Source organism: Streptomyces aculeolatus, assembly GCF_020400605.1.
Classification (GTDB): domain Bacteria; phylum Actinomycetota; class Actinomycetes; order Streptomycetales; family Streptomycetaceae; genus Streptomyces; species Streptomyces aculeolatus.
In genome coordinates this window covers 1-114020 of sequence record NZ_JAINRD010000028.1, presented here as the reverse complement: position 1 = coordinate 114020, position 114020 = coordinate 1, and the positions used below count along the sequence as shown (strand labels likewise).

Genomic DNA, 114020 nt, shown 5'->3' with positions numbered 1-114020 from the left:
ACGGCGTCCGCGCCGCGGGCGACGGCGCCGCGCGCGAAGGCGGCGGCCAGCGCGGGCGACGAGGGGCGCATGTCATGGCCGACGACGATCTTGTCCGCGCCGGTGGTTTCGGTGAAGGCGGCGCCGAAGAGCTCGACGAGCGGCTCGTCGAGCTGCTCGGGGAAGACGCCGCGTACGTCGTACGCCTTCACGATCGTCGAGAGATCGGTCACGGTTTACCGCCCTTCGCACGCTGCTGAGGCTTGCACAGTACGCGATGGGGCGGACACACGCCGTCCGGGGCCGGGCCATCGGGAGGCGCTACGGGGCGGCGCGGGAGGACTGCGGCGGGACGCCGGCGGCCGTGGCGGCTTCAGCCCTCCGGGGAGCGGAGCACCCGCAGGTGGGCGCGGCGGGCGACCTCCATGGGGTCCGCGTCCCGGCCGCCGGGGGCCGCGGCGCGCGGGGCGGCCACGCCGTCGCCGTCCGCCGTCGCGCGGGGCGGGCGGGCCGCTTCGCGTACGGCGTTGGCCAGGGCCTCCAGGTCGTCACTGCTGGGCCGTACGGGGCCCGAGGGGACCGCGAGCCGGACGACCTCCCAGCCGCGCGGGGCGGTGAGCCGCTCGGAGTGCTCCGTGCACAGGTCGTAGCAGTGCGGCTCTGCGTAGGTCGCCAGGGGGCCCAGGACGGCGGTGGAATCGGCGTAGACGTAGGTGAGCGTCGCGACGGCGGCACGGCCGCATGCGGTGCGCGAACAGCGACGTACAGGGCTCACGAGGTTGGACGGTACCGCACTCCTGAGCGGGCCGCGACGACTCACCTTCGCCTCACCCACCCGTGTCGCCCGCCGTCCGGCGCGAAGCCGGTCGCGTGTGGCCGAGTTGACCTGCGACGTCCGTCACATCGGCGGGGGGTACGACGTTGCAAGTGATCAGCCCTGGCTGCAAATCGTGTCAATCCAACCGCTTTCGGCGGACTTCGGCACGTTCATCTGCGTGCCGATTCCTGTGCCGAGCGTTCACTTCGCGACATTCCCGGGGTTGCCCCGGGATGGTCTGCGGCGGGCCCGGCGCGGGCTACTCTCATCGGTGATGGAGCACACGGAAAGACCGGCGCCGCCCCCAGGGCCCCCGCCGCGCCCGCGCGGCCGCACCCGCGACCGTCACGGCCGCGGCATGCGGGGCCCCGTGGCGCCGCCGCAGGTGCCGCTGGCGGTCAGCCGCTCCGACGCCTTCGTCGACCTGGTGCACGAGTCGGCCACCCGCCTGGAACGCCGCTGGCCGCAGCTCGCCGGTGTCGAGTTCGCCGTCCTCGACGTCCCGGGCGGCGCCGGCGGCCCGGCCGGCTGGGAGGACGACGGGGGTGTGCCGCTCGGCAGGCTCGTCACGGGCGGCGGGGCGCCGGACCGCATCGTCGTCTACCGCCGCCCCGTCGAGATCCGTACGAAGAACCGCGACGAGCGCGCGCTGCTGGTCCACGAGGTGATCGTCGAGCAGGTCGCCGAACTCCTCGGCGTCGCCCCGGAGTCGGTGGACCCGCACTACGGGCAGGACTGACGGCGGCAGCGCACGTCAGTCCATGAGGACGCCCAGGTCCTGCCCGGCGTCCGGGACTTCGACCATCCCCTTGTCGTCGGGGAGGGTCTGGATCGTGAACATCGGGATGCCGTCCTCTTTTGTCTCCAGCATGCGCGACGCGTACAGCTCGCCGCCCGAGACCCGTTCGACGGTCAGCGCGAACGTGCCCTCCCTGCCGGACGCCTTCGGCGGCTCGACGGTGAGGGTGGTGCCCGGCTTGACCGTGTACGTCTCCTCCGCGGGCTCGCCGCCCTCGCTGCCCGGCGACGCGGCCACCTTGACCTCGACGGCCTTGCCGGGAGCGGCCAGGGACAGGCTCGCGGCCTTCGCCCAGTTCCCGGACGCGGTGGTGCGCTCCTCGACCGGCGCGGAGGAGGGGATGAACGCCATCTCCTGCTCGGTGTTCTTGCCGCGGGTCACGCGCAGGGCGGCGACGACCGGTGCCGTACTGCCGTCCTCCGGCTCCAGGACCAGCGAACCCACCTCGCCCTGCGTGAGTTTCTGCATGTCGATCGCCGTCGTCATGCCGCTCTTCGCGTGCACCGACTCGTACCCGGCGGGGGTGATCGAGCCGTTGGGGCCGGCGAGCTTCACGGCGAGGTCGGCGTCGTCCTCGCCCGGGACGTAGACGACCAGGCGCACGGAGGTGGCGTCGCCCGGGATGCCGGGCAGGACCGCGCCGGGCGCGGGTTCGGAGACGGGCTGGAGCCAGTCGCCGCCGAGTTGCTCGTCGGCGACGTGCACGGCGGCGCCGACGCGGCCGGAGCGGGCGGCGACGTGCACCGCGACGTTGATCGACGGCTGCTCGGCGATCGTGGAGAGCAGCACCGAGACGCTGGAGTGCGCCGGGACCTGGATGCCGTTGCCGGCGTCGCCCTCGACCGGGCCGTCCTTGTCGAACAGTTCCAGGTCGACGACGGCGGCCTCGTCGTCGGGGTTGGTGAGCTGGACGTAGTCGCGGCGCTCGTCGATCGTGCTGGCGCCCGCGAACCAGAACTCGCTGTCCGGCGCCGTGCAGCGCGCGCCGGACAGGCCGCGGCCGTCGCCCGCGGAGACGAGGGTCGTCTGCTGCACGCTCCAGCCGGGGGCGAAGTCGCCTTCCGCGGTGCCGACGAGCGCGGGGGCCTCCGCGTCGTCGGTGACGGCCTCGGCGGGGGTGCCGGCGCGCTTCAGGGGGGCGACGGGGTCGGGGGCGTCGTCCTTCTTCTTCTCGTCCTTCTTCTCGTCATTCTTCTCGTCGTTCTTCCCGCCGCCGTCCTTGTCGCCGTCCTCGTCGTCCTTCTTCTCTTGTTCCTCGGCGGCTTCGGACTCCGTTGTGGCGGGAAGCAGTTCGGCACTGCCCTCGTCGCCCTCGCCCGGGGGCACGAAGGAGGTGTACGTCGTCTCGCCGACCTCCGTGTCGCCCGGCTGCGGGCACAGCAGGGTGGAGCGCTCGACGGCGATGCGCTCCGCGGCGGGCGCGGCCTTGCCGGCGTCGTCCTCGTCGTCGGGGACGGTGAGGGTGGCGACGCCGGCGGTCACGGCGAGCGCGGCCGCGGCGGCGATCAGGGAGAGGGGGCCGGTCTTCACGCGTTGTCGCTCCCGTCCCGCTCGGCGCCCGCGCCGTAGGTCCGTTGGTCGTAGTACGGGCCGGGGTACTGGCCCGCGTCGTACGAGTCCTGCTCGCCGTCGCCGTAGCCCTGGCCGCCCTGCCCGGGCACCGCGGAGGCGCCGGGCTGCTGCTCGCCCTGGTACGCACCGGCGTCGTATTGCGGCTCGTAGGGCGCCTCGTACGACGTCCCGCCGTACTGCCCGCCGTAGCCGGAGCCGTCCCACTCGTAGCCCTGCGGCGGGGCCGCGTACGGGTCGGCGACCGCCGTGTCCCCGTAGCCCTGATCCGCCTGCCCGGCGCCCGGCACGGCCGCCGCGGCCCAGGCCGGCTGCTCCTCGGGGGAGCCGGGCGGAGCCGGCGGCATCGGGGGCGCCTCGGGCACGGCACCGGGCGCGTCCGCGCCCGCCGGCGCCGCGCCGCCCTCGGCCTCCGCCGCGGCAGCCGCGGCCCGCAGCCGCCGTGCCCGGCGGCCGTCGCCCTCCAGCGCCTGCGCGGGCACCGCCGGGGCGCCCGCGTCCGGCAGGTCGTCGTCCACGTCGCGCCGCCGCCCGGGCAGCGCCAGCACCAGCACGACGAGCAGCGCCGCGCCGCGCGCCCAGGTCCACGCCGTGTGCGTCACGGCGGTGTCGTACGTGACGTCCAGCCGCCCGCCGCCGGCGGGCAGCTCGAAGCCCTGCGCCCAGCCGTCGACGGTGGTGGCCTCCAGCGGCTCGCCGTCCAGGGTCGCCTGCCACCCGGCGCTCGCCGCGTCCGCGAGGCGCAGCACGCGGCCCTCGGGGCCGTCCTTGAGGTCCGTGTGCACCTCGACGGGCCCGGCCGCGACCGGCACCGGCTCCGTGGCCTCCTGGCCCTCGCCGGCGACCACGGTGGCGCGCGAGACCCGGACGTCGACGCGCCAGAGCGCGCCCCCGTCCTGCTGGCTGAGCCGGGTCAGGCCCGGGGTGGCGTCGAGGACGCGGCCGAAGGTGCGGGGGGCGTCGTTGCGTACCAGGACGTAGCGCACGGCGTACGCGCCCAGCTCCGCCGACTGGTCGGCGCCGGAGCCGGCCACGAGCCCGGAAACGGTGCCGGAGAGCCGGGAGTTGCCGCCGTCGGCCGCAGCCAGCTCGGCGTCGCCGAGGCGGGCGCCCGCGCCGCGTACGAGCATGTATTCGACGTCCCCGGCGGTCCCGCCGACGACCAGCGTGCGCGGCTGGTCCGGCGTGCGGCTCTCCTCGGCGACGAAGGCGGGCACCTGGTCGGCGCCGCCGCGCTCCAGCGGCCCGTCGGCGCCGCGCCACATCCATCCGGCGGCCAGCACCAGCGGCCCCACGGCGCAGGCGACGGCGACGAGCACCGCGGCCGGCTGCCGCCAGCCGAAGGACTGCTCGGCGACGCGGTGGCGGGCGCCGTCGGCACCGATGGCGGCGGCGGCCAGCAGCGCCAGCCCGTAGACGAGCGTCTGCGGCCCGGTCCAGCCGTCGCCCGCGCCGGCCGCGGCGAGCAGCCCGGCGACGGCGGCGACGGCCCACGCGGCGCTGACCGGCAGCCGCCGGTCGGAGCGCAGCAGCGCGGCCAGCGCGGCGAGCACGACGCCGGCGAGCAGCACGCCGCCGCCGGCGTTGGGGCCGCCGGGCGAGGCGAGCAGCAGGCCGAGCGGACTCACGTCGGTGGCAGCGGTCTCCAGGCCGGCCTCGGTGAAGAAGCGGGACGGCGCCGTCAGCAGCTCCAGCGACCAGGGGGCCAGCAGCACCACGGGCGTCACCAGGACGGCCAGTTGGCGCAGGACGAGCCCGACGGGGCTCTGCCCGCGCACGACGTTCCAGGCGACCAGTGCGGCGGCCAGGCAGGCGGCGAGCGGCCAGACGACGGGCGTGAAGGCGGTGGTGACGGTCAGCAGCAGCGCGTACGCCCAGGCGCCGCGCCAGCTCGCCCGGCCGCGCAGCCCGCTCGCGGCGACGGCGGCACGGGCGATGAGCGGCAGCAGCACGGCGAGGACCGCGGTGCCGATGCGGCCGGAGGCGAGCGCGCCGGTGGCGGCCGGCAGGAAGGCGTACGCGACGCTGCCCCAGGCGCGCAGCAGCCGGGAGCTGACCAGCGGCCGGGAGGCGAAGTACGCGGTGAAGCCGGCCAGCGGCACCGAGCAGACGAGCAGCAGGGTCAGCGCGGCGTTGGTGCTGCCGAACAGGACGGTGCCCAGACCGGCGAGGAACGCCAGGTAGGGCGCCGCGTCCTGGGTGCCGCCGGTGCCGACGGCGTGCCAGGAGTCGGCGTACGACGCCCAGAGGTCCCCGGCGTCGGCGGGGGCGGGCAGGAGCGCGCCGCCGATGAGGGCGCCGCCGCCGATCAGCTCGCGGCAGGCGATGAGGGCGACGAGCAGCAGGACGGCGAAGAGCACCGGTCCCGGCTTGCGCGCCACCCTCTTCAGCCGGGCGAACTGCTCGACTTCGAGAAAGTCCGCGTCCTCGTCGCCGGGGCCGCTCTCGACGGCGCTGCCGTGCCGGCCGCCGCCGGACAGCTCGGGCTCGGAGCGGCCGCTGAAGTTGCTGAGCACCTGCTCGAAGGTGGCGCGTACGGTCGCACCGCGGCCCGGGAAGAGGGGTTTGAGGTCGCCGGGCGGCACGGCGGGTTTGCCGCGCCGGCGGCGGGCGGCCGCGATGCGGTGCGGGCGCAGCAGCACGGCGCCGAGGCCGGCGACCTCGTCGAGGGCCTGGCGCGGGACCTTGCCGACGAGGTACGCCAGCGTGCGCAGCAGGGTGCCGAGGACGAGCCGGAAGGCGATGTACGGCAGGGCGGCCGTGGTGGAGTTGACGAGGAGGGTGTACGCGGCACCGGCCTTGTCGACACGGTGCGGGCTCGCGGACGTGCGCTCGGAGCGGCCGATGCAGTCGATGGAGCGCCGCTCGCGGGCGGCGGCCTCGGCGTGCCGCATGACGGCGTCGGGCTGGACGACGACGCGGTGGCCGGCCCGGTGGGCGCGCCAGCACAGGTCGACGTCGTCGCGCATGAGGGGCAGCCGGGCGTCGAAGCCGCCGAGTTGGTCGAAGACGTCGCGGCGGATGAGCATGCCGGCGGTGGAGACGGACAGCACGTCGCGGATGCCGTCGTGCTGGCCCTGGTCCTGCTCGCGGCGGTCGATGCCGGTCCAGCGGCGGCCGCTGTGGGCGATGGAGACGCCCGCCTCCAGCAGCTGCCTGCGGTCGTACCAGCTGCGCAGCTTGGGGCCGATGATCGCGGCGGAGGGCATGTCGTCGGCGACGCGGAGCAGGGCGGCGAGCGCGTCGGGCTCGGCGGCGCAGTCGTCGTGCAGCAGCCACAGCCACTGGACGGGCTCGCCGTGCGGGAACTCCGGCATGTCGTACGCGTCGTCGCGCCAGCTGCGGCTGACGGGGTCCCAGCCGCTGGGGCGGCGCAGGTACGGCAGTTGCTCGGGGGTGAGCACGCCCGCGGTGCGCGCCGCCTCGGCGGCGGCGGTGCCGAAGCCGGTGCGGCGGGCGAGGTGGAGCACCCGCTCGGCGCCGAGGGCTTCGGTGAGGATGCGGGCGGAGCCGTCGGCGCTGCCGGTGTCGGCGGCGATGACGTTCTGCACGGGGCGCTCCTGCGCCGTGAGTGCGGCGAGCGCGTCGGGCAGCCACCGCTCGCCGTCGTGCGAGACGAGCACGGCGGTGACGACGTGCCGCGGATGGGCGGGAGCGCCGCCGGGGGCCGTGGCCGTCCCGGGCCGGCCTGCCGCGTCGGCTGCGGCGGCCGGGTAGCCGGCCGCGTAGTCAGCGTTGCTGTGCTCGGACATCGAGGTGCGGACCCCTTGCGGAGTCCGGGGTCACCTCCCGGGAATGTGGCGGCTGTCGTGGACGGTGCCCCACACTAGAGGGTCCCTCCGTCACACGGCGACTTGCGGGACGATCCCCTGGCCGCCGCGGGGTTCCGCCGAGGTCACGTACGCCGTACGGGCGCCGGGCGCACGCCCGCGCGAATACTTCCGCGCCGGCCTCACCGCTGCGGATCGCGCCGTGCCGGGCACCGGGTACCGGCTACGGCGCCGACTGCGGCGCCGGGTCGGGCAGCGGCTACAGCGCGGCTTTCTTCAGGCGGCGCCGCTCGCGCTCGGACAGGCCGCCCCAGATGCCGAAGCGCTCGTCGTTGGCGAGGGCGTACTCCAGGCACTCGGACCGGACTTCGCAGGCGAGGCAGACCTTCTTGGCCTCGCGCGTGGATCCGCCCTTCTCCGGGAAGAAGGACTCGGGATCGGTCTGGGCGCACAAGGCGCGCTCCTGCCACCCGAGCTCCTCGTCCGCCTCCTCGACCAGCACCTGCTGGAACAGCTCGGTCATCTGCGCCCCTCGTCTTTGCTTCCCCGTGATGTTGCCGTTACTGAATCGCCTGAACGGACACGTGTGAAATTACAGGTACGCCGCTCTGGCACAGTCAAGCCGGGATCTGCTATTGGACCTCTTATTCACCCTGCGGCACCAAGCCCTCGTGAATAGTGTTCATATCGGCCAAGACCATGACAGTCCGATAGACCGCTACCCCGGCAGGCCGCCCTACCGAGGGAGACGATCGGGGCTACGGCGTCGTTGCGGCCCGCCCGGCAAAGCGAAGAAGATCACAGTCGCGTCACGGATGCACAACGGCACCCCGACCCCGATGGTCGCCCTGCGGTTGGTCGCCGTCTCTCCGTACAACGGGGTGAATAAACCTTTCGCCACGCCCGGCAACCGGAAGGTGTGAATCCTTGCGGGCAACCCGGACATCCAGTTGACAACCACCACCCGGATCCGCTCTGCTGATGCGTATGTCGGGCCCGTGGCCGTACCGGTCGAGCGAGGAGTGTCCGAGCTGTTGTAGCCGCTGAGGCTCCAGCTCCGCTCCCTGCTGCCTGCCCCGCAGGCCACCCCTCTCCTGCCGCTCCACCCCCGCACTCCGCGCGCTCCACACACGCCAAGGACTCCCGAGCCCATGCTCAGCGACATCCAGATCGGCGGCGACCCGCTCGCCTTCCCCCACCTGCTCCCGCCCGCGCCCGCCCACCCCGCCACCGTCGCCGACTTCGCCGGCCTCGCCCGCGCGCTCGCCGCCGACCGGGACGCCTGGGCGCCGCTGGTCGACTACGACCCCGTCACCCGCTGGTACCACCGGCTGCGTACCGGCCCCGGCTACGAGGTGTGGCTGCTGAGCTGGCTGCCGGGACAGCGCAGCGGCGCGCACGGCCACGGCCCCTCCTCCGGTGTACTCACCGTGCTGGAAGGGGAGTTGACGGAGCGCGCGAACCACACCCCGCGCACCCTCACGCCGGGCGCGCAGCGCGTCTTCGCGCCGGGGTACGTCCACGAAGTCGTCAACGACGCGCTGACGCCAGCCGTCAGCCTCCACGTCTACTTCCCCGCCCTGACCGAGATGCCGATGCACGAGGACCGCTCCCTCCGGACAGCAGTCGCGTGCTGCGCCGCCCGCCGGACGCCCGAGCCCGCCCACGGCTGAGCCCGGCCTGCAAGACTGGGCGCCATGCGCATCGTTGTACTGGCCGGCGGGATCGGCGGCGCCCGGTTCCTCCGCGGCCTCAAGCAGGCAGAGCCGGACGCGGACGTCACCGTCGTCGGCAACACCGGCGACGACATCCACCTGTTCGGCCTCAAGGTCTGTCCCGACCTGGACACCGTGATGTACACGCTCGGCGGCGGCATCCACGAGGAGCAGGGCTGGGGCCGCGCCGGCGAGACGTTCGCCGTCAAGGAGGAGCTGGCCGCGTACGGCGTCGGCCCGGGCTGGTTCGGGCTCGGCGACCGCGACTTCGCCACCCACATCGTGCGCACCCAGATGCTCGGCGCCGGCTTCCCGCTCAGCGCCGTCACCGAGGCGCTGTGCGACCGCTGGCAACCGGGCGTGCGGCTGCTGCCGATGACCGACGACCGGGTCGAGACGCACGTCGCCGTCGAGCTGGACGGCGAGCGCAAGGCGGTCCACTTCCAGGAGTACTGGGTGCGGCTGCGCGCCTCCGTGCCCGCGCTCGCCGTGGTGCCCGTCGGCGCCGAACAGGCCAAGCCCGCGCCCGGCGTGCTGGAGGCCATCGCCGAGGCCGACGTCGTCCTCTTCCCGCCGTCCAACCCCGTCGTCAGCATCGGCACGATCCTCGCCGTGCCGGGCATCCGCGAGGCCATCGCCGACGCTGACGTGCCCGTCGTGGGCCTGTCCCCCATCGTGGGCGGCGCCCCGGTGCGCGGCATGGCGGACAAGGTGCTGGCCGCGGTCGGCGTCGAGTCGAGCGCCGACGCGGTCGCGCTGCACTACGGCTCCGGGCTCATCGACGGCTGGCTCGTCGACGAGGTGGACGCCGCGGCGGTGCCGGCCGTGGAGGCCGCCGGGATCCGCTGCCGGGCGGTGCCGCTGATGATGCGCGACACGGACGCGACGGCGCGGATGGCCGCGGCGGCGCTGGAGCTGGCTCAGGAGGTACGGGCATGACGGCGGACACGGGTGCGGGCACCGGCACGCGGACGGACACGGCAGCCGGCCCGGCCACCGCCGCGGCGGACGCGGGCGGCGCGGCGGCGGCCCCGGAGTTCCGCGTACGGGCCCTGCCCGGCATCCCCGAGGTCCGCCCCGGCGACGACCTGGCCAAGCTGGTCGCCGCAGCCGCGCCCGGCCTCGCCGGCCCGCCGCTCGCCGACGGCGACATCCTGATCGTCACCTCCAAGGTGGTCAGCAAGGCGGAGGGCCGCGTGCGGCAGACCGCCGTACCGGGCGACCGGGAGACCGCCATCGACGAGGAGGCCGTGCGCCTCGTCGCCCGCCGCGGGCCGCTGCGGATCGTCGAGACCCGGCACGGCCTGGTGATGGCCGCCGCCGGCGTGGACGCCTCCAACACACCCGCCGGCACGGTCCTGTTGCTCCCCGAGGACTCCGACGCCTCCGCCCGCGCGCTGCGCGCCGGCGTGCGCGCCGCGCTCGGTGTCAACGTCGGCGTCCTGGTCACCGACACCTTCGGCCGCCCCTGGCGCAACGGCGTCACCGACGTCGCCATCGGCGCCGCCGGCGTCCGGGTGCTGGACGACCTGCGCGGCGCCCCCGACACCTTCGGCAACGCCCTGGAGGGCACCATCGTCGCCGCGGCCGACGAACTTGCCGCCGCCGGCGAACTGGTCAAGGGCAAGGCCGACGGGCTGCCGGTGGCGGTGCTCAGCGGGCTGCAGCAGCTCGTCGCCCCGGCGGGCGAGGACGACGGGCCGGGCGCCCGCGCGCTGGTGCGGGAGCCGGTCGAGGACATGTTCCGCCTCGGCACCTCGGAGGCGGTCCGCGAGGCCGTGACGCAGCGGCGCACGGTGCGCGAGTTCACCGCCGAGCCCGTCGACCCGGCGGCCGTGCGGCGGGCCGTGGCCGCCGCGGTGACGGCGCCGGCGCCGCACCACACGACGCCGTGGCGGTTCGTGCTGCTGGAGTCCGAGGCGGCGCGGACGGAGCTGCTGGACGCGATGCGCGAGGCGTGGATCCGGGACCTGCGGGAGCTGAGCAACTACACGGAGGAGTCCGTCGCCAAGCGGATCCGCCGCGGCGACGTGCTGCGCAAGGCCCCGTACCTCGTGGTGCCCTGCCTGGTGATGGACGGCTCGCACACCTACCCCGACGACCGGCGCAACGCCGCCGAGCGCGAGATGTTCGTCGTCGCCACGGGCGCCGGGGTGCAGAACTTCCTCGTCGCGCTGGCCGGCGAGGGGCTGGGCTCGGCGTGGGTGTCGTCCACGATGTTCTGCCGGGACGTGGTCCGCGAGGTGCTGGACCTGCCGGCGGACTGGGACCCCATGGGCGCGGTGGCCGTGGGCCACGCGGCGGCCCCGCCGCGGCAGCGCCCGCCGCGGGCCGCCGACACGTTCACGGTGGTGCGCTGAGCCGTGGAAGGCCTAGCAGGGGGTGCGCCGAGCGCGGCGCGCCCCGGCGGCGAACGACGACGGGACCCCGGCCCACCGCGGGCCGGCGTCCCGTCCGACTGATCAATCTGCTCGGTTGGCCGGCGCTTCAGTCGGCCGACACGGTGACCTTGTCGTCGTTCTTGAGCTGCTCGAAAAGCTGCTTGGCCTTCGGCTCGTCCCACTTCTGCACGGAGCCGAGCCGCGGGTCGGTGCCGCCGGAGACGACCGGCAGGTTCATCGACTTCCCGTCGCCGCCGGAGACGCCCTTCATGGCCCAGAACATCTGCAGCACGTTGAACAGGCTCATGTCCTTGTCGACGATCAGCGAGTCCAGGCCGGCGCCCATCGTCGGGTAGAGCTTGAACGGGTTCATGACCGTCGTGATCTTCGCCGACTCGCTGGCGAGCTTCGACAGCAGCTTCTGCTGGTTCTTCGTCCGGTCCAGGTCGCCGCCCGGCAGCGCGTAGCGGTTGCGGACGAAGGCCAGCGCCTCGGCGCCGTTGAGGTCCTGGCAGCCCTTCTCGAAGTCGGCGCCGGAGTTCTTGTCCTTGACCGCCTCGTCGAAGCACATCTCGACGCCGCCCAGCTCGTCGACGATGTTGGCGAAGCCGCCGAAGCCGATCTCGGCGTAGTGGTCGATCTTCAGGCCGGTGTTGTACTCGACCGTGCGGACCAGCAGCTCCGGGCCCTCGATGGCGTACGCGGCGTTGATCTTCTGCGTCTGCTCCGGGATGCGGTTGCCGGTCTCCGAGCCGGTGAAGGACGGGATGGTGACCATCCAGTCGCGCGGGAGGCTGACCATCGTGTTCCCGTTGTCACCGGTGTGCAGGATCATCATCGAGTCGGTGCGCTTGCCCTCGACGGAGCCGGTGTGCAGCTCGTCCTGCCGCTCCTTCGACAGGCCCTCGCGGCTGTCGGAGCCGACGATGAGGTAGTTCGTGCCCCCGGTGTCGCCGGGGCGGTCCTCGACCTTGCTGAGGTCCACCTCGCGGCGCAGCTTGGAGTCCGCCCAGAAGTACGTGGCGACGGGCACGACTATGAGGATGACGAGCGCGACGATGGCGCCGATCTTGATCCGCTTGCGCCAGTTCGGCGGCGGCTTGCCGTAGCCGGAGGCCCGGCGGTCGCCGCCGTCGTCGCCGCCGTACGGGCCGTTGGGGTCGCCGCCGCCGCTGCGGTAGACCTGCCCCTGGTTGTAGCCGTCGTCGTACGGTCCGCGGTCGTCGTCGTAGCCCTGGGAACGCTGCGGCGGCACCCCGCCGCCGCCCACGACGGGCATGACGCGGTGGGGCTCCGGATCGGACGCGCGGCTGCCGCGCCCGTACCGGTCCCGGCTGTCTGCAGTCCATCCCTCGGGCCAGTCATTCATGCGGGAAGTGTGCCCTGCCCGCCCGTCCGACCTGAAGGGGGGTTCCGAATCGGGCCGGGCTTGTAGCGGTTCTGATGCAAAGCGGCGCGCCGCATACAGTGACACACATGAACGATCAGGCACGCCCGGCGGCGGGTGCGGCGAAGCCCACCTCGGCCTCCCGCACCACGTTGTCGTCGATCATGACGGCGAACGACGCGAACCTCCTCGGCACCGTGCACGGCGGCGTGATCATGAAGCTGGTCGACGACGTGGCCGGGGCGGTCGCGGGGCGGCACAGCGGCGGGCCCGCGGTGACCGCGTCGATGGACGAGATGGTGTTCCTGGAGCCGGTGCGGATCGGGGACCTGGTGCACGTCCTGGCGCAGGTCAACTGGACCGGGCGGACCTCGATGGAGGTCGGGGTGCGGGTGATGGCGGAGCGGTGGAACGAGTCGACGCCCGCGAAGCAGGTCGCGAGCGCCTACCTGGTCTTCGCCGCGGTCGACGACGAGGGCCGCCCCCGCCCGGTGGCGCCCGTGGCGCCGGAGACGGAGCGCGACGAGCGGCGCTGCCAGGAGGCGCAGATCCGGCGCACCCACCGGCTGGCCCGCCGGCGCGCGATCAAGAACCTCAGAGAGCGCCGCGAGAGCGCCTGACGGCGGGTGTACGGGGCGGAGGCTGCCGCTGCCTGCGCAGGCGGGGCCCGTGTACAGCGGGGTCCTATGTACAGAGGACCTCGTCGCCGCTGACCGCCGACCAGACGTCCGCGCCGTCCAGGATCGGGTCCGCGGGCCGTACGCGGTGGACCTTCTCGTGGTCCGTGCCCAGTGTGACCGTCATCACCGCGCCGTGGCCGCGGTCCGGGCTCAGCTTCGCGTGCGGGAGCGCGGCGGCCAGGGAGCGGGCGGAGCGGTCCCACTCCGGGTCGTACGTGATGACCGTGCGGCCCGTCCGCTCCGCCGTCGTGGGGGCCCCGGTCGTGGCGAAGCCGGTGCGCGCCAGCGACCGGTCCACCCGGCCGCCGAGGCCGTCCTGTGCGGTGCCGTTCGCCACCTGCACCCGGACCCGCTCCGGCGGCACCTCCACGGGCGTCGCCCCGCCCTCCCCCTTTCCCTTCCGGCCTTCCTTCCCGCCGTCCGCGCCGCCGTCCCGCCCCTTGAGCGGCCGGTCCTCGCGCAGCCTGTCGAAGAGGCGCCGGGCCCGCTCCTCGTTCCACTTCACCGTCGTGCCGAGGCCGGGCACCTCGTAGTCCATGTCCGCCACCGGCACCGTCGCGAACTCCGACGAGCCGGGCGAGAACCCGTGCAGCGCCTTGCCGAGCGCGAAGACCGCCCCGGTGTCCAGTGAGGCGTCCGTGCGCACCGAGCCGAGGAGCGTCGAGCCGACCTCGCGGAAGCGCAGCGGGTTCATCAGGCCGCTGGTGCCGGTGAGCTTGTCGATGACGGCGGCCAGGAAGCGCTGCTGGCGCTTCATCCGGCCCATGTCGGACGCGCCGTCCAGATGCCGGGCGCGTACGTACGCCAGCGCCTCGCCGCCGTCGAGGCTGCTGGTGCCGGCGGGCAGGTCGAGACCGGAGTACTTGTCGCGCAGCGGGCGCTGCGTGCACACCTGCACGCCCCCGACCACGTCCACCGTCTTCATGAACGCCGCGAAGTCGATCTCCACGTAGTGGTCGATGTGCACGCCGGACAGCTTCTCCACGGCGCGCACGGTCAGCGGCGGGCCGCCGTGGGTGTACGCCGCGTTGACCTTCGCCGGGTGCGCGGTGCGCCGCTCGCCGAGGGCGCGGTTGGTGTGCGGCGGCAGCTCGATGTAGCTGTCGCGGGGGATGCTGACCACGCTCGCGCGCCCGCGGTCCCTCGACAGGTGGACGAGCATCAGCGCGTCCGTGCAGTTGCACGGCGCACCGCCGAGGCGGTACTTGCGGCGCTCCTCCTCGCTCACGCTGTCGCGCCGGTCGACGCCGGCGACGAGGAAGTTGAGCCCGTGGCCCTCCCGGGGCCGGTCGGAGATCCCGCCGAAGGCGTCGACCCGGTGGATGTTGGAGCCGATGGAGCTGAGCATGAAGTACCCGGCCCCGCCGGTGGCCAGCAGCAGCAGGGAGAGCACAGTTGCGATCCGCAGACCCCAGCGCGGGCGCTTCACGGACGGGGAAGGCACGGTGGGGGGACCTCCGCGGGGCTCGGGTGCGGGCGTGGGCTGTCGGTACGTACACGTGCGTGCACGGGCTCGGCTGCGGCTGCGCGGCAGGGCGGGGGCACGGGCGCGGTCCCGACCACGGTAGGGACGTAGCCGCCGACCTGCCCCGCACACGCCGTCGGTACGCTTAACGCCACCCTGCGGGCACGCCCCGATCCCCCGTTCGCGGTAACCTGAGCGGCGATATGAACGATTCTGCGACGCCCCCCGCGGTCTCCGTGATCATGCCGGTGCTCAACGAGGAGCGGCACCTGCGCGAGGCCGTGCGGCACATCCTGGAGCAGGACTACGCGGGCGACCTGGAGGTCGTCATCGCCCTCGGCCCCTCCGCGGACCGCACCGACGCCATCGCCGCCGAGCTGGTCCGCGAGAGCGCGGACGGCAGACGCCGGGTGCAGACGGTGCCGAACCCCACGGGCCGTACGCCCGCCGGGCTCAACGCCGCCATCGACGCCTCCTCGCACCCGGTCGTGGTCCGCGTCGACGGCCACGGCATGCTCTCCCCCGGCTACATCTCCACCGCCGTCCGGCTGCTGGCCGAGACCGGCGCGCAGAACGTCGGCGGCATCATGCACGCCGAGGGCGAGACGAGCTGGGAGCAGGCCGTCGCCGCGGCGATGACCGCGCGCATCGGCGTGGGCAACGCGGCGTTCCACACCGGCGGCGAGGCGGGCCCCGCGGACACCGTGTACCTCGGTGTCTTCCGCCGGGAGGCGCTGGAGCGGCAGGGCGGCTACAACGAGGAGTTCATCCGCGCCCAGGACTGGGAGCTGAACTTCCGCATCCGCTCGGCGGGCGGGGCGGTCTGGTTCTCGCCGGAGCTGAAGGTCTCGTACCGGCCGCGGCCGAACCTGCGGGCGCTGGCCAAGCAGTACAAGGACTACGGCCGCTGGCGCCGCGTCGTCGCCCGCTACCACAAGGGCTCGATCAACCCGCGCTATCTCGCGCCGCCCGCCGCCCTCGCCGGGATCGCCGCGGGGGTGCTGGTGACGCCGCTGACGCCGCTGGGGCTGGCGGTCCCGCTCGCGTACGCCGTCGGGATCGCGGCCGGCTCGGTGCCCGCGGGCCGCGGGCTGCCGGTACGCGCGCGACTGCAGATCCCGGTGGCGCTGGCCACGATGCACATGTCGTGGGGCTGGGGGTTCCTCACCAGCCCGCGCGCGCTGGCGCAGAAGGTGATCGCCAGCCGCCGCCCGGCGGTCACGGCCGGCTGACCGACGCCGCGCTTCCCCGGTTTCCTCACCGGCCCCGGGCTTCCACCGGCCCCGCCCGCGTGCGCGAGCGGGGCCGACGCGTCACCAGGTGTAGGACGGGTTGATGTCCATGCACGCCTTCTTGTTGCTGCCGGCCAGCGGGTTGGAGCTCTCCGGCGCCTTCTCCGGCCCCGACTCCTCGCCCGCGTCCTCGCCGTCCCCGCCCTCGGCGGCCGGGTAGGCGTCACCCTCCCGCCAGTCCGCGCCGACGATCAGCGTCACCCCGTCGATGCCGGTGGACTGCTTCACCGCCCGGTCCGGCAGCCCGAGCGCCTTGGCCACGGCCAGGGCGTTCGCGTGCTGCTCCTCGGTCGCGTACGTGATGGTGGTGTCCGCCTGCGACTTGGGGGTGGCGTCGGTGGCGGCCTGGGTGAAGCCGTCGTCGACGAGCACCTCGGCGATGTCGCCGGCCCGGCCGGTGACCGGGGCGTACATGGTGGTGCCCGTGCCGTTCTGCACGAGGACGGGGATCTCCGCCTTCGGCTCGGCCTCGGACACGAGGTCGTCGGGCTTCTTCTTCTTGGGCTTGTCCTTGCCGTCGAAGGCGATGTCGTTGCGGATCATGGACCAGAGCTGCGGCGCGTCCTCCTCGTTGGGTACGACGTGCGCGTTGTTCTGCGGGTCCGGCACCCACGGCATCGTCGTCATGGTGATGCGCTCGGCGGGCACCCGCTTGATGTCGTTCCCGAGGTCGTACAGCTTCTTCAGGTCGCCCAGGCCCTCGTCGACGGTGAGCGCGTTGGTCGCCGCTTCGGCCAGCCTGCGCAGCTTGCCGGGGTCGGAGAGCTTGGCGCCCTCCTTGAGTTCGCGGGCCATCGAGTTCATGTACTGGTGCTGGGCGTGCGTACGCCCGATGTCGCTGCCGTCCTCGAAGCCGTGCCGGGTGCGCAGCCACTGCAGCGCCTGCTCGCCCTTGATGGTCGTCTCGCCCTCTTCGAGGCGCAGCCCGGAGTCCTCGTCGTAGACGTTGTCCCGTACGCAGACGGGGACGCCGCCCACCGCGTCGGCCATGCTCACCACGCCGGCGAAGTCGATCATCATGAAGTGGTCGATGGAGACGCCGGTCATGGCCTCCCAGGCGGCGACGGTGCAGCCGGGGCCGCCGTTCTGGAGGCTGGTGTTGATGGTCGCGCTGGTGGTCTCGGGGTAGACGGTGCCGTCGTCGGGGTCGGTGCACTCGGGGATCGTCACCCGGGTGTCGCGCGGGACGCTGACGACGGACATGTTGCTGCGGTCCGCGGAGACGTGGAGCAGCATCTGCACGTCGGCGAGCGGCTTGCGGCCGCGGTCGGCGCGGGCGCCGCCGAGGCGGACGTTCTCGTCGGAGTTCCGGCTGTCGGACCCCAGGAGCAGGATGTCCAGCGGCGTCTGGCCGTCGGCGTTGGGCTGCTTCTCGTCGAGCTTGTTCTTCCCGAGGTTGAGGGGGTCCTTCTCCAGGTTGTTGTTCAGGTCGCGGTAGTAGAGGTAGCCGGCGGCCGCGGTGCCGAGTATGAGGAAGGCGACGATGCCGAAGAACCAGCGGGCGATGCGCATCGCGCGGCGGGGCCGCGGCGGCGGGCCGCCGTCGCCGGGGCCCTCCATGCGGCTCTCGGAGCGGGCGTCGGGGCCGGGGCCGTCGTGGCCGTCGTCGGGGTGCGGGTCGTGGTGCGGGTCCTGGTCGTCGGTGTGACGCGCGTAGCCCCGCTGCCGCGGCATGCCGGGCGCGCCCCCGTCTTCGTACAGAGTGTCGTCCCAGCCGAGCTCGCGGGCTCTGTCGGAGCGACCGTTCGCTCCGCTACCGCGGACGTTGCTGCGGCGCATGGGGCCTCCTGGTCGATCGCGGACGTGCGGTGTCCAGTCCGCACGTACGCCTCACTTCGCACAGACGTTCTTGTCTCCGGCCTTGACGTTCTGCACCCCGTCCGGCGCCTTGTCCGGCGCCTCGACCGGGGTGCCCGGCGCGGCGAAGTCCTCGCCGAGCGTGAGCGTCATGGATCCTTCGGCCCCTGCGTTCTCCCCCGTCTTCTTCATTGCCGACTTCGGCAGTCCCATCATGTCGGCGAGCCGCGCGGCTTGTTCGGCCTGGTCAGGGCCGTACTCCAGCCGGGTCTCCGGCAGCTCGGAGGCGTTGCCCGCCTCGGCGGCGTAGCCCACGCCCTCCTCCACGAGCCACGTGGCGGTGGCCGACGCCATGCCGGACTCCCCACCGCCGTTGACGACCTCGACCCTCACCTCCCCGGGCTCCGACTTCTTCACCGACTTGCCCTTCTTGCCCTTCTTCGCACCGTCGAACGGCTTGTCCGCGTTGAGCAGTTTGAAGAGCGGCTTGGCCTTGGCCTCATCCATAAGGACCGTCGCATCGTCCTCAGGGTTGTCCAGGACCGGCAATGTCGCGAAAGTAATCTCGTCCTGGGGCACCTTCTTGAGGTCGTTGGCCAGGTCCATGAGCTTCTTGGCGCTGCCGATGCCGGAGTCGACGGTGAGCGCCTTGGTGGCGGCGTCGGCGAGGTCGTACATCTTCTTCGGATTGCTGAGCGAGCCGCCGGACTTCATCTTGCGGATGAGCGAGCTGAGGAACTGCTGCTGCAGTTCGATGCGGCTCAGGTCGCTGCCGAAGCCGACCGAGTAGCGGGTGCGGACGAAGGCGAGCGCCTCTTCGCCCTCGATGGTGTGCCGGCCCGCGGGCAGGTTCAGCTTCGACTTGGGGTCGTTGATGTCCTCGGCCAGGCAGACCTCGACGCCCCCGACCGCGCTGGACAGGTCCTTGACGGCGTTGAAGTCGGCGAGGATGAAGTGGTTGACGTCGAGGCCGGTCAACTGCTCGACGGTCTTCCAGGTGCAGCCCGGGTCGCGGCCGAACTGGCCGAGGCTCTCGTTGAACTTGGTGCCGTACGTCCCCGGGATGGTCTTCCAGCTCCCGTCCTCCTGCTTGGTCTTGCAGTCGGGTATGTCGGTGATCATGTCCCGCGGAATGCTCATCGCGGTGGCGTTGGTGCGGTCCTCGGAGACGTGGAACAGCAGGGTGGTGTCGGCGTGGCCGGGGCTGTTCATGTCGCCGTAGCCGTCGTTGCCCTTGCCGGTGCGCTTGTCCGTGCCCATCACGAGGATGTTGACGGGGCCGTCGATGACCGCCGCGTGGTCCTCGCCGGCGACCTCGACCTTGTCTATGTTCCCGTTGAGCTTGCGGTAGACGAGGTACGCGGCCGTGCCCACGGCGAAGAGTACGAGCGCCAGGCCGCCGGAGACCCAGATGAGCGCCTTCTTCTTCTTGCTCTTGCGGGGCTTGGGGCGGCGGCGGCTGCGCGGCCCGTCGGGGCCGGACCCCGGTCCCGTACCGGAGCCGCCCGCGCCGCCCGCACCGCCCGCACCAGCGGAGCCGCCCGCCGCGCCGCGGCGGCGCTGGGACGGCAGGCGGGGCTCCTGGGGGCGCTCGGGGGCCTCCGCCTGCGAGGACTGGGACGAGGGCTGCGGCTGGGGCCGGCCGGCGTGCTGGCCGCCGGACTGCGGCTGCGCGTGCTGCTGTTGCGGCGGGTGCTGCCCGTGCGGCGGGCCCGGGGGGCCGCCGTGCTGGGGCTGCGAGGGCTGGGGCTGGCCGTTCTGCTGCGGGATGTACTGCTGCGGCGGCTGGGGCCGGCCCCCGTATCCCTGCGGGGCGTGACCGTGCGGACCCGGTGCGTGTTGGCCGTGCGGCTGGGGGCCCTGTCTGCCCGGGATCTGCGGGTCGAGACGCAGCTCGTAGCTGCCGGTCTCGGGATTGAACACCCACTGATCGGCGGGGTCGACCTCGCCGGCGTGTCCACGGCCTCGCCCATCCACGGTCGCTTGGGTTCCTCACATCGCTCGGTCAGCGCCTCCCCCCGTCGGCGCCCGGTCTTCCTGCCATACGCTCGACGACCGCCTGTCAGGCGGCCGGTCGGCTCACACTAGCCGCCTCTTTCGACGACTGGCGACGCCCGTGACAAATTCCACGCACTCGTAACAGGACATCCCGCGCATCCCCTCCATACACCGTGCCCCCCTTGTGCGCGTTGATCCGCTCTATCGGCAGATGTCATCCACAGGGGTTGTTCCCTTGAAGACCGGCGGTGCACCGGAGTCCTTCTCCTGCTTGGCCTTCCGGCCCTCCGAGACGAAACGCACGACGCTGTCGGCGCGCAGCGCCGCGAACAGCTCCCCGGCCGCCGGCTGCACCAGTTCGTCGCGGTTGGAGTCGAGGCGGTACGGGCGGCGCGGCACGGTCAGGAAGTGCACGCGCTCCTGCGGCACGTCGCGCACGATGCGTACGAGGTCGTACAGCTCGGCGAGCGACGACAGCTCCTCGTTGGCGGTGAGCGCGGAGGTCACCCCGTCCAGCAGCGGGGCGAGGCGCAGGGGATTGAAGAGGACGCCGTTGCTCTGGACCTTGTTGACGAGCGAGGCCATGAATTCCTGCTGCCGCGCCATGCGTTGGGTGTCGCTGCCGCCGTCGAGGGATTTGCGTGCCCGTACGTAGCCGAGCGCCTGCTCTCCGTCGAGCACCTGGCGGCCCGCGGGCAGCCGCAGCTTGGCCGATGTGTCGCGCATCGGCGCGGGCAGGCACACCTCCACGCCGTCGACGGCGTCCACGACCTCCTTGAAGCCCTGGAAGTCGGCGATGACGTGGTGGTCGACGCGCACCCCGACGAGCTTCTCCACCACGCGGATCGTGCAGGCGGCGCCGCCGTAGGCGAAGCTGAAGTTGAACTGGTTGACCTGCTTGCCGCTCTTCCCGCCGCCGGGGCGGCGGCAGTCGGGGATCTTGACCATGAGGTCGCGCGGGATGCTCACGGCGGTGACGCTGTCGCGTTCGCCGGCGAGGTGCAGGAGCACGGCGGTGTCGGAGCGTTCGACGCCGGTGTCGTGGCCGTAGCGCTCGCTGCCCGCGCGGGAGTCGGAGCCGATGACGAGGATGTTGGTGGCCCCGCCCGCGGCGGGTGGGGGGCGGTCCTCCTCGTAGCGCTCCAGCTCGCGGGCGGTGGCGGAGTCGACGGTGATGTTGCTGTCGAAGCGCTGGTAGAAGTACCAGCCGACGCCGGAGACGGCGAGGACGAAGAGGGCGAGGCCGAGCCCGATGTTGCGGACGAGGACGCGGCGGCGGCTGCGGGGGCGGGCGCCCCGGCGGGGCGGGCTGCCGGGGCGGCCGGGCTGCCCGGGGTCGGCCGGGGCCGGGGAGGCGTCCTCCCGCGGGCCGGTCTCGTCTGCGCCCATCCCTCACACTCACTCGGCCGGTGTCCACCTGTGCGGACGGCCGGGCACCCCGGGGTACGGTCCGCCGCATTCGGTACATGGCATCACGAATGAGGTGCTATGGCCGATAACTTCGCCCGCGCGCGTCGCTCAGGGGGCGGTGCGCGGCGCGGTCAGGAGACGCGCTCGTCCGCCCTGCGCTTCTCCTGCCGCTCCGGCGAGAGCCGGTCGAGGTATGGGCAGAGCACCACCGAGGCGCCGGCGGCCAGCGGGGCGTAGAGCCCCGCGGAGAGCCCCTCCCACGTGTCGTACCCGAGTGTCGAGAGCGTGCGGGTGCCCGGTGCCAGCGCGGCCGACTGCGCGTCCGCGCGGGCGCGCTCGACCAGCTCGGCGGCGGTGAACCGCGCGCCCGCCACGTCGAGCGCCGGCGCGTCCGGGTCGACGGGGGCGTACGGCTGGAAGCGGTCGCCCTGGCCGGGCACCTCCGCCGCGTAGTCGGCGAAGCCGGCCGGGGGCTGCGGGAAGCGGCCGCCCAGCGGGCGCAGGCTGAGGGCGACCCGCTCGCCCGTGCAGGCGCGGGCCTGCTCCAGCGTGTCGGGTCCGCTGACGACGAGGTCGGCGGCGGCCGGGTCGGGGTCGGCGGGCACCGCGGTGACGCCGGTGGCGGCGCAGGCCAGCAGCCAGACGGCGGTCTGCCAGTGGGCGGGCAGGAGCAGCGCGAGGCGGTCGCCGGGCTCGGCGGCGAGGTCGCCCTGGAGGAGGTTCGCGGTCTTGGCCACCCAGTTGGCGAAGGTGGCGACGGACAGTTCGACGCGCTCGCCGGTGGTGTCGTCGTAGTACGTGACCAGGGGGCGGGCCGGGTCGGCGGCGAGGGCGGCGTCGAGCAGGGCGGCGGGGGTGGCGGCGGTGGGGTTCATCGCCGCCAGGTTACGCCGTCGCGTTACTCCGTCCGGCAGAGGCAAATGGACAGCGGTGGGAGGTGTGGAAAGTATGCGTCATATGTACGCACTTTCTTCCTCGGTCATCGCCATATCCGCCGCCGCGCTGCTCGCCCCGCTGACGCCGGTCGCGGGGGCGGCAGCTTCGGCGGCTGCCATCCCTCAGGCCGAACGGGCCACGCGGGCCGAACGGGCCGCGCAGGCCGGCGGCCGTACCCAGTCGCTGCCCCTCGCACCGCTGGACTCGTCCTCGCGCGGGCCCCGGGCGGGGGCGGTGGGCCTGTCCAGGCCGGACGTCGAACCGTTCACCATGGTCGGCGTCGTCTGGCAGGACCCGGAGGCGGAGCTGCACGCGCGCGTGCAGGTACGGGCCAGGTCGGCGGGGACGGGCCAGTGGTCCGGCTGGCAGAGCCTCGACGCCCACGGCGCGGACGCCCCCGATCCCGGCCCCGGGGCCGGGGCGGCCGAGGGGGGTCCGGCGGCCCGGCGCGGGGGCACGGCGCCGCTGTGGGTGGGCGGCTCGACGGGGGTCGACGTCCGCGTCGTGCCTGCGGAGTCGCGGTCGGCGGGCCCGGCGGCGCTGCCGCGGGGGCTGCGCGCGGAGCTGATCGACCCCGGCGGCGGCGCGGCACAGGGGTCCGGCAGGGCGTCGCCGGCGAGGACGTCCGGCGCCGCGGCCACCGGCGTGCTCGCCGCGCAGTCCAAGGCCCGTTCCGAAGCGGACGCCGCCCGCCTCGCCCCGGCCCTGCCCGCCGCAGACCGGCCGTTCGTCGGACCGCGGCCGAAGATCGTCACGCGCAAGGGGTGGGGCGCGGACGAGAGCGCGCGGCAGGGATACAAGTACACGAAGACCGTGAACATCGCCTTCGTCCACCATTCGGCGACGGGCAACAACTACCGCTGCAGCGAGGCCCCGAGCCTGATCCGCGGCATCTACCGCTACCACACCGGGAGCCTGGCCTGGGCGGACATCGGCTACAACTTCCTGGTCGACAAGTGCGGCCGCGTCTACGAGGGCCGGGCGGGCGGCGTCGCGCGCGCCGTGCTGGGGGCGCACACGTACGGCTTCAACCACAACAGCATGGGCATCGCCGTCCTCGGCGACTACGGCTCGACGGCGCCCTCCGCCGCCGCGGTCAACGCCGTGTCGCGGCTGACGGCGTGGAAGCTCGGCCTGTTCGGCAAGAACCCGGAGAGCAAACAGACGAAGGTGGCGCGCGGCGGCCAGTACGGCAGCGGGACGAGGGTCCGGCTGAACGTCATCTCGGGCCACCGGGACGGCTTCGCGACGGAGTGCCCGGGGGCGCGGCTGTACGACAGGCTGGGCGCGGCGAGGGCGAGTTCGGCGTCGTACCAGGGCCGCCGCTGAGGGTCGTACCAGGGCCGCCGCTGAGAACGGGCGCCTCCGCGGCTGTCGGTGGCGGGCGCTAGAGTCGTGCGTCATGCCCGCCGCCCCCGACGACCGCGTCCGTACCCGGACCTGGGCGCCCCCGGGCGCGTACGACCTGGGGCGCACCCTGGGCGTCCTGCGGCGCGGCCCCGGCGACCCGGCGTACCGCGTCGCGGACGGCGCGATCTGGCGGGCCAGCCGCACCCCCGCGGGCCCCGGCACGCTGCGCGTCGCCCCGGCGGGCGGCGCGGTCGCGGCCGAGGCGTGGGGCCCGGGCGCGGACTGGCTGCTCGACGGCCTCCCGGCGCTGCTGGGCGCAGAGGACGACCCCGAGCCGTTCGCACCGCGCCACCGGATCGTCCACGAGGCCCGCCGCCGCCACCCCGGCCTGCGGCTGATCCGCACCGGCCTGGTGCTGGAGTCGCTGATCCCGTCGGTGCTGGAGCAGAAGGTCACCACGGACGAGGCGTACCGCTCCTGGCGCCTGCTGCTGCACCGCTACGGCACCGCGGCCCCCGGCCCCGCCGGGGCCGGGCTGCGGATGCGGGTGATGCCCGACGCGCACGGCTGGGCGATGATCCCGTCCTGGGAGTGGCACCGCGCGGGCGTCGACGGCAAGCGCGCGGCGGCGATCGTACGGGCCGTCCGCCGCGCCCGCGCCCTCCAGGCGGCGGCCGGGATGGACCTCGACGCCGCCACCCGCCGCCTCACCGCCATCACGGGCATCGGCCCCTGGACGGCGGCGGAGACCCTGCAGCGCGTCAACGGCGCGGCCGACGCGGTCACGGTCGGCGACCTGCACCTGCCCCGCATCGTGGGCTACACGCTGGTGCGCGAACGCGACGCGGACGACGAGCGCATGCTCGAACTGCTCGCCCCGTACGAGGCGGAGGGCCAGCGCCACCGCGCCACGCGCTACATCTGCCTGATGGGCCGCATGCCCCCGCGCCGCAAACCGAAGGCCGCCATCCCGGACATAGCCCGCCTGTGACCCCGCCGCGCGCGGCGGGGTCGGGGGCGCCCCGTGTCAGGGGAGGTTGCGGGCCATGACGATGCGCTGGACCTGGTTGGTGCCCTCGTAGATCTGGGTGATCTTGGCGTCGCGCATCATGCGCTCCACCGGGTAGTCCCGGGTGTAGCCGTAGCCGCCGAGGAGCTGGACGGCGTCCGTCGTCGCCTCCATCGCCGTGTCGGAGGCGAAGCACTTGGCCGCCGCGCCCTGGAAGGTGAGGTCCGCGTCCCCGCGTTCGGACTTGGCGGCGGCGGCGTACGTCAGCTGCCTGGCGGCCTCGATCTTCATGGCCATGTCGGCGAGCATGAACTGCACGCCCTGGAAGTCCGCGACGGGCTTGCCGAACTGCTTGCGTTCGCGGACGTAGCCCTTTGCGTAGTCCAGGGCGCCCTGCGCGATGCCCAGGGCCTGGGCGGCGATGGTGATGCGGGTGTGGTCGAGGGTCTTCATCGCGGTGGCGAAGCCCGTGCCCTCGGCGCCGATCATGCGGTCCGCGGGGATGCGGACGTTGTCGAGGTAGACCTCGCGGGTCGGGGAGCCCTTGATGCCGAGCTTCTTCTCCGGGGCGCCGAAGGAGACGCCCTCGTCGGACTTCTCGACGACGAAGGCGGAGATGCCCTTGGAGCGCTTCTCCGGGTCGGTGACGGCCATGACCGTGTAGTACTCGGAGATGCCCGCGTTGGTGATCCAGCGCTTGACGCCGTTGAGGACGTAGGAGTCGCCGTCCCGTACGGCACGGGTCTTCATGCCGGCGGCGTCGGAGCCCGCCTCGGGCTCGGAGAGGCAGTACGAGAACATCGCCTCGCCGCGCGCCAGCGGCGTCAGGTACTTCGCCTTCAGCTCCTCCGAGGCGGAGAGCATCAGGGGCAGCGAGCCGAGCTTGTTGACCGCCGGGATGAGGGAGGAGGAGGCGCAGACGCGGGCGATCTCCTCGATGACGATGACCGTCGCCAGCGCGTCCGCGCCCGCGCCGCCGTACGCCTCGGGGACGTGGACGGCGTGCAGGTCGTTGGTGACGAGCGCGTCCAGTGCCTCCTGCGGGAAGCGCGCCTCCTCGTCCACCTCGGCCGCGAAGGGCTCGATCTTCGCCTCGGCGAGCGAGCGTACGGCGTCGCGGAGCATGTCGTGCTCCTCAGCCGGGCGGTACAGGTCGAATTCGGGCGCTCCTGCCAAGGCATTCTCCATTCCCGCGCATGCTAATTACCGTTAAGTAGTTCCGATGGTATGCCGTGCGCGGCGGGCGGACCTACGTGACGTTGGCGACAGGGGCTCAGGGTGCGGTGCTGCCCAGCCGGTCGGTCGGGTACTTCTCCACGTACTGGTCCATGGTGTCGTTGCGCATGGCCTCCCACAGCGGGTCGCCGGCCTTGTCGTCCAGCAGCACCACCGACTGGCCGTCGATCATGTCGAGGCCCGCGACCGGCGCGTTCATGAACACCAGGTCGGAGGAGCGCACGCCCTTCATGTCCCACATCAGGTCGCGCATCGCGCCGTCGGAGAACCGGTCGTCGACGCTGACCGTCGCGGTCACCGCGTCCAGCAGGCGCTTGACCTTGAGCGGGTTGGAGAAGTTGTCCGCGGACATGGTCTCGGTGAGGACGGCGCGCAGGAAGTTCTGCTGCCGCTGGGTGCGGTCGAGGTCGCCGCGGGGCAGGCCGTGGCGCTCGCGCACGTAGTCCAGGGCGGTCTCGCCGTCCATGTGGTGGGTGCCGGCCGTCCACTCGCCGCCGCCGTTGCGGCGGGGGGTGGTCTCGTCGATGGAGATGTCCACGCCGCCGACGGCGTCGGTGAGCCGCTTGAAGCCGCTCCAGTCGATCACCGCGAGGTGGTCGATCTTGACCTTCGTCATGCGCTGCACGGTGTCGATGAGCAGCGGGGGGCCGCCGTAGGAGAAGGCGGCGTTGAGCTTGGCGTCGCCGCGGCCGGGGATGTCCACCCAGGAGTCGCGGGGCAGGGAGACGACGTAGCCGCCGTCGCGCCCTTCGGGGAGGTGGACGAGCATCATCGTGTCGCTGCGCTGCGCGCCCGGCTTCCAGGCGTGCTCGCCGGCGCCGTCGCCGGTGAGCGGGAGGTCGGAGCGGGCGTCGACGCCGATGAGGAGGTACGTCTCGCCGCCCTTGGACGGCGCCGGCTGGTGCTTCTCCGGGACGTTCGTCGGGAAGGCGTTCGGGATGCGGTCGACGCGGCCGGTGTAGTGCTCGTACGCCCACCACAGGCCCCCGGCGGCCATGAGCACGCCGGCGACGAGCATGATCACGGCGCCGAGGAGCACCTTGCGGCCGCGGCGCATGCGGCGGCGGGGCGCGGCGTGCGAGGGGGCGCCGGCGGGGTCGTCGCCCGGGTCGTGGGGAGCAGTGGGGTCGCCGGGGTCGGCCGGCGGGTCGGCGCCGTCGCCTCCCTTCGGGCCGTCCGCGCCTGCGCCCGGCGCGTCCGGGGTGCCCGGCGCCCCCGGCGCGTCCGGCGCGAACGCCGCGTCCACGTACGCCGCGTGCGCCGCCGTCGAGTCGTCCGCCGCGTACGGCGCCTGCGGTTCGCGGGCGCGCGGCATGCCGGGCTCGTCGGTTCCGCTGCCCGCCCCGTCCAGATGCTGCCTCGCCACGATCCCCACTCCCTTAGCTGCACGTTCATGAGTCAGACTCCGCACCCGGGCCCATGGTTGCGCAGGTGGGGTGTGTCACAGCCCGCCGTTATGCTCGGCACCATGACCTTGAGGATCACTGTGATCGGCACCGGCTACCTCGGTGCCACGCACGCCGCCGCGATGGCGGAGCTGGGCTTCGAGGTGCTCGGCCTGGACGTCGTCGAGGAGAAGGTCGAGCTGCTGTCGGCCGGCAGGGTGCCAATGTACGAGCCGGGGCTGGAGGACCTGCTGCGCAAGCACGTCGCGGGGATCGAGGGCTCGTCGGGCAGGCTGCGCTTCACCACCTCGTACGCGGACGCGGCGGCCTTCGGCGACGTGCACTTCGTCTGCGTCAACACGCCGCAGAAGCACGGCGAGTACGCCTGCGACATGAGCTACGTCGACGCCGCGATCGACACCCTCGCGCCGCACCTCGACCGTCCCTGCCTGGTCGTCGGCAAGTCGACGGTGCCGGTGGGCTCCGCGGACCGGCTCGCGCGCCGGCTGGCCGAGCTGGCCCCGGCCGGCGAGCAGGCGGAGCTGGCGTGGAACCCGGAGTTCCTGCGCGAGGGCTTCGCCGTCGAGGACACCCTGCGCCCCGACCGCATCGTGGTCGGCGTGGCGAGCGAGCGCGCCGAGAAGGTGCTGCGGGACGTGTACGCGACACCGCTGGACTCCGGTACGCCGTTCGTGGTCGCCGACTACCCCACCGCCGAGCTGGTGAAGACCGCCGCCAACGCCTTCCTGGCCACGAAGATCTCGTTCATCAACGCCATGGCCGAAATCTGCGAGGCGGCCGGCGGCGACGTCGTGAAGCTCGCCGAGGCCATCGGCTACGACGACCGGATCGGGAAGAAGTTCCTGCGCGCCGGCATCGGCTTCGGCGGCGGCTGCCTGCCCAAGGACATCCGCGCGTTCATGGCCCGCGCCGGCGAACTCGGCGCGGACCAGGCGCTGACGTTCCTCCGCGAGGTCGACTCGATCAACATGCGCCGCCGCGCCCACATGGTCGAACTCGCCCGCGAAGCCTGCGGCGACTCCTTCCTGGGCCGGCGGATCGCCGTGCTGGGCGCCGCGTTCAAGCCCGACTCCGACGACGTGCGCGACTCCCCCGCGCTCAACGTCGCCGGGCAGATCCACCTCCAGGGCGGCCAGGTCACCGTCCACGACCCCAAGGGCATGGAGAACGCCCGCCGCGTCTTCCCCACCCTGCGCTACGCCGAGTCGGCGGAGGACGCGCTGCGCGGCGCGGACATCGTGCTGCACCTCACCGAGTGGCCGGAGTTCCGCGCGCTCGACCCCGGGCGGCTGGCACGGGTCGTCTCCCGGCCGCACCTGATCGACGGCCGCAACACCCTGGACCCGGTGCCCTGGCGCGCCGCGGGCTGGACGTTCCGCGCCATGGGCCGCCCGGCGGCGTAGCCCGGGGCCGGAGCCGGGCACGGCAGAGCCCCCCGTTCCGCCGGAAACGGGGGGCTGCGCCGTACGGGGGACCCTCAGATGGAGACGCCGTTGTCGCGCAGGTACGCGACGGGGTCGACGTCAGAACCGTAGTCCGGGCTGGTGCGCACCTCGAAGTGCAGGTGCGGCCCGGTGGAGTTGCCGGTGGAGCCGGACAGGCCGATCTGGTCGCCGGCGCCCACGCTCTGGCCCACGCTCACCGAGGTGGACGACAGGTGGGCGTACTGGCTGTAGCGGCCGTCGTCGTGCTTGATCACGACGGCGATGCCGTACGCGCCGCCGTCGGCGCCGTTGCCGGCCTTGACGACGGTGCCGGAGGAGACGGCCTTGACCGGGGTGCCGGTGCCGGCGGAGAAGTCGACACCGGTGTGGTAACCGCTGGACCACGAGCCGCCCGCGGCCCGGTAGGCGGTGGACAGGCCGGCGTCGATCGGGGCGGAGAACCCGCCCGCCGGAGCGGCCTCGGCGGGCTGCTCCTCCTGCTGCGGCTCCTCGGCCGCGGGCTCCTCCTGGGCGGCGGACGGCTGGGCCGGGGCGGTCTCCGGCTCCTCCAGGGTGACCTCTTCGCCGCCGTCGAAGTCGTACTTCTGACCGGGGAAGATCAGGTCCGGGTCGTCGCCGATGACGTCCTTGTTGCCCTCGTAGATCGTCTGCCAGCCGCCCGCGATGCCGTGCTTGCGGGAAATGTCCCACAGGGTGTCGCCGGAGACGACGGTGTAGGTGCCGGCCTTCTCGTACTTCTTCTCCGGCGCCTGCTCCTGCTTCGGGGCCTCCTCCTTCGCGGCCTGCTCCTGCTGGGCGGGCTGCTCGGACTCGGTCTGCGCCTCGGGCTCGCTCTCCTGCTGGGCCTCCTCGCCACCGCCGGTGGAGAGGTCCGGGGCGGGGCCGCCCTGGGTGAGGCCGGCCTGGACGGAGCAGACCGGCCAGGCGCCGGGGCCCTGCGAGGCGAGGACCTTCTCGGCGATCTCGATCTGCTGCTCCTTGGTGGCCTGGTCGGCGCGCGGCGCGTACTGCGTGCCGCCGTAGCCCTCCCAGGTGCTCTGCACGAACTGCAGACCGCCGTAGAAGCCGTTGCCGGTGCTGATGCTCCAGTCGCCGCCGCTCTCGCACTGGGCAACGCGGTCCCAGGTGTCGACGGAGGCGGCCTGGGCGTGGCCGCCGGCGATGAGGGGGATGGCGACGCCGGCGCTGCCGGCGGTGATGACGAGGGCCCTGCTGCCCCGGGCTATCCGGCCCAGGCGACGGTGACGTCCGCGTGCGGACATGGACATGCTCCTCTCCGACGCCTGCGAGGTGAGCTGTCGGGTTCGAGCTGGAGATGCCCGGCCATGCGGAGCATGGCTTCACCCCGAGCCGTCCCGCGCTTGCGCACGGTCCGGCACTTACCTGGGTCCCCCGCTCCTGCCGTGAAAGCTGAAAGTGCCTGCCCGTCACCGCCGACAGGATTCGGCGTTACGGCGACGAGGTACCCGCATCGGTGGCGCGAGCACGGCGAGCACCGTAATCACACAGCCGAAAACAGAACAAGCTGTGAACCGTCACCAAGGCCGTTCTCCGCGTCACATCGGAATCAGCCCGACATTCGCCTCATCCGGCACCCCTCCTCAATTCCCTCCCACCGGTGGAGACTTGTCGATAACCGAGGAGTCGGACACATGACCCCATGACATGAGAATTCTGTGAGTGACTTATGTCACTCTGCTCACTCCTGAGGTTTCGCGGGGCCGTCGAGCTGTTCGATGGTGGCGATCGACGGGCCGCGCCGAGCGGCCACTTCGCGCGCGATCGCCTCGGCGTCGCGCAACACCCGCAGCGCATTGCCCCACAACAGCCTGGCCAGGTCTTCTTCCGACCAACTGCGGTGCAGAAGCTCGGCGACGAGGTGCGGATAGCCGGCCACGTCGGCGAGGTCCTCGGGGGTGAACGGCGTGCCGTCGAAGTCGCCGCCGATACCGATATGGTCGATTCCCGCCACTTCGCGCATATGGTCCAGATGGTCCGCCACGGTCGCGGCCGTCGCCTGCGGCCGCGGGTTCGCCTCCTCGAACGCACGCCGCGCGCGGACCGCTTCGTCGTCCGCGCCGAACGGGTCCAGCCCCCGGGCGTGCATGTACTCGTCCGCCTCCGCGGTCCACGTGACCGCGGCGGGCAGGACGAACTTCGGCACGAACGTGGCCATCGCCACACCACCGTTGGCCGGGAGCATTTCGAGCACATCGTCAGGAATGTTGCGGGGGTGGTCACACAGGGCGCGAGCGGACGAATGGGAGAAAACGACCGGCGCCTCGGTGACGCGCAGCGCGTGCCGCATGGTGGCCGGAGCCACGTGGGAGAGGTCGACGAGCATGCCGACGCGATTCATCTCGCGGACCACCTCCTCGCCGAAGGCGGTGAGCCCGCCGTGCCGCGGCCCGTCGGTCGCGGAGTCGGCCCAGTCGGTGTTGTCGTTGTGCGTGAGCGTCATGTAGCGCACGCCGAGGCGGTGCAGGGCGCGCAGGGTGGCGAGCGAGTTGGCGATGGAGTGCCCGCCCTCGGCCCCCATCAGCGAGGCGATCCGCCCGTCGGCCCGCGCGGCCTCCACCTCGTCGGCGCTCACGGCGAGCCGCAGCTCCCCGGGATAGCGGTCGACGAGCTGCCGCACCACGTCGATCTGCTCCAGGCACGCGCTCACGGCGGCGTCCCCGGCCAGCTCCGTGCTCACGTACACGGACCAGAACTGCGCCCCCACCCCGCCGGCGCGCAGCCGCGGGATGTCGGTGTGCAGCGCCGCGCTCTGGTCGACGGCGATGTCGCGCCGGTCGATGTCGTACGTCACCTGCTCGCGCAGGGCCCAGGGGAGGTCGTTGTGCCCGTCGACGACGGGGTGTGCCCGCAGCACCTCGCGCGCACGCGCGAGCAGTTCACCGGTCATGGGTCGTCCTCCTGCGCGGATAGCGTGGCCAGGAGGCCACGCTATCCGCGCAGGCCGACAGCCACGCACCCAGGTCGGGCCGGACTCCTCCCCCCGGACCAATTCCTCTGGACCAATCGCCGACGGTTCCGAAGCGCCACCGCACGAACGACATGAACCCTCGTTTCGCCTGATCAGGTCACGCTGGAGGCGATACGTGAACCCGGCGTCGGCCGATCAGCCGATACGCGTGGAGGATGCGCGGGCGGACCGGCACCGGCGAGAAGAGCAGCACAGCACCACCCAGCACATCCGGCGACTGCACGCGGTCGTTCCCCTCACGCCTCTGGCCTCCACGGACTCACCTCCCCCGGCATCGGAACGCCGGTCATGAACCGGCTAACTCCCCGGACGCGACGGCCTTGAGGAAGTCGCTCCAGGCGGTGGGCGTGAAGACGAGAACCGCTCCGGTCCGGTTCTTCGAGTCACGTGCGAGCACAGCCCCGCCCCGTAAGGCGAGTTCGACGCAGTCGGATTCGTTCCCGCTGAAGCTGCTCTTGCGCCGAGTGCCCCGAATCGGGCCGCCAGACACGAACCAGCCGTGTGCCCCCTGCCGATACGGGACTCAGGTGGCGGGCGTGGCCTTGCGGCGGAGGCGGGCGCCTTTTTCCTGTGCCTGGGCGTTCAGGTCCTCCTGGAACGCCGTCATCCGGGCGCGGAGGTCCTCGTCGTGGGCGGCCAGGATGCGGGCGGCCAGCAGGCCCGCGTTGCGGGCGCCGGCCACGGAGACCGCGGCGACCGGGACGCCCGCGGGCATCTGGACGATGGACAGCAGGGAGTCCATGCCGTCGAGGTACTTCAGCGGGACCGGGACGCCGATGACCGGCAGCGGGGTGACGGAGGCGAGCATGCCCGGCAGGTGGGCCGCGCCGCCGGCGCCGGCGATGAGGGCGCGCAGGCCGCGGCCGGCGGCCTGCTCGCCGTAGGAGATCATCTCGCGCGGCATCCGGTGCGCGGAGACGACGTCGACCTCGTACGGGACCTCGAACTCGGCGAGTGCCTGCGCCGCCGCCTCCATGACCGGCCAGTCGGAGTCGGAGCCCATGACGATGCCGACCAGCGGGCCGTTCTCCGTGCTCATGCGATGCTCATTCCGTGATCGTCCCCCGCAGGTAGTCGGCGGCGTGGCGGGCGCGGGCGCGCACCTCGTCCAGGTCGTCGCCGTAGGTGTTGACGTGGCCGACCTTGCGGCCGGGCTTCACGTCCTTGCCGTACATGTGGATCTTCAGCCCCGGGTCCCGGGCCATGCAGTGCAGGTACGCCGGGTACATGTCGGGGTAGTCGCCGCCGAGGACGTTCGCCATCACCGTCCACGGGGCGCGCGGGCGCGGGTCGCCCAGCGGCAGGTCGAGCACGGCGCGTACGTGGTTGGCGAACTGCGAGGTGACGGCGCCGTCCTGGGTCCAGTGGCCGGAGTTGTGCGGGCGCATCGCCAGCTCGTTGACGAGGATCCGGGGCTCGCCGTCGGGGCCGGCCGCCTCGAACAGCTCCACCGCGAGGTGGCCCACGACGTCCAGCTCCATCGCGATCCTCAGCGCGAGCTGCTGCGTACGCACCGCGACCTCCGGGGCCAGCCCGGGCGCCGGCGCGAGGACCGTGTCGCAGACGCCGCCGACCTGGACGGACTCCACCACCGGGTACGCGACGGCCTGGCCGCTGGGCGAGCGGACGACGTTCGCGGCCAGCTCGCGGCGGAAGTCGACCAGTTCCTCGGCCAGCACCGGGACGCCTGCGCGGAACGGCTCCGCGGCGTCCTCCTCCGTACGTACGACCCACACGCCCTTGCCGTCGTACCCGCCGCGCACCGTCTTCAGCACGACCGGGAAGCCGCCCCCCTCGTCCGCGAAGCGCGCCACGTCCGCCGGGCCGGCCACGATCCGGTGCCGCGGGCAGGGGACGCCCAGCTCCGTCAGCCGGGCCCGCATCGCGCCCTTGTCCTGCGCGTAGACCAGGGCGTCCGGTCCCGGCCGGACCGCGACGCCCTCGGCCTGGAGAGCGCGCAGGTGCTCGGTCGGCACGTGCTCGTGGTCGAAGGTGATCACGTCGCAGCCGCGGGCGAACTCGCGCAGCGTGTCCAGGTCGCGGTGGTCACCGATGACGGTGTCACCCGCCACCAGGGCCGCGGAGTCCGTGGCGGTGCCGCTGAGGAGCTTGAACCTGATGCCGAGGGGGATGCCTGCCTGGTGGGTCATCCGGGCGAGCTGTCCCCCGCCGATCATGCCGACTACCGGGAATGTCACGCACCCCAGGGTATCGGCCGGGCGGGGCGGACCCGCCCCCTCCGTCGGCGGGCCCGGTTAGCATGAGGGCTCCGGCCCGCCCGGAGAAGACCAGGGCCAGGGGAACGCAACCGACCATCGGAGTCTGACGATCTTGAACAGTGCACGGCACCCGGGGGCATCGCGGCTGCGGCGCCTGAGCCGCGAAGTGGCCGAGTTCGCGGCCGTCGGGGGCGTCGGCGTCCTGGTCAACCTCGCGGTCTTCAACCTCGTGCGGAACACCACGGAGCTGCCCGTGGTCCGCTGCAGCATGATCGCGACGGCCGTCGCGATCGTCTTCAACTACATAGGCTTCCGGTACTTCACCTACCGCGACCGGGACAAGACCCGCCCGCCGCGCGAGTTCACGCTGTTCCTGGTCTTCAGCACCGCCGGGCTCGTCATCGAGAACGGCGTGCTGTACGTCGCCACGTACGGGTTCGACTGGGACACCCCGCTGCAGAACAACGTCTTCAAGTTCCTGGGCATCGGGGTGGCGTCGCTGTTCCGCTTCTGGTCCTACCGGAGCTGGGTGTTCCGCGCGGTGCCCGCGGCCCGGCCCGCCGCCGCGCCCCCGGAGGCCGGCGAAGCGGGCGACATAGCCGCGGCCCCTGAGGTACGGATCCCGGGCAGCCGGCGCAAGCCGCGGCAGCCCCGGGCGTCCCGGGAACAGGGTGAGCCGGATGAGCCGGGGGACCCGGAGGCGCGGGAAGAGGCGGTCGGAGCGCGGCGGTAGCGCCCGCGTTCCGTACGAGCCCCCACCGTTCCGTACGAGCCCTCCACCGTTCTGTACGAGCCCCCCACCGCCCCGTACGCCCGCTCAGTGGTCCTCGTGCTCCCGCGCGAGGAACAGCGCGAACGTCGTCGGCTTCTGCTGCACCAGCTCCAGCCGCCCCCCGTCCGCCTCCGCCAGGTCCCGGGCGACCGCCAGCCCCAGCCCCGTCGAGTTGCGCCCGCTGACCGTGCGCTCGAAGACCCGGGAGCCGAGGTCCGCGGGCACGCCAGGACCCTCGTCGGTGACCTCGGCCACCACCTGGTTGCCCGTGACCCGGGTGCGCAGCGCGACGGTCCCGGCGCCGTGCATCAGCGCGTTCTCGATCAGCGTCGCGAGCACCTGCGCCACCGCCCCCGGCGTGCCCACCGCGCGCAGGTCCTTCTTGCCGGAGCGGACGATCGCCCGCCCCTCGCCGCGGTACGCCGGCCGCCACTCCTCCAGCTGCTGCTTGACGACCTCGTCCAGGTCGAAGCCCATGCCCGAGCCGGCCTTGGGGTCCCGGGACTTGGTCAGCAGCCGCTGCACCACGTCCGTGAGCCGCTCCACCTGCGTGAGCGCGACCGCCGCCTCCTCCTTGACCGTCGCCGGGTCGTCCGTGAGGGCGATCTCCTCCAGCCGCATGGACAGCGCGGTCAGCGGCGTACGGAGCTGGTGGGAGGCGTCCGCGGCCAGCCGCCGCTCGGCGGTGAGCATCCGCGCGATCCGCTCCGCGCTGGCGTCCAGCACGTCGGCGACGCGGTCCAGCTCGGGGACGCCGTAGCGGCGGTGGCGGGTGCGCTGGTCGCCGGAGCCGAGCCGCTCCGCGGTCTCGGCGAGGTCGGTGAGCGGGGCGGTGAGGCGGTTGGCCTGGCGGACGGCGAGCAGCACGGCGGCGCCGACGGCGAGCAGCGCCACGGCGAAGATGATCAGCAGGGTCTGGCCCAGCTCGCCGTTGACCCGCTCGCGGGCCTCCATGACCGTGACCCGCTCGCCCCTGCTGCCGGTCTCGGTGACCTCGATGACCGAGCCCTCGGGCCGCTCCCCCATCTTGAGCGGCGGCCCGCCCGGCAGGTCCACCACCGCGTACCGCCCGTCGGTGACCTGCCCGGAGAGCGCCTGCCGGGTCACCCGCTCGTCGTCGGCGATCTTGCCTTCCACGACGCTGAACAGCCGGACCGCCTCGGACTGCACCCGGTCGTGCGCGGCGGCCTCGATGGTGCGGGTCTCGACGATGACGAGCGAGACGCCGAACACGGCGATGACGACGAGCACCACCGCGAGGGTGCTGTTGATGAGCCTTCTGCGCATGGCTGCCGGAGGCCGGGGGCGGCCGGCCTAGCTCTTCTCGAAGCGGAAGCCCACTCCGCGGACCGTGGCGATGTAGCGGGGGTTCGCGGCGTCGTCGCCGAGCTTCTTGCGCAGCCAGGAGATGTGCATGTCGAGCGTCTTCGTCGACGACCACCAGGTGGTGTCCCACACCTCGCGCATCAACTGCTCGCGCGTGACCACCCGGCCGGCGTCGCGCACCAGCACCCGCAGCAGGTCGAACTCCTTCGCCGTGAGCTGCAGTTCCTCGTCGCCGAGCCAGGCGCGGTGCGAGTCGGTGTCGATGCGTACGCCGTGGGTGGCCGGCGGCTGTGCCTCGGTGGAGCCGCGGCGCAGCAGGGCGCGGACCCGGGCGAGCAGCTCGGCGAGGCGGAAGGGCTTGGTGACGTAGTCGTCGGCGCCCGCGTCGAGGCCGACGACGGTGTCCACCTCGTCCGCGCGGGCGGTGAGCACCAGCACGGGGAAGCCGTGGCCGTCGGCGCGCAGCCGCCTGCACACCTCCAGGCCGTCGATGCCGGGCAGCCCCAGGTCGAGCACGAGGAGGTCGACGCCGCCGCGGAGCCCGGCACTGAGCGCCGTGGGACCGTCTTCCCGTACCTCCACCTCGTAGCCCTCCCGGCGCAGCGCGCGGGCCAGCGGTTCCGAGATGGCCGCGTCGTCCTCGGCCAGCAGTACTCGGGTCATGGTGCGATGGTAGACCTCCCGTCACCGAGAGTGCGCCGGTGGCGTCGGGTTCTCTCACCTCCCGGCACGCGGTCGAACGCGCCGGCGGGTCCCGTGCGCCGGTTCGCGCCGTCCCCGGACCGCGGGGCGGGGCGCCGCCGGATCGCGGGGCGGTGGGTTGTCGGCGACCATGAGGTCACCGGGCCGGCCGGTCCGCGGAGCGGCGGGTGCGAGGCGGGTGCGATGGCTGCGGTACGGGTCCGGTGGCGGCGGCGGCTCGTGGCCGCCGTGCTGGGGACCGCCGCGGCGCTCACGGCGGGGGTGGTGCAGCCGGCCGGGGTGACGGCGGAACGGGCGGCGCAGCGGGCGGCGGAGCGGCCGCCCGCGCGTACGGCGGAGCCGCGGGACGGCGCAGAGGAGGCGCTGCGGAGCAGCGTCCGGGCGTACGGGGCGCATCCGCGCCAGCGGGTCACCGTCCACTGGCAGCCGCGGCGGGCCCTCCGCGGCGGGCTCGTCATCCTGCACGGCGGCTACTGGTCGTACGACACCGACTGGGACGCCTGGGCCCGGGCCTTCGCGCGCCGCGGCTACGCGGTCTTCGACGCCGGCTACCGCCTCACCCCCCACGTGCCGTGGCCGGCGCAGCGCGACGACGTGCTGGCGGCGCTGCGGTGGGTGCGGACGCACGCCGCGCGGTACGACGTGGATCCGGCGCGGGTGGGGGTGCTGGGCTCGTCGGCGGGCGGGCAGCTCGCCGTCGCCGCCGCCACGTACGGCGCGGGGGGTTCGCGCACCGCCGGGGTGGTGGCGCTGTCGCCGGTGGCGTCGCCGTACCGGGCCTGGCTCGACGGCGGGGCGCCGGGTGCGACCGCGGCGGGGCGGCGGCTGCGGGCGAGCGCGGAGCGGCTGGCGGGCTGCGTACCGGACGGGACGCCGACGGTGTCGGCGGACCCGGCCTGCCGGCGGGCGTGGTGGTCGCTGGATCCGCGGAGCGGGGCGTCCGGGCGGGACGACGCCCCGATGCTGCTGCTGCACTCGGCGGACGACTTCGTGCCGGCGTACCACTCGGCTGCGGTGGCGGTGGCGGAGCGGGCGCGCGGGATGCCGGCGGCGGACGTGCGGGTGCGGGTGGTGCCCGGCAGCGCGCACGGCATGCGGCTGCTGACGGAGCCGGGGGTGGTCGGGGAGATCGAGGGGTGGCTGCGGGGGCGGATCGGCTAGCCGTACGCGGCGGGCGACGGCGGGCGGCATCCGGCTCGTACGGACTGCGGCGGGGGACGGGTACGGCCGGCGGCGGGCGGGTCGTACGAAGGGGCAAGCGGGTCGTACGGAGAACGGGCGCCGGTGCGTACGACGGGCTACAGCGGCGCCGACAGCTCCGCCCACACCGTCTTGCCCGCCGCTCCCGCCTCCCGCTGCACGCCCCAGTCGAGGCACAGCCGCTGCACGATGAACATCCCGTGCCCGCCCGGCCTGCTGGCCCGGTGCGGCGTGCGCGGCTCCGGCGTGCCCGTGCCCGAGTCGCTGACCTCCAGGCGCAGCACCTTCCCCGCCGTACGCAGCCGCAGCTCGTCCGGTCCGCCGCCGTGCAGGCAGGCGTTCGTCACCAGCTCCGAGACGACGAGCAGGACGTCCTCGGCCGCCGCGCGCTGCTCTGCGCTGGCCGCGGGCAGCCAGCCCCAGTCCTCCAGCGCCCGGCGGGCGAAGTCGCGGGCGCGGGGGACCATGCCGCTGGCGCCGACGAGCCGCAGCCGGCGGACCTGTCCCGAGGGGGCGGGCTCGTCCGCGGGGGCGGGTGGGGCCGCGGCACCGTCGTCCGGGCGCGCGGGCGCGGCGGCGCCACTGCCGGCCTCGCCCTCGGGCGGCAGCGCGCCCGGCGGCAACGACCTGAAGCTCATCGCCTCACGCCACCCCCTTCGCGCAACCGCACGCCCGTTCGCGCACCCCGTCCGCGCATTCGTGCCCTTCCTGCCCGTTCCAGAAGTTTCGCCAGGGCTTCTGCCCTGCGAGATCGCGGAAACACCCCCGAGTTTCCCCGGGACGCTGTGACGCGCATCACCCGTCGCACGGGTCCCACCCGGTATCCGGCGACCGGGGGTCACTCCGCGAGAGCGGCTTCCAGGGTGTCGTGCAGGGAGAAGACCTGCTCCGCACCCGTGATCTCGAAGACCCTGGCAACCACCGGCTGCAGCCCCGCGAGGTGCACGGCGCCGCCGTCCGCCTCCGCCTTGAGGCGGGCGCCGAGGAGCACGTTCAGCCCGGTCGAGTCGCAGAACTCCAGGCGCGTGCAGTCGAGTACGAGCCGGCTGCGGCCGCCGGCGATACATCGCTCCAGCGGCTCCCGCAGCACCTCGGCCGTGTGGTAATCGAGTTCACCCGCAGGTGTGAGGACAGCGCTCCCGCCATGGACCCGCACGTCGACGTGCAGTCGGCCGCGGCTCGGGCTTCCGGCGGTTCCGGCGTCCATGCGCGCTTGTCTCCTGACCTTCGGAATAGTCGTGCAATGCAGGTCCGACCCTACGCCTTTGGTCACACGTTCGGCACCCGAACAACCAACATAATAGGGCAAATATGGACACCCGATTCTTGCACCGGAGGGAAGAAGGGGGTAGGCCTAGAGGCACTCACAACACGTGGCTATGGGAGGCGCCGCAGACCACAGCGGACAGGTAATGGCATCGGCAGCCACATGCCGAGAACGTTGGAGGACAAATGTCACCCCGGCTCGACGCCGCGGCGAGCACGCCGCCGGCACGACCCCACGCCGAGCACGGCGACGACCACACAGGGCACCACGGCGAGGAAGCCGCGGAAGCGACCCCCGAGGACACCGCGGCGGCCCCTTTCACCGGGACCATCGACGAGCTGGAGGGCATCGCCTTCGACGAGGTGGCCCCCGGGGACGCGCGGGCGATGTCGAAGACGCTCTTCGACCGGCTCGGCACCCTCGAAGAGGGCACCCACGAGTACTCGTACGTCCGCAACACCCTGATCGAACTCAACCTGGCGCTGGTGAAGTTCGCCGCCTCCCGGTTCCGCTCGCGCAGCGAGCCGATGGAGGACATCATCCAGGTCGGCACGATCGGGCTCATCAAGGCGATCGACCGCTTCGAGCCCACCCGCGGCGTGGAGTTCCCCACCTTCGCGATGCCGACGATCATCGGCGAGATCAAGCGCTTCTTCCGCGACACCTCCTGGTCCGTACGCGTCCCGCGGCGGCTGCAGGAGCTGCGCCTCGACCTGGCGAAGGCGGGCGACGAGCTGGCTCAGCAGCTCGACCGCGCCCCCACGGTCGACGAGCTGGCCGAACGGCTGGACATCGGCCGGGAGGAGGTCGTCGAGGGCATGGCCGCCTCGAACGCCTACACCGCCAGCTCGCTGGACGCGCAGCCCGAGGAGGACGACTCCGAGAGCACCCTCGCGGACCGCATCGGCTACGAGGACCACGGGCTGGAGGGCATCGAGTACGTCGAGTCCCTCAAGCCGCTGATAGCGGAGCTGGCGCCGCGCGACCGGAAGATCCTCTCGCTGCGCTTCGTGGCGAACATGACCCAGTCGGAGATCGGCGAGGAGCTGGGCATCTCGCAGATGCACGTCTCGCGGCTGCTGTCGCGCACGCTGGTACGGCTGCGCAAGGGCCTGATGGCCGAGGACTAGGCCGCACCCGGCCGGGCATCCGGCCGATGACCGGACCGAGAGCCGCCTCCCCGGGTTTCCGGGGAGGCGGTGCCATGATCGGCTCATGGCCTCCCCCCGGCGGCGGCCCGGCCGCCCCGCCCCGGTGCTCGCCCTGCTCACGGCGCTGGCGCTGGCGTGGACGGGCGCGTGCGGGACGCCTGACGGGGACGGGCCGGAGCCGCCAGGCGGCGGCGCTTCGTACGGACCGGACCCCGCCGGCGACGAGTGGAGCCCCTGCCCGCTGACGGGCATGGAGCGGCGCGAGTGCCGCGGCGTCACCGTGCCCGTCGGCGGCGGCAGTCCCGAGACCCTGCGCCTGGCACTCTCGCGCCTGCCCGCCCGCGACCCCGACCGCCGCATCGGCGCGCTCGTCCTCGCACCCGGCGGGCCGGGCCTGTCGGGCCTCCAGGAGGCCGTCTCCGCCGGCGTCGACTACCCGCGGGCGCTGCGCGACCGGTTCGACATCGTCGGCTACGACCGCCGCGGCACCGGCCGCAGCCACCGCGTCGACTGCGGCGAGCCCCGCGGCGCCCTGGACCGCCTCGGCGCCGCGCGCAGCCTGCGGCTCGTCAGGGACGTCGGCGCCGTTGACGCCGCCGCCCGCGACTACGTCGAGGGCTGCCGCCTCTCCCACGGCCCGCTGCTGGCCCGCCTCGGCTCCCGCGCCGGCGCGACGGATCTGGAACGGGTCCGCCGCGCGCTGGGCGAGGAGCGGATCAGCCTGCTGCTGCACTCCTACGCCACCGTCGCCGGCCAGGTCTACGTCACCCGTCACCCGGAGCGGGTGCGCGCGGCGGTCTTCGACGGGGTCGTCGACCCGGACCGGCCGGGCACGTCCTATGTACTGAGGACCCTGCACACCCGCCAGGAGCTGGACGACGAGCAGGTCCCCGAGCCGACGGCCAGGGCCGTACCGAAGGAGGTGCCGCCCGACGTGCGGGCGGCGTTCGACGAGCTGGACCCGGGGCCGCCGCCGCTCGCGCTCTTCCTCGGCGTGCACTGCACGGACTTCCGGTGGCCGGGGAACCTGCGCGCGCTCCTGCGGGAGCTGGACGACGCGGACGAGGCGCGGTGGCGTACGCGGACGGTGGCGCGCGACTACGCGCCCTGCGTGCACTGGCCGGGGCGCGGGGAGCCGCTGGGCGCGGTCCGCCCGGCGGGCGGTGACGGGGGCTACGGCGCGGCGGACGGGGCGGACCTGCTGCTGGTCAACAGCGAGGACGACATCCGCACGCCGGCGGCCGGCGCGGAGCGGGTCGCGATGCGGTTCCGGGCGCCGCTGCTGACGGTGCCCGGCGGGCGGCACGGGCTGGTGGGCTTCGGCAACGAGTGCGCGGAGCGCGCGGCGGTGGACCACCTGACGGCACGCCCCGCGGCGGACCCCCCGGACGCCCGCCTCGGTTGCTGACGGGAAGGGTCCCTCCCGGCTGCCGCCGTCTGTTGCCGACAGGCGCGCTCTCCCGCCGTCGCCCGCCTCAGTTGCCGCCCGCGCCGGGCAGCCGCTCCCCCCGCCGCCACACCTCCGCCACCAGCGGCACCCCCGGCCGGTACGCCAGGTGCACGTGGCTCGGTGCGTCCAGCAGCGCCGCGTCCGCCCGCGCGCCCGGCGCGAGGCGGCCCACGTCCGTGCGCCGCAGCGCCGCCGCGCCGCCCGCCGTCGCGGACCACACCGCCTCGTCCGGCGTCATGCCCATCTCCCGTACCGCGACGGCCACGCAGAACGGCATGGAGCTGGTGAACGACGAGCCCGGGTTGCAGTCCGTCGACAGCGCCACCGTCGCGCCCGCGTCCAGCACCCGCCGCACGTCCGGGTAGACCGCCCGCGTCGAGAACTCGCAGCCCGGCAGGAACGTCGCCACCGTCGCCCCCGACGCCAGCGCGGCCACGTCCGCGTCGCTCAGGTGCGTCAGGTGGTCGGCCGACGCCGCCTCCAGCTCGACGGCGAGCTGCACGCCCGGCCCGTACGACAGCTGGTTGGCGTGCACCCGCGGGGTCAGGCCGCGCGCCTTGCCCGCGGTGAGGACCGCCCGCGCCTGGTCGCCGTCGAAGGCGCCCTTCTCGCAGAAGACGTCGATCCACCGCGCGTACGGCGCGCAGGCGTCGAGCATCTCGCCGGTGACCAGGTCGACGTACGCGGCCGGATCGTCCGCGTACTCCGGCGCGACGACATGGGCACCGAGGTACGTGACCTCCTCCACCCCCGCGACCTGCTCCGCCGCGACCCGCAGCGCCCGCGACTCGTCCGCCGCCGTCAGGCCGTAGCCGGACTTGGTCTCCAGCGTCGTCGTGCCCTGGCGGAGCATCTCGCGGACGAACCGGGCGAGGTTCGCCGCCAGTTCCGCGTCGGTGGCGGCGCGGGTGGCGGCGACCGTCGTACGGATGCCGCCCGCAGTGTAGGGGCGGCCGGACATCCGGGCGGCGAACTCCCGGGTGCGGTCGCCGGCGAAGAGGAGGTGGGAGTGCGAGTCGACGAAGCCCGGGAGCAGCGCCCGGCCCGCCGCGTCGTACGCCGTGTCCGCGGCCGGCGCCGCACCGGTCGCGCCGACCCAGGCGACGCGGTCGCCCTCGAAGACGACGGCCGCGTCCGCCAGCAGCCCGAGCGGGCCGTCCCCGAGCGCCGGGTCGTTGGTGACGAGGCTGCCGATGTTGACGACGGCTGTGGCTGCGGCGGTGGTTGCGGCGGTCATGGTCCTGCCCTCGTGGGTCGGTTGGGTGCCGGGTCGGGTTCGGGAGTCAGCCGCGCAGCGCCCCGACGGCCGCCGCGAGCGCCCCCGGGACGTCCTCCACGAGCGCGTGCACCCCGTCCCGTACGACGTGCCGGCCCGCCACCACCGTGTGCCGCACGTCCGCGGCCGTCGCCGCGAACACCGCCGTCTCCGCGCCGAGCCGCGGCATGGCGCCCGCCGTGCGCACGCTGTCCAGCGCCACGGTGGTGAAGTCCGCGAGCCCGCCCGGCTCCAGCCGGGCCGGGGCGTCCCAGCCGAGGGCGGCGTAGCCGCCCTCGGTGGCGGCGCGCAGCAGGTGGTGGGCGGTCCAGTGGCCGCGGCGGCGGGTGCGCAGCCGCTCGTTCAGCTCCAGCGCCCGCGTCTCCTCGAAGAGGTCGACCACGGCGTGGCTGTCGCTGCCGAGGGACAGCGGGCTGCCCGCCCGCTCCACGGCCACGGCGGGGCCGATGCCGTCGGCGAGGTCGCGTTCGGTGGTGGGGCACATGCACACGCCGGTGCCGCTGCGGCCGAGGAGGGCGATGTCGTCGGCGGTGAGGTGGGTGGCGTGGACGGCGGTGGTGCGGCGGCCGAGGACGCCGTGGTCGGCGAGGAGGCGGGCGGGGGTGACGCCGTGGGCGGCGGCGCACGCCTCGTTCTCGGCGGGCTGCTCGGAGAGGTGGACGTGGAGCGGGGCGCGGCGGTCGGCGGCCCAGGCGGCGACGGTGGCGAGCTGGCCGGCGGGGACGGCGCGCACGGAGTGGACGGCGGCACCGATGCGGGTGGTGCCGCCGGGGTCTGCCGCATCGGCGGTGTCGGCGGCGTCGGATCCGGAACCGCTGCCGGCGCCGTCGGCGGCGAGCGCCGCCGCGCGTTCCGCCCACGCCTCGGCGTCGCCGTCGCTGAAGCGCACCTGGTGCCGCCCCGGCGGCTCCCCGAAGCCGCCGGCCAGGTACGCGGTGTCGAGCAGCGTCAGCCGGATCCCGGCCGCCGCGGCGGCGGCGATCAGGGCGCGGCCCATGGCGTTGGGGTCGTCGTAGCGGGCGCCGCCGGGGGCGTGGTGGACGTAGTGGAACTCGCCGGCGCAGGTGATCCCGGCGAGCGCCATCTCGGCGTAGACGGCGCGGGCGAGGTCGTAGTACGTGTCGGGGGTGAGCCGGTCGGCGACGTCGTACATCACCTCGCGCCACGTCCAGAACGTGCCGGAGCCGACCTGGACGGTGCCGCGCAGGGCTCGGTGGAAGGCGTGGCTGTGGGCGTTCGCCAGGCCGGGCAGGGTGAGGCCGCGCAGGACGGTGGCGCCCGGCGGCGGCGCGCCGGCCCCGGTCCGTACCGCGGCGAGCAGCCCGCCGGACGCCGCCGCCTCCAGGACGACGCCGGGTTCGACCACGCCGCCGACCCACGCCTGCTCCGCCCAGTACGTCGTCACGCGGCCCCTTCCGTTCGCTGTGCCGCGTCCCCTTCTCCGGCCAGGTCCGCGAGCACGTCCGCCAGCGCCCGTACGCCCGCCGCGCAGTCGTCCTCGTCCGCCGACTCGGCCGGTGCGTGCGAGACGCCCGTCGGATTCCGTACGTACAGCATGGCCGCCGGCACCGCGCCCGACAGGATTCCGGCGTCGTGTCCCGCACCCGTCGGGAGCAGGGGCGCGCCGCCGAGGCGCGCGGCGAGGCGGTCGCGCAGGGCGTCGTCGAAGTCCACGACGGGTGTCAGCGACTCGCGGGTGACCTCCACCGCGGTGCCGTCGCGTCCGGCGCGCTCGCGGGCGGCCTGCTCGACGGCGGCGACGAGGGTGTGCAGGGCTTCCTCGTCGGCGGCGCGGGAGTCGAGCCAGCCGCGGACGAGCGCGGGGATGGCGTTGACGCCGTTGGGCTCGACGGCGACCTTGCCGAAGGTGGCGCGGGCGCCGGCCTGCGCGGCCTTCTTGCGGGCGGAGAGCACCGTGTGCGCGTAGGTCAGCATCGGGTCGCGGCGGTCCTCCATGCGGGTCGTGCCCGCGTGGTTGGCCTCGCCGCGGAAGTCGAACCGCCAGCGGCCGTGCGGCCAGATCGCCGACGCCACGCCCACCCCGTGGTCCGTACCGGCGAGCGCCACGCCCTGCTCGACGTGCAGCTCGACGAAGGCGCCGATACGCGCGAGCCGCTCGGGGTCGGGGCCGATCGCACCGGGGTCGTGGCCCGCGCGCTCCATGGCCCGCGGCAGGGTGACGCCGTCGGCGTCGCGCAGTTCGTGCGCGTCGGCGGCGGACAGCTGCCCGGCGGTGAGGCGGGAGCCGACGCAGGCCAGGCCGAAGCGGGCGCCTTCCTCGTCGCCGAAGTTGACGACGCCGAGGGGGCGGGCGGGGCGGGCGCCGCGGGCGCGCAGCTCGTCGAGGGCGGCGAAGGCGGAGACGACGCCGAGAGGGCCGTCGAAGGCGCCGCCGTCGGGTACGGAGTCGAGGTGGGAGCCGGTGACGACGGCGCCGCCGGCGGCGGGGTCGCCGAGCCAGGCCCACTGGTTGCCGTTGCGGTCGGTCTCGTACGCGAGCCCGCGGGCCTCGGCCTGCGCCCGGAACCAGGCCCGGCAGTCGGTGTCGGCGGCCGTCCACGCGAACCGGCGGTAGCCGCCGGAGGGCGCGTACCGCCCGAGGGGGCGCAGCTCGCGCCACATCTCCTGGAACGAGGACGGGCTCACGGCGCGGTGTCGCCTTCCCGCATCGGTACGCGCACGCCGCGCTCCGCCGCGATCTCCTCGGCCCGCTCGTAGCCCGCGTCGACGTGCCGGATGACGCCCATGCCCGGGTCGTTGGTCAGCACCCGGCGGATCTTCTCGCCCGCGAGCGCCGTGCCGTCGGCGACGGTGACCTGGCCGGCGTGCAGCGAGCGGCCCATGCCGACGCCGCCGCCGTGGTGGATGGAGACCCAGGACGCGCCGGAGGCGACGTTGACCATCGCGTTGAGCAGCGGCCAGTCGGCGATGGCGTCGGAGCCGTCGCGCATGGCCTCGGTCTCGCGGTACGGGGACGCCACCGAGCCGCAGTCGAGGTGGTCCCGGCCGATGGCCAGCGGGGCGGCCAGCTCGCCGCTCGCCACCATGTCGTTGAACCGCTCGCCGGCCCGGTCGCGCTCGCCGTAGCCGAGCCAGCAGATGCGGGCGGGCAGGCCCTGGAAGTGCACGCGCTCGCCGGCCAGCCGGATCCAGCGGGCCAGCGACTCGTTCTCGGGGAAGAGGTCGAGGATGGCGCGGTCGGTGGCGGCGATGTCTGCGGGGTCGCCGGAGAGCGCGGCCCAGCGGAAGGGGCCCTTGCCCTCGCTGAACAGGGGGCGGATGTAGGCGGGTACGAAGCCGGGGAAGTCGAAGGCGCGCGCGTAGCCGGCGAGCCTGGCCTCGCCGCGGATGGAGTTGCCGTAGTCGAAGACCTCGGCGCCGGCGTCCTGGAAGCCGACCATGGCCTCGACGTGCCGGGCCATCGACTCGCGGGCGCGGGCGGTGAAGTCGGCGGGCTTCTCGGCGGCGTACGCGGCCATGTCGGCGAAGTCGACGCCGAGGGGGAGGTACGCGAGCGGGTCGTGGGCGGAGGTCTGGTCGGTGACGATGTCGATGGGCGCGCCCTCCGCGAGCAGCCGCGGCACCAGCTCGGCGGCGTTGCCGAGGACGCCGACGGACAGCGGGCGGCGGGCGTCGCGGGCCTCGGTGGCCAGCCGCAGGGCGTGTTCGGGGCTGTCGGCCTTCGCGTCGAGGTAGCCGTGCTCCAGGCGCCGTTCGATGCGGGAGGGGTCGCACTCGATGCACAGGGCGACGCCGTCGTTCATGGTGACGGCGAGCGGCTGGGCGCCGCCCATGCCGCCGAGTCCCGCGGTCAGGGTGAGGGTCCCGGCGAGCGTGCCGCCGAACCTCTTCGCGGCGACGGCGGCGAAGGTCTCGTACGTGCCCTGGAGGATGCCCTGCGTGCCGATGTAGATCCACGAACCGGCGGTCATCTGGCCGTACATGGTCAGCCCCAGGGCCTCCAGCCTGCGGAACTCCTCCCAGGTGGCCCAGTCGCCGACGAGGTTGCTGTTGGCGATGAGGACGCGGGGGGCCCACTCGTGGGTCTGCATGACGCCGACGGGGCGGCCGGACTGGACCAGCATCGTCTCGTCCGGGCCGAGGGTGGTGAGCGTACGCACCATGGCGTCGAAGGAGTCCCAGTCGCGGGCGGCCTTGCCGGTGCCGCCGTAGACGACGAGCTTGTCGGGGTGCTCGGCGACCTCGGGGTCGAGGTTGTTCTGCAGCATCCGCAGGGCGGCCTCCTGCTGCCATCCGCGGGCGCTGGGCTGGGTGCCGCGCGGCGCCCGCACGGGTCGGGGTCCTGCCATGCCTGCCTCCTGGCGCGCCATCCGTCCTGAATGAACAGAAACACATCCTGACGCGACTGAATTACCCTAGTCAAGACTGCCTCGCGCCCCTGCCTCGCGTCCGACACCTGGACGCCGTACGACAGCATTTGCGGACGGATGATTGACTGCCGCCATGCCTTACGACGAGCCCGTTTCCGTACCGCAGGACCTCCCGCTCGCCGCCCGCCGCGACCTGGCGGTGCGCGCGGCGCTGACCGAGGGGCTGGTGTCCGACGCCGAGCCGGTGGTGGGGCTGCTGGACGTCGCGGGCATCCGGGAGTCGGCGGCGGCGCTGCGGGCCGCGTTCGACGAGGTGGTCGCGCCGGGGACGCCGGTGCTGCACTCCTTCGCGGTCAAGGCCGCGGCCCTGGTGCCGGTGCTGCGGCTGCTCGCCGCCGAGGGCCTGGGCGCGGAGGTCGCCAGCCCCGGGGAGCTGGAGCTGGCCCGCGCGGCGGACGTGCCCCCGGAGCGCACCGTGCTCGACTCCCCCGCCAAGACCGCCGCGGAGCTGCGCGGCGCGCTGGCCCTGGGCATCGCCGTCAACGCCGACAACCCCGAGGAACTGGCCCGCATCGACGGCCTGGTCCGCTCGGCGCCGACCCGCTCGGCGATCGGCGTACGAATCAACCCGCAGGTCGGCGGCGGCAGCATCGGCGCGATGAGCACGGCGACGGCCACCTCGAAGTTCGGCGTGACGCTCCAGGACGAGGGCGCCCGCGACTGGCTCGTCCGCGCGTACGCGGACCGCCCCTGGCTGACCGCCCTGCACACCCACACCGGCTCGCAGGGCGTGCCGCTGCCGCTGATGGCCGCGGGGGTGCGGGCGGCGTACGAACTGGCGGAGGAGATCAACGCGGCCGCCGGCCGGCGGCAGGTCACCACGCTGGACATCGGCGGCGGCCTGCCTGTCAACTTCGACTCCGACGAGACCACACCGGCCTTCGCCGACTACGCGCGCCTGCTGCGCACCGAGATCCCGGGCCTCTTCGACGGCCGCTACGCGCTGATCACCGAGTTCGGCCGCTCGCTGCTGGCGAAGAACGGCCTGGTGCTGGCCCGCGTCGAGTACGCCAAGTCCGCCGGCGGCCGCCCCATCGCGGTCACCCACGCGGGCGTCCAGGTCGCCGTACGCACCGTCTTCGCGCCGGACGCCTGGCCGCTGCGCGTGGCCGCGTACGACGCCGCGGGCGCCCCCAAGACGGGCACCCCGGTCGCCCAGGACGTGGCGGGCCCGTGCTGCTTCGCCGGCGACCTGGTGGCCCGCGCCCGCGAACTCCCCCCGCTGGCGGCGGGCGACCACGTGGCCCTCCTCGACACGGGCGCGTACTACTTCTCCAACCCCTTCTCCTACAACAGCCTCCCCCGCCCGGCCGTCCACGGCTTCACCACAACCGCCGGCACGGTCCGCTTCGCCACGGTCAGAACAGCCCAGACCCTCCCGGAGATCGTCGAGGAATCCGGCGGCCCCCACGCCACCTCCCTCACCACACTCACCTGACGCCCGCGCCCGCAGGGCGGGTTCAGCCGGCCGCCCCGAGGTAAGGGGTTGGTGTAAGGGGTGGGTGGGCATTGGCAGGGGCATGCTGAATTCATCCACCGAAGCGGCCGGCCCGCCACCCTCCGACGGCGGCGGTACGCCGCTGAAGCGGGCCATCGGGCCCAAGTTGCTGCTGCTCTTCGTCGTCGGCGACATCCTCGGCACCGGCATCTACGCCAACACCGGCGCCGTCGCCGGGCGGATCGGCGGGGCGCTGTGGGTGCCGTTCGTGATCGGGTTCGTGGTGGCGATGCTCACCGCCGCCTCGTACGTCGAGCTGGTCGGCAAGTACCCGCGGGCCGCGGGGGCGGCGCTGTACACGCAGAAGGCGTTCCGGGTGCCGTTCCTGACGTTCATCGTCGCGTTCATGGTGATGTGCTCCGGGCTGTCGTCCGCGAGCGCCGCCGCGCGGGCGTTCAGCGGGGACTACCTCCAGGAGTTCGTCGACATCTCGCCGACGCTCATCGCCATCCTGTTCGTCGTCGTGCTGGCCTCGCTCAACCTGCGCGGCGTCTCCGAGTCGGTGAAGACGAACGTCGTGCTGACCGTCGTCGAGGTGACCGGGCTGCTCGTGATCCTCGGCATCGGCGTCGCCGCCGTGCTGACCGGCGAGGGCGAGCCGTCGCGGCTGACGGAGTTCGACACCGGCGGGACCGGGTACGCCGTGCTCACCGGCGTGCTCGGGGCGACCGCGCTGGGGTTCTTCGCCTTCGTGGGGTTCGAGGACTCGGTCAACATGGCGGAGGAGACCAAAGACCCGGTGCGGAACTTCCCGCGGGCGATCTTCCTCGGGGTGGCGATCACCGGCACGATCTACGTCCTCGTCGCGCTCGTCTCCTCGCTGATGGTCGACCACGAGCGGCTGGCCGGATCCAGCGGGCCGCTGCTGCTGGTCGTGGACGAGAGCGGCGTGGACTTCCCCGCGAAGCTGTTCGCGCTCATCGCGCTCTTCGCGGTGTCCAACTCGGCCCTGATCAACATCATGATGGCCTCCCGGCTCTGCTACGGCCTCGCCAACGAGCGCGTGCTGCCGCGCGGCATGGGGCGCGTGCTGCCGGGGCGGCGGACGCCCGTGGTCGGGATCGTGTTCGTCACGGCGCTGGCGATCGGGCTGGTGTCGACCGGCGAGATCGAGGGGCTCGGCGACACCACCTCGTTCCTGCTGCTGTGCGTCTTCGCCGTCGTCAACGTGGCCGTGCTCGTGCTGCGCCGTGACCCGGTCGACCACAAGCACTTCCGCGCGCCGACGTGGATACCCGTGCTGGGCGCCGTCACCGCCGGGATCCTGGCCAGCCCGCTGTCGGACCGGCCCGCGGACGTCTACATCCGGGCCGGCGTGCTGCTGGCCATCGGGATCGGGCTGTGGATCGTCAACCAGGTCGCCCTGCGAGCGGCCGGCCAGACCGGCCAGACCGGGGAGAAGTGAGTCTCAGGGCCACAGCAAGCGCTTCGTCCACCCGGGTGGCGCCGACTCGTATACGAGCCGGGTGTGGCGCCGCGCCTTGTCGCCCTGCCAGAACTCCACCGTCTCCGGCCGCACCGCGTACAGCGTCCACCCCGGCGCCACCAGACCCGGATCCGCCTCGACCCGCGCCAGCGACTCGCCGACGGCCGCGTCCCGCTCCGCGGGGTCCGCCAGCGGGCGGGACTGGCGGCCGAGCAGGGCCTCCGCGCGGGCGCCCGCCCCGCGGGCGAGGAAGTCCGCGGCGCTCAGCTCCGGGTCCGCCGCGGCGACCGGGCCCCGGATGCGCACCTGGCGGGCCAGCGGCGACCAGTAGAACGTCAGCGCCGCGTACGGCCGCCCGGCAAGTTCCCGGCCCTTCGGGCTGCCTGCGTCCGAGGCGAACTGCCAGCCGTCCGGGCCGACGTCCTTGAGGATCAGCACCCGCGCCGACGGCGCGCCGTCCGCGTCCGCCGTCGACAGGGTCATCGCGTGCGGCTCGCGCACCCCCGCCCGTACGGCGTCCAGCAGCCAGTCCGTGAAGAGCGCGACCGGCCCGTCCGGGGTCTCCCGCGGGTCGAACGACGGCAGGTCGCCCTCGAAGACCTGGATCCCCCGCAGCAGCCGCCTCAGGCCGCCGGCCCCGTCGGCCTTCTCCGCCTCGTCGGCCATGGTTCCCCCTACTCATGCCGGTGGCCCGGCCGGAGGGCGTACGCCTCCGGCCGGGCCACACGGTCAGTCGTGCGAGTCGTGTCAGTCGCCACCCTGGAGGATGGCCACCAGGCGCAGCATCTCCAGGTAGATCCAGACCAGGGTCAGGGTCAGACCGAAGGCGGCGAGCCACGCCTCGTTCTTCGGGGCGCCGTAGGCGATGCCGTCCTCGACCTGCTTGAAGTCCAGGGCCAGGAAGCACGCGCCGAGCACGACGCCGATGATGCCGAACAGGATGCCGAGGCCGCCGCTGCGCAGGCCCATGCCGTCGCCGCCGCCGATGAGCGCGGCGAACATGTTGACCGCCATCAGCAGCACGAAGCCGATGGCCGCGCCGATGACGAACCGCTGGAACCGGGCCGTGACCCGGATGATCCGCAGCTTGTACGCCACGAGCACACCGAAGAACACCGCCATCGTGCCGAGCACGGCCTGCATGACCGCGCCGTCGACGTAGGTGTTGAAGTACTCGCTGATGATGCCGAGGAAGACGCCCTCGAGCACCGCGTAGGACAGGATCAGCGCGGGGATCGGCCGGCGCTTGAACGCCTGGACCATCGCCAGCACGAAGGCGCCGAGCGCGGCCACCAGGCCGATGCCGAGCGACTTCTCACCGTCGAAGGTGATCCAGGAGGCGACGGCCGCGAGGATCACCAGGCCGAGCGTCATGCCCGTGCGGGACACGACGTCGTCCATGGTCATCCGGCCGCCGGCGGGCGCCGCGTACGGCGCCCATTCGCCCTGCTGCTGGTCCGCGGGCGCGTAGGGGTTCCGCGGGGCGGCACCCGGCTGCTGCGCATACGGGTTGGTGCCGGGCTGGGCGTACGGGTTGTTGCCCTGGGCGGCAGTGGGGCCCCCGGCCTGCGACGGCGCGTTGAAGCCTGCCGAACCGCCCTCGCGGCTGAACCCCCGTCGCGTGAAGACCGGGTTGCTGCTCCTCATCTCACTCCTCAGTGGCCGCACTGCGCGGCCTTGGGACAAGAGTAATGGGTAGGCAAAGACATCGCGCCAGACCTCAGGAGGATCTTTCACAAGCCTTTTCCCTGTCTTTCCCGGCCCGTAGTAAGCAAGCGCTCAGAAATTGAGGTCCGCGTCACAGTACGAGAACCGTGACCCCTTCACTACGTACGGGTAACTTCAGCCCAGGACCCCGACCCTCCGCGTCCCCTGGGAGCCCTGATGCCCGAAGCCGTGATCGTCTCCGCCGCCCGCTCCCCGATCGGCCGGGCCGGGAAGGGCTCGCTGAAGGACGTCCGCCCCGACGACCTGGCCGCCGGCATCGTCCGGGCCGCCCTCGACAAGGTGCCCGGCCTGGACCCGCAGGACATCGACGACCTCATGCTCGGCTGCGGCCTGCCCGGCGGCGAGCAGGGGCACAACCTGGGCCGCGTGGTCGCCGTGCAGCTCGGCATGGACCACCTCCCGGGCTGCACCATCACGCGCTACTGCTCCTCCTCCCTGCAGACCACGCGGATGGCGTTCCACGCCATCAAGGCCGGCGAGGGCGACGTCTTCGTCTCGGCGGGCGTGGAGACGGTCTCGCGGTTCGTGAACGGCTCCTCCGACGGCATGCCCGGCACCCACAACCCCCTCTTCGCCGAGGCCGAGGCCCGTACCGCGGAACGGCAGGAGAAGGGCTCGGCCTTCGACGGGGGAGGCTGGCACGACCCGCGCGCGGACGGGCTGGTGCCGGACGTGTACATCGCCATGGGGCAGACCGCCGAGAACCTGGCGCGGGCCAAGGGCGTCACGCGGCAGGACATGGACGAGTTCGGCGTGCGCTCGCAGAACCTCGCCGAGAAGGCCATCGCCGCGGGCTTCTGGGAGCGCGAGATCACGCCCGTCACCACCCCCGACGGCACGGTCGTGAGCAAGGACGACGGCCCGCGGGCCGGGGTGACCCTGGAGGGCGTCGCGGGGCTGAAGCCGGTGTTCCGCCCCGACGGGATGGTCACCGCCGGCAACTGCTGCCCGCTGAACGACGGCGCCGCGGCCCTCGTCGTGATGTCCGACACCAAGGCGCGTGAGCTGGGTCTCACGCCGCTGGCGCGGATCGTCTCGACCGGGCTCTCGGCGCTGTCGCCCGAGATCATGGGCCTGGGCCCGGTGGAGGCGAGCAGGCAGGCGCTGGCGCGGGCCGGGATGTCGATCGGCGACATCGACCTGGTGGAGATCAACGAGGCGTTCGCCGCGCAGGTGGTCCCCTCGTACCGGGATCTGGGCATCGACCCGGACCGGCTGAACGTCAACGGCGGCGCCATCGCCGTCGGGCACCCCTTCGGCATGACGGGCGCGCGGATCACCACGACGCTCATCAACTCCCTGCAGTGGCACGACAAGCAGTTCGGGCTGGAGACGATGTGCGTCGGGGGCGGCCAGGGCATGGCCATGGTGCTGGAGCGGCTGAGTTAGCAACGCGTCGGTACGCAACCGCGGCGGGGGTGCGCAAACCGCGCCCCCGCCGCCCGCCTTGGCGGCGGTGGGACCAAAGGCCCGCCCTATTCATGCCATTTTCCGCTAGGGGTGGGGTTCTGCGCTCCGGCAGGCTGAGGTAGAACATGGGGGTCCTACAGCAATCGGGAGTCCGACAGTGAGCGCCACCAACTTCGCCGTCCTGCTGGCCGCCGCCTCTGCCGCGCTGCTCGGCGCCGCCGTGCTGCGTGCGGTGAGCGGGCTGCGGCGCGAGGTCGTCACGCTCCGTGCCGAACTGACCGCGCAGACCGCGCAGGCCGACCGGGCCGCGGCGCGGGGTGCCGGGGAGCGGGCGCAGGCGGTCCCGAACGCGGCGGCGGAGGCGGAGTCCGCCGCCGGCGAGGCGCAGGCCGGGGACGAGGCGTCGGTGCCGGCCGCCCGGCCCGCACCTGCCGCGGAGATACGTATCGCCGTCGCCCAGGCGCTCGCCGACGAGCGGGAGCGCGAGCTGGCCGAGGCGCGGGCGTTCTGGGCCGAGCAGGAGGCGCGCGACAGCATCGACGCGACCCCCTTCCCCGGCGACCCCGTCGACTTCGGCGGCGAGGTGTTCATACCGCGCCAGGCCGACTTCGCCGGCTTCGAGCCGCTGCTCGACCCGATGGACCGGCTGGACCGCATGGACCGGCTCGACCGGCTGGACGCCGTGGACCGGCCGGAGTGCGCGGACCCCGCGGAGCAGGACGACATCGCCGCCGCCGCGGACGCGCCGCCCGCCGAGGGCGAGTCCGCCGAGCTGGCCGCCGCCCGCCGCCGCCACCCCTCGCACCCCGACTTCCGCCCGCAGCCGGCCGTCGCCGACCACGAGCGCACCGTGAACCGGCTGGAGGACCTGGCGGCGGGCCGTACGCCGCTGACCGACGTGCGGCTGGGCCCGCTGGGCACGCTCGACGTCTACGTCTTCGCCGACGGCACCACGCTCTGCCTCTCCCCCGGCCACCGCGACACCGCGGAGCGGCTCGCGGAGGCGCTCGACGGGGGCACGGAGCCGGTGCTGCTGGGCGGCTCAGCGATCAGCGGGGCGTTCGCGCTGACCTTCGACTGCGCGGGCGAGAGCGTCTACATCCTCGCGGACCGCGTCATCGCCTCCCTCTGACCCCGGCCCCCGGCCCCCGGCTCCTGACACCGGACCCCGGACACCCGGACCCCGGAGATCCTGAGCCCGGACAACCTGAGCCCGGACTCCCGAGCCCGGCCCCCGGGAGCCGTACGCGCCCGGCAGAGCGCCTCGTTCACAGCCGGACCTCCCGCACCACCGCCAGCGCCTCCGCGAGCCCCTGCGCGTCACCGGCCGCCCGCAGCGCCTCCGCCAGGTCCCGCCCCGCGACGGCCACCTGGTCCCCGACCGCGAACTCCCCCGCCGCCGGCATCTCGTACGGCGTACGCTCCGGCGCCTCCAGCCGCTGCGCCCGCGCGGACAGCTCGCGCGCCAGCGCCAGCCCGGCGGCGGCCGCCCCCGCGCGCAGCCGGCTCTGCGGCAGCGACCGCAGGCGGTCGGCGATCCGGTCAACGGCGGTCACGAAGTCGAGCACGTCGAGCACGGGTGGAGCCTAACCCGCGGGTAGCCCGGGGGGAGGTTCGAGCCGTCCCGTTCCGGGTGGTTGTCAATCGGCGCGCCCTCAGGCACGGTGCTGAGAAGGACTGCATACCGGAGGCGCCGATGTCCCAAGTCTTCTCCGCAGAAACCCACCGGAACCTGCTCTCCCGCATCCCCCACTGCACCGGCCGTGAAGTCTCCGACTGGCTGCGGACCGTCGAGGACGGTCCCTGTCTCCTCCGCTTCGAGGAGAAAGTGAGCTGGCTCCGTGGCGAGCACAACCTGGCGTACGGCCACGCCAAAGCGATCATCCACGAGTACGACCTGAGGCGGGCCGCGCGCAAATTGCTCTAGGAGGGGACTGAGCGCACCCCTGGCGCAACGACCGAGTACACGGCACGGCGAAGGGCCCGCGGGAGGGCAGTCCCTCCGCGCGGGCCCTTCCGACGGGCTGCGGCCGCCCGTCTCCCCGTTCCCCCGTGCGTTCCGGCGCTACTCGCTCTTGATGGCCGCGAGCATGTTGAGCCGCGACGCCCTGCGGGCGGGCCAGAGCGCCGCCAGCATGCCCACCAGCGCGGCGCCGGCGAGGAAGTAGCCCATCCGCTCCCACGGCAGCACCAGCGAGTAGGTGTCGAGCGAGCTGGAGATCAGCTCGCCGGCGGCCCAGCCGAGGAAGACGCCGAGGCCGATGCCGAGCACCCCGCCGAAGAGCGAGATGACCAGCGACTCCAGCCGGACCATCCGCTTGACCGCGCGCCGGTCAAGGCCGATGGCGCGCAGCATGCCGATCTCCTGGGAGCGTTCGAAGACGGACATGGCCAGCGTGTTGATCACGCCGAGGACCGCGACCAGGACGGCCATGCCGAGCATGGCGTAGAGGATGTTCAGCATCATGCTGATGAGCCCGGCGATGGCCTCGGAGACGTCCTCCTCGTTCATCACCGCGATGGCCGGGTTGTCGCCGAGGGCCGCCTCCAGCTTGTCCTTCATCGCGCCGCTCTCGCCGCCCTCGGTCTTCAGCCAGACCTCGAAGTCGGTGATCTTGTCCACGTGCGAGTTGACGACCGAGGTGTCGAGCATGATGCCCTTGATCATCTCGTTGCCGTGGTAGATGCCGGAGACGGTCAGCGTGCCCTTGGCGCCGTCCTGGTACGTCACCTCGATGGTGTCGCCCGTCTTCCAGCCCTCGTCCTCGGCGGTGTCGTCGTCGACGATCGCCTTCGCCGCGCCGCCGCCGGCCGGGACACCCTCGGCAAGGCCGTCGAACGAGCCCTCCGCGAAGTCCAGTTCGAGCAGCTGCCCGACGGCCTCGCCCTTGACGGCGGTGAGGTCCTCCTCGTCGCCGCCGATGGCGACGGGCACGGTGCGCAGCGGGGAGGAGGCGGTGACCTCGTCGAGTTCGGAGAGCTTCTTCTCCACCTCGGGGCTGAGCGGCGTGAAGTTCGACATGGAGACCGAGTAGTCGGCCTTCATGGCGTCGGTGGCCATCTTGTCGATGGCGTTGGAGATCCCGCTGCCGATCACCGTCAGACCGGTGATGAGGGTGAGCCCGATCATCAGCGCGGAGGCGGTGGCGGCGGTGCGCCGCGGGTTGCGTACGGCGTTCTGGCGGGCGAGCTTGCCCGAGACGCCGAACATCCGCAGCAGCGGCGCGGAGAGCGCGATCAGCGGCCGGGACAGCAGCGGCGTGAGGACGAAGATGCCGATCAGCAGGACCGCGGCCCCGCCGCCCATGAGCGCCTTGCCGTCGTCCGCGGTGGTGCCGGCGACGACCATCAGCGCGCCGCCGCCCGCGATGACCGCGCCGATGACGTTGCGGACGACGAGGCTGCGGGTGGACGCCTGGGCGTGCACGCTGCTCATCGCGGCGACCGGCGGGATCTTCGCGGCCCGGCGGGCGGGCAGCCAGGCGGCGAGCACGGTCACGACGATGCCGACGACGAGCGAGACGATCACCGTCGAGGGCGAGACGATCAGCGGCCCGTCGGGCACGGTCTGGCCGGTGGCGCCCATCAGGGAGCGCAGCCCGGCGCCGATGCCGGCGCCGGCGGCGAGGCCGGCGAGCGCCGCGACCGTACCGACGGCGACGGCCTCGAAGAGCACCGAGCGGGTCACCTGGCGGCGGCTGGCGCCGACGGCCCGCAGCAGCGCCAGTTCCTTGGTGCGCTGGGCGACGAGCATGGTGAAGGTGTTGGCGATCAGGAAGATGCCGACGAAGAGCGCGATGCCGGCGAAGGCGAGCATGGCGGTACGCAGCCCGTCCATGCCCTGCTCGATCTCCCGGGCCTGGTCGTCGGCGAGCTTGGTGCCGGTGAGCGCCTCGGACTCGGCGGGCAGGATCTTCTGCGCCTCGGCCCGCAGTTGCTTCTCGGAGGTGCCGGGGGCGGCGGCGAGGTCGATCTCGGTGTACTCGCCGGGCTTGGTGAAGAGGTCCTGCGCGGTCTCCGTGTCGAAGAGCACGAGGCTGCCGCCGGCGGCGACGTTGCCGTCGTCGGTGGTGAAGACGCCGGTGATGGTCGGTTCGAGCACGGGGCCGTCGACGGACATCCGCGGCGTGTCGCCGACCTCGTAGCCGGTGCGCTCCGCGGTCTTGGCGTCGATCGCGATCTCGTTCGCGTTCTCGGGGCCGCGGCCGTCCTGCATCGGGTAGCGGGGGTCCTCGCCGCGGCCGCCGTCACCGGTGGCGGGGTAGTAGTTGGCGCCGCTGGTGGACCAGCCGTCGCCGACGAGGTCGCCGTCCTTGTCGGCGAGCGCGGCGAAACCGGCGACGTTGCCGGTGGCCGACTTCACGCCGGGCAGGGCGGCGGCCTGGTCCAGCAGGTCCTGTGTGAGCGGGGGCGGGTCGCCGGGGCGGCCCTCGTCTGCGTCCTCGTCGGGCTGGAGGCGTACGTCGACGTGGTCGAAGCCCTGCTCCGAGCTCTTGGTGTAGGCGTCGGAGATGGTGGAGGTGAAGACCAGGGTGCCGGACACGAAGGCCACGCCGAGCATCACGGCGAGTACGGTCATCAGCAACCGGGCCTTGTGCGCGAACACGTTGCGCAAGGCGGTGCGAAGCATATGGGGTCAGTCCTGTGGTGGAAGCCGGTAGCGGGCGGCCTTCTGGGTCAGCGAGCGGGGCTCAGCTGACCCGGCCCTTGGCGTCGAAGCGCTTCATCATGTCCAGCACCTGCTCGGAGGTCGGGTCGCGCAGCTCGTCGACGATGCGGCCGTCGGCGAGGAAGACGACGCGGTCCGCGTAGCCCGCGGCCACCGGGTCGTGGGTGACCATGACGACCGTCTGGCCCAGCTCGCGCACGGAGTTGCGCAGGAAGCCGAGCACCTCGGCGCCGGAGCGGGAGTCGAGGTTGCCGGTGGGCTCGTCGGCGAAGATGATCTCGGGCCGGGCGGCCAGCGCCCGGGCGACGGCGACGCGCTGCTGCTGGCCGCCGGAGAGCTGGCTGGGGCGGTGCTTGAGCCGGCCGGACAGGCCCACGGTCTCCACGACCTGCTGCAGCCACTGCTCGTCGGGCTTGCGGCCGGCGATGTCCATGGGCAGCGTGATGTTCTCCAGCGCGTTCAGCGTCGGCAGCAGGTTGAAGGCCTGGAAGACGAAGCCGACCTTGTCGCGGCGCAGTTGGGTGAGCTTCTTGTCCTTCAGCCCGGTCAGCTCGGTCTCGCCGATGCGCGAGGAGCCGCCGGAGATGGTGTCGAGGCCGGCCATGCAGTGCATGAGGGTCGACTTGCCGGAGCCGGACGGCCCCATGATCGCGGTGAACTCGCCCTGCATGAACTCTACGGAGACGCGGTCGAGGGCGACGACCTTCGTCTCGCCCTCGCCGTAGACCTTGGTCAGCTCGGTGGCGCCGGCCGCCGGCACCGCGGCGTACGCGGTGCCGCGGCCGGAGGCGCCGGGGATGGTGGTGGTCACGGCGGTGGGCTCCTGTCGGGACGGTGGTGTGCAACCTGTCCCCTCCATCGTTGCCGCGGATCCGGTCGTCCGGATCAGCCCGCGCTCCCGTTCCGGGCGAGACCGAGGAGGTACTCCGGCTCCCGGGGGCTCCTCCTGGGGTATGACCCGGACCCTGACGAACGCATGGGGCGAGGGCCCCGAGAGGGGCAATAAGGGTAGTGGAATTTCATCCGAGGACTTCTTCGACAACTCGGGCCTAATTCAAGCCAACATCAGTCCGTAGATGGCCAGTTCGGCCCATCCGCACCGCTACTCTGGTTACGCGCCATGCGGTGGTCCGTACGCAGCGTGTGCGGGCCGGGAGTCCTGCCCGGATGGTGGAAAGCAGACACGGCGACCTTAAAAGTCGCTGGCCTTCGGGCCGTGCCGGTTCAAGTCCGGCTCCGGGCACCTCCCGGCAAGAGGTCGTCGACCTGCGAAGACGACTGGTCAGCAACGGTGACCCCGCCCCTCCGGGGCACCGCTGACGCCCCTTTGGGCCTCGCCCGGGCAGTCTGGAACCGGCCACTTCGCTGAAACGTTCACCCGGGCGCCGCCGCCCGCAGATCGGACCACTGGGCACCCGCCGCGTACCGGCCACCGGGCCCCGCCCCCTCTCATCCCCTCCTCAGAATCCGCAGGTAGCCTCGCGCGCACGCGGTCGAGGACCCCGGCGGGAGGAGTGGGAAGTGGCGCGCGGAACGGTGGCGCTGGCGCGGGCGGCGGTCGTGGTGCGTGCGGGCGCGGCGCCGCTGTGGTGGCCGGGTATCGCCGCCGCGGCGGCGGGTGCCTGGCAGGACGGGCTGACCGGCCAGTGGATAGGACTCTACGCGGGCGCGGCGCTGTTCCTCGTCGTCGCCCCCGCGGTCTACGCGGCGCACCGCGGGCGCTGCCTGGCGCAGGCGCGAAAGGCCCAACGGGCGGCCCGCGGCGCGGTGTTGCAGGATCGGGCCGTGACCGTACGGGCATGGCGGCGGGCGCGCCGGTGGTGGCTGGCGGCGGCGTTCGCCGTCGCGGCCGGCTCGGCGGCTGCGGTGCCGATCGCCGGCGGGTTGGCGCTGGCCGGAGCCGGTGCCGGGCTGCGGGCGAAGGCCGCGTGGCTCGGCCGCTGGGAGCGGGAGCAGGACGCGCTGCTGTGGCTGCCGGCCGACTCCGTCACCCGCCGGGGCTCCGGAACGGGCGGCTCGGACACGGCGTATGTCCGTACGGGCATCGCCGCCGGTGACGCGTTGCCGGGCGGGGGCGTACGCCGCGGCTCGCCGGCCGCCGTGTGACGGCGGCCGGCGGCGGGGTGCCGCGGCGGCGGTCCGCGGCGGCGGGCGGGGCGGCACCGCGGAGGACGCCGCTCCCGGGGGCCGCGGGCACCCGGCCCGGGCGGTATTCGCGTACCGGAAAATCCCGCTTATTGCCACCGTGCACAGTGCGCACGGCGAATTCAACGGCACGCGAATTACCGCCGATAAGTGAAAAACAACGTTCCGCACTACCCGCGTAGTTGCGGCCGACCGGTGGGTCAATCCGTTTCGGCGCCCAAATCGCCGTCAACGCCCAGAAACAACGTCAGCGGAAGAGGCGCAGCGGCACCGTGCTGGCCAGGAGCGCGTAACCCTGAGGGTTGAGGTGGAGGTGGTCGCCGGTGTCGAGGGCGGGTCGCAGCGCGCGGGGGTTCGCCGGGTCGCGGGTGGCCGCGTCGAAGTCGACGACGGCGTCGAAGCGCCCGCTGCTGCGGATCCAGTCGTTCACGCGCTGCCGCGTCGCCTCGCGCAGCCCCTCCGGGTCGTCGTACGGCGTGCTGCCGCCGAACGGCGTGAGCGTGGCCCCGTAGACGCGGATGCCCTGCGCGTGCGCGCGCGTGACGATCTGGTCGTACGCGGCCACCAGCTCGTCCCCGGTCTCCTCCTGCGCCGCCGGCGTGGCCGGCGCGGTGCCGATGTCGTTGATGCCCTCGAAGACCAGCAGCCACCGCGCCCCGCTCACCGCGAGCACGTCGCGGTCGAGCCGGGCCAGCGCGTTGGGGCCGAGGCCGTCGTCGAGGACGCGGTTGCCGCCGGCGGCCTGGTTGACGACGGAGACGGGCGGGGCGCCGGGCCCGCGCAGCCGGTCGTTGAGCAGGTCGGGCCAGCGGTCGTTGCCGTTGGTGGTGGAGCCGCGGCCGTCGCTCAGGGAGTCGCCGAGGACGACGGCGGCGCGGGTGGGGGCGGACGCCTCGGCCTCGACGCCACTGAGGAAGTACCAGTGGTCGGTGGCCGTCGCGCCGGGCAGCGCGGCGGCGTCGGTGTGGTCGCCGGCCAGCAGGTACGAGGTGGTGCGCGACCCCGGGTGCGAGGTGACGTCGGTGGACGCCTGGCCGTCGGCGAGGTGGAGGGTCACGGTCAGGTTGGCGCCGGGCGCGGCGTCGAGCCGTACGGGGTCGGAGACGACCTGCGCGCCGACGGGGACCGTCGTGGCCGGCCGGCCGCTGAACGTCAGCGGGCGCGAGGTGCCCGGCACGATGCCGTCGACCCCGGCCCGGCCGCCGGCCGGGAGGGCGACGGCGGCGCGGGTGAGGGGCAGCTCGGCGCCGCCGAAGGCGTTGGAGAACCGGAACCGGAGCCGGTCGCCGGAGACGGTGAGGCGCACGGTCTGGCGCAGGGTGGCGTCGTGCAGGACGCCGTCGTCCTGGGTGAACGGCGGGGGCGGCATGTTCGCCGGCTCGGTGAGCTGCGGCATCGAGGTCCAGGCGGCGACCCACTGCGCGGGGCCGCGGGGGGCGGCGGCCGCGGGGGGCGCGGCTTCCGCGGGGGCGGGGCCGCGTAGCGCCTGGGCCGCCACGGCCACGGCCGCGACGAGGGCCATGACGAGCGCGGCGGCGAGGTACGGATACACGGCGGAGCGGCGGTCACGGGGGCGTCGGTACGCGGGCTGGGGCATCTGCGGCTCCCGGAGCGAGGCGGCGAAATATTTCGAGATCCGTGCCGAAAATTTCTGACCGTACGCTACGGTCCGCCACCACCCCGGTCAACGCCGCCACACGCGCAGGTTCATGCCACACCACCCGCGCGCGCAATCTCACACCGGCGTGTCCGCCCAGGCCGCGCTGCTGCGCGGCCTGGTCAGGGTCGCGTACAGGGAACACCCGGGAACACCCGCACGGCCCGACCGGGCGCCGGGGCGGGGCCCGGTCGCCCTGCGGACGGCGTCGCTCAGTCCCAGTCGGACTTGCCCTTCTCCGCCCGGCGGCGGCGGAAGAGCCCCGTGGCGTGCACCGCGTTCACGCCGAAGATGCCACCCCAGGTCACCAGCAGCCCGGCCAGGCCTTCGTTGACCACGCCGATCGCCGACAGGGGGATCGCCAGCACCATCGTCACGGCGGCGAAGCCGAAGCGCTCGCCGAAGGTGCCGTCCGGCGAGCCGGTGCCCGGCTGCGTGCCCCGCGCGACCTGCATCTGCTGCTCGGCGAGCTGGCGGCGCAACCGGGTGTCGAACGTCCCGTCCATCCGCTGCTGCACCTTCTCGAGGAAGCCCTCGATCAGCTCTTCCTCGTACTCGGGGCCGAGGTCCCTGCGGGTCTGCAGGGTGGCATCGAGTTCACTCTTGATCTCCGGGTCCCGCGCACTCATACCCCGTACGGTACGGAGTCCGCGCGCGCGGGTGCAGTGGTGCTACCCCCCCAATTCGTTCCGGTGCGCCCTTGCCGTGGTGCATACGGTCATGCAGAGTCGACGTGCAGTGAATAGGACATCGGATCCGGAGGTGGGATGGTCTCCGCCGACGCGGGCGCCCGGCTGCAGAAGCTCTTCGAGGGCCGCCGGCTGACGCCGACCCAGCGCCGCATCGCGCACTGCATGGTGCGCAGGGCCGCCGACGCGCCGTTCCTGTCCAGCGTGGAGCTGGCCGAGCTGGCCGGGGTGAGCCAGCCGTCCGTCACCCGGTTCGCCGTCGCCCTCGGCTTCGACGGCTACCCGGCGCTGCGCCGCGCCCTGCGCGAGGCCGGCCTCGGCGAGCCGGCGGGGCCGGCGGAGCGGAACGAGTACCAGCAGGCCGTACAGGCCGAGATCGAGAACCTGCGCAACCTCTCCGCGCTGCTCGCCGACCCCGCCCCCGTCGAGGACGCCGGCCGGCTCCTCGCCGCCTCCCGGCCGCTGCCCGTGCTCGGGCTGCGCGCCGCGGCGGCGCAGGCGCGCGGCTTCGCGTACTTCGCGGCGAAGGTGCACCCCGACATCCGGGTCCTCGACGAGGCCGGCTCGATGCTCGACGACCGCGTCGACGCCGCCGCCCGCGCCGGTGCCACGGCGCTGCTGTGCTTCGCGCTGCCGCGGCACCCGCGGGAACTGGCGGACGCGCTGCGCACGGCGCGGGCGACGGGGCTGACGGTGGTCACGGTGGCGGACAGCTCGTTCACGCCGGTCGCGCAGGACAGCGACGTCCTGCTGCCGGCGGCGGTGGGCACGGGGCTGTCGTTCGACACGGCATGCGGGCCGATGCTGCTGGGACGGGTGCTGCTGGAGGCGATGTGCGACGCGCTGCCGGAGGCGCAGGCGCGGCTGGAGGAGTTCGACGCGCGGGCGGCGGAGCGGGGACTGTTCCTGGACTGAGGCGCGGCCGTACGACCCGGGGGCCCGGGCCCGTACGCGAGGGCGCCCCACCGTCGCGCCCGGACCCGCACGCGACGCGCCCCACCGCCGCCCGTCCGCGCCCCCCGTACGAACCGGGGGCGCGGCCCGTACGCGACGCGCCTCACCGCCGCTTGCCCGCACCCCCTTCCCCCGCCCCCGGCTCGCGTCCGCTACCCCCGCTCCCCCACGGCCGTCTGCTCCGCGTCCGTCTCCGCCTCCGCCACCCGCCGCCTGCGCCGGTGCTTCAGCAGCGCCCACGGCCCGCGCCCGCCCGTGGGGCCTGCCGGGGCGACCTCCGTGCCGCTCTCGCCCGCGGCCTGGGCCGCGGCCTTGGCCACCGGCAGGTAGCCCTCGTCGCGGCGGACGTCCGGGCGCTCCTCCTCCGCCGGCCACATGCCGAGCGCCGAGGCGAGGGTGGGCAGCAGGGCCATCGCGGCGGTGGCGTAGCCCTCCGCCGAGGGGTGGTAGTTGTCCGGGCCGAACAGCTCGCGCGGGTTGGCCGCGAACTCCGGGCCGAGCAGCGTGCCCAGCGACACCGTGCGCCCGCCGCGGTCGAGGACGGCGATCGTCTGCGCCGCGGCGAGTTGCCGGCTCAGCCGGCGGGCCAGCCAGCGCAGCGGCTGCTGCACCGGCTCGATCGTGCCCAGGTCGGGGCAGGTACCGACGACGACCTCCGTGCCGGCCTCACGCAGCCGCGCGACGGCGTCGGACAGGCAGCGCACCGACACCGCCGGCGGCACCCGGTGGGTGACGTCGTTGGCGCCGACCATGATGACCGCGACGTCGGGCCGCAGCCCCTCCTCGTCCAGCAGCAGCGTCACCTGCCGGTCGAGGTCGTCGGACTGGGCCCCGGACAGCGCCACGTTCCGCAGGTCCACCGGCCGCTCGGCGACCGCCGCGAGCCCGGAGGCGAGCAGCGCACCCGGCGTCTGGCGGGGCCGGTAGACGCCCTGGCCCGCGGCGGTGGAGTCGCCGAGGAACGCCAGCAGCACCGGCCGCACCCCGCGCCTGCGGCCGAAGGCCGCCCCGTACCGCCCGTCGGCCCGCGGCGGCTCCTCGTCGCTGCCGCCCACCCGGCGCCGCGCCAGGTGCACCTCCGCGACCAGCACGCCCAGCGTCGCCCCGCCGAGCAGGCCGATGCCCCCGCCGCCGTACGCCGCCGCCGCGGCGATCCGGCGTGCCGCCCTCGCCCTGGTCATCGACATCGCCTCTCCGTTCCGCGCCGGCCCCCGGGGCGCCGTGCCGCGTCGTGTCGTGTCCGTAGCTCCGTGTCCGTACCGCAGCCGTGCCCCTGCACTCTCGTGTGAGCCGTCCGTCCCACCCCTTCTGTCCTACGCCGTCTCCCCCGCCCGTCCGCGGCGGCGCGCGGGCACCCTCCACCCGCCGTACGCCGCGGTCTACGCGCGTGCTAACACTTTGTTGCCCGGCCTTGTGCCCGGCTCAATCACCCGCGGGGGAAGCCTTACGCTGGGCTCGCCCCGAGAGCCACGGACCCTGGAGTGTGCGGTGCAGTATCACGAGTCGATCACCGATCTGGTCGGCAACACGCCCCTGGTCAGGCTGGGCCGCGTGACCCAGGGCATCCGGGCGACGGTGCTTGCGAAGGTGGAGTACTTCAACCCCGGCGGCTCGGTGAAGGACCGCATCGCGCTGCGCATGATCGAGGCCGCGGAGCGCTCGGGCGCGCTGCGGCCCGGGGGCACGATCGTCGAGCCGACGTCGGGCAACACCGGGGTGGGGCTGGCAATGGTGGCCCAGCAGAAGGGCTACAAGTGCATCTTCGTCTGCCCTGACAAGGTGTCCACGGACAAAATCAACGTGCTGCGTGCGTACGGCGCCGAGGTCGTCGTCTGCCCGACCGCCGTCGACCCCGAGCACCCCGACTCGTACTACAACGTCTCCGACCGCCTGGTCCGCGAGACCCCCGACGCCTGGAAGCCCGACCAGTACAGCAACCCGGACAACCCGGAGTCCCACTACCACTCCACGGGCCCCGAGCTGTGGACGCAGACCGATGGCCGCATCACGCACTTCGTCACGGGCATCGGCACCGGCGGCACGATCTCCGGCACCGGCCGGTACCTGAAGGAGGTCTCCGACGGCGCCGTGCAGGTCGTCGGCGCCGACCCGGAGGGCTCGGTGTACTCCGGCGGCTCGGGCCGCCCGTACCTGGTCGAGGGCGTCGGCGAGGACTTCTGGCCGGACGCGTACGACCGCGGGGTCGCGGACGAGATCGTCGCCGTCTCCGACAAGGACTCCTTCCGCATGACCCGCCGGCTGGCCCGCGAGGAGGGGCTGCTCGTCGGCGGCTCCTGCGGGATGGCCGTGGTCGCCGCGCTGCGGGTGGCGGAGCGGCTGGACGAGAACGGCGTGGTCGTCGTCCTGCTGCCGGACAGCGGCCGCGGCTACCTGTCGAAGATCTTCAACGACGACTGGATGGCGGACTACGGCTTCCTGGACGAGGCCGGCACCGCGAGCGTCGCGGACGTGCTGCGCGACAAGGAGGGCAGCATGCCGTCGCTGGTGCACATGCACCCGGAGGAGACGGTGGGCGAGGCGATCGAGGTGCTGCGCGAGTACGGGGTCTCGCAGATGCCGGTCGTCAAGCCGGGGGCGGGACACCCGGACGTGATGGCGGCGGAGGTCGTCGGCTCGATCGTGGAACGCGAGCTGCTGGACGCGCTCTTCACCCACAAGGCCGAACTCGACCACCCCCTGGAGCAGCACATGTGCCCCCCGCTGCCGCAGGTCGGCTCGGGCGAACCGGTCGCGGACCTGGTGGCGGTGCTGGAGGGCGCGGACGCGGCGGTGGTGCTGGTGGAGGGCAAGCCGACGGGCGTGGTGTCGCGGACGGACCTGCTGGCGTACCTGGCGAAGGGCGCGGGAAGGGCCTGAACCCGCCAAGCCGTCCACAACTCGCCAAGTTATCCACACCCTTCGCATTCGTGTCACCACTCATCGCTACGATGCCTTCGCAGCGGGGGAGAGCGACGACACGTTCTCGGAGGTGAAGGTTGGCGGACCGACTAGCCGTCGACGGTGACGAACTCGAGCGCTTCATGCGCCTGCTGAAGCGCTCGGTGCAGTCACTCGAAGGGGTCCACAAGGCGCTGCGCGACTCCACGATCAGCGGCCTCGGCACCGACGACCTCGATGACGCGTGCCAGGACTTCCAGGACGACTGGAAGTACGGCACCGGGCAGATCGGCGAGCAGGTGGAGGAGTTGGCGGGGATCGTCGGGGACAGCAAGGAGAGCTACGCCGAGGTCGACAAGGCCCTGGAGGAGAACCTGACGAAAGCGGCCCAGGAAGGCGGCACATGGTGAACGGCGATATTTCCGGCTTAGACAGCTCCCGGCGACCGCGGGGCATGTTCGCCGACTTACCCATGACCCAGCCCCAGGGCCTCCAGCCGGGTACGGTCCCCGACACGTACCCGCACCTGGGCTTCAACCCGGCACCGGGCAGCACGGACACCGTCCACGCCCTCCGCGCCAAGCTCATCAGGTGCGCGGACGTGCTCGAAGAGACCCGCGACATGATCACCAAGCTGATGGACGGCAGCTACTGGAAGGGCGACGCGGCCACCGCCTTCCGGGACCAGTTGGAAGACGGCCCGCTCCCCCTGAACCTCAAGAACGCCGCGCACTCCATCAGGAAGGCCGCCAAGCAGCTCGATCGCTGGGAAACCGACCTCGGCGAGTTCCAGGACCGCGCCAACCGCCTCAACGACAAAGCCCGTACAGCGCGGGAGATCCTCGGCGAGGCGGAATCCAACGCCAACGCAGCCAAGCGGGACACCGGTTCCAGCGCTGGCGGCGGAGGGAAGTCCGACGAGGACGAGGACGAGGCGAAGGCGACGATGCGCCGCCTCAACGCGGCGGTGGCCCAAGCCCAGGCTGACCTCGAACGCATCCTGTCGAGCGCGAAGAACCTCGCGTGGGAACACGAGAACAAGGCCAGCGACCGGGCGGCAAGGATCCGCGACGCCACGGACAAACTGGCCCCCCAGGAACCAGGCTTCTTCGAGAAGGCGGCAGCCTGGATCTCGGAGAACCTCCCGGACATCCTGAGCGTGGCGGCCGGCGTGGTGGCGTTGGCGGCCTTGACGATCGTCACGGGCGGCACGGCGACAGCGGTGCTGTTGCTGGTGGCGTCGGGTCTGAGCGCGGGGGCGCTGGCGGTGCGGTTCTCGGATCCAGAGGTGCGGGCGTCACTGTGGAACGGGATCACGAAGGGCGAATTCGACGCGGACTTCTTCTCCAACCTGACAGGCGTGGGTGCCGACGCTCTCGGCCTGGTGCCCGGCCTGGCTGCGGTGGGCCAGGGAATCAAACTCGGCGCGGGCGCTATTCGGACAGGATCCGCGACTCTGTCACTGGGCCAGAAAATCGGCACCGTAGGCGGCCACATAATGACAGAAGCGCGAGCTATCAGCGCGCTGGACAATCCGACGGTGGCCTGGATTGTCCACAGCACAAGGATGCCGTCTTCAGCACCCAAAGCCATTGAGGTAACCGCGGCTTCCATCGGGGTGGCCTCCGGAGGAATTAACCTGCTCGGCACCAAGGTGGACGCCCTCGACAACGAAGGCGTCAGCAATTCGGGAACTGTCTTCGGCGGCCTCGAGATCGCCGGAATCAGCAGCGGGGATCTCATAAATGTCATCCCCCGCGTCTTCCCCTGACACTTCCCGACCATGCTCAAAGGAGGTTTAACGTGCACCCGTCCAACTACGCCACAGCCTGGGAACACCCGCCGACCCGGCGTGCCTGGGCCAAGCAGATGACGATCAGCGTCCTTGCCTTCATCGGTTGGTTCCTTAGCCCTTGGTGCTTCCTGATCTTTCTCCTCGCCTTCTACTCGCTCGCGCTCAGCATCGTCATCATAATCCTCATGGGCTACGGTGCGTATCGCGCCAAAATTCAGCCTGCTCAAATCCTCTCCAACATCCGAATCCGCAGAATCCTTCGGGCCTATCCCTGGCGTCTGGACGATATCCCATACAGTTTCCCCACCCACCCCGAAGGAACACCAACGAAGCTCTGCCTCACAATCCCCCACCCCGCGCAGCCGGGGGAACCGTTCCTGGTGTACCAGCACCTGCGTTACCTGCCCTCATGGTGGACCAGACGGATGGGACCCCGCGCCAAGCCTGAGCTGAAGGCTCAGTTGAAGCCCATCTGGTTCGTCGGCGATCCGCGCTTCTTCGGCGTCATCGCCGTCACCAAACCCGGAAGTACCCCTAAAATCCCAGCGCCAAAACGCATGCACCTAATCGTCCAGGTCGGAGAGACGAAGCAAACGGCGCCCATCGACGTCAACTCGTGGCAAGCTTCCCCCGAAGACCTGGCTCACGCACGGCAAGCCATTGGTTGGCGGGGGCCCCGTGACTGAAGACCAGGCCACGTACGTCCTCAGTGAATCCGTCGCCGCGCCCGACCGTGAAGCGTGGTTCGCCCTGCCCGCCGGGTTTACCACCCTCCCGCTCGATGCCCTCACCGCTTCCTCCGACAGCGCCGACGCCTCGCGGCTGCGGGAGGTGGTCGACGGCATTCTCGACGGGGTTCCCGACGGGGTCGTTCGGCAGCGGTTGATCGGGCAGTTGGCCGGGGCTCAGCGGATGATGCTCGCGCTTCGTGAGGAAGGCGTCGTGCACTGTTCGCTGGGTCTGCATCGAGACGACGACGGCGACGGGCGGGTGCTCACCTCGTTCTTCACCTTCCGGTGGCAGGACATCAGCCGCGCCCCCCGCCACCTCACCGCCGCCCGCGCCGTCGCCGCAGGTCACGAACATGTCGAAGTCCTCGACCTCCCCTGCGGCCCCGCCGCCCTCGGCGAGGTGGCGCGGACCGTGGCACCCGATCTCGGGATTCCCGTCGAGCGGCTGCTTCAGATTCACGCCTACCTGCCCCACCCCGACGGCAGCCGGCTCGTCGTGCTCAGCCTCACCACACCGGCCCCGGGCCGCCGCTCCCACTACCGCGCGATGCTGCGCGACGTCGCCGCGCACGTCAGTTTCGACGACCCGCTCGTACACCTGCGCACAAACGTGTGACGCGGGGACCGCCGCACCCCCGGTGCTGCGCACCTAGGGGGCGGGACGACGGCGGTCCCCGCGTGGGACGCGGGCCGGTTCGAGCCGGGCCCTGCGTCCGGCGACCAGGAGGTCCGGGAGCCGCTCCGGAGGTCCTTGCCGACGTCCTCCACGATGCCGGACCCGTGTTAACCCCGTGCTGCGCCGGCGTGACGCCCTCGTACCGTTTGCGGGATCACCCGAACCGGTGGATCCGGGATCCGTGCCCCGTGACCCGAGCCCCGCAGGCCGCGCCCCCCGCCTCAGCGCCACTCCGGCTGCCGCAGTGGCAGGCCGGAGTCGCCCGAGCCCGGGGTCCGTACCGCCAGGACCTGGTTCACGCCGATCCGGTTGTGCTCGAAGGACAGCGCCGACGCCGCCATGTACAGGCGCCACACCCGCGCCCGCCCCGGCGTGGTCAGCGCCGCGGCCTTCGCCCAGCGGGCCTCCAGGTTCGCCACCCAGCGGCGCAGCGTCAGCGCGTAGTGCTCGCGCAGCGCCTGGGTGTCGCGCACCTCGAAGCCCGCGCGCTCCAGCTGGTCCACCGTCGTGCCGATGGGCGACAGTTCGCCGTCGGGGAAGACGTACGCGTCGATGAACTCGTCGATCACGTAGTCCTCTTCGTCCGCCCGCGGGCGGCGGGCGATCTGGTGGTTGAGCAGCCGGCCGCCGGGGCGCAGCAGGCGGTGGAGGCCGCGGGCGTACTCGCCGTAGCGGGTCGAGCCGACGTGCTCGGCCATGCCGATGGAGGAGATGGCGTCGTACGGGCCGTCGGCGGTCTCGCGGTAGTCCTGGACCCGGATCTCGATGCGGTCGCCGAGGCCGGCGTCGGCCACCCGCTTGCGGGCGTACGCGGCCTGCTCGGCGGAGAGCGTGATGCCGACGGCGCGTACGCCGTACTCGCGCGCCGCGTGCAGCACCATCGAGCCCCAGCCGCAGCCGACGTCGAGCAGCCGGTCGCCCTCCTTGAGGCCGAGCTTGCGGCAGACGAGGTCGAGCTTGGCGGCCTGGGCGTCCTCCAGGGTGTCGCCCTCGTCCCAGTAGGCGCACGAGTAGACCATGGACGGGCCGAGGACGAGGGAGTAGAAGTCGTTGCCGACGTCGTAGTGGTGGCTGACGGCGGCCCTGTCGCGGCGCAGCGTGTGCAGGGCGCCGCGGGCCTTGTGCCGGCGCACCTCCTCGGGCGGCGGCGGGGGCGGGGGCAGCGGCCGGGCGAGGGCGAGGATGCCGCGGGCGGCGGCGGCGAGGCGGGTCGGCCGGGGCCGGGGGGCGTCGGGGTCGCGTTCCCAGAGCAGGCCGGCGAGGCGGTCGAGGGCGGTGTACAGGTCGCCCTCGACGTCGAGTTCGCCGGCGACCCAGGCGCGGGCGAGGCCGAGTTCGCCGGGCCGCCACAGGATGCGGCGCAGCGCTCTGCGGTGGCGTACGACGAGGACGGGGGCGCCCTCGGGACCGGCTTCCGAGCGGTCCCAGGCGCGGATGCGGATCGGCAGCGGAGTTCCGAGCAACTCTTCCGCGAGGGCGGCGAGCCGGGGCGCGGCTCCGTGGGTCATGGCGCACCTCCGAGAGATGGGCAGGTGGTAGGCGTGTGTCCGGTTTTGCTGGACTACACGTAAACACCAAGACCCACCCCGGGAAGTCCCGTTGCGCGCCGGGGCGCCGGTACCAGCCGAAAAGAGCAGTCAGGCGCCCTCCCGGCGGACCGGGAGGGCGCCTGACCGGAGGTCGGCCGGGTGCGGGGGGGTCAGGAGGCGCGGGCCGCCTCGCGGCTGTGCTCCTCGTGGCCTGCCTGCGCGCGGTCGGGCTGCTCGCGGCTGTCCTCGGCGGGCGGCAGGCCGGCGGCGCCGCGGGCGCGCTCCTGCTCGCGGGTGGCCTCTCCGTCGCGTACGGACTGGTCGTGCTGGGCCCGGGCGGCGGCGGTGACCGGCGCGGCGGCCTCGTAGAACTCGTCCCGCGGCGACTCCATCGCGCCCAGCGAGACGACCTCGCGCTTGAGGAAGACGCCGAGCGTCCAGTCCATGAAGACCCGGATCTTGCGGTTCCAGGTCGGCACGGCGAGGCCGTGGTAGCCGCGGTGCATGTACCAGGCGAGGCGGCCCTTGAACTTCAGGGACCGGCCGAGCACGTTGATCATCGCGACGCCCTTGTGCAGGCCGAGGCCGGCGACGGCGCCCTTGTTCTTGTGCCGGTACTGGCGCTGCGGGAAGCCGCGCAGCTCCGCCACGACGTTGTCGCCGAGGAGCTTGGCCTGCCGCAGGGCGTGCTGGGCGTTCGGGGGGCACCAGGCGTTCTCGACGCCGGCGGCGCGGGCGGCGAGGTCGGGGATCTGGGCGTTGTCGCCGGCGGCCCAGATGTAGTCGGTGCCCTGGACCTGGAGGGTGGCGGCGGTGTCGACGTGCCCCTTGGGGCCGAGCGGCAGGCCGTACTCCTTCAGCACCGGGTGCGGCTTGACGCCTGCGGTCCACACGATGGTGTTGGAGTCGACCTCGAGGCCGTTCTTGAGCACGACGCGGCCGTCGATGCACGACTCCAGGGAGGTGTCGAGGTAGACCTCGATGCCGCGCTGCTGGAGGTGCTTCAGACCCCACTTGCCGAGCGCCGGGCCGACCTCGGGGAGGATCTTGTCGGCGGCGTCGACGAGGACGAAGCGCATGTCCTCGCGCTTGATCGAGGGGTAGTACTTGGCGGCGTCGCGCGCCAGGTCCTCGATCTCGCCGATGGTCTCGGCGCCGGCGAACCCGCCGCCGACGAAGACGAAGGTGAGGGCCTTGCGCCGGGTGTCGGGGTCGTTGGTGGACTCCGCCTTGTCGAGCTGCTCCAGCACGTGGTTGCGCAGCCCGATCGCCTCCTCGACGCCCTTCATGCCGATGCCGTTCTCGGCGAGGCCGGGGATCGGGAAGGTGCGCGAGACGGCGCCGAGCGCGACGATGAGGAGGTCGAACGGCACCTCGTAGGGGCCGCCGACGATGGGCGCGACGACCGCGACCTTGCGGTCCTGGTCGATGGAGGTGACCCGGCCGGTGAGCACCTCGGCGCCGGGGAGGACCTGGCGCAGCGGCACCACGACGTGCCGGGGGGAGATGCTGCCGGCGGCCGCCTCGGGGAGGAAGGGCTGGTACGTCATGTACGAGCGCGGGTCGACGACGGTGACCGACGCCTCCCCGTACCGCATCTTCTTCAGGATGCGGCGCGCCGCGTAAAGGCCGACGTAACCGCCGCCTACTACGAGGATCCTGGGACGCTCCGTAGTGCTCATGATTCGAGTATCCCCCCGGTACGGGAGGGGTGCTCGTGAGGGGGTTCACAAGCTCCACCCCCGGTGATGCTACACTGCGCCGCCACATCTTTTGCGCTCGCCACGGGCCACCGTGCGCTTTCTGCCGCCAGGCCGCTGAGCTGCGGTTTCGAGGCCGTGACGCACAGATGTCACTCTGACGCAAAGCGCCCGTCACAGCCCGCTGGGCGCGGCGGAGTCCAGGATCCGAGCAAGAGGGCCAAATACTCGCCCGAAGCATGTGAATAACTTCACGAACTTGCCTCGCCCGGCACGAGCCGCCCCGCGAAACCGGCGCCGCGGAGCCGCTCGTACGCTGCGGCCACGTCGTCCGGGACGTGCTGTTCGATCATGAATCCCCGCTGCGGGTAGACCATGAGCCGCTGCTGCGCCCCGACCAGCATGTCCAGCACCAGGCCCGCGTCCCCGATGGAGTCGACATACCCGGCCAGGGTCGTGGGCGCGGACGCGCTGACCCACTGGGCTTCGGGCCACAGCTTGCACGCGGTCGCGTGGGCCCGCCGTTCCTCGTACGGCTTGCTGATCAGCAGGACGGACGAGACCGGGACACCCCGCTCTTCGAGCAGCGCGCGGGAGAAGCGGATGTTCTCCCCGGTGTTCCGGGCCCGCGGCTCGACGAGGATCGCACCGGCCGGCACCCCCAGCTCCACGGCCCGCTCCCGGTAGTGCTCGGCCTCCCCCCGCGGCATGCGGTCGCGTGTGGTGCGGCTGGTCGCCCCGGTGAAGACGATCAGCGGCACCATGCCCCGGTGGTAGAGATCGGCGGTGGTGTCCGCGACACCGAGGTCGTGGCTGCCCAGCCCGATCGCAACAGAACACGGACGCGGCTCATGGCCCATCTGCTGAAAGTCCCAGACCCGCTGCGCATCGGCCCATACCTGCACGGAGATCACGTGCTCCCACCCTCCGCGTTCGCCGAGTCGGGGACCTTGAAGTCATAGGTCCACGCGAAGCGCGTCGCAGCATGAACGCCGATCGCGAACTCCACCACGGTGCCGTCAGCCGTGCAGGTCGTCCGATGCAGCTCCACCACCCACTCGCCCGGAGCGAGCCGGAGGAGTTGGGCTTCCTCCACCGTGGGGATGCGTGCGAACAGCGTCTCCTGCATGTGGTCGATCTCGTACCCGGCGTCATACAGGACGCGGAAGCCCCCGCCCCGACCGGCGGGCCCCGGCGCCGGATCGACGAGGCGGGTCCCTTCGACGTGCTCAGGACGGTAGAAGCTGGTCAGCGTGTGTGTGGGCTGGGAGCCTTCCTTGACCACCCGCGCACGTTTGTAGACCTCTGCGCCTTCCGGCAGGCCGTGCGCCTGAGCGACGGCGGCCGGTGCCGGTACGCGGCTGATGGTCTGCGTCTGTTCGTTTCGGTCGTACGGACGCCCGGACGCCACGCGATCCGCGATGAACGCGACTTCATCGCCGTCGCGCCACTTGGCCTTGTCGTATCGCGCGATGCCGAGCCGCTTGAGCGGGATCCGCTCGCGGACGACCGTGCCGTGTCCACGCGACGAGGTGACAAGCCCTTCCGCTTCCAACGCCTTGAAGGCCGCGTGGACCGTGGACTTCGAGCCCTCCCCCGCTTCCACCAGGTCCCTGATCTGCGGCAACTGGGAGCCTGGCATGTACTCGCCGCTCCTGATCTGCTCGGCCAGCCGGTCCGCCAGCTCCCGCCACTTGGGCGCCATGCAGCACTCCTCTCGACAGCAACAGTGAATCACAGTCCTAGGACTGTTGACTGTCCTAGGACTACGTGCCACAGTCTTGCTCAATCGACTTGCAGTCCTAGGACAGCGACTGTCAGGGCGCCGCCGGTGCGCCCACACGCCCGAGGATGTGACCAGACGTGAAATCGCGTTCGTTCCCTCGCAGCGCCGCAGCCGTCGGCCACGCGCGGACATTCGTGGCGGGCTGCATCAACGGATGCGCTCCCGAGCAGGCGGACGACATCCGCGTGTGCGTCTCCGAACTTGCCACGAACGCAGCGCGCTAGCGCACGCGGCATCGTCCTGGCCACTCAGCCTAGGAGGAAGTGTGAGCACCCCGGTATCGCCGAACACCGTCCTGGCCAACGCGCTTTCACACGCTCAGGACGTGCTCACGCCTCGCGTCCGTGACACGACACCCGAGCGAATCGTGTTCGTCGTCGGGACGCAGATCAACGGGGCGCCGCATATCGGCACCTCGCTCGTCCAGTCCCTCGCCTTCGCCACGGCGGCACGCGTACGCGAGAAGTTCGGCGTGCCCGTCGAGGTGCGGTTCGCCGCACTGGACAACGCCCCCCACACCATCGTCACGGACCAATCGACCGGTCACCTGTTCATGCGCACCTACGCGCACGCCCTCGGCCACCAGGCCATCGCTCAGCAGATCGACACCCTGTACCACCCCTTATTCGCTGCCCTATCCGAGCGCCTGGCCGTGCCGTACGCCGTCGAGACTTACAGCGAGCAGCAGGCCACCCAGCACTTCCGGCGCACGTGGCTGCGCGTCCTGCCCCGCATGGACGCGGCCCGCTGGTGGCTCGCCCCTTCGGCCGGCGTCGCCCACCTCCGCGTACCGTGCCCCTCGCCGGGGTGCGGCTGGTCCGAAAAGTACGCCCAGCGCACCCGCGTACGGGACAGCAGCCGCGACCACGCCACCGTTACGGCCGAGTGCCTGCACCACGGCACGTACGAGGTCACCGTCGCGCCAGACAGCGGCGAGGGATACCTCGACCTCGCCACCCTCTACCGGAACCTCGTGAAAGAGCTGTCCCTCGGCGACAAGTACAGCGGCACGCTCCACGTGATGGTCAAGGGCGGCGATTGGGTGTTCGGCTCGCACCTCGTCGACGGCGCCCTACAGGCCGTCGGCCTCGCCCCGCAGCAGTTTCCCGCCCGCCTGTTCTGCCCGCAGGTCGTCACGGACACCGGGGCCAAGCTGTCCAAGTCCCTCATCCGAGAAGGGCACGCGCCCTTGCCGGACGGTGCCGCGCCTTGGATGCTCGACACCCGAGAATGGCCCGGCACGGTCGCCGACTACGTCGAGCGCCTGCTCGGCATGACCGAGATCGTGCTCTCCGACCCGAGGCACTTCTTCCGTTCGTACTCGGCCGGCGAAGTCGGCCGGATGATGACCGCACCAACGACCAGGAGCCTTCCCACCCCATGACCGGAACCACGGCCCGTGTTCACGAGCTGAATCTCTACCGTCGGTACTTCGATCTCGTCGCCGAAGGCAGGAAGTCGACTGAGGTCCGGGTCAAGTATCCGCGCCTCGCCGACCTCGCCGCGGGCGACGTCATCCGTTTCCGGATCAAAGGCACCGAGGAAACCGTCGACGTACGGGTCACCCGGGTCACCGAATACCCGAACTTCGAGGCGCTGCTCGACGGCGAGGGCCCGGAGAACGTCAACCCGACTTCCTCGCGCGAGCAGCAGCTCGCGAACATCCGGAGCATCTACGGCCCCGAAAAGGAAGCTCTCGGCGCCCTTGCCATCTGTATCGAACTCATCGGGACGTGAGCACAGTGAGCCCGCAGGACGGGTAGGGCCCGATGTGTGTGAGAGCAGGTCAGCGGCCCTGGCCGGGTGCAGCTAGCCGCCAGGCGATGCCGTCCAGGATGTCGTGTTCGCTGACGACCACCTCCGGGGCGCCCGTGCGTTCCATCACCGCCAGCAGGACCAGCGCTCCCGCCGCGATCACGTCGACGCGGCCCGGGTGCATGACCGGGATCGCGGCGCGTTGTTCGTGGGTCGCCTTGAGGAGGGAGTCGGTGATCTCGCGGATGCGGGCCACCGGGACGCGGGTGTGGTGCAGGGCCGCCGTGTCGTAGGCGGGGAGGTCCAGGGCGATGCCCGCGACCGTGGTGACCGAGCCGGCGAGGCCGACCAGGGTGGTGGTGTCGCGGAGCGGGACCGTGGCTTCCGCCGTGTCCAGGGCCGCGGCGATGTCGGCCCTCGCCGCCGCGATCTGCTCCGGGGTCGGGGGGTCGGCGAAGTGGTGGCGTTCGGTGAGGCGTACGCAGCCGATGTCGACCGACCGGGAGGCCTCGACCTCGGCCGTGCCCGCGACGAACTCCGTCGAGCCGCCGCCGATGTCGACCACCAGGTACGGGCCCGGCAGCCGGCCGGACAGTTCCTTCGTGGCACCCGTGAAGGACAGCGCGGCCTCCTCGTCGCCGGTGATGACCTCCGGGCGGACGCCGAGGATCTCCTCCACGCCGCGGACGAAGTCCGCGCGGTTCTCGGCGTCGCGGGACGCCGACGTGGCGACGAACCGGGTGCCGACCGCGCCCAGGCGCTCGATGATCGCCGCGTACCGGCGGCAGGCGTCGAAGGTGCGCTCCAGCGCCTCCGGCGCCAGCCGGCCCGTGCGGTCCACGCCCTGGCCGAGCCGGACGATCTCCATCCGGCGGTCCAGGTCCTTCAGTTCGCCGGTGGCCGCGTCGACGTCCGCGACCAGCAGGCGGATGGAGTTCGTACCGCAGTCCACTGCTGCCACTCGGGTCATTCCGCGGCCTCCCCGGTCGTCACGCACGGTCCCTTCGCCCACCACTCCGGCAGCATCGCCAGCGCCTCGTCCCCCAGCGGGTTCACCCCGGGGCCCGCCGCCAGCGCGTGCGCGACCAGCACGTGCAGGCACTTCACCCGGTCCGGCATCCCGCCCGCGCTCGGGAAGCCGGGCAGTTCGGCGATCGCGTCGCGGCGGGCGACGTAGGCCTCGTGGGCCGCGCGGTACGCCGCCGCCAGCTCCGGGTCCGCAGCCAGCCGGGCCGTCATCTCCTTCATCACGCCGTTCGCCTCCAGCGTGCCGATCGCGGAGTTCGCCCGCGGGCACGTCAGGTAGTACAGCGTCGGGAACGGCGTGCCGTCGGGCAGCCGCGGGGACGTCTCGACGACATCGGGGTTGCCGCACGGGCAGCGGTGCGCCACGGCGCGCAGGCCGCGCGGGGCGCGGCCGAGCTGCGCGGCCACGGCGGCGGCGTCCGCCGCGGTGGCGGGGGCGTGCTCGGTGGGCGGCGGGGGCTTGTCCATCTCTCCTCGATCAGCCGGTGGCGGGCGGGGCTTCCCGCGCGTCTCCTCAGCGCTGGCCGTCTGCTGCGTCCAGGCCGTCCCACAGGTTCTCGTACCACGGCCGGTCCACGGCCTCGCCGGCCTCGCCGGAGCGGGCGGAGCCGGTGCCGTCGCGCATCAGGTAGCCGGTCTCACCGGGCAGCACGTAGTGCAGGTGCTCGCGGGCCTGGCGGCGCACGTACTCCGGGTCGTCCCAGCGCGCCTTCTCGTCCCGCAGGTCCTCCACCCGCTGCTCGGCCTGGGCCTTCTCCCGCTCCAGCTCGGCGACCTCGGCGCGCTGGGCGATGTACTGGCGCAGCGGGTACGCGAGCGCCACCACCAGCGAGCAGACGACGAGCGCGAGCACCGCGGCCCGCCCCGTCAGCCGGCTGCGCCGCGGCGGGCGGGCGCGGTAGACGCGCTCCGAGACCCGGCTGACGGCCTGCTCGCCGAGCAGCTTGAGCCGGGTGGTGGTGGAGAAGCGCTCCCTGGCCATGTGCGTCGCGTCCTCCCCGGGCGGCATGCGGTGGTCGGCCCCGGTCGCACCTTACGCGGTGCGGCCGGGGCCGGGGTGCGTCCGACGCCGATGTCGTACGGTCGCGGTGCCGTACGGGTTCGTGCTGCCGTACGGGTTCGCGCTGCCGCACCCGGTGCCGTACGGGCCGGGCGCCTCAGCCGTTCTTGTAGCGGGGGAAGGCGCTGCGGCCCGCGTACTCGGCGGCGTCGTCGAGGATCTCCTCGATGCGCAGCAGCTGGTTGTACTTGGCGACCCGCTCGGAGCGCGCCGGGGCGCCGGTCTTGATCTGGCCGCAGTTGGTGGCGACGGCCAGGTCGGCGATGGTGACGTCCTCGGTCTCGCCGGAGCGGTGGGACATCATGCACTTGAAGCCGTTGCGCTGGGCCAGCTCGACGGCGTCCAGGGTCTCGGTGAGCGAGCCGATCTGGTTGACCTTGACGAGCAGCGCGTTGGCCGAGCCCTCGTCGATGCCGCGCTGCAGCCGCTCGGGGTTGGTGACGAAGAGGTCGTCGCCGACGATCTGGACCTTGTCGCCGAGGCGCTCGGTCAGCACGTGCCAGCCGGCCCAGTCGTCCTCGAACAGCGGGTCCTCGATGGACACCAGCGGGTAGTCCGCGACGAGCTGCTCGTAGTACTCGGTCATCTCGGCGGCGGAGCGGCTCTTGCCCTCGAAGACGTAGACGCCGTCCTTGTAGAACTCCGAGGCGGCGACGTCGAGCGCGAGGGCGACGTCCTGCCCGGCGGTGTAACCGGCCTTCTGGATCGCCTCGATGATGAGGTCCAGGGCGTCCCGGTTGGAGTCGAGGTTCGGCGCGAAGCCGCCCTCGTCGCCGAGGCCGGTGGACAGGCCGCGCTCCTTGAGGACGGACTTGAGCTGGTGGTAGATCTCCGCGCCGCAGCGGACGGCCTCGGAGAACGACTCGGCGCCGATCGGCGCGATCATGAACTCCTGGATGTCGACGTTGGAGTCCGCGTGGCTGCCGCCGTTGAGGATGTTCATCATCGGCACGGGCAGCACGTGCGCGTTGGGGCCGCCCAGGTAGCGGAAGAGCGGCAGGTCGGACGCCTCGGAGGCGGCGTGCGCGACGGCGAGCGAGACGCCGAGGATGGCGTTGGCGCCGAGCGACGACTTGTCCGGGGTGGCGTCGAGGTCGAACATCGCCTGGTCGATGAGGCGCTGCTCGGTGGCGTCGTAGCCGACGAGCTCGGGGCCGATCTGCTCGATGACGGCGAGCACGGCCTTCTCGACGCCCTTCCCGCCGTAGCGGGCCTTGTCCCCGTCGCGCAGCTCCAGGGCCTCGAAGGCGCCGGTGGAGGCGCCGGACGGGACGGCAGCACGGCCGGTGCTGCCGTCGTCGAGGCCGACCTCGACCTCGACCGTGGGGTTGCCGCGGGAGTCGAGAATCTCTCGGGCTACGACGACGTCGATGGACGGCACGGTGTCTCCTTCGGAGGGATTCGCTACGGGTTCCGCCCTGAGCCTAGCCGCCCCGGGTGACGGCCCCGGCGCGTACCCGGCCGCATTCCGCGGTACGAGACGGTTCGGGCCCGGGAACCGCTGCGGGGACGGCTGCCGGACCGCGCGCAGGGCCGGGTGGTGCGTCGTACGGCGTGGTCGTCCCGGCCCGCGCACCGGACGGGCCGGGACGGCCGTGCCGTACCGCCGCGGCACAGGGGACGGACGGCTTCCCGCCGCGGCGTACGGGGGCGCAGGAGGGCTGCGCGGCACAAGGCGCGGGCGGGCCGGCCGGGAGGCGGAGCCCGGCGGCGGCCCGCCCGCGCCGCCTCAGCCCACCTTCAGCTTCTGGCCCGGCCGGATCAGGTCCGGGTTCGCGCCGATGACCGACTGGTTGTCCTCGTACAGCTGCCGCCAGCTCTCCGCGCCGTGCCGCCGGGCGATGTCGTCGAGGGTGTCGCCCTCACGGACCTCGTAGTAGAAGCCGCGGAACACCGTGCGGGACTCCGGCTGGGTCTGCTCGCCCGTACCGCGCGCCTCGGCGCCCTGCGGGGCCTCCTGCGGCGCCTGCTCCTGCGCCTGCGGGGCCGTCTCCGGCTGGGTCTCCGGCTGGGCCTGCGGTTGCTGCGGCGCCGGTGGGGCGATCTGTCCGGCGGCCGGACTGCCCGCGGCCAGGCCCGCGCGCGGGCCGCAGTTGGGCCACGCTCCGGGGCCCTGCATGGCCAGCAGCCGCTCGGCGACGGCGAGCTGCTGCTGCTTCGACGCCAGGTCGGCGCGCGGGGCGTAGCTGCTGCCGCCGGCGGCCTCCCAGCTCGACTGGGAGAACTGGACGCCGCCGAAATAGCCGTTCCCGGTATTCGTCGTCCAATCTCCTCCGGACTCGCACGCAGCTACCCGTTCCCACGTATCGATGGGCGCCGCGGCCGCGTTTTGGGCACCGAGCACCGGCAGGCCGATCGCGGTTCCGGTGGCCCCCACGAGAACGGCCATGCGGGAGTGTGCGCCGAGGCGTGCCTCCGCGGCGGGGCGGCGGTGCTTACCCGTTCCGGCAGGAAGAAGCATGATGCTCTTTTCTCACCGACGCCTGCGAGGTGAGCTGTCGGGTGCGGGCTGTGAGTGCCCGGCCGTACGTCGAGCGTGCGGCTTGACCCCAAGCCGCCCGGTCCGCCTTCTCGTTGGACCGGAGCGGCGCTTACCGTGGGTCCCCCGCTCCTGTCAGCGGTGCTACATGCACAGGTGGCCCGGGTGAACGCCGACAGGATTCGGCGTGAGGCGATCACCGGGACTCGCGTTGCGAGCAATGTGACGGTAAGCACATAGGGGTGTGCGATTCAAAGACCTCGGAAAGTGCCGCGCCCGGTTTTCCGTCCGTCAGGTAGCCCGGTCAGCCGATTACGTCAAATATGACTAATCCGCGCCGACTTCATCAGCCGCCGGTTCAGTTCCCACTCAATTCGAGTTCCTGACCAGGCTTGATGTTGTCGGGGTCCTGACCGAGCGACTTCTTGTTCCCGTCGTACAACTCGGACCATCCACCCGTCAGGGAATGCTCTCTGGCAATTTCCGAGAGGGTGTCACCCGGTCGGACGGTATAACTGCCGTCACCCACCGCGGCGTCGCCGGATTCGCCGGCCTTGCGGTCCTCGCCGCGCTCCGCCGGGTCGCCGGGGATCTCGGCGATCCACTCGTGGCCCGGAGCCGGCCGGTCGGTCTCGTCGGGCGACTGGGAGGCGCCGGGGGTCTCGACGGCCTCGCGCGGCGTCTCGGGGGCGCTGGGAGAGGACGAGATGCCGGACGGGGCGGACGGGGTGGGCGTCGCGGAGGCGTCCGGGGCGCGGTGCCGGCCGGAGCCCTCGGAGGCGTCGGTGGTGTCGGAGCCGTCCTGGCCCGTCCACTCGCCGGGGCCGCCGTCGCGCTCGCCCGGGTCCTGGGAGCCGCGGTGCTTGCCACTGCCCTCGGCGGACTTCTCCGCGTCGCGGTCGGCGCCGTCCTTGCGGTCCGTACGCCGGTCGTCGTCGTCCTGGCCCTGGGAGCCGTCGGCGGCACCGGGGTCGGGGGCGAGGGTGGGCGGCGCCGTGGGCGGCAGCGGCAGCTCGGCGCCGGGGTCGACCTCGGGGACCGAGTCGTCGCCCTGCAGCCCGGCGTCCTCCGCGCACTCCGGCCACGCCTTGTCGGCGCCCATGCCGGCGAGGACGCGCTCGGCGACCGTGATCTGCTGCGCGCGGCTGGCGAAGTCGGGCTGCGAGGCGAACTCCTCGCCGCCGTACTCCTGCCACATGGCCACCGTCAACTGCAGGCCGCCGTAGTACCCGTTGCCCTCGTCGGCGCTCCACAGGCCGCCGCTCTCGCACTCGGCGACCCGGTCCCACGTGCCGGCGTCGGCGGCGCTCGCGCCGCTCGCGCCCAGCAGCGGCAGGGCGAGGCCCGCCCCGGTCGCACCGGCCGCGACGACGAACGCGGGGGCCTGGCGGGGACGTCGGTGGCGTCCGTTACCCGAGCGCATGCGAGTGCCTTTCGTTCCCAGTGTGTTCGAGCCAGTGGCCGAACTTAATACCGAAGTACCTGCGATCACAAGTTGATCGCCTGACAGTCACGCGCAGATCACAGAGACGGGCCGAAGTGCACCGGCAGGGTCCGAAGGCCGCGCATGATGAGCCCGCCGCGCCACCGCAATTCGGACGTCTCGGCGGCGAGCCGCAGGTCGGGAAGGCGGCGCAGCAAGGTACCCAGGGCGGTCTGCGCCTCCAGCCGGGCAAGGGGTGCGCCGAGGCAGTAGTGGATGCCGTGGCCGTAGCCCACGTGCTGATTGTCACGGCGGGACAGGTCCAGTTTGTCGGGGTCGGCGAAGCGGGCGGGGTCGCGGTCGGCGGCGGCGAGCACGACGAGGACGGGGTCGCCGACGTCGACGCGCTGCCCGCCGATCTCCAGCGGCTCGGTGGCGAACCGCCACGTCGCCAGCTCCACCGGGCCGTCGTAGCGCAGCAGTTCCTCCACGGCGGAGGGCAGCAGCGCGGGCTCGGCGGCCAGCCGGGCGCGCTCGGCGGGGTGGGTGAGGAGGGTGTACGTGCCGTTGCCGATCAGGTTGACCGTGGTCTCGAAGCCGGCGAAGAGCAGGATGAACGCCATGGCGGCGGCCTCGTTCTCCGTCAGCTTCTCGCCCTCGTCGGAGGCGCGGATGAGGCCGGAGATCAGGTCGTCGTCCGCGGCGTCGCCGCCGCCGAGTGCCGCACGCTTGCGGTGGATCAGTTCGGCGAGGTAGGCGCGCATCTTCTTCACGGCTCGGGCGACGCCCCCGCGGGGGCCCTTGCCGTGGTGGATCATCACCGCGGCCCAGTCGCGGAAGTCGTCCTGGTCCTCAGCGGGGACGCCGAGGAGGTCGCAGATGGCGTAGATCGGCAGCGGGAAGGCGAACTCGTGGATGAGGTCGGCCTCGCCGCGGTCCGCGAAGCCGTCGATGAGCCGGTCGGTCAACTCCTGCACGCGGGGCGCGAAGGCGGCGACGCGGCGGGGCGTGAACGCCTGGGAGACCAGCCGGCGCAGCCGGGTGTGGTCGGGCGGGTCGATGTTGAGCAGGTGGGTCATGAGGCCGGCGCTGCGCTCGCCGGGGATGCCGGTCTTGTCGCTGTGGTGGCGCGACGGGTTCTTGGACAGCCGGGGGTCGGCGAGGGCCTGGCGGGCGTCGGCGTAGCGGGTGACGAGCCAGGCGTCGACGCCGCTGGGCACGGTGGTGCGGTGGACGGGGGCGTGGGTGCGCAGCCAGGCGTACGCGGGGTACGGGTCGGTGGCGAACTCCCAGCTGAAGAGCGCGGGCTCGGGCCCGTCGCCCGCGGGCGGACCGGACACGTCAGCGGGCGCCGGAGGGGCCGCCGGAAGGGGCTCCACTGGAAGGGGTGCCGTTGGCGTCCCCGGCCGGGGGCTCGGCTTCGGCGGCGTCCTGCCCTGCGGTGCCGTACGGTTCGGCCGGCACGCCCGCGCCGCCGTTCGCGGCGGCCTTCTCCGCCGTGCGGATCGCCTCCCGGTACGTACGCGCCGCGTCCCGCAGCGCCGTCTCCGGCTCGACGCCCTGCGCCTCGGCCCGCAGCGCCAGCGCGAGCAGTTCCGCGCCGAACCCGTCCACGGGCGCCTCCTGGACGTCCAGGCCCGCCGTGCGGGCGCGGCCCGCGAGCTTCGCGACGAGGGACAGCGACGGCTGCGCCAGCGGGACGCCCTCCGTGACCGACGTGCGGCGCTTTTCTATGGCCTTCTCGCGCAGCCAGTGCGCCTTGACGTCCGCCGGGGTCTCGGCGACCGCGTCGCCGAAGACGTGCGGATGGCGCCGGACCAGCTTCTCCACGAGGGTGCCCGCGACGTCGTCGATGGAGAAGGGCTCCTCGGGGTCCTCCTCCGCGATCCTGGCGTGGAAGACGACCTGGAGCAGCACGTCCCCCAGCTCCTCGCGGACGGCCTGCCTGTCCCCCGCCTCGATCTCCTCGACCAGCTCGTAGACCTCTTCCAGGCTGTGCTTCGCCAGCCCCGCGCTGGTCTGCCCGCTGCTCCAGGGGCACTCGCGCCGGATCCGGTCCATCACCTCGACCACGTCGACCAGCCGGGCCCCCGGCACGTCGTACGAACCGGGGAGCAGCTCCAGTGACGGCATCTCCTCCCGCCCCGAGCCCGCCAGCCGCGCCAGCCCGTCCGTCAGGCCCGGCTCGCCGTCGGCCGCGGCGACCACGACGACGGTGGCGCCCGAGGCGCAGAAGTCGACCAGCTCGCGGGCGTCGGGATCGGTGGTCTCCACGGCGACGCCCGCCTCCCGCAGATACGGCATCTGCGGATGCGCGGCGTCGGCGCACAGCACGCGGTCGGCGCCGCGCAGCGCCTCCCAGGCGGGCCAGGACAGCAGCCCCGGGGCGACGCGGTGGGTGGTGGTCAGCAGAACGATGCGGCCGGTCACGTCCCCGACCGTAGCCGACGCCGCCGACAGCCCGGCACCGGCCGCCCCGCGGCGGCCGCTACCGGCCGCGACGCCCGCGCCGCCCGCTCACTGCTGCTGCGGGACGGCGCCGTCCTCCGCGGTGGCGCTGACCTGCTTGATCCACGGGGTGTCTGCCTGCGCCAGCCGCACCTGCTCGTTGTCCCACGTGCCGAACCGCGGGCTGACGTCGATGCCCAGGTCCTCCGACGCCTCGACCAGCAGCCCGCCGAGCTGCGCCTGGCCCTCCTGCGTCTGCGGGTTGATGCCGAGCTTCTGCACCAGCCCCTGCACCATGAGCTGCTGCTTGTAGTGCGTGTCCAGGCCCTCCGGCGGAATGCTGTACTGCTGGAGGTACATGGCTTCGAGCTGCTCCTCGCCGCCGACCGACTCCGCCTCGGCCCGGCGGGTGCGCTGCACCTCGCCGCGGGGGACGGTCACGCCGTGGTTCTCCGCGGCCTGCTCGATGACCCGCCCCTGGAGCATCGTGTTCAGCGTGTCCACGCTGAGGTCGCCGCTCTGGTCGATCATCTCGTCGGCCTGGGCGCTGGCGTTCTGCGCGTCCCGCACGTCGGCGACCCGGTTCTGCAGCTGCGAGACCGTGATGCGCTCGTCGTCGCCGAGCACGGCGGCGGCTCCCGCGCGCGGTTCGCCGCTGCACGAGCTGAGCAGCGGCACGGCCGCGACGATCGCGGCGGCGGTTACGGCGAGCGCTGTCCTGCGCATGGCTGCCTCCCGGGCGGCTCTCCAGCGGCGGCTTGCCACTTCGTGATCCGGATCACGATCTTATGCAACGGGCGGCCGGCGCCACCACTGCCAAGGCACGACTTGTCTGTTCGGCCGTCATTCATGTTCCGTACACCGCGGCACAAGAAGGTTCGGCAGTGACCGTATCCGACGTGCCCGCGCAGCCGGCAGCCGCCTCCACTTCCCCGCCGAAGCGCACTGCCGGGGACCCCGCAGCCCCGGTCGCCGCCGCCCCGGTCTCCGCCCCGCAGTCCCGGCGGCCCGGCCACCGCTACGACGTGGACCTCATCCGGCTGCTGTGCGCCTGCGGCGTCATCCTGGGGCACACCGGCTCGGAGTTCATCGACGCCGTCGGCCGCCAGGAGGCGAACGGCGCCGCCGCGTACTGGGCGGGCATGACGGCGGACGCGATCAGCCGGTTCGCCGTCCCCATGTACTTCGCGATCGCCGGCTGGGCGGTCCTCGTCGGCGCCCCGCCGCGCGACGGGCGGCGGCTCGCGCAGCGCATGGTGCGCATCGTCGTCCCCATGGGCGTGTGGACGGTCGTCTATCTGCTGTGGGGCAAGTGGCAGTCGACAAATGAGGACCCCCTGCGGGACCTCGCCGTGGACGCCGCGTTCGGGACGGTACGCCCCGCCTACCACCTCTGGTATCTGTACGCCTACGTCCCCGTCGTCCTCCTCCTCGGCTTCGTCGTCCTGCTGCGCGCGGGACGCCGCCCCTGGTGGCTCGGCGCGGTGCTCCTCGGCTTCGCGCTCGGCCCCGGCCTGCTGGCCGACGCGGGCCGGGTGGCGGACTCGGGCACGCCGTCGTTCGGCTGGGGGTTCGGCGTCTACTCGCTCGTGTACGCGGCCGGGGGCGCCCTGCTGTTCTCGCTGCGCCCGCGCAGCGGACGCGGCATACGCGCGCTGTGGCTGGGCGCGGCGACGGCGGCGATGCTGGGGGTGCTCGCCTACCAGACGCAGGTGAAGTACGTGATCCCCAACGCCCACGTGCTGGTGGCGGTGTTCACCGGCGCGGTGCTGCTGACGCTGACCCGGGTGCGGGTGCCGGAGCGGTGGCGCCCGCGCCTCAAGCACGTCGCGGGGGCCGCGTTCGGGGCGTACCTGGTGCACCTGATGGTGATCAGGACCCTCGCGGAGCCGCTGGTGTCGGCGGATCCGGGCGGCGCGGAGGCGGTGCTGCTCACCGCGGGGATCTGGGCGGCGAGCGTGGTGCTGTCCTTCGGCGCGGCGCTGCTGTGGCAGCGGCTGGGCCTGCGGCGGCTGCTGGGGTAGGCCGGCCCCCGCCGGGCAGGGCCGGACCGGCCGGGCAGGCCGGAGGCGCGCGGCGGGGCCGGACGGACCGCCCTACGGCTTCGTCAGCGCCCTGCGCACCTTCCCCAGCGCCCTGCGGGCGTTCGGCACCCGGCCGAGGTTGCCGCCCGGCAGCCGCAGCGCCGTCAGCCGCTTGCGCTTGAAGTACGGGTGCGTGACGGCGTCCAGGTGCACCGCCAGCCACTCCTGCGCGCCCGGCCGCAGCCGCGCGTGGTTCTCGGCCTGCATGCAGTACCCCACCGCCGTGAGCAGCCCGGCGAGTTGGGCCGCGTCGCGCGCCGGCCGGTCCGGGCCGCCCAACTCGGGGACGAGCGAGTCCACGATGGTGACGGGGATGCGGTTGCTGTTCTGGTACGGGGTCAGCCGCTCCAGCAGCGTGCCCGTGCCGACCCGGGCGACGGGGATGCCGTAGAGCGTGGCCGCGGTGAGCATCGCCGTGGAGAAGCAGCCGACGACGAGCCGCGGGCGCAGCGTGCCGTACAGCGCCTCGGCGAGCATCGGCTCCTCCTGCACCGTCAGCGTCACGCCCGCGTCCGCGGCGGCCTTCTGCAGCACCGTGGAGTAGCGGGCGGGGGCGGTGGGGTGGGGCTTGAAGAGGACCGCGCGGTGGCCGGCCGCGGCGGCGCCGCGCAGCATCCGCTCGTGCAGCGCCTCCTCCTCGGCCTGGCCGAGGATGTTGAGCGCGGCGAGGTACTGGCCGAGGAGTACGGCCGTGGGCGCGCCCTCGCCGCCGTTGCCGGCGTCGCCCGCGGGCGTGGCGGCGGTCACCTCGTCGAGCACGGCGCGGAACGCCTCGTTCGGCACCACCTCAGCCGGCACCCCGTGCTCGGTGAGCAGCAGCGGCGTGAGGCCCGGCACGAGGTCGAGGTGCAGCAGCCGCTGCACCCGGCAGGCCATGTGCTGCGGCAGCCGCTCGCGGGTCGGGCCGTAGCTCATCAGCCCGTCCGCGTACACGTGCACGTCGGCGTCGGCGAAGATCGCGACGAGCGCCTTGGCGGGCGGCGCGGTCACCGACTCGACCACCAGGTCCAGCGGCCCGTCGCCGATGCCCCAGGCGCGCCGCAGCAGCCGCTGGAGCAGCGGCACGTCGCCGCCCTTGGGGTGCCAGGCGGCGGGGTGGTGCGGGCGGATCTCGCGGTTGTAGTCCAGCACCTCGTCGAAGCGGGCGGAGACCGGCGTCCAGCCGTGCATCTCGGGCAGTTGGACGGCGGTCTCGGGTACGGCCGCGTTGTTGGCGACGAGCAGGATGCGCCGGGCCGCGGAGCGCGGCCCGAACTGCCCGGCGTCCAGCGCGGCGGCGAGCGTCGCCGCCCCGTACAGCGTGGAGACCTCGAAGATCTGGGTGCGGTGCTCGTGCACGGCTCAGGCGACCCTTTCCGGCTTTCCCGTACGGTCCTGCTTCCCCTGCTGCGCCGTGCTCGCGGGCTTCCCCCGCCCCGACGCGCGCAGTTGCCGCAGCATGCGGCCGCGCTGCTCGTCCATGCCGCGCAGCGTCTCCTCCAGCACGTCCTGCGGCATGCGCCGCAGCGCCTCGGCGGAGGCGCGCTCCAGGCGTCTGGCGAGGCCGGGTTCGAGGCGCTCGGAGTTGCCGCGGTGGAAGGCGATGAGGGCGCAGTAGGTGCGTACGGCCTTGGGCAGGAAGCGGTCGGCGTCCGGGTCGGCGCGGACGGCGGCGAGCATCGCGTCGTGCGCGGGGATGAAGTCCAGCTGGCGGTCGTCGCTGATCTGCGTGAGGGAGGTCTTGACGCCGCGCCGGTAGAAGACGCCGATCAGGCCGGTGACCGCGAAGGTCTCGGCGGTCAGGTGCAGCATCCACGTCCACAGCCGGTCCTCGGCGGTGCGCAGTTCGGCGGCGAAGCGCCCGGCGCCGTCCTCGAACAGACGGCGGTGGTATATGCCGGCCCAGACGAAGGGGTAGTCGACCATCGTTTCCTGATTGGCCTGACCGATGCCGTCGCGGGCCGCGAGTATCGTGTCGCGGCGCCTGGCGGGCGCGCGGCGCACGATGCGCTCGCGGCCGGTGGACTGCACGTGGTCGGTGCGGACGAAGTCGGTGCCGTACCGGTCCATGGCGGCGACGAGGTCGTCCAGATAGCCGGGCGCGTACCAGTCGTCGCCGTCGAGGAACGTCAGATAGTCGCCTCTGGCCGCGTCGATGCCGCTGTTGCGGGCGCGGGCGATGCCCTGGTTGGTCTCGTGCCGGACCACGCGCGCGCCCGGCAGCGTCCCCGCGGCGCGGTCGACGATCTGCGGGGTGGCGTCCGTCGAGCAGTCGTCGACGAGGATGAACTCGCGGTCGGCGCGGGCGTTGCGGGCCAGGCTGCGCAGGGTGTCCTGGGCGAATTCCTGCACGTTGTGAAAGGGCACGATGACTGACAGTTTGGGCACTGAGCAAGGCTAGAAGGGCAATCGTTTAAACGGTTGCCGCGCAGGAGGCGGGCGGGTGAATTCTCGGTGCCCGGCGTGGAAACGTGCGCGGTGGCGGACGTGCTCCCCCGGTCCACCCGCACGGTGTGCTCAGTCCGTGTCGGTCGCCGCCAGCACCGCCAGCCGGCGGCGGTCCGCGCCGACCGCGGCCAGCGCGAGGTCCCAGGCCACCAGCTCGAACCAGCCCGTGTCGGCGACGAAGCCGTACCACTCGCACGCGCCCGCGCACGCCTCCACCTCGCCGGCGCCCGCGCCCTCCGCGGCCCCGGCCAGGCCGGCGAGCGACTCCCACGCCGCGAGCCGCCCGTACGCGCCGCCGCGGCCTGCGCCGTACGCCCCGCCCGTGGACGCGGCGACGAAGAGCATCCCCCACGCGTCGGCCGGCGAGCAGGCGACGGCGGCGAAGGGATCGCCCGCCGGCGCTTCCCGCAGGCAGTCGAGGCCCAGCGACAGCAGCGTCTCCGGTACGGCGCGGGGCGCCGCCGGCGCCGCGAGGTCGAACACCCGGGCCTCGACGCGCGCGTGGGACTCCTCGGTCCAGCCCGCCACGGCCGCGGCGATGCGCCCAGCGCGCGCGTCCGTCGTCGTCTCCTCGGCCGCCGGTACGCGCCCCGCCGCGCCGGGCGCCGCCGGGCCCACCACCGTGCCGGGCCCCAGCGCGCCGTACGGCAGCGCCCGGCTGCTGCCGCTCCGCCCGTGGGCGGGCAGAGCCGGCCGTCCTTCGACGGCGGACAGTGTCAGCGGCAGCCGGCCCAGCGGATGCCGGTTCAGGTACGGCGACGCCGCCGCCCACTCCGCGATCCCCGGCGTCGCGGTGACGGCGACGCCCCTGAGGACGAGTTCGTGCAGCAGGCAGGCCCGTAGCTCCTCGGGGGCGTCGGCCGTGAAGACCGCGGCCAGCTCCGCCGCCGGCCGGCAGCCGGCCAGCAGCGAGGCCGCGTGGCGCTCCAGCGCGGGGCCGGTGTGCGCCGCGGTGACCAGCCGCACCGCTTGGGCGCAGTGCCCGGGGCCGGGGGTCGTCGCCAGCAGCCGCAGCAGGTGGTCGAAGACGCCGCGGTACTGCCACACGCCGCCGCCGGTCCCGTACGGCCGCGTCCCGTGCGCCACGGTCCTGTCTGCCACGGTCCCGTCTGTCCCGGTCGCGTGCGCCCCGGGTGCGAACGCCCCGGGTCCGAACGCCTCGGCGAGGGCGACCCCGAGGTCTCCCGCGAAGCGGGCGTCCCCCCGGGCGACCCGTTCGTCGGCCTCCGCCCACACGGCGCGGACGTCGCCCAGGCCCGGCAGGGCCGCGACGATCTGCTGTATCCGGTCGGTCACGGCGCCGAGCGTACGCCGTGCCGCGGCCCGGCCCGGTCCGCGTCGTCCGGGCCCGCCCGCACATCGGGCGTCACGCCGCGCACTGGCTCCGCAGCGCTTCCTTGTCCGCCGTCGTCACCGGCAGTTCGTACTTGAGCGCGACCTGCGCGAACCGCACGCCGTACGCGCAGCGGATCTCCTCGTCCGGCGGCAGCCACTCCCCCGGGCCCGAGTCGCCCTTCGAGGAGTTCGCCGGGCCGTCGACCGCGAGCAGGTTCAGCGGGTCGTTGGCCAACTGGCGGCGCTTGTCCTCCGCCCACGCCGCGGCGCCCATCTGCCAGGCGTACGACAGCGGCACCACGTGGTCTATCTGCACCGCCATCGAGGACGACGGCCCGCGCTCGAACTCTATGTCCCGCCCGGCGTACGGGTCGGCCAGCTCCATCGTCTCGACCACGCAGTCGTCGCCGCTCCGCAGCCGTACGTCCTGGCCGTCCCTGCGCAGCAGGTCGTTGCGGGTGTCGCAGCCGTTCCCGGCAAGTGGGACGCCGGTCGCGCTGTCCAGCCAGGCGGAGCCGAACTCGTCGCGGTCGTAACCGGAGCCGGAGCCGGACCCGGGGCCCCCGGTGGCGAGGTCGCCGATGAGGCGCCGGGCGGCCTCGCGGTCGGCGGCGGTGGTGAGGGGCGCGAGGCCGGGGGCGGTGCCGTCGGGGTTGTCGAGGGGGGAGGCGGCGCGGCCGGGGGCGCTGCCGGCGGGGGGCTTGTCCGCCGGGGGCGTGTCCGTCGCGGCGTCGCAGCCGGTCAGCGTCACGGCCGCCGTGGAGGCGGCGAGGAGCAGCGGCAGCAGGCGGCGTATTCGTATCACGGCACTCGCACTTCGCGTCGGAGCCGGGAACCGGCCGGACCCGGCTCCGCATGCTAACGGTGTCCAGGTCGGAATACCCTGGCTGCCGATCCCGACACCGACACGCTGGAGAAGGCAACTTGGCCGCCTCACGGGCCGCGCTCACCCGGGACAGTCTGCGGGTGAGGATCGTCGTGCAGAAGGTGCGGCTGGCCGGCACGGAGTACCGCGTGATCCGGCCGGCCGGGCCGCTGCGGAACGGCGCGCTCTACAAGGCCGGCAGCCATTACGAGATGTACGTGGACCGGACGGACGGCCGGCGCATCGGCACCCTGTGGCTGCTCGCGGCGCGCTCCCCGCGTTCGCTGGTCTACCTGCCGATGCGCGCCACCCCGCCCGTACCGGGCATCGGCGTCGACGGCGAGCGGCCGCTCGACCTCCTGCTGGCCCCCCGCACGGCGCCGTTGCGCCCCTCGCGGTGGAAGCGGATCCGGGCGTGCCTGCGCGCGGCGAACGCCGCCCGGGAACTGCACACCGCCGGTGTACCGGAGCGGGACCTTCCCGACCTCGACGCCGACTACGTCGTGCCGGACGACCCGAAGCAGGCGGACGAGTTCCTCCTCCGGAAGGACGTCTACGCGGAGACGCTGCTGCTGACCGGCGGGGCCGCGGCGTTCCGGGAGGGGGCCAAGGAGATCTTCGCCGTCACGAAGTACGGGCCGCCGAGAGCGGCCACTTCGCTCTACATCCCCGGCGCATGCAACTACCACGTGTGCCGCCCCCTCTACGACTGGGGCCTGGACCCGCTGCACATGAGCGAGTGGGAGCAGTTGCACGTGGAGTTCTGCCCGCGCTGGACGAGATGAACGGCCACCGGGCAACTGCTCCCCCTCGCCGGTCAGGACACCGCCTGCCGGCCGCCTACGGGTAGACCTCCGCCCGGTCGACGGACACGAACGCCGCACCCGAGTCGGGGTTCTTCTCGCCGGTCACCCGGATCCGTACCGTGTGCTCGCCGCGCGGCAGCTCCGGGCTCACCCACTGGAGCTGCTCGCCGACGCGCGGGCTGCCGTAGTAGTCGACCCGCTGCTCCGGGCCGCCGTCGACGGAGATCGCGGCGATGCCGTTGCCGGTGTCCTTGACCGACAGCAGCGCCAGCCGCGTCCCGGTGAAGCGGAACGTCGCCGTGGCGCCGGCCACCGCGCTCCAGTGGTCGTTGCCCCAGAAGCACTGCACGGCGCAGCCGCTGCCGGAGTTCCAGTTGCCGGTGTACGTCACCTGCGGGTCGGTGTCGTTGAGGGCCGTGGTGCCGGGGCCCGGGTCGCCCGCGGGCAGGTCGATGGTCGCGCCGGCGGCCACGGGGGTGCCGAGGTCGGGGCGGCCGTCGGCGGTCCAGCCGATCTTCTGCACCCGCGTGGTGCGCCAGCTGTAGGTGTACGTCGTCGTGTTCTTCGCGTGGTACGCGATCCAGTCCTCGCTGCCGTCCGGGGACTTGAAGAAGAAGTGGTGCCCGGGGCCGTAGACGCCGGCGGCGTCGTTGCGCGAGAACATAGGGCCGGGCTCCTGCCGCCAGGCGGCGGGGTCGAGCGGATCGGCGCCGGGGGCCAGGGACTTGGCCCAGACCGCGTAGTCGGGCTTTCCGGTGTCGCAGGCGGAGTACGTGAGGTAGAGCCGGCCGGCGGCGTTGTGGAGCGGGGTGGGGCCTTCGCGCACCTCGGGGCAGTTGCCGTCCGCGGGGAGGTGGACGCGGCCGCCGGAGAGGGTCCAGGGGTTGGACATGGGGGCCACGAAGAGCTGGTTGCCGACGCCGTCGTCGCGCTGGCCGCTCCAGGCGAAGTACAGCTTGCCGTCGTGCCGGAAGGGCTCGCCGTCGATGGCCCAGCGGTCGTTGCCGGAGTCGGCGACCTTGGCCTTGAAGTGGTACGGGCCGAGCGGGTCGCTGCCCTCGGACTCCAGCACGTACATGCGGTGGGCGGCGTCGTTGCCGTCGCTGGCGGTGTAGTAGAGGTACCAGCGGTCGCCGTCCTTGAGGAGGCCGGGGGCCCAGATCTGCTGGTTGCGGGAGGGGTCGCTGTCGCGCCAGACCTCGTGCGGGGAGGCGGTGAGGAGGGTCGCGACGGAGGGGGACTTCCACATGCGGATGGCGTCGCCCTGGGTGGTGGCGACGTAGTAGTTGCCCTCGTGGGTGACGAGGGTGGGGTCGGCGCCGGTGTTGACGGGGTTGCGGAACTGGCCGGCGGCGGCGCGGGGTTGGTCGGCGGGGGCGGCTGCGGGGTCGGCTGCGGGGTCGGCGGGAGCGGCTGCGGCGGGGGCGTTCGCGGGGGCTTCGTCGGCGGCTGCCGGGCCGAGGCCGGCCACCACGGCGACGGCGAGCAGCGTCGCGGCCAGGGCCGGCCAGGGGCGCCGGCGGCGGGGTCTGCGTACGGCGTGGGTCACAGTGCGTACCTTCCGTGCGGTGCCTGTGGGGGTGTGGTGCGCAGGAGGGTGTCAGGAGGTTTGTAGCGGAGATTTCAACGTTGTACAACCCGTCGCGGCTCCCCGGCCCTTGACGCCCGGGACGTACCGAGGTGCCACAGCAGCGCCACTCCGGTGACCCCCGCGGCCACCGGTCCCAGCCCCGCAGGGCTCAGCCCGAACCACTCCTGCGCCAGCCCGCCGAGCCCGCCGCCGAGCGCCATCCCGGCGTACAGGGCGGAGGAGTTGAGCCCGAGCAGTACCGGTGCGGCGGCCGGGCCGAGGGCGACGAGGCGGTGCTGCTGCGGCACGACGACGAAGCCCACCGCCACGCCCCAGACGGCCGCCCAGACCAGCGCCGGTATGAGGGCGCGGGCCGCCAGCGGGGTCAGTGCGAGGGCCAGGACGGCGAGCGCGAGCGGGCCGGTGAGGACGCGGGCGGGGTCGCGGCGGTCGACGAGCCGCCCGGCGGCGGTGTTCCCGGCCAGCACGCCGGCGCCCCAGACGAACAGGACCAGGGTCAGCAGCGACTCGTCGCCGCCCGTGGCGTCGCGGAGCGCGGGGGCGACGTAGGTGTAGAGCGTGTACGCGCCCAGGAAGGCCAGCGTCGTGACGGCCAGCAGCGCGGGCACCCGGCCGCCCTGGGCGAGCGGGCGCAGCCGGTCGCGGAGCGAGGCGGCCGGCAGCCGTACGGCGGGCAGCCCGACGGCGACGCCGATGGCCGCCACCAGCCCGGTCCCGGCGACGGCCCAGAGCGTGACGCGCCAGTCGGCACTGCCGATGAGCGTGCCGAGCGGCAGCCCCAGCGCGGTCGCCAGCGTCAGCCCGCCGAGCACGAACGCCAGCGCCCGGCCGCGGCGTTCGGGCGGCACGATCGCGGCGGCGGTGCTGGAGGCGGCGGAGTTGATGACACCGGCGCCCGCGGCGGTGACGACGCGGGCGGCCATGGCGGTCCCGTAGCCGGTGGCCAGGGCGGTGGCGGCGTTGCCGACGACGAAGACGCCGAGGGCGATCAGCAGCGTCGTCCGCCGGTCGAGGCCGCCGGTGAGCCCGCCGACGACCGGGGCGGAGACGGCCATCGTCAGGGCGAAGACGGTGACGAGCTGACCGGCCGCGGCCGTGGAGACCCCGAGGTCGGCGGCGATGGCGGGGAGGAGGCCGGCGATGACGTAGCTGTCGGTGCCGACGGCGAAGGTCGCGAGGGCGAGGGGGAGGAGCTGTCTGGTCACGGAACGGCACTGTAGGCAATGCATGGATGGTTGTCCATGTATCAATGAATGGGTAGGCTGCGGGCAGATGCCCGAGGGGAGAACGATGCGCGAGGTGTCCCAGCCCGCGGCCGAGTCGATCCGGATGGTGGACGTGCTGCGCGCGCTCGCCGACCCGGTGCGGCTGGAGGTCGTACTGCGGCTCGCCGGGACGGGCGAGGAGAGCTGCAACGCCATCGGCGGCGATCTCGACGTCCACCAGACGACGATGTCGCACCACTACCGCGTGCTGCGCGAAGCGGGCGTGACCTGGACGACGGTGCAGGGCCGGACACGGCTGGTCCGGCTGCGCCGGGACGACCTCGACGAACGGTTCCCGGGCCTGCTCGACTCGGTACTGAACGGTGCGGAGCCGGCAGCGGAAGGCGTCACCCGCCGTTGAGCAGGGCCTCCCCCAGGTCCGTACGCCGGTGCAGCACGCAGTGGCCGCGCCGCTCGGACCGCACGAGCCCGGCCTCACGAAGAACGGCGGCGTGCCGGCTGGCACTGGCGGGCGCGACGTACAGGGCGTCGGCGATCCGCCCCGTCGACATGGGGCGGTCGAGGAGTTCCAGGACGCGGGCGCGGGTGAGGCCGATGAGCCGGACGAGGGAGTCGCCGGCGCGCGAAGCGGGATCGGGACCGGGACCGGGCAGCCAGCCGGGCGCGGGGGTCAGCGGATGGACGAGCACGGGGGGCAGTTCGGGGTCGGCGAGAGCGACGGGCGTACGGGTGCAGAAGAAGGACGGGATCAGCGTCAGCGGCCGCCCGTCGAGAGAGAAACCCCTGCTCACCGGGTACGCACACTCCAGCCGGTCACCGCGCCAGGTCACCTCCGGCGCGTAGCTGGCGAGCAGCCCCTCCGCCCCTTCCCGCAAGGCGGCCTCGGCCCGCACGGGCCGGTCGGCGGCGGCAGCGGACCTGATCGCCTCGCGGTACGGCGCCACGGCCACCGCGTAGTACCGCCGCACCGCATCCCCGAGCCGCCGCAGCGCACCGGGCTCCCCGTCGGCCAGCCCCCGGGCCCCCCGGGGCGGCCGGCCGTCGGCGCAGAGCAGCCCGATCTCCTTGCGCAACCGGGCCTTCGGCGTCCGCAGCACCTGCTCCAACTCGGCGTCCAGCGTCCGCCCGCCCCCGTCGCTGGGGGTGAGGAAGTCGGGAAAATACGCGGCCTCGGGACAGAGGCGCTGCAACGACCCGACGGTCTCCCCTAGCCCGGCCCCGGACACCTCACCCCGCACCCGCCGCCGCCAGGGGTCGAGCGCGAGCGCGGCGTGCGCGGTCTGCAACGCCTGCAGGCTGAGGACGACTTCCCACATGGGGCTGACGTCCCCGGCCGACCGCAGCCGGTTGAGGTCGGCAGAAGTGAACTCGATGTGCAGCATGATTCCCCCGTGAATGAGACGTGCGACGCGCGGCCTCAGTTGCACGGCAACTTCCCGTTCACACCGCCCCGTACGCCACGGGGGCCAAGCGGACGGGGGGTCAGACCCCCCGAGCGAAGGCGACGAAGTCGGCCCAGGCGTGCCCCGCCCTGTCCCCGAACTGCTCCCGGCTCAACCCCGCGTGTTCTCGCAGCGCTTGGACCTCACGAACGGTCTGCGCGGAGTTGGACCTGCGCGAGGAGCGGGTGGGGGCGGCCCGCTCCGGGAGGCCCGGGGGCACGGTCTCAGCCGGCCGCGCGGTAGGGGCGGAAGAAGGCGCGTAGCTCCTCCGCGTACAGCTGCGGCTCCTCGAACGGCGCGAAGTGCCCGCCGTGCGCGGGCTCGGTGATCCGCACGACGTTCGCGGTGCGCTCCAGCCACGCCCGCGGCGGGCGGGCGATGTCGCCGGGGAAGAGCGAGAAGCCGGACGGCACCTCGACCCGGCGGGCGAGCTGCGCGGGCGGGATCGCGCCGTTCGCGCGGTACATGCGCATCGACGAACCGATCGTTCCCGTCAGCCAGTAGAGCGTGACGTTGGTGAGGATCTCGTCCTTGGTGTACGAGCGCTCGACGTCGCCGTCGCAGTCACTCCACGCCCGGAGCTTCTCGACGATCCACGCGGCGAGCCCGACCGGTGAGTCGGTGAGCCCGAAGGCGGCGGTCTGCGGCTTCGTACGGTGCATGGCGGCGTACGCGCCCTCGCTCGCGCCCCAGGCCGCGACGGCCTCGAACCACGCGCGCTCCTCGGGCGCGAGGTCCGCCGGGTCGCCGGGCAGGACGGGCACGCCCGCGTCCGTGCGGTGCACGGCCACGACCCGGTCCGGGTGGTCGAGCGCGAGGTAGCGGCTCACGTGGCTGCCGATGTCCCCGCCCGCCGCCCCGAACCTCGGGTAGCCGAGGACGTGCATGAGTTCGGCCCACAGACCGGCGACGGCGATGGAGTCGAGGGGCGGGCCCGCGGGGCGGTCGGAGTAGCCGTAGCCCGGCATGTCGGGTACGACCACGTCGAACGCGTCGGCGGGGTCGGCGCCGTGCGCGCCGGGATCGGTCAGGAGCGGGACGACCTTCGCGTAGCGCCAGAACGAGTCGGGCCAGCCGTGGCCGAGGACCAGCGGCAAGGCCGGCGCGGCGGAGGGGTCCCGGGGCGGGACGGCCCGGGCGTGGACGTAGTGGATCCCGAGGCCGCCGAGACGGACGCGGAAGCGGGGCAGCAGGTTGAGCGCCGCCTCCCGCGCCGGCCAGTCGAACCCGTCGGCCCAGTAGCCGACGAGTTCGCGGAGGTAGCCGAGGTCGGTTCCCATCGACCACCCGGCGTCCTCGGGCGCGTCCGGCCAGCGGGTCGCGTGCAGCCGCGCGCGGAGGTCCGCCAGCGCCGCGGGGTCGGTCCGCGGTGCGAACGGCTCGGGGCGGGGCGGGGCATCCGGCATGCGACGGACCCTACCGCCGCGGCCTGGGCCGATCGGGTACCGGCGCGGGGGCCCGTTGCCGGAACGGCAAGGTTTCTCGCGGTACGGGGCCGTGTTGCCGACACTGGCCGCGGACCGGACACCGCCGTCGAAAGGCACCCGCCATGGCCAGCACCGCACCCCGCCGCAGGGACACCCCGCCGCCGCGTACCGGAGGCACGGAGGCCGAGACGCTGCGGGGGTTCCTCGACTACCTGCGGGCGTCGATCGCCGCGAAGGTCGAGGACGCGCCGGAACCGCAGGTGCGCACGGCCGGAGTCCCGTCGGGTACGAACCTGCTGGGCCTGCTGCACCACCTCACGTACGTCGAACGCGCGACGTTCCTCGGCGAACGGGTCACCGACTGGCCCGGGACGTTCGAGGCCCCGGCGGAGGCGACCGTGGCGGAGGTCGTCGCGGGCTACCGCGAGGCGGTCGAGGTCGCCAACCGGGTCCTCGACGACTGCGCGGACCTGGGTGCGCAGGTACCGCGACCGGGCGGCAAGGCGCCGAGCGTGCGGTGGGCGCTGACGCACATGATCGAGGAAACGGGCCGCCACGCGGGCCACGCGGACATCCTCAGAGAACAGATCGACGGCGCGACGGGCCGCTGACACCCACCGGGTCCCGGCACGGGGCGGCGGCGCCGCTCGGGACCTGATCGGGTGTGGCACACCGGATCCGTCGAGACCGGTGAGTGGCCGGGTCAGCGCAGGTGGTGGCGGAGCCAGACGTTGGGTTCCACGTAGACCGCCCAGTCGTGGTCCGGTTCGCAGCGGACCGGGGTCAGGGCGCCCGGGACCGTCGTCCAGCCCTCCTTGTCGAAGGGGAGGCCGGTCCAGGTCCGCCACTGGGCGAGCGGGGCGCCGATGACCATCGACGCCGGGGCCACCGGGTCGGGGGCGGCCAGGGTGGCGCCGGCGCGGACGTGCACGCGGAGCCAGGGGTCGTGCGGGAGGCCGTCCTCGCGGGTGCGGGTGGCGTACTCGTGCATCGGGGTGTGCGGCTCGTGGTGCTTGGCGCTGGGCCGGACGGGGGCGACGACCTCGGCGAAGCCGCGGTCCGCGGCGGCGGAGCGCATCGCCCCGAGCATGACGGCGGACAGCCCGCGGCCCTGCCGCCCCGCGTCGACGGCGATCTCGATGGCGCTGACGGTGTCCGGCTCCACCCCGTCCCGGCGGTCGCCGAAGGCCCACACCAGGACCTGGTCCCACCCGCGCCCCGGCAGCGTGCCGTCGCGCCCCGCGCCGCGCAGCGCGAACGGTACGGCGAACGCCCGGGCGACCACCGCGCCGGACTCGTCGGTACCGACGTGCACGTGCTCGGGGAAGGCCTCGGCGATCCGCTCGTGCAGCGCGTTCGCGACGTGGTCGTGGGTCATGAACTCCGGCCAGGAGTCCGCCATGTCCCAGAGCCGGGAGCGCAGTTCGGGGCGTTCGGCGAGGCTGGTGACGCGGATCTCCTCCATGCGGCGGAGTGTAACGAGGCGTTGGGCAACAGAGCGCGCGGATTGCGCCGGGGTGCGCTCCCTCGCGCACCCCGCTCTTCCCCTCACGCCTTTCACACCTTGCCGATGCCCAACGTGTTCTCCGCCGGGAGCATCCCCGACCCCAGCACCTTCACCCACGGCCCGCCCAGCAGGTCCGCCAGCCGCTCCGCGCCGTCCGCGCCGATGGCGCGCCACGGGTCCGTCGCCAGCTCGTCCGTACGGCGCTCCACCTCCGCCCGCAGCGCACGGCCGGCGTCGGTGGCCGTACCGGCCGCCGTCACCAGCCCGCGGGCGGCGAGCCGGGAGCGGGCCGCGGTCCACTCGGCGTCGCCCCAGCCGCGGCCGGCGAAGGTCTCCTCGGCCGCGGCACCCACCGCCGCGAAGGACACCAGCGACTCGGCGGCGTCCAGGTCCGCGGTCAGCAGCGCCGCGAGGTGGCCGTCGCCGCGGTGCTCGCGGAGGATCGTCGCGGCGTGCCAGAGCTGGAGGTGCGGCGGCTCCGGCCAGGGCAGTGCGGCGTTGGCGGCGGCGAGGGGGCGGCCGGCGGTGCGGGCGGCCTCGGCGGCGCGGCGGGCGAGGCGGGCGGCTTCGGCGAGTGCGGGGGCGCCGAGGCCGTCGGGGTCGCGGGGGTCGACGCCGAAGATCGACCGGTACGCGCGGTCGACGGCGCGTTCGCGGGCGGCGAGCACCTTCGCCGGGTCGGCGACGTCCCAGGCAGCGGGGACGTAGCGGGCGGTCATGGCGGGGTTGAAGCTGTAGAACGCCGCGGTGACGACCGCGTCGCCGACCGGACCGAGGGGTGCGGCGCGCCAGGCGAAGTAGGAGGGCCAGCGGCTCTCGGTGCCGTAGCCGAGGGCGGCGGCTTCGTCGTGGGCTTCCGGCGCGTAGTAGAGGACGGCGTGCAGGGGCTCCAGCAGGTGCCAGAGCTGCCGTACGCGCTGCGGGGTCAGGTCTTCCGACATCGTGTCCTCACTCTGTGCTCATTCACCTAGATCGATCTTTACATTGACTAGATTGCCTCGCGCGCCGCCAACTTGTCAATGGCTAGATCCCTCCAGCAGGATGGGCCCATGACCGACGACGACCGCCCCTACCACCACGGCAACCTGCGCCGCGCCGTCCTCGACGCCGCCCTCGACGTCATCGCCGCCCAGGGCCCCGGCGCCGTCAGCCTCCGCGACCTGGCCCGGCGCGCGGGCGTCTCCCACGCGGCGCCCGCGCACCACTTCAAGGACCGCGCCGGACTGCTGACCGCGGTCGCGGCGGAGGGCAACGCGCTGCTCGCGGAGTCGCTGGAGGCGGCGGCGGACCTGGAGGACCTCGGCGTGCGGTACGTACGCTTCGCGCTCGCGCACCCGGCGCACTTCCAGGTGATGTACCAGCCCCATCTGCTGCACCCGGACGCCCCGGACCTGGCCGCGGCCCGCGACCGCGTGGACCGCACCCTGCGCGCCGCCATCGCGGCCCTCCCCGACTCCGACCGCGGCCCCGACCCGGAGCGCGCCCGGCTGGCCGCGTGGTCGGCGGCCCACGGCTTCGCGACCCTGGCCCTGAGCGGCAGCCTCGACGCCTCCCTCGCCGGGCACGACGACCCGGCGGAGGTCTTCCGCTCGTTCACGCACCTGATGTTCAACTCCGCGGCGCGATGAGTCCGGGGTACGGGCGTGGTCTCTTCTTGCGTACAGCGGAAACGAAGAGGAGCACCGTGATCATCATCGCCGGGATGCTGCGGGTGGACCCCGCGGGACGGGCCGACTACCTGGCCGGCTGCACGGACATCGTCGCGCAGGCGCGCGCGGCCGCCGGCTGCCTGGACTTCGCACTCTCCGCCGACCTGGCCGAGCCGGACCGGATCAACGTCTACGAGCGGTGGGAGAGCGACGAGGACCTCCTCCGCTTCCGCGGCTCGGGCCCGGACGACAGCCAAACTTCCCGGATCCTCGACGCCGAGGTCCACAAGTACCGCATCTCCACAGTCGAAGCCCCGTAGCCCGGCAGCCCGTACACCCCCGGCCCGCAGGCCCGCAGATTCGCACACCTGCACGCGGAGTGACGTTCCGACACGGAGTGCAATCGAGTATGGGAATATGGGTCCATGGGTATGGTGAGCCATATGAAGACCACCGTCGACATCTCCGACGCGCTGCTGACCGAGGCGCGCCGGACCGCCCGGAGCAAGGGGACCACGCTCAAAGCCCTCATCGAGCAGGGCCTCCGCGCCGTCCTGGACGAAGAGGCCGACCGTGCCGCCTTCACCTTGCGGGACGCGAGCGTGACGGGCGACGGGCTGCAGCGCGACATGCGCGGTGCCAGCTGGGACGAGATCCGCGACCTCGCCTACGGGGACCGGGCGTGATCGCCCTCGACACCAACGTGCTGGTCTACGCCCACCGCGCGGACAGCCTGTTCCACGACGCCGCCGCGTCCGCCGTCCGGGGACTCGCCGAGGGGTCGGCCCCGTGGGCGCTGCCGTGGCCGTGTCTGCACGAGTTCTTCTCCGTCGCCACCCACCCGCGCGTCTACCAGCCGCCGAGCACCACCGAGCAGGCCCTGGCCCAGATCGACGCCTGGCTGCAGTCCCCCACCGCCGTCCTCCTCGCCGAGGGCAGCGGGTACTGGCCGGTGCTCCGCGAGGCGCTGGAGCAGGGCAAGGTCGCCGGGCCGATGGTCCACGACGGGCGGGTCGCCGCCCTGTGCCGGATGCACGGCGTACGCGAACTCTGGTCGGCCGACCGGGACTTCAGCCGGTTCCCCGGTGTCCGGGTGCGCAATCCCCTGCAGGGGTGAGGCCCGCGTCCGCCGCGGCTCCGGTTCCTACGAGTCCAGGATCGTCGTCAGCAGTTCTCCCACCCATGCCAGCAGGTCGCGGCCCTTCAGCGGCTGGGCGCCCAGCTGCTTCGGCTTCGGGCGGTCCACCAGGATCTGGTTCAGCGCCGGCTTCACCACCGCGCCCGGGTACAGCCGCTTCAGCCGCAGTTCCTGCGACTCCCGCAGGGTCACCGGGCTGAAGCGGATGCGGGTGCCCTGCAGCGTGATGTCCGTGACGCCGCAGGAGCGGGCCAGCATGCGCAGGCCCGCGACCAGCAGGAGGTTCTCGACCGGCTCCGGGAGCGGGCCGTAGCGGTCGGTGAGTTCCTCGCGTACCGCGCGGATGTCGTCCTCCGTCGTGACGGAGGCGATCGCGCGGTACGCCGCGAGGCGCAGCCGCTCGCCCGGGGCGTAGTCGTGCGGGACGTGGGCGTCGACCGGCAGCTCGATCTTCACCTCCGGCGGCGGCGCCTCCTCCGCGCCGCCCTCCAGCGTCGCGCGGTAGTCGGCGACGGCCTCGCCGACCATCCGGACGTACAGGTCGAAGCCGACGCCCGCGATGTGCCCCGACTGCTCGCCGCCCAGCAGGTTGCCCGCGCCGCGGATCTCCAGGTCCTTCATCGCCACGTACATGCCGGCGCCCATCTCCGTGTGCTGCGCGATGGTGGCGAGGCGTTCGTGCGCGGTCTCCGTCAGCGGCTTCTCCGGCGGGTACAGGAAGTACGCGTAGCCCCGCTCGCGGCCGCGGCCGACGCGGCCGCGCAACTGGTGCAGCTGCGAGAGGCCGAAGGTGTCGCCGCGCTCGACGATGAGGGTGTTGGCGTTGGAGATGTCGATGCCGTTCTCCACGATCGTCGTGGAGACCAGCACGTCGAACTTCTTCTCCCAGAAGTCGACCACCACCTGCTCCAGCGCCGACTCCGACATCTGCCCGTGGGCCGTCGCGATCCGCGCCTCCGGCACCGCCTGCCGCAGCCGGGAGGCGGCGCGGTCGATGGACTCCACCCGGTTGTGGATGTAGAAGACCTGGCCCTCGCGCAGCAGTTCGCGGCGGATGGCGGCGCCGATCTGCTTCTCCTCGTACGGGCCGACGAAGGTCAGCACCGGGTGCCGCTCCTCCGGCGGGGTGGTGATCGTCGACATCTCGCGGATGCCGGTGACGGCCATCTCCAGCGTGCGCGGGATGGGCGTGGCGGACATCGTCAGCACGTCGACGTTGGCGCGCAGCTTCTTCAGCTGCTCCTTGTGCTCCACGCCGAAGCGCTGCTCCTCGTCGACGATGACCAGGCCCAGGTCCTTGAACCGGGTGTCGGACGAGAACAGCCGGTGCGTGCCGATGACGACGTCGACCGAGCCCTCGCGCAGCCCGTCGAGCACCGCCTTGGCCTCGGTGTCCGTCTGGAACCGGGACAGCGCCCGCACCACCACGGGGAACTGCCCGTACCGCTCGGAGAACGTGCCCATGTGCTGCTGCACCAGCAGCGTCGTCGGTACGAGGACGGCGACCTGCTTGCCGTCCTGCACCGCCTTGAACGCCGCCCGCACCGCGATCTCCGTCTTGCCGTACCCGACGTCGCCGCAGACGAGGCGGTCCATGGGCACGGGCTTCTCCATGTCCTCCTTCACCTCGGTGATGGTGGACAGCTGGTCGGGCGTCTCCACGTACGGGAAGGCGTCCTCCAGCTCGCGCTGCCAGGGGGTGTCGCCGCCGAAGGCGTGGCCGGGGGCGGCCATGCGCGCCGAGTACAGCTTGATGAGGTCGGCGGCGATCTCCTTGACGGCCTTCTTCGCGCGGGACTTGGTCTTGGCCCAGTCGGAGCCGCCGAGGCGGTGCAGCGTGGGCGCCTCGCCGCCGACGTACTTGGTGACCTGGTCGAGCTGGTCGGTGGGGATGTACAGCCGGTCGCCGGGCTGGCCGCGCTTGGCCGGGGCGTACTCCACGAGCAGGTACTCGCGGGTGGCGCCCTGGACCGTGCGCTGCACCATCTCCAGGTAGCGCCCGACGCCGTGCTGCTCGTGCACGATGTAGTCGCCGGCCTGGAGCGTCAGCGGGTCGATCTGCTTGCGTCGCCGCGCGGGCATCCGCGCGCCGTCGCGGCCCGCGGCCTTCTGCCCGGACAGGTCGGTCTCGGTGAGCACCGCGAGTCTGAGGTCCGGGGCGACGAAGCCGTGGTCCAGCTCGCCGCACGAGACGTGCACGACGGACGGCGCGAGCGCGTCCGGGCCGAGGTCCGCGTCGAGGCGGGCGGCGATGCCCTCGCCGCCGAGCACCTCGACGGTGCGCTGCGCGGGCCCGTGGCCCTCGGTGAGGTAGACCACGCGCCAGCCGTCGGCGAGCCAGCCCTTGGTGTCGGCGAGCGCGCGGGCGGTGTCCCCGCGGTACACCTCCGGGGCGTGCAGCCCCAGCTCCAGGGATGGGGTCTCCCCGGGCCCCCAGGGCCCAGGGGACTCGTCCTCGAGCTCGGCGTCCGCGGAGAACGGGCTGACCGACCACCACATCATGCCCAGCTCGCGCGCGTGGTCGCGGACGTCGGCGATGCCCCACAGCGACGCCCGGCCCAGCAGCTCCAGGTCGATCGGCGCCTCCCCGCCCCCCGCGGAGGCGGCCCACGACGCCTGGAGGAACTCCTGCGACGTGGCGACCAGGTCCGCGGCGCGGGTCCGCACCCGCTCGGGGTCGCAGGACACCGCCATGCTGCCGGCCGGCAGCACGTCGAGCAGCAGCTCCATGTCGTCGACGAGGACCGGCGCCAGGGACTCCATGCCCTCCACCGCGATGCCCTCGGCGATCTTGCCCAGCATCTCGCCGAGCTGCGGGTGCCGTACGGCGAGGTCGGCGGCCCGGGCCCGGACGGAGCCGGTCAGCAGCAGCTCGCGGCAGGGCGGCGCCCACAGGCCGTGCTCGGCGACCTCGAGGGAGCGCTGGTCGGCGACCTTGAAGTAGCGGATCTCCTCGATGTCGTCGCCCCAGAACTCCACCCGCAGGGGGTGCTCCTCCGTGGGCGGGAAGACGTCGAGGATGCCGCCGCGCACCGCGAACTCGCCGCGCTTCTCCACCAGCTCCACCCGGCTGTACGCGGCCGCCCCCAGCGCCTGCACCGTCTCTTCGAGGTCGGCGGACCCCCCGCTGCGCAGCGCCACGGGCTTGAGGTCGCCGAGGCCCTTGACCTGCGGCTGGAGCACGGAGCGTACGGGCGCGACGACGACGGAGACGGGGCCCGTGGCCGCGTCCTCGGGGTCCGGGTGCGCCAGCCGGCGGAGCACGGCGAGGCGGCGGCCGACGGTGTCGGAGCGGGGCGAGAGCCGCTCGTGCGGCAGGGTCTCCCACGCCGGGTACTCCACCACGGCGTCCTCGCGCCCCGGCGGCATCAGCGAGCGCAGCGCGGCGGCCAGGTCCTCGGCCTCGCGGCCGGTGGCGGTGACCGCGAGCACCGGGCGCCCGGTGCGCTCCGCGAGCGCCGCGAGCGCGAAGGGGCGGGCGGCGGGCGGGCCGACGAGGTCGACCTGCGGCCGCGCGCCGCCTTCCGCGGCGGTCACCGCCTCGGCGAGTGCGGGGTCGCGGACGACGGCGTCGAGCAGGCCGTGCAGGCTCATGGGGGCATCCGCTCCGGGTGGCTGGGTGCTGGGTGGGCAGGCGGCTCGCGCCGCGGGCAACGCGAACAGCCCGAGGCGGCGAGCGCCCCGGGGGTCTCCAGCGTACGACGCCCCACCGACACCCCGCGCCCGCAGCCGGAATCCCCCGGCCGCGGGGCCGGGGCACGGGGCAGACGGGACCCGGGCCACCCCGGGGATGAGGCGAGTGCAGTGAGCACGGTCACGCCGTGCAGCCGGACCACCCGCATCCCTCACGGGTGCACGGCAGGCAGCACGTGGCCGACCCTGGGGTTCGTCGCGTTCCGGACGAGGTGCCGCGCCGGGGTAGGTTCCGGTGGGAGGTGCGGGATGAGTTTCCGGCTGGCGGCGTACGCCGTGTGTGTCGAGGACGGGCGGGTGCTGCTCGCCCGGCACGTGCCGCCGACGGGCCCGGGCACCTGGACCCTTCCGGGCGGCAGGGTCGAGCACGCCGAGGATCCGTTCGACGCGGTGGTGCGGGAGGTCGCCGAGGAGACCGGCTGCGACGCGGTGGTCGAGCGCCTGCTGGGTGTGGATTCCCGGGTGGTCCCCGCGGCCGAGCGCACCGTCCCCGGCGGGCCGGAGCATCAGAACGTCGGCGTCTTCTACCGGGTTCGCATCACCGGCGGCCGGCTCCGGCCCGAGCCGGGCGGCGGGATCGCCGAGTCGGTCTGGACCCCGATGCCGGATGTCGCCCGCCTGCGGCGGTCCTCGCTGGTCGACGTCGGCCTCGCCCTGGCCCGTACGCTTCCGGCGACCGGCCACGTCGCCCCCGTACCGGTCGGCGGCCTGATCCAGCACTGAGGACGAGCGGGCCGGCCGGCACCGGGCCGTGCGGGAGCCGCCGCGGTACGCCTCCTGCGCATCGCCGGCCCGCCGCCCGCGCCCCGGCGCCCGCCGCACCCCCGCGGCCTCAGGGTCGCCCCGCCCCCGCCGCTTCGCGTACGGGCGCGGCCGCGGTGCCCGTACGCCCGGGCAGAACCCGGCGGTAAGCCGCTGACCGCCGCACCGAGGCCGCCGGCACCGGGCCTCCGCCCCCGCCTCCGGGCCCCGCGCGGGCCGGCCCGACCCTGACACCGCCCCCGCGATCGCGCCCGATCCCTTAGGGAGACCCCCCGGACAAGAGCCGGGGCGGGATCGTCCCCGCGGCCGACGGGATCGGCCCCCCGCTCTTTCTAACCTGGTCAGGCGGGTCGACGGCGAGAACGGGGCGCCCGCGGGGGGCCTTTCCCCAGTACCGGGGTGGGGATATCCCCACATCCGATACGGCGCCAGGCACCAGGGATTTCCCGGCCCCCGCTCACGAGACTCATACATACGACGAAGCAGCGCCGCAGCAGCACCGCGGGCGGCGCGCACAGGTTCCGCAGCGCGGCTCCGCAGAGCGGTTCCGCAGACGAAGGAGACACGACAGTGACTACGGCTGTAGCGGCGCGCACGGCCGTCGCCGCACGAGCGCGACAGGTGACCAAGGCGTACGGCTCGGGGGAGACGCGGGTCCTCGCTCTCGACAATGTCGATGTGGACATCGCCCGGGGCCAGTTCACCGCCATCATGGGGCCCTCGGGCTCCGGCAAGTCGACCCTCATGCACTGCCTCGCCGGCCTCGACACGGTCACGGCGGGCCGCATCTGGATCGACGAGACCGAGATCACGGGGCTGAAGGACAAGAAGCTGACCCAGCTGCGGCGCGACCGCGTGGGCTTCATCTTCCAGGCGTTCAACCTGCTGCCCACCCTCAACGCCCTGGAGAACATCACGCTGCCCATGGACATCGCGGGCCGCAAGCCCGACCGCGAGTGGCTGGATCGCGTGGTGGGCACCGTGGGCCTGGCCGAGCGGCTCAAGCACCGCCCGAGCCAGCTCTCCGGCGGCCAGCAGCAGCGCGTCGCCGTGGCGCGGGCGCTCGCCTCCCGGCCGGAGATCATCTTCGGCGACGAGCCGACCGGCAACCTCGACTCCCGCGCCGGCGCCGAGGTCCTCGGCTTCCTGCGCCGGTCCGTGGACGAGTTGGGCCAGACCATCGTGATGGTCACCCACGACCCGGTCGCCGCCGGCTACGCCGACCGCGTCCTGTACCTCGCCGACGGCCGCATCGTCGACGAGATGTGGGACCCCACCTCCGAGCAGGTCCTCGACCGCATGAAGTCCTTCGACGCACGGGGCCGGGTGGCCTGAGATGACCGTCCTCAAGACCTCCATGCGCAACTTCTTCTCCCATAAGGGACGCATGGCGCTCTCCGCGGTGGCCGTCGTCCTGTCGGTGGCGTTCGTGTGCGGCACGCTCGTCTTCTCCGACACCATGACCACCACCTTCGACCGGCTCTTCAAGGCCACCGCGTCCGACGTGCGGGTCAGCCCCAAGGCCGCGGACAACGACGACAACTGGGGCAGCAAGCCGCAGCCGACGCTGCCGGCCGCGGACCTGGCGCGCGTCGAGAAGGTCGACGGCGTCAAGGCCGCCGACGGCGAGGTCGCCAACGACGCCATCACCGTCGCGAACGCCGACAACGACAACCTCGGCTCCAGCACCGGCGCCCCCACCATCGGCACCAACTGGGACCCGCTGGAGCTGGAGTCCGTCGAGATCACCTCGGGCCACGAGCCGCGCGGGCCCACCGAGGTCGTCATCGACGCGGACGCCGCCGACAAGCACGACGTGCAGATCGGCGACAGGATCCGCACGATCGCCGACCCCGGCTCGTTCACCTCCGAGGTCGTCGGCATCGCCACCTTCAAGATCACCAACCCGGGCGCGACGATCGTCTACTTCGACACCGCGACCGCGCAGGAAAAGCTCCTCGGCAAGCCCGACGTCTACTCCTCGATCAACCTCACCGCCGCCCCCGGCGTCTCCCACGAGGCACTGAAGGCCAACGTGCAGAAGGCCGCGGCCGACTTCGGCGGCGACCCCCTCAAGGTGCAGACGAAGGACGAGGTCGTCGAGGAGAACAAGGACGACCTCGGCAGCTTCATGGACGTCATGAAGTACGCCATGCTCGGCTTCGCCGGCATCGCCGTCCTCGTCGGCATCTTCCTCATCGTCAACACCTTCTCGATGCTCGTCGCCCAGCGCACCCGCGAACTGGGCCTGCTGCGGGCCATCGGCTCCAGCCGCCGCCAGGTCAACCGCTCCGTGCTCGTCGAGGCGCTGCTCCTCGGCGTCATCGGCTCGGTCCTCGGCGTCGGCGCGGGCATCGGCATCGCGGTCGGGCTGATGAAGCTCATGGGCGCGGTCGGCATGGAACTGAACACCGCCGACCTGACGGTCAACGTCGCCACCCCCGTCGTCGGCATCGTCCTCGGCGTCGTCGTCACGGTGCTCGCGGCATGGCTGCCGGCCCGCCGCGCGGGCAAGGTCTCGCCGATGGCCGCGCTGCGCGAGGCCGGCACGCCCGGCGACCGCAAGGCCGGCGTCGTACGGACCGTGCTGGGCCTCCTGCTCAGCGTGGGCGGCGGCGGGCTGCTCTTCCTCACCACCCGCGTCGAGGAGGCGTCCGACGGCGCGATGTACCTCGCGGGCGGCGTGCTGCTGTCCCTGCTGGGCTTCATCGTCTTCGCCCCGGTGCTGGCCGGGCTGCTGGTACGGGCCCTCGCGGCCGGCGTACTGCGGATCTTCGGCCCCGTCGGCCGCATGGCCGAGCGCAATGCGCTGCGCAACCCGCGCCGCACCGGCGCGACCGCGTCGGCGCTGATGATCGGCCTCGCGCTGGTCGCCTGCCTGTCGGTGGTCGGGTCCTCCATGGTCGCCTCGGCGACGGAGGAGCTGGACAAGTCGGTGGGCGCGGACTTCATCATCCAGTCCGACATGGGCATGCCGATCGTGCCCGAGGTGGCGCAGGTCCTCGACGACGCCCCGCACATGGCGCACGTCACGCACTACAAGGCGCTGGACGCGGACGTCACGCTGCCGGACGGCAAGACGGTGAAGGAGTACAGCCTGACCGCGGCCAACAAGACGTACGCGCAGGACCTCAGGTCCGAGACCGTGCAGGGCGAGCTGACCGACGCCTACAAGAAGAACAGCATGTCGGTCGGCGAGGACTTCGCGAAGGACCATGGGCTGAAGCTCGGCGACACCCTCGCCGTCGACTTCGAGGACGGCGGCAAGGCGGAGCTGACGCTGCGCGCGATCACCTCCTCCGAGACCACGCTCGACTCCGGTGCCGCGTATCTGAGCCTCGCCACGGCGAAGGACTACATCGAGCCGGGCGACATGCCGCACAACGACATCATGTTCGGCAAGGCGAAGGACGGTCAGGAGGAGGCCGCGTACGCCTCGCTGAAGAAGGCCATGGACCCGTACCCGCAGTACGAGGTGCGCGACCAGACCGACTTCAAGCAGACCCTGAAGGACCAGGTGGGCCAGATGCTCAACCTCGTCAACGGGCTGCTGGCGCTCGCGATCATCGTGGCGGTCCTCGGCGTCGTCAACACCCTGGCGCTGTCGGTGATCGAACGGACCCGCGAGATCGGGCTGGTGCGCGCGATCGGGCTGTCGCGCAGGCAGCTGCGCCGGATGATCCGGCTGGAGTCGGTGGTGATCGCCCTGTTCGGCGCGCTGCTCGGACTCGGGCTCGGGCTGGCGTGGGGCACCGCGGCGCAGCAGCTGCTGGCGCTGGAGGGCCTGAAGGTGCTCGACATCCCCTGGCCGACGATCGGCGTGGTGTTCGCGGGTTCGGCGGTCGTCGGGCTGTTCGCGGCGCTGGTGCCGGCGTTCCGGGCGGGCCGGATGAACGTGCTGAACGCCATCGCGACCGAGTAGCGGCGGTACGCGGTGGAGGGGCCCGGCGAAGCTTGGTGGGCGTCGCCGGGCCCCGTGCCCGTTTCCGGAACGGGGGGGCCGGAACGGGCGGTCGGGCGGAGCCGCCGGAGGGCGGCCCCGGGTCACGGGCCGGCGGCCCCACGGGGGTGGGACGCCGGCCCTCTTCTGTTGCCGGCCCGCCGTTGCGGCACCTCAGTTGCCGAAGCCCTGTCGTGGCACCTCAGTTGTCGAACCGGCAGCAGCCACGGGGCTACGGGGTCCAGACGACCGGGTCGTCCTCGTAGCCGTCCTCCTCGTACGAGGCGCCCGCCACGCTGGCGCCCGGCCCGGCGCCCTGCAGCCGCTTCGTCTCGTACGACGCGCCCGCCTCGGCGAACTCGTCGGGCGCCTGGCCTTCCGCGCAGCCCTCGATGTCCGCTCCGAAGACCGTGGCCCCGGTGTCGCCGCCGTCGGCGGTGACGCCCTTCAGGTCCGGCGGGTACGAGCCGCCGAGGTCGCTGCCGTCGGCGTTCTCGACCGTGAACTCGACGCAGAACGGCGTGATGTCCGCGTCGCCGTTCTCCCCCAGCGCGGCGTCGAAGGCCGCCTTGTCCACGTCCGACACCCCGGTGACGGTGATACCGATGTGGCCGGTGGCGCCCGCCCTGTCGTACGGGACGACGGCGGTGTCGCCGATCTTCAGCTTCGTCCCCGGCGGCGTCACCTCGACCTCCTTCGGCTCGGCGGCCGGGCTCTCCTCCTCCGCCGCCGGCTCCTCCTCCGGCTCCGGCGCGGCCTCCTGCGACGACCCGGAGTCCGCGTCCGCGGCGGAGGAGTCGGAGTCGTCGTCGTCCGAGCAGCCCGCCAGGGCGAGCGCGGCGGCGCTGGTGAGCGCCAGCACGGTCATGCGAGTTCGGTTCACTGCGGATTGCCTTTCGAAAATGCGCGGTGGCGCGCGCGGTCTCTCGCGCTGGTCGTGCATGAGAGGCATGCGAGAAGGACACGAGCGGGGACCGCACGCGCAGATTCGTGTCCCGACCCACGGTGGCACCCGTGCCCGGGCAGGTCATTGACGCTCTGACGACACTTTCTTGACGATCCGTCCACCGCGGCGCCGGCCCACGGGCGCCGGGCACGGGACCCGGACCGCGCCCGGCCCGCGCCCCGCACCGCCCTGTCCGGGTAAAGAGCAGGTAAACGGATGCCCTAGGCTCGGAGGCCTTGCCTCGGGGGACAGTTGGGATGGAGGCGTGATCGGGGACGAGTTCCGCAGCGACGACGTGCCGGCGGCGGAGCGGTTCGCGTACTGGCATGACCGGATGAGCGGGCAGATGACGGGGTTCAGCATCCGGGAGACGGAAACGGGGGCGGGGACGGGCGGCGGTGACGGCGCCGGGTTCCTCTCCGAGGAACTGGAGATCGGACTCGGCGGGGTGCGGGTCGCGTCCCGCAGGCTCTCCTCGGTGGAGATGCGGCGCAGGTCCGCCGACGACCCCAAGGGCCTCTACCAGTTCCTCGTGCCCGTACAGGGCGCACTGCACACCGACTGGGACGGCCGCGCCGGCGTCTCCCGGCCCGGCGGCATGTACTTCCACGACCTGACCGGCCTCAACGCACTCCGCTGCCGCCCCCCGGACGGCCGGGAACCCTTCCACACGCTGACGATCGACATCCCCCGGGAGAGCATCACGCTCCCCCACGGCAGCCTCCGGCAGCTCGTCGGGCAGGACCTCCCCGGCGACGAGGGGCCCGGCGCGCTGCTGACCGGCGTCGTCAAGCACGTCCTGTCCAGCGCGGAGGTCTACCGCCCCACCGACACCGCCCGGCTCGGCACCGCCGTCCTCGACCTCGTGCACGCGCACCTGGCCCACCAGTTGGAGTCGCGTACGGCACAGCCCGCGCTGGAGCCGGAGCACCGCCAGCACGCCCTGCTGGTGCGCGTCGTGGACTTCATGCGCCACCACCTCGCGGACCCGGAGCTGACCCCGCAGTCGGTCGCCGACGCCCACCACGTCTCCGTCAGCTACCTGCACCGGATCTTCCGCGCGCACACCGCCGGCCGCGAGACGGTCGCGGGCTGGATCCGCCGCCAGCGCCTCGAACACGCCCGCCGCGACCTGGCCGACCCCGTCCTCGCCGCGGTCCCCGTGCACCGGATAGCGGCCCGCTGGGGCTACACCCACGCGGCGGCGTTCACCCGCAGCTTCCGCACGGCATACGGGGTGACCCCCCGCGCATACCGCCACGACACCCCGCCACCTCCCCCCGACAACGGCCCCTGAACCCACCGGGAGGGCGGGCTCGTAGACTCGTGCCATGGCATTCACGAGCGGCCCGCACTGCTTCCTCTGAGCGGACGGCACTGAGGGCGACGCCGGACGGCGCCGCCCTCTCCGGTGTGCCTGCCGCGTGATACACACCCGCCGCTGCCCGCTCCCGGGCAGCGCCGCCACGCGCGCGCCCGCAGGCACGGTCCCGTCCCGTCGTCAGTGCCAGGAGCGCCCTCGTGCCCGTACCGCTTCCGCCTGCCCTCAGCCTCTTCCTCGACGTGCTGCGCTGCCCCGCGTGCCGCCCCACCCGCCGCCTCCACCCCGGCCCGGGCGTGCTGCGCTGCCCGGCCGGCCACACCTTCGACCTCGCCCGCCACGGGTACGTCAACCTGCTGACCGGCGCCCGCGCCACCAGTGGCGACGACGCCGACATGGTCCGGGCCCGGAGCCGGTTCCTGGCCACCGGTGCGTACGCGCCGCTCCGCGAGGCCACCGTCCGGCTGGCGGCGGACGCCGTGCCCGGCGCCGCGCACGCCGCCCCGGGGCGGCCGCCCACGGTGCTGGACGCGGGGTGCGGCACCGGCTACTACCTGGCCGGCGTGCTCGACCGGCTGCCCGGCGCCCGCGGCGTGGGACTCGACTCCTCCGCACGCGCCCTGCGCGCCGCCGCCCGCGCCCACGACCGGGCCGCCGCCCTGGCCGGGGACGTCTTCCGCCCCCTGCCGCTGGACGACGGCGTGGCCGACGTCGTGCTCGACGTCTTCGCCCCCCGCAACGCGGCCGAGTACCACCGCGTACTGCACCCGGCAGGCCGGCTGATCGTGGTCCGCCCCACCGGGCGGCACCTGGCCGAACTGCGCGACCGGTGGCCCTCGATGGTCGCCGTCGACCCGGCGAAGGAGGAGCGCCTGCGGCGCGCGCTCGGGCCCCGCTTCGAGGCCGCCGCCACCGAACGCGTCGAGTACCGCGCGGCCCTGACCGGGCCGGCGGTCCAGGATCTGGTGGCGATGACGCCCAGCGCACGGCACGCGTGGCGCACCCCCGACGACCGCGACCCGGCCACCCGGGTCACCGTCTCGGTGCTGGCCACCACCTACCGGCCGCGGTGAGCGGGGTCCGGGGACTTTCCGCCCGGCGCGTCGGCGGCCGGGGCCTGTCGTTCAGATCTTCGCCGGGCTCGCGACGCCTGGTGCTGCTCCCTGATCCGGCAGGATCCGAACGACCGACCCTA

Annotated in this window: 99 protein-coding genes, 1 tRNA gene and 2 riboswitches (1 of these 102 running past the window's edge); of the genes, 41 read left to right on the top strand and 59 right to left on the bottom strand. The window is 73.3% G+C overall.

All coding sequences use genetic code 11. The annotated features are described in order from the left end of the window. Both LG396_RS33765 and LG396_RS33760 read right to left on the bottom strand, forming a co-directional pair. Positions 1–212, bottom strand: the start of a protein-coding gene (locus LG396_RS33765) for a phosphomannomutase/phosphoglucomutase (RefSeq protein WP_037750509.1). Its footprint begins 1147 nt before the window's first position; 212 of the gene's 1359 nt are visible here — the first part of the coding sequence; it begins with the start codon at positions 210–212; the stop codon falls past the left edge of the window. Positions 213–352: 140 nt separating this feature from the next. Then, positions 353–754, bottom strand: a complete 402-nt coding sequence (locus LG396_RS33760; RefSeq protein ID WP_225797668.1) for a DUF3499 domain-containing protein — start codon at positions 752–754, stop codon at positions 353–355. Positions 755–1154: 400 nt separating this feature from the next. Between LG396_RS33760 and LG396_RS33755 the strand changes: the two genes are divergently transcribed. Next, a complete protein-coding gene (locus tag LG396_RS33755; protein ID WP_018840774.1) occupies positions 1155–1535 on the top strand; it encodes a metallopeptidase family protein in 381 nt (126 codons plus the stop codon). Positions 1536–1550: 15 nt separating this feature from the next. Here the strand turns inward: LG396_RS33755 and LG396_RS33750 are convergent, their stop codons facing one another. The 3 genes from LG396_RS33750 to LG396_RS33740 form a co-directional block, all read right to left on the bottom strand. Further along, positions 1551–3125 (bottom strand): DUF5719 family protein, encoded by a 1575-nt coding sequence (locus tag LG396_RS33750; RefSeq protein WP_225797666.1) that lies wholly within the window; start codon positions 3123–3125, stop codon positions 1551–1553. Next, complete coding sequence (locus tag LG396_RS33745; RefSeq protein ID WP_225797665.1) at positions 3122–6916, bottom strand: glycosyltransferase family 2 protein; 3795 nt, start codon at positions 6914–6916, stop codon at positions 3122–3124. Before LG396_RS33745 ends, LG396_RS33750 begins: the two co-directional genes overlap by 4 nt. Before the next feature lie 277 nt (positions 6917–7193). Then, positions 7194–7457 carry a WhiB family transcriptional regulator gene (locus tag LG396_RS33740; protein WP_018840771.1) on the bottom strand — a complete coding sequence of 88 codons (264 nt, stop codon included), beginning with the start codon at positions 7455–7457 and terminating at the stop codon, positions 7194–7196. Positions 7458–8085: 628 nt separating this feature from the next. Here LG396_RS33740 and LG396_RS33735 point away from each other — a divergent pair. The 3 genes from LG396_RS33735 to LG396_RS33725 are packed head-to-tail and all read left to right on the top strand — an operon-like array spanning position 8086 to position 11009. Further along, positions 8086–8607 carry a cysteine dioxygenase gene (locus LG396_RS33735; protein WP_037750520.1) on the top strand — a complete coding sequence of 174 codons (522 nt, stop codon included), beginning with the start codon at positions 8086–8088 and terminating at the stop codon, positions 8605–8607. Between the two features lie 24 nt (positions 8608–8631). Continuing rightward, the gene (cofD, locus tag LG396_RS33730; RefSeq protein WP_037750523.1) at positions 8632–9588 is read left to right on the top strand and encodes a 2-phospho-L-lactate transferase; all 957 of its coding nucleotides are present in this window, start codon (positions 8632–8634) and stop codon (positions 9586–9588) included. Further along, positions 9585–11009 (top strand): coenzyme F420-0:L-glutamate ligase, encoded by a 1425-nt coding sequence (locus tag LG396_RS33725; protein WP_225797664.1) that lies wholly within the window; start codon positions 9585–9587, stop codon positions 11007–11009. Before cofD ends, LG396_RS33725 begins: the two co-directional genes overlap by 4 nt. Positions 11010–11136: 127 nt before the next feature. Here the strand turns inward: LG396_RS33725 and LG396_RS33720 are convergent, their stop codons facing one another. Then, positions 11137–12309, bottom strand: a complete 1173-nt coding sequence (locus tag LG396_RS33720) for an LCP family protein (protein ID WP_018840767.1) — start codon at positions 12307–12309, stop codon at positions 11137–11139. A gap of 197 nt (positions 12310–12506) precedes the next feature. Here LG396_RS33720 and LG396_RS33715 point away from each other — a divergent pair, with 197 nt between their 5' ends. Further along, complete coding sequence (locus tag LG396_RS33715; protein ID WP_018840766.1) at positions 12507–13037, top strand: acyl-CoA thioesterase; 531 nt, start codon at positions 12507–12509, stop codon at positions 13035–13037. A gap of 64 nt (positions 13038–13101) precedes the next feature. Here the strand turns inward: LG396_RS33715 and LG396_RS33710 are convergent, their stop codons facing one another. Then, positions 13102–14526: an LCP family protein gene (locus LG396_RS33710; RefSeq protein WP_372483622.1), complete on the bottom strand. Its 1425-nt coding sequence runs from the start codon at positions 14524–14526 to the stop codon at positions 13102–13104. A gap of 239 nt (positions 14527–14765) precedes the next feature. Between LG396_RS33710 and LG396_RS33705 the strand changes: the two genes are divergently transcribed. Continuing rightward, complete coding sequence (locus LG396_RS33705; protein ID WP_225797662.1) at positions 14766–15794, top strand: glycosyltransferase family 2 protein; 1029 nt, start codon at positions 14766–14768, stop codon at positions 15792–15794. Positions 15795–15875: 81 nt separating this feature from the next. Here the strand turns inward: LG396_RS33705 and LG396_RS33700 are convergent, their stop codons facing one another. The 4 genes from LG396_RS33700 to LG396_RS33685 all read right to left on the bottom strand — a co-directional run bounded on the left by LG396_RS33700 (position 15876) and on the right by LG396_RS33685 (position 21934). Further along, the gene (locus LG396_RS33700; protein ID WP_225797661.1) at positions 15876–17633 is read right to left on the bottom strand and encodes an LCP family protein; all 1758 of its coding nucleotides are present in this window, start codon (positions 17631–17633) and stop codon (positions 15876–15878) included. Positions 17634–17684: 51 nt separating this feature from the next. Continuing rightward, positions 17685–19574, bottom strand: coding sequence for an LCP family protein (locus tag LG396_RS33695; protein ID WP_225797675.1), 1890 nt, complete (start codon positions 19572–19574; stop codon positions 17685–17687). 276 nt (positions 19575–19850) lie between these two features. Then, complete coding sequence (locus LG396_RS33690) at positions 19851–21038, bottom strand: LCP family protein (protein ID WP_225797660.1); 1188 nt, start codon at positions 21036–21038, stop codon at positions 19851–19853. Between the two features lie 152 nt (positions 21039–21190). Next, on the bottom strand, positions 21191–21934 hold the full coding sequence (locus LG396_RS33685; RefSeq protein ID WP_018840760.1) for a TIGR03089 family protein: 744 nt from the start codon (positions 21932–21934) through the stop codon (positions 21191–21193). Positions 21935–22016: 82 nt separating this feature from the next. On the opposite strand from LG396_RS33685, the gene LG396_RS33680 reads away from it, so the two are divergent. Together LG396_RS33680 and LG396_RS33675 are read left to right on the top strand one after the other, a co-directional pair. Further along, positions 22017–23324 (top strand): peptidoglycan recognition protein family protein, encoded by a 1308-nt coding sequence (locus LG396_RS33680; RefSeq protein ID WP_225797659.1) that lies wholly within the window; start codon positions 22017–22019, stop codon positions 23322–23324. Between the two features lie 73 nt (positions 23325–23397). Further along, positions 23398–24336 (top strand): DNA-3-methyladenine glycosylase family protein, encoded by a 939-nt coding sequence (locus LG396_RS33675; protein WP_225797658.1) that lies wholly within the window; start codon positions 23398–23400, stop codon positions 24334–24336. A 36-nt stretch (positions 24337–24372) separates the two neighbouring features. Here LG396_RS33675 and LG396_RS33670 read toward each other — a convergent pair whose 3' ends face one another. Together LG396_RS33670 and LG396_RS33665 are read right to left on the bottom strand one after the other, a co-directional pair. Continuing rightward, positions 24373–25542 (bottom strand): acyl-CoA dehydrogenase family protein, encoded by a 1170-nt coding sequence (locus LG396_RS33670; RefSeq protein ID WP_037750548.1) that lies wholly within the window; start codon positions 25540–25542, stop codon positions 24373–24375. A gap of 85 nt (positions 25543–25627) precedes the next feature. Next, positions 25628–26956, bottom strand: a complete 1329-nt coding sequence (locus LG396_RS33665) for an LCP family protein (protein WP_225797657.1) — start codon at positions 26954–26956, stop codon at positions 25628–25630. A 102-nt stretch (positions 26957–27058) separates the two neighbouring features. On the opposite strand from LG396_RS33665, the gene LG396_RS33660 reads away from it, so the two are divergent. Beyond that, complete coding sequence (locus tag LG396_RS33660; protein ID WP_225797656.1) at positions 27059–28399, top strand: UDP-glucose dehydrogenase family protein; 1341 nt, start codon at positions 27059–27061, stop codon at positions 28397–28399. Positions 28400–28473: 74 nt separating this feature from the next. On the opposite strand, the gene LG396_RS33655 is transcribed toward LG396_RS33660, so the two are convergent. The 5 genes from LG396_RS33655 to LG396_RS33635 all read right to left on the bottom strand — a co-directional run bounded on the left by LG396_RS33655 (position 28474) and on the right by LG396_RS33635 (position 33628). Further along, entirely contained in the window at positions 28474–29703 is a 1230-nt protein-coding gene (locus tag LG396_RS33655; RefSeq protein ID WP_018838319.1) for a transglycosylase family protein, read from the bottom strand. 3 nt (positions 29704–29706) lie between these two features. Next, positions 29707–29900, bottom strand: a riboswitch (cyclic di-AMP (ydaO/yuaA leader). A gap of 240 nt (positions 29901–30140) precedes the next feature. Continuing rightward, entirely contained in the window at positions 30141–31349 is a 1209-nt protein-coding gene (locus LG396_RS33650; RefSeq protein ID WP_225797655.1) for a dipeptidase, read from the bottom strand. 367 nt (positions 31350–31716) lie between these two features. Beyond that, the gene (locus LG396_RS33645) at positions 31717–31920 is read right to left on the bottom strand and encodes a DUF397 domain-containing protein (protein ID WP_308190148.1); all 204 of its coding nucleotides are present in this window, start codon (positions 31918–31920) and stop codon (positions 31717–31719) included. A gap of 33 nt (positions 31921–31953) precedes the next feature. Continuing rightward, positions 31954–32469 (bottom strand): 5-(carboxyamino)imidazole ribonucleotide mutase, encoded by a 516-nt coding sequence (gene purE, locus LG396_RS33640; protein WP_225797654.1) that lies wholly within the window; start codon positions 32467–32469, stop codon positions 31954–31956. A gap of 7 nt (positions 32470–32476) precedes the next feature. Then, positions 32477–33628: a 5-(carboxyamino)imidazole ribonucleotide synthase gene (locus tag LG396_RS33635; protein ID WP_078524079.1), complete on the bottom strand. Its 1152-nt coding sequence runs from the start codon at positions 33626–33628 to the stop codon at positions 32477–32479. A gap of 133 nt (positions 33629–33761) precedes the next feature. Between LG396_RS33635 and LG396_RS33630 the strand changes: the two genes are divergently transcribed. Further along, complete coding sequence (locus LG396_RS33630; RefSeq protein WP_225797653.1) at positions 33762–34382, top strand: GtrA family protein; 621 nt, start codon at positions 33762–33764, stop codon at positions 34380–34382. 84 nt (positions 34383–34466) lie between these two features. Here LG396_RS33630 and LG396_RS33625 read toward each other — a convergent pair whose 3' ends face one another. Beyond that, entirely contained in the window at positions 34467–35708 is a 1242-nt protein-coding gene (locus LG396_RS33625) for a sensor histidine kinase (RefSeq protein WP_225797652.1), read from the bottom strand. Between the two features lie 27 nt (positions 35709–35735). Beyond that, entirely contained in the window at positions 35736–36410 is a 675-nt protein-coding gene (locus LG396_RS33620; protein WP_018838328.1) for a response regulator transcription factor, read from the bottom strand. 222 nt (positions 36411–36632) lie between these two features. Between LG396_RS33620 and LG396_RS33615 the strand changes: the two genes are divergently transcribed. Beyond that, positions 36633–37610 carry an alpha/beta hydrolase fold domain-containing protein gene (locus LG396_RS33615; protein WP_225797651.1) on the top strand — a complete coding sequence of 326 codons (978 nt, stop codon included), beginning with the start codon at positions 36633–36635 and terminating at the stop codon, positions 37608–37610. Between the two features lie 137 nt (positions 37611–37747). Here the strand turns inward: LG396_RS33615 and LG396_RS33610 are convergent, their stop codons facing one another. Next, positions 37748–38287: an ATP-binding protein gene (locus LG396_RS33610; RefSeq protein WP_225797650.1), complete on the bottom strand. Its 540-nt coding sequence runs from the start codon at positions 38285–38287 to the stop codon at positions 37748–37750. Between the two features lie 200 nt (positions 38288–38487). After that, positions 38488–38856 carry an STAS domain-containing protein gene (locus LG396_RS33605; protein WP_018838331.1) on the bottom strand — a complete coding sequence of 123 codons (369 nt, stop codon included), beginning with the start codon at positions 38854–38856 and terminating at the stop codon, positions 38488–38490. 245 nt (positions 38857–39101) lie between these two features. Between LG396_RS33605 and LG396_RS33600 the strand changes: the two genes are divergently transcribed. Together LG396_RS33600 and LG396_RS33595 are read left to right on the top strand one after the other, a co-directional pair. Beyond that, a complete protein-coding gene (locus tag LG396_RS33600) occupies positions 39102–40046 on the top strand; it encodes an RNA polymerase sigma factor SigF (RefSeq protein ID WP_225797649.1) in 945 nt (314 codons plus the stop codon). An 85-nt stretch (positions 40047–40131) separates the two neighbouring features. Next, a complete protein-coding gene (locus LG396_RS33595) occupies positions 40132–41475 on the top strand; it encodes an alpha/beta fold hydrolase (RefSeq protein WP_225797648.1) in 1344 nt (447 codons plus the stop codon). Between the two features lie 67 nt (positions 41476–41542). On the opposite strand, the gene hutI is transcribed toward LG396_RS33595, so the two are convergent. The 4 genes from hutI to hutU are packed head-to-tail and all read right to left on the bottom strand — an operon-like array spanning position 41543 to position 47103. Then, on the bottom strand, positions 41543–42754 hold the full coding sequence (gene hutI, locus LG396_RS33590; protein ID WP_225797647.1) for an imidazolonepropionase: 1212 nt from the start codon (positions 42752–42754) through the stop codon (positions 41543–41545). Between the two features lie 46 nt (positions 42755–42800). Continuing rightward, on the bottom strand, positions 42801–44198 hold the full coding sequence (locus LG396_RS33585; RefSeq protein ID WP_225797646.1) for a formimidoylglutamate deiminase: 1398 nt from the start codon (positions 44196–44198) through the stop codon (positions 42801–42803). Beyond that, positions 44195–45415: an allantoate amidohydrolase gene (locus tag LG396_RS33580; RefSeq protein WP_225797673.1), complete on the bottom strand. Its 1221-nt coding sequence runs from the start codon at positions 45413–45415 to the stop codon at positions 44195–44197. Before LG396_RS33580 ends, LG396_RS33585 begins: the two co-directional genes overlap by 4 nt. A 20-nt stretch (positions 45416–45435) precedes the next feature. Beyond that, positions 45436–47103: a urocanate hydratase gene (gene hutU / locus LG396_RS33575; protein WP_225797645.1), complete on the bottom strand. Its 1668-nt coding sequence runs from the start codon at positions 47101–47103 to the stop codon at positions 45436–45438. A gap of 154 nt (positions 47104–47257) precedes the next feature. Between hutU and LG396_RS33570 the strand changes: the two genes are divergently transcribed. Continuing rightward, the gene (locus LG396_RS33570) at positions 47258–48622 is read left to right on the top strand and encodes a type III PLP-dependent enzyme domain-containing protein (protein WP_225797644.1); all 1365 of its coding nucleotides are present in this window, start codon (positions 47258–47260) and stop codon (positions 48620–48622) included. A gap of 82 nt (positions 48623–48704) precedes the next feature. Continuing rightward, on the top strand, positions 48705–50087 hold the full coding sequence (locus LG396_RS33565) for an APC family permease (protein WP_225797643.1): 1383 nt from the start codon (positions 48705–48707) through the stop codon (positions 50085–50087). A 3-nt stretch (positions 50088–50090) separates the two neighbouring features. Here the strand turns inward: LG396_RS33565 and LG396_RS33560 are convergent, their stop codons facing one another. Together LG396_RS33560 and LG396_RS33555 are read right to left on the bottom strand one after the other, a co-directional pair. After that, complete coding sequence (locus LG396_RS33560) at positions 50091–50774, bottom strand: pyridoxine/pyridoxamine 5'-phosphate oxidase (protein WP_225797642.1); 684 nt, start codon at positions 50772–50774, stop codon at positions 50091–50093. An 81-nt stretch (positions 50775–50855) separates the two neighbouring features. Then, positions 50856–51755 carry a Bax inhibitor-1/YccA family protein gene (locus tag LG396_RS33555; RefSeq protein ID WP_018838344.1) on the bottom strand — a complete coding sequence of 300 codons (900 nt, stop codon included), beginning with the start codon at positions 51753–51755 and terminating at the stop codon, positions 50856–50858. Positions 51756–51992: 237 nt separating this feature from the next. Here LG396_RS33555 and LG396_RS33550 point away from each other — a divergent pair, with 237 nt between their 5' ends. Together LG396_RS33550 and LG396_RS33545 are read left to right on the top strand one after the other, a co-directional pair. After that, entirely contained in the window at positions 51993–53225 is a 1233-nt protein-coding gene (locus LG396_RS33550) for an acetyl-CoA C-acetyltransferase (protein ID WP_018838345.1), read from the top strand. Positions 53226–53403: 178 nt separating this feature from the next. Beyond that, positions 53404–54378 carry a hypothetical protein gene (locus LG396_RS33545; RefSeq protein ID WP_225797641.1) on the top strand — a complete coding sequence of 325 codons (975 nt, stop codon included), beginning with the start codon at positions 53404–53406 and terminating at the stop codon, positions 54376–54378. Positions 54379–54514: 136 nt separating this feature from the next. Here LG396_RS33545 and LG396_RS33540 read toward each other — a convergent pair whose 3' ends face one another. After that, positions 54515–54823, bottom strand: a complete 309-nt coding sequence (locus LG396_RS33540; RefSeq protein WP_018838347.1) for a hypothetical protein — start codon at positions 54821–54823, stop codon at positions 54515–54517. Positions 54824–54942: 119 nt separating this feature from the next. Between LG396_RS33540 and LG396_RS33535 the strand changes: the two genes are divergently transcribed. After that, positions 54943–55173 carry a DUF4287 domain-containing protein gene (locus tag LG396_RS33535; protein ID WP_018838348.1) on the top strand — a complete coding sequence of 77 codons (231 nt, stop codon included), beginning with the start codon at positions 54943–54945 and terminating at the stop codon, positions 55171–55173. Between the two features lie 138 nt (positions 55174–55311). Here LG396_RS33535 and LG396_RS33530 read toward each other — a convergent pair whose 3' ends face one another. Further along, on the bottom strand, positions 55312–57876 hold the full coding sequence (locus LG396_RS33530) for an ABC transporter permease (RefSeq protein WP_225797640.1): 2565 nt from the start codon (positions 57874–57876) through the stop codon (positions 55312–55314). A gap of 61 nt (positions 57877–57937) precedes the next feature. After that, positions 57938–58726 carry an ABC transporter ATP-binding protein gene (locus LG396_RS33525; RefSeq protein ID WP_225797639.1) on the bottom strand — a complete coding sequence of 263 codons (789 nt, stop codon included), beginning with the start codon at positions 58724–58726 and terminating at the stop codon, positions 57938–57940. Positions 58727–59076: 350 nt separating this feature from the next. Here LG396_RS33525 and LG396_RS33520 point away from each other — a divergent pair. After that, a tRNA-Leu gene (locus LG396_RS33520) sits at positions 59077–59158 on the top strand. 278 nt (positions 59159–59436) lie between these two features. Continuing rightward, positions 59437–60021, top strand: a complete 585-nt coding sequence (locus tag LG396_RS33515) for a hypothetical protein (protein WP_225797638.1) — start codon at positions 59437–59439, stop codon at positions 60019–60021. A 286-nt stretch (positions 60022–60307) separates the two neighbouring features. On the opposite strand, the gene LG396_RS33510 is transcribed toward LG396_RS33515, so the two are convergent. Both LG396_RS33510 and LG396_RS33505 read right to left on the bottom strand, forming a co-directional pair. Next, entirely contained in the window at positions 60308–61657 is a 1350-nt protein-coding gene (locus LG396_RS33510) for an SGNH/GDSL hydrolase family protein (RefSeq protein ID WP_225797637.1), read from the bottom strand. A gap of 272 nt (positions 61658–61929) precedes the next feature. Then, positions 61930–62346: a hypothetical protein gene (locus tag LG396_RS33505; RefSeq protein WP_018838353.1), complete on the bottom strand. Its 417-nt coding sequence runs from the start codon at positions 62344–62346 to the stop codon at positions 61930–61932. 138 nt (positions 62347–62484) lie between these two features. On the opposite strand from LG396_RS33505, the gene LG396_RS33500 reads away from it, so the two are divergent. Then, entirely contained in the window at positions 62485–63321 is an 837-nt protein-coding gene (locus LG396_RS33500) for a MurR/RpiR family transcriptional regulator (RefSeq protein ID WP_018838354.1), read from the top strand. Positions 63322–63512: 191 nt separating this feature from the next. Here the strand turns inward: LG396_RS33500 and LG396_RS33495 are convergent, their stop codons facing one another. Continuing rightward, positions 63513–64547 (bottom strand): SGNH/GDSL hydrolase family protein, encoded by a 1035-nt coding sequence (locus tag LG396_RS33495; RefSeq protein ID WP_037750593.1) that lies wholly within the window; start codon positions 64545–64547, stop codon positions 63513–63515. A gap of 301 nt (positions 64548–64848) precedes the next feature. On the opposite strand from LG396_RS33495, the gene LG396_RS33490 reads away from it, so the two are divergent. The 5 genes from LG396_RS33490 (at position 64849) to LG396_RS33470 (ending at position 69400) form a co-directional block, all read left to right on the top strand. Continuing rightward, positions 64849–66237, top strand: coding sequence for a cystathionine beta-synthase (locus LG396_RS33490; protein ID WP_037750595.1), 1389 nt, complete (start codon positions 64849–64851; stop codon positions 66235–66237). A 119-nt stretch (positions 66238–66356) separates the two neighbouring features. After that, positions 66357–66668, top strand: a complete 312-nt coding sequence (locus LG396_RS33485; RefSeq protein ID WP_225797636.1) for a DUF6317 family protein — start codon at positions 66357–66359, stop codon at positions 66666–66668. After that, entirely contained in the window at positions 66662–68029 is a 1368-nt protein-coding gene (locus tag LG396_RS33480) for a coiled-coil domain-containing protein (RefSeq protein WP_225797635.1), read from the top strand. Before LG396_RS33485 ends, LG396_RS33480 begins: the two co-directional genes overlap by 7 nt. Positions 68030–68061: 32 nt before the next feature. Next, positions 68062–68739: a hypothetical protein gene (locus LG396_RS33475; protein ID WP_225797634.1), complete on the top strand. Its 678-nt coding sequence runs from the start codon at positions 68062–68064 to the stop codon at positions 68737–68739. Continuing rightward, complete coding sequence (locus tag LG396_RS33470) at positions 68732–69400, top strand: hypothetical protein (protein ID WP_225797633.1); 669 nt, start codon at positions 68732–68734, stop codon at positions 69398–69400. The genes LG396_RS33475 and LG396_RS33470 overlap by 8 nt, the downstream gene beginning before the upstream one ends. A 281-nt stretch (positions 69401–69681) precedes the next feature. Here LG396_RS33470 and LG396_RS33465 read toward each other — a convergent pair whose 3' ends face one another. From LG396_RS33465 to LG396_RS33450, 4 genes are all read right to left on the bottom strand, one after another. Continuing rightward, entirely contained in the window at positions 69682–70968 is a 1287-nt protein-coding gene (locus LG396_RS33465; RefSeq protein ID WP_225797632.1) for an SAM-dependent methyltransferase, read from the bottom strand. A gap of 191 nt (positions 70969–71159) precedes the next feature. Next, the gene (locus LG396_RS33460) at positions 71160–72671 is read right to left on the bottom strand and encodes an NAD(P)/FAD-dependent oxidoreductase (RefSeq protein WP_225797631.1); all 1512 of its coding nucleotides are present in this window, start codon (positions 72669–72671) and stop codon (positions 71160–71162) included. Positions 72672–72940: 269 nt separating this feature from the next. Beyond that, the gene (locus tag LG396_RS33455) at positions 72941–73603 is read right to left on the bottom strand and encodes a YdcF family protein (protein ID WP_225797630.1); all 663 of its coding nucleotides are present in this window, start codon (positions 73601–73603) and stop codon (positions 72941–72943) included. Beyond that, positions 73600–74394 (bottom strand): GntR family transcriptional regulator, encoded by a 795-nt coding sequence (locus LG396_RS33450; protein WP_225797629.1) that lies wholly within the window; start codon positions 74392–74394, stop codon positions 73600–73602. The genes LG396_RS33455 and LG396_RS33450 overlap by 4 nt, the downstream gene beginning before the upstream one ends. A gap of 346 nt (positions 74395–74740) precedes the next feature. Here LG396_RS33450 and LG396_RS33445 point away from each other — a divergent pair, with 346 nt between their 5' ends. Together LG396_RS33445 and LG396_RS33440 are read left to right on the top strand one after the other, a co-directional pair. Next, complete coding sequence (locus tag LG396_RS33445) at positions 74741–75859, top strand: hypothetical protein (RefSeq protein WP_225797628.1); 1119 nt, start codon at positions 74741–74743, stop codon at positions 75857–75859. Continuing rightward, complete coding sequence (locus tag LG396_RS33440) at positions 75856–76212, top strand: ASCH domain-containing protein (protein ID WP_225797627.1); 357 nt, start codon at positions 75856–75858, stop codon at positions 76210–76212. The genes LG396_RS33445 and LG396_RS33440 overlap by 4 nt, the downstream gene beginning before the upstream one ends. 49 nt (positions 76213–76261) lie before the next feature. Here the strand turns inward: LG396_RS33440 and LG396_RS33435 are convergent, their stop codons facing one another. The 9 genes from LG396_RS33435 to LG396_RS33395 form a co-directional block, all read right to left on the bottom strand. Then, positions 76262–77200, bottom strand: coding sequence for a Ppx/GppA phosphatase family protein (locus LG396_RS33435; RefSeq protein WP_225797626.1), 939 nt, complete (start codon positions 77198–77200; stop codon positions 76262–76264). Further along, positions 77197–77724, bottom strand: a complete 528-nt coding sequence (locus LG396_RS33430) for a DUF501 domain-containing protein (RefSeq protein WP_225797625.1) — start codon at positions 77722–77724, stop codon at positions 77197–77199. The genes LG396_RS33435 and LG396_RS33430 overlap by 4 nt, the downstream gene beginning before the upstream one ends. 46 nt (positions 77725–77770) lie before the next feature. Further along, complete coding sequence (locus LG396_RS33425) at positions 77771–78265, bottom strand: FtsB family cell division protein (RefSeq protein ID WP_018838366.1); 495 nt, start codon at positions 78263–78265, stop codon at positions 77771–77773. Between the two features lie 148 nt (positions 78266–78413). Further along, positions 78414–79697 (bottom strand): phosphopyruvate hydratase, encoded by a 1284-nt coding sequence (gene eno, locus LG396_RS33420; protein ID WP_018838367.1) that lies wholly within the window; start codon positions 79695–79697, stop codon positions 78414–78416. 348 nt (positions 79698–80045) lie between these two features. Further along, entirely contained in the window at positions 80046–80705 is a 660-nt protein-coding gene (locus LG396_RS33415) for a LysM peptidoglycan-binding domain-containing protein (protein WP_225797624.1), read from the bottom strand. A 76-nt stretch (positions 80706–80781) separates the two neighbouring features. After that, a riboswitch (cyclic di-AMP (ydaO/yuaA leader) is annotated at positions 80782–80946 on the bottom strand. Between the two features lie 207 nt (positions 80947–81153). Continuing rightward, positions 81154–82218 carry a transglycosylase family protein gene (locus tag LG396_RS33410; protein WP_225797623.1) on the bottom strand — a complete coding sequence of 355 codons (1065 nt, stop codon included), beginning with the start codon at positions 82216–82218 and terminating at the stop codon, positions 81154–81156. A 98-nt stretch (positions 82219–82316) separates the two neighbouring features. Beyond that, positions 82317–83558: a cytochrome P450 family protein gene (locus LG396_RS33405; protein ID WP_225797622.1), complete on the bottom strand. Its 1242-nt coding sequence runs from the start codon at positions 83556–83558 to the stop codon at positions 82317–82319. A 1-nt stretch (position 83559) separates the two neighbouring features. Then, positions 83560–84648, bottom strand: coding sequence for a nucleoside triphosphate pyrophosphohydrolase (locus tag LG396_RS33400; protein WP_225797621.1), 1089 nt, complete (start codon positions 84646–84648; stop codon positions 83560–83562). A gap of 87 nt (positions 84649–84735) precedes the next feature. Then, a complete protein-coding gene (locus tag LG396_RS33395; protein ID WP_018838372.1) occupies positions 84736–85392 on the bottom strand; it encodes a SurA N-terminal domain-containing protein in 657 nt (218 codons plus the stop codon). A 173-nt stretch (positions 85393–85565) separates the two neighbouring features. On the opposite strand from LG396_RS33395, the gene LG396_RS33390 reads away from it, so the two are divergent. Then, a complete protein-coding gene (locus LG396_RS33390) occupies positions 85566–86690 on the top strand; it encodes an acyltransferase (protein WP_308190149.1) in 1125 nt (374 codons plus the stop codon). Between the two features lie 72 nt (positions 86691–86762). Here LG396_RS33390 and LG396_RS33385 read toward each other — a convergent pair whose 3' ends face one another. The 4 genes from LG396_RS33385 to LG396_RS33370 all read right to left on the bottom strand — a co-directional run bounded on the left by LG396_RS33385 (position 86763) and on the right by LG396_RS33370 (position 91317). Further along, on the bottom strand, positions 86763–88088 hold the full coding sequence (locus LG396_RS33385; RefSeq protein WP_225797619.1) for a polysialyltransferase family glycosyltransferase: 1326 nt from the start codon (positions 88086–88088) through the stop codon (positions 86763–86765). Positions 88089–88091: 3 nt separating this feature from the next. Further along, a complete protein-coding gene (locus tag LG396_RS33380) occupies positions 88092–89117 on the bottom strand; it encodes a glycosyltransferase family 2 protein (RefSeq protein ID WP_225797618.1) in 1026 nt (341 codons plus the stop codon). A gap of 129 nt (positions 89118–89246) precedes the next feature. Continuing rightward, positions 89247–90473 (bottom strand): DUF6183 family protein, encoded by a 1227-nt coding sequence (locus LG396_RS33375; protein WP_225797617.1) that lies wholly within the window; start codon positions 90471–90473, stop codon positions 89247–89249. A gap of 70 nt (positions 90474–90543) precedes the next feature. Next, positions 90544–91317 carry an HNH endonuclease family protein gene (locus LG396_RS33370; protein WP_225797616.1) on the bottom strand — a complete coding sequence of 258 codons (774 nt, stop codon included), beginning with the start codon at positions 91315–91317 and terminating at the stop codon, positions 90544–90546. A gap of 161 nt (positions 91318–91478) precedes the next feature. Here LG396_RS33370 and LG396_RS33365 point away from each other — a divergent pair, with 161 nt between their 5' ends. Then, positions 91479–92162 carry a hypothetical protein gene (locus tag LG396_RS33365; RefSeq protein WP_225797615.1) on the top strand — a complete coding sequence of 228 codons (684 nt, stop codon included), beginning with the start codon at positions 91479–91481 and terminating at the stop codon, positions 92160–92162. Between the two features lie 55 nt (positions 92163–92217). On the opposite strand, the gene LG396_RS33360 is transcribed toward LG396_RS33365, so the two are convergent. Both LG396_RS33360 and LG396_RS33355 read right to left on the bottom strand, forming a co-directional pair. Then, the gene (locus LG396_RS33360; protein ID WP_225797614.1) at positions 92218–93732 is read right to left on the bottom strand and encodes a family 43 glycosylhydrolase; all 1515 of its coding nucleotides are present in this window, start codon (positions 93730–93732) and stop codon (positions 92218–92220) included. Between the two features lie 74 nt (positions 93733–93806). Next, positions 93807–94979 carry an MFS transporter gene (locus LG396_RS33355; protein WP_225797613.1) on the bottom strand — a complete coding sequence of 391 codons (1173 nt, stop codon included), beginning with the start codon at positions 94977–94979 and terminating at the stop codon, positions 93807–93809. A gap of 85 nt (positions 94980–95064) precedes the next feature. Between LG396_RS33355 and LG396_RS33350 the strand changes: the two genes are divergently transcribed. Further along, positions 95065–95400: an ArsR/SmtB family transcription factor gene (locus LG396_RS33350; RefSeq protein WP_018838380.1), complete on the top strand. Its 336-nt coding sequence runs from the start codon at positions 95065–95067 to the stop codon at positions 95398–95400. On the opposite strand, the gene LG396_RS33345 is transcribed toward LG396_RS33350, so the two are convergent. Next, entirely contained in the window at positions 95387–96382 is a 996-nt protein-coding gene (locus tag LG396_RS33345; protein ID WP_225797612.1) for a winged helix-turn-helix domain-containing protein, read from the bottom strand. The two genes, LG396_RS33350 and LG396_RS33345, sit on opposite strands and share 14 nt — an antisense overlap. Positions 96383–96666: 284 nt before the next feature. Then, complete coding sequence (locus tag LG396_RS33340) at positions 96667–97848, bottom strand: epoxide hydrolase family protein (RefSeq protein ID WP_225797611.1); 1182 nt, start codon at positions 97846–97848, stop codon at positions 96667–96669. Between the two features lie 143 nt (positions 97849–97991). Here LG396_RS33340 and LG396_RS33335 point away from each other — a divergent pair, with 143 nt between their 5' ends. Beyond that, positions 97992–98480 (top strand): DinB family protein, encoded by a 489-nt coding sequence (locus LG396_RS33335; protein WP_225797610.1) that lies wholly within the window; start codon positions 97992–97994, stop codon positions 98478–98480. A 92-nt stretch (positions 98481–98572) separates the two neighbouring features. On the opposite strand, the gene LG396_RS33330 is transcribed toward LG396_RS33335, so the two are convergent. Beyond that, complete coding sequence (locus LG396_RS33330; RefSeq protein ID WP_225797609.1) at positions 98573–99334, bottom strand: N-acetyltransferase; 762 nt, start codon at positions 99332–99334, stop codon at positions 98573–98575. A gap of 92 nt (positions 99335–99426) precedes the next feature. Further along, positions 99427–100317, bottom strand: a complete 891-nt coding sequence (locus LG396_RS33325; RefSeq protein ID WP_225797608.1) for an SCO6745 family protein — start codon at positions 100315–100317, stop codon at positions 99427–99429. 108 nt (positions 100318–100425) lie between these two features. On the opposite strand from LG396_RS33325, the gene LG396_RS33320 reads away from it, so the two are divergent. The 4 genes from LG396_RS33320 (at position 100426) to LG396_RS33305 (ending at position 102142) form a co-directional block, all read left to right on the top strand. Continuing rightward, on the top strand, positions 100426–101004 hold the full coding sequence (locus tag LG396_RS33320) for a TetR/AcrR family transcriptional regulator (protein WP_225797607.1): 579 nt from the start codon (positions 100426–100428) through the stop codon (positions 101002–101004). A gap of 56 nt (positions 101005–101060) precedes the next feature. Then, positions 101061–101345 (top strand): putative quinol monooxygenase, encoded by a 285-nt coding sequence (locus tag LG396_RS33315; RefSeq protein WP_225797606.1) that lies wholly within the window; start codon positions 101061–101063, stop codon positions 101343–101345. A gap of 123 nt (positions 101346–101468) precedes the next feature. Beyond that, positions 101469–101711: a type II toxin-antitoxin system VapB family antitoxin gene (locus tag LG396_RS33310; protein ID WP_225797605.1), complete on the top strand. Its 243-nt coding sequence runs from the start codon at positions 101469–101471 to the stop codon at positions 101709–101711. Continuing rightward, complete coding sequence (locus tag LG396_RS33305; RefSeq protein WP_225797604.1) at positions 101708–102142, top strand: type II toxin-antitoxin system VapC family toxin; 435 nt, start codon at positions 101708–101710, stop codon at positions 102140–102142. The genes LG396_RS33310 and LG396_RS33305 overlap by 4 nt, the downstream gene beginning before the upstream one ends. 27 nt (positions 102143–102169) lie before the next feature. Here LG396_RS33305 and mfd read toward each other — a convergent pair whose 3' ends face one another. Continuing rightward, the gene (gene mfd, locus LG396_RS33300) at positions 102170–105757 is read right to left on the bottom strand and encodes a transcription-repair coupling factor (RefSeq protein WP_225797603.1); all 3588 of its coding nucleotides are present in this window, start codon (positions 105755–105757) and stop codon (positions 102170–102172) included. A 348-nt stretch (positions 105758–106105) separates the two neighbouring features. On the opposite strand from mfd, the gene LG396_RS33295 reads away from it, so the two are divergent. The 3 genes from LG396_RS33295 (at position 106106) to LG396_RS33285 (ending at position 110540) form a co-directional block, all read left to right on the top strand. Then, positions 106106–106579: an NUDIX hydrolase gene (locus LG396_RS33295; protein WP_037750654.1), complete on the top strand. Its 474-nt coding sequence runs from the start codon at positions 106106–106108 to the stop codon at positions 106577–106579. Positions 106580–107188: 609 nt separating this feature from the next. Further along, on the top strand, positions 107189–107953 hold the full coding sequence (locus LG396_RS33290) for an ABC transporter ATP-binding protein (protein WP_026276467.1): 765 nt from the start codon (positions 107189–107191) through the stop codon (positions 107951–107953). 1 nt (position 107954) lies between these two features. Next, complete coding sequence (locus LG396_RS33285; protein ID WP_225797602.1) at positions 107955–110540, top strand: ABC transporter permease; 2586 nt, start codon at positions 107955–107957, stop codon at positions 110538–110540. Positions 110541–110790: 250 nt separating this feature from the next. Here LG396_RS33285 and LG396_RS33280 read toward each other — a convergent pair whose 3' ends face one another. Further along, positions 110791–111441, bottom strand: coding sequence for a hypothetical protein (locus tag LG396_RS33280; RefSeq protein WP_225797601.1), 651 nt, complete (start codon positions 111439–111441; stop codon positions 110791–110793). A 328-nt stretch (positions 111442–111769) separates the two neighbouring features. On the opposite strand from LG396_RS33280, the gene LG396_RS39855 reads away from it, so the two are divergent. Both LG396_RS39855 and LG396_RS33270 read left to right on the top strand, forming a co-directional pair. Continuing rightward, the gene (locus LG396_RS39855) at positions 111770–112801 is read left to right on the top strand and encodes a helix-turn-helix transcriptional regulator (RefSeq protein ID WP_225797600.1); all 1032 of its coding nucleotides are present in this window, start codon (positions 111770–111772) and stop codon (positions 112799–112801) included. 224 nt (positions 112802–113025) lie between these two features. Continuing rightward, positions 113026–113898 carry a methyltransferase domain-containing protein gene (locus LG396_RS33270; protein ID WP_225797599.1) on the top strand — a complete coding sequence of 291 codons (873 nt, stop codon included), beginning with the start codon at positions 113026–113028 and terminating at the stop codon, positions 113896–113898. The last annotated feature ends 122 nt before the right edge of the window (positions 113899–114020 follow it).

What these genes read in the sequence shown, in the direction of transcription:
- LG396_RS33755 (WP_018840774.1), top strand. Translation starts at nt 1,155, where the DNA reads ATGCGGGGCCCCGTGGCGCCGCCGCAGGTGCCGCTGGCGGTCAGCCGC.
- LG396_RS33745 (WP_225797665.1), bottom strand. Translation starts at nt 6,916, where the DNA reads ATGTCCGAGCACAGCAACGCTGACTACGCGGCCGGCTACCCGGCCGCC.
- LG396_RS33740 (WP_018840771.1), bottom strand. Translation starts at nt 7,457, where the DNA reads ATGACCGAGCTGTTCCAGCAGGTGCTGGTCGAGGAGGCGGACGAGGAG.
- LG396_RS33735 (WP_037750520.1), top strand. Translation starts at nt 8,086, where the DNA reads ATGCTCAGCGACATCCAGATCGGCGGCGACCCGCTCGCCTTCCCCCAC.
- cofD (WP_037750523.1), top strand. Translation starts at nt 8,632, where the DNA reads ATGCGCATCGTTGTACTGGCCGGCGGGATCGGCGGCGCCCGGTTCCTC.
- LG396_RS33725 (WP_225797664.1), top strand. Translation starts at nt 9,585, where the DNA reads ATGACGGCGGACACGGGTGCGGGCACCGGCACGCGGACGGACACGGCA.
- LG396_RS33720 (WP_018840767.1), bottom strand. Translation starts at nt 12,309, where the DNA reads ATGCCCGTCGTGGGCGGCGGCGGGGTGCCGCCGCAGCGTTCCCAGGGC.
- LG396_RS33715 (WP_018840766.1), top strand. Translation starts at nt 12,507, where the DNA reads ATGAACGATCAGGCACGCCCGGCGGCGGGTGCGGCGAAGCCCACCTCG.
- LG396_RS33705 (WP_225797662.1), top strand. Translation starts at nt 14,766, where the DNA reads ATGAACGATTCTGCGACGCCCCCCGCGGTCTCCGTGATCATGCCGGTG.
- LG396_RS33700 (WP_225797661.1), bottom strand. Translation starts at nt 17,633, where the DNA reads ATGCGCCGCAGCAACGTCCGCGGTAGCGGAGCGAACGGTCGCTCCGAC.
- LG396_RS33690 (WP_225797660.1), bottom strand. Translation starts at nt 21,038, where the DNA reads ATGGGCGCAGACGAGACCGGCCCGCGGGAGGACGCCTCCCCGGCCCCG.
- LG396_RS33685 (WP_018840760.1), bottom strand. Translation starts at nt 21,934, where the DNA reads ATGAACCCCACCGCCGCCACCCCCGCCGCCCTGCTCGACGCCGCCCTC.
- LG396_RS33680 (WP_225797659.1), top strand. Translation starts at nt 22,017, where the DNA reads ATGTACGCACTTTCTTCCTCGGTCATCGCCATATCCGCCGCCGCGCTG.
- LG396_RS33675 (WP_225797658.1), top strand. Translation starts at nt 23,398, where the DNA reads ATGCCCGCCGCCCCCGACGACCGCGTCCGTACCCGGACCTGGGCGCCC.
- LG396_RS33670 (WP_037750548.1), bottom strand. Translation starts at nt 25,542, where the DNA reads ATGGAGAATGCCTTGGCAGGAGCGCCCGAATTCGACCTGTACCGCCCG.
- LG396_RS33660 (WP_225797656.1), top strand. Translation starts at nt 27,059, where the DNA reads ATGACCTTGAGGATCACTGTGATCGGCACCGGCTACCTCGGTGCCACG.
- LG396_RS33655 (WP_018838319.1), bottom strand. Translation starts at nt 29,703, where the DNA reads ATGTCCGCACGCGGACGTCACCGTCGCCTGGGCCGGATAGCCCGGGGC.
- LG396_RS33650 (WP_225797655.1), bottom strand. Translation starts at nt 31,349, where the DNA reads ATGACCGGTGAACTGCTCGCGCGTGCGCGCGAGGTGCTGCGGGCACAC.
- purE (WP_225797654.1), bottom strand. Translation starts at nt 32,469, where the DNA reads ATGAGCACGGAGAACGGCCCGCTGGTCGGCATCGTCATGGGCTCCGAC.
- LG396_RS33625 (WP_225797652.1), bottom strand. Translation starts at nt 35,708, where the DNA reads ATGCGCAGAAGGCTCATCAACAGCACCCTCGCGGTGGTGCTCGTCGTC.
- LG396_RS33620 (WP_018838328.1), bottom strand. Translation starts at nt 36,410, where the DNA reads ATGACCCGAGTACTGCTGGCCGAGGACGACGCGGCCATCTCGGAACCG.
- LG396_RS33615 (WP_225797651.1), top strand. Translation starts at nt 36,633, where the DNA reads ATGGCTGCGGTACGGGTCCGGTGGCGGCGGCGGCTCGTGGCCGCCGTG.
- LG396_RS33610 (WP_225797650.1), bottom strand. Translation starts at nt 38,287, where the DNA reads ATGAGCTTCAGGTCGTTGCCGCCGGGCGCGCTGCCGCCCGAGGGCGAG.
- LG396_RS33605 (WP_018838331.1), bottom strand. Translation starts at nt 38,856, where the DNA reads ATGGACGCCGGAACCGCCGGAAGCCCGAGCCGCGGCCGACTGCACGTC.
- LG396_RS33600 (WP_225797649.1), top strand. Translation starts at nt 39,102, where the DNA reads ATGTCACCCCGGCTCGACGCCGCGGCGAGCACGCCGCCGGCACGACCC.
- LG396_RS33595 (WP_225797648.1), top strand. Translation starts at nt 40,132, where the DNA reads ATGGCCTCCCCCCGGCGGCGGCCCGGCCGCCCCGCCCCGGTGCTCGCC.
- hutI (WP_225797647.1), bottom strand. Translation starts at nt 42,754, where the DNA reads ATGACCGCCGCAACCACCGCCGCAGCCACAGCCGTCGTCAACATCGGC.
- LG396_RS33580 (WP_225797673.1), bottom strand. Translation starts at nt 45,415, where the DNA reads ATGTGGCGCGAGCTGCGCCCCCTCGGGCGGTACGCGCCCTCCGGCGGC.
- hutU (WP_225797645.1), bottom strand. Translation starts at nt 47,103, where the DNA reads ATGGCAGGACCCCGACCCGTGCGGGCGCCGCGCGGCACCCAGCCCAGC.
- LG396_RS33570 (WP_225797644.1), top strand. Translation starts at nt 47,258, where the DNA reads ATGCCTTACGACGAGCCCGTTTCCGTACCGCAGGACCTCCCGCTCGCC.
- LG396_RS33565 (WP_225797643.1), top strand. Translation starts at nt 48,705, where the DNA reads ATGCTGAATTCATCCACCGAAGCGGCCGGCCCGCCACCCTCCGACGGC.
- LG396_RS33560 (WP_225797642.1), bottom strand. Translation starts at nt 50,774, where the DNA reads ATGGCCGACGAGGCGGAGAAGGCCGACGGGGCCGGCGGCCTGAGGCGG.
- LG396_RS33555 (WP_018838344.1), bottom strand. Translation starts at nt 51,755, where the DNA reads ATGAGGAGCAGCAACCCGGTCTTCACGCGACGGGGGTTCAGCCGCGAG.
- LG396_RS33550 (WP_018838345.1), top strand. Translation starts at nt 51,993, where the DNA reads ATGCCCGAAGCCGTGATCGTCTCCGCCGCCCGCTCCCCGATCGGCCGG.
- LG396_RS33535 (WP_018838348.1), top strand. Translation starts at nt 54,943, where the DNA reads ATGTCCCAAGTCTTCTCCGCAGAAACCCACCGGAACCTGCTCTCCCGC.
- LG396_RS33530 (WP_225797640.1), bottom strand. Translation starts at nt 57,876, where the DNA reads ATGCTTCGCACCGCCTTGCGCAACGTGTTCGCGCACAAGGCCCGGTTG.
- LG396_RS33510 (WP_225797637.1), bottom strand. Translation starts at nt 61,657, where the DNA reads ATGCCCCAGCCCGCGTACCGACGCCCCCGTGACCGCCGCTCCGCCGTG.
- LG396_RS33505 (WP_018838353.1), bottom strand. Translation starts at nt 62,346, where the DNA reads ATGAGTGCGCGGGACCCGGAGATCAAGAGTGAACTCGATGCCACCCTG.
- LG396_RS33500 (WP_018838354.1), top strand. Translation starts at nt 62,485, where the DNA reads ATGGTCTCCGCCGACGCGGGCGCCCGGCTGCAGAAGCTCTTCGAGGGC.
- LG396_RS33495 (WP_037750593.1), bottom strand. Translation starts at nt 64,547, where the DNA reads ATGTCGATGACCAGGGCGAGGGCGGCACGCCGGATCGCCGCGGCGGCG.
- LG396_RS33480 (WP_225797635.1), top strand. Translation starts at nt 66,662, where the DNA reads ATGGTGAACGGCGATATTTCCGGCTTAGACAGCTCCCGGCGACCGCGG.
- LG396_RS33465 (WP_225797632.1), bottom strand. Translation starts at nt 70,968, where the DNA reads ATGACCCACGGAGCCGCGCCCCGGCTCGCCGCCCTCGCGGAAGAGTTG.
- LG396_RS33460 (WP_225797631.1), bottom strand. Translation starts at nt 72,671, where the DNA reads ATGAGCACTACGGAGCGTCCCAGGATCCTCGTAGTAGGCGGCGGTTAC.
- LG396_RS33450 (WP_225797629.1), bottom strand. Translation starts at nt 74,394, where the DNA reads ATGGCGCCCAAGTGGCGGGAGCTGGCGGACCGGCTGGCCGAGCAGATC.
- LG396_RS33440 (WP_225797627.1), top strand. Translation starts at nt 75,856, where the DNA reads ATGACCGGAACCACGGCCCGTGTTCACGAGCTGAATCTCTACCGTCGG.
- LG396_RS33435 (WP_225797626.1), bottom strand. Translation starts at nt 77,200, where the DNA reads ATGACCCGAGTGGCAGCAGTGGACTGCGGTACGAACTCCATCCGCCTG.
- LG396_RS33430 (WP_225797625.1), bottom strand. Translation starts at nt 77,724, where the DNA reads ATGGACAAGCCCCCGCCGCCCACCGAGCACGCCCCCGCCACCGCGGCG.
- LG396_RS33425 (WP_018838366.1), bottom strand. Translation starts at nt 78,265, where the DNA reads ATGCCGCCCGGGGAGGACGCGACGCACATGGCCAGGGAGCGCTTCTCC.
- LG396_RS33415 (WP_225797624.1), bottom strand. Translation starts at nt 80,705, where the DNA reads ATGGCCGTTCTCGTGGGGGCCACCGGAACCGCGATCGGCCTGCCGGTG.
- LG396_RS33410 (WP_225797623.1), bottom strand. Translation starts at nt 82,218, where the DNA reads ATGCGCTCGGGTAACGGACGCCACCGACGTCCCCGCCAGGCCCCCGCG.
- LG396_RS33395 (WP_018838372.1), bottom strand. Translation starts at nt 85,392, where the DNA reads ATGCGCAGGACAGCGCTCGCCGTAACCGCCGCCGCGATCGTCGCGGCC.
- LG396_RS33350 (WP_018838380.1), top strand. Translation starts at nt 95,065, where the DNA reads ATGCGCGAGGTGTCCCAGCCCGCGGCCGAGTCGATCCGGATGGTGGAC.
- LG396_RS33345 (WP_225797612.1), bottom strand. Translation starts at nt 96,382, where the DNA reads ATGCTGCACATCGAGTTCACTTCTGCCGACCTCAACCGGCTGCGGTCG.
- LG396_RS33340 (WP_225797611.1), bottom strand. Translation starts at nt 97,848, where the DNA reads ATGCCGGATGCCCCGCCCCGCCCCGAGCCGTTCGCACCGCGGACCGAC.
- LG396_RS33335 (WP_225797610.1), top strand. Translation starts at nt 97,992, where the DNA reads ATGGCCAGCACCGCACCCCGCCGCAGGGACACCCCGCCGCCGCGTACC.
- LG396_RS33330 (WP_225797609.1), bottom strand. Translation starts at nt 99,334, where the DNA reads ATGGAGGAGATCCGCGTCACCAGCCTCGCCGAACGCCCCGAACTGCGC.
- LG396_RS33325 (WP_225797608.1), bottom strand. Translation starts at nt 100,317, where the DNA reads ATGTCGGAAGACCTGACCCCGCAGCGCGTACGGCAGCTCTGGCACCTG.
- LG396_RS33320 (WP_225797607.1), top strand. Translation starts at nt 100,426, where the DNA reads ATGACCGACGACGACCGCCCCTACCACCACGGCAACCTGCGCCGCGCC.
- LG396_RS33310 (WP_225797605.1), top strand. Translation starts at nt 101,469, where the DNA reads ATGAAGACCACCGTCGACATCTCCGACGCGCTGCTGACCGAGGCGCGC.
- mfd (WP_225797603.1), bottom strand. Translation starts at nt 105,757, where the DNA reads ATGAGCCTGCACGGCCTGCTCGACGCCGTCGTCCGCGACCCCGCACTC.
- LG396_RS33295 (WP_037750654.1), top strand. Translation starts at nt 106,106, where the DNA reads ATGAGTTTCCGGCTGGCGGCGTACGCCGTGTGTGTCGAGGACGGGCGG.
- LG396_RS33285 (WP_225797602.1), top strand. Translation starts at nt 107,955, where the DNA reads ATGACCGTCCTCAAGACCTCCATGCGCAACTTCTTCTCCCATAAGGGA.